A 115343-nucleotide genomic window follows, 5' to 3' on the forward strand; every position below is an offset into this window, starting at 1 on the left:
GAGGGAGGAGGGGGGGGGTGCTCGGGGTGGGGGAAATTGGGGGGGGGGGGTGGCGGCGCACAGGCCGCCACCCCCGCGCGGTCACGGCCGCTTCGCCCTGGCCGCGACGATCTCGGCCAGGGCCGCCGTGACGTCGGCCTCGGACGCTGCCTTGGTGATGCCGAGGCCGCTCAGCACGCCCTCGCCGTCCTCCAGTTCCAGCAGTGCGAGCAGGATGTGCTCGGTGCCGACGTAGTTGTGGCCCAGTCGCAGCGCCTCGCGGAAGGTGAGCTCCAGCGCCTTCTTCGCCTGCGCGTCGAACGGAATCAGCGCGGGCATCTTCCCGGCCGCGGCCGGCAGCGCCTCGGTCACCCGCTGCCGTACGGCGTCCAGCGTCACGCCCTGCGCCACGATCGCGCGCGCCGCCAGGCCCTCCGGCTCGGCCAGCAGCCCGAGCACCAGGTGCAGCGGGCTGATCTCGGGGTTGCCCGCGCCGTGGGCCTCGTTCTGCGAGGTCACCACAACGTTCCGGGCCCGGTCCGTGTACCGGCTGAACCCCTGGCTGGGGTCGAGGTCGGACGCCTCGCCGGGCGTCTTGGGCACGAACCGCTTCTGGGCCGCCTGCTTGGTGACGCCCATGCTCTTGCCGATGTCCGTCCAGGAGGCGCCCGAACGGCGGGCCTGGTCCACGAAGTGGCCGATCAGGTGGTCGGCGACCTCGCCGAGGTGCTCGGCGGCGAGCACCGCGTCGGTCAGCTGGTCCAGCGCGTCGGGGTGGACCTTCTTGATGGTTTCGATCAGGTCGTCGAGGCGGATCGGAGGGGTGCTGCCGGTGGGTTGCGTCATGCGTCAACCGTAAGTTGACGACCCCCAATCGTCAACCCTTGGTTGACGATCTCCTTTTGCTCGCTTTACTGGAGTGGCCGCTCTACTATTGACGGCGATGCGCACCGTCAACCCCGAAGAGCACGCCCGCAAACGGGCCCACATCCTCGCCGCCGCCGCTCAGGAATTCGCCGCGCACGGCGTCGACGGCACCTCCACCGCGCGCATCTGCCGCGCCGCCGGGATCGGTTCGGGCACGCTCTTCCACTACTTCGCCACCAAACGCGACATCTTCCACGCACTGTTCGCCGACGACGTGCCGCGCAACGCCGAGGCGTGCGCCCGTGCGCTCGCCCAGGACCGGCCGGAAGACGGCATCCGTCTCCTCGTGGACCACCTGCTCACCGATCTCGCCGACCCGCTCGTACCAGGGCTCGCGGCCGCGGTCGTCTTCCAGGTCAACCGGGACGAGGAGTTCGCCCGGCTGATCATGGCCGACACCGCGCAGGTACGAGCCGCCCTCGAAACCCTGACGGCACGCCTCGCCGAGGAGGGCCGCCCCCTCCCCTTCCCACCCGAACGGGTCGCCACCTGGATCCAGGGCCTGCTGGACGCCGCCTACCTCTCCGCCGGCGAACCGGACTTCGCCCCCGAGGCGCACGCGGCCGAACTACGGCGCATCATCACGTGGCTGACCGGCGGCGACGCATCCGGAGCGCCCCCGCCGTCCACCGGCGTACCAACCCCGTCCGGCACCTGAACCGTCCCGCACCGCATCACATCAGAGGGAGAACCGGCCGATGTCCTCCGACAAACCGTCGCCCAAGGCCCAGGCCGCCGCGCCCAAGGCTTCCCTGCCCAAGGACCCGCGGCCGACGCCCGACCGGACCACCACCGGCCCCACGAGCGCCGGCCCCACGGCCGTCGGTTCCACCACCGTCGGCCCCACCACCGGCGACCGCGTCCTGGCGTGGGCGGGCTTCCCCCTCATAGGGGCAGTGGCACTATGGCTGCTCAGCAGGGCGGCGGGCTGGGTGGCGTCACTGCCCTGGGCCCCGATGCAGGGCCCGTTCAAGCTGGTCGCGTCGGCACCCGAACCGCTGGTGTCGATCATCGCCCTGGGCGTCGGCCTCCTCAGCGGCCTGGGCCTCGCGTTCGCCGCCGAACGGGAGTACATCAGCGCAGACATCGGACCCGAGCAGGCGGCCCTGACCCTCGCCGGGAACACCCGGGCGGTACAGCGCGCGGCGACCGCCGCAATCTTCAAGGACGGCAAGAATTTGGTGGCACTCGGCCACGACTCCGCCGAACTCCTCAACCTCCAAGGAGACTTCAACGCAGAACGGTTCGGGGCCGCCTTCAAACGGCACGGCTACCCGTGGCGGCCGGACGGCGATCCGTACGCCGCCGACTTCCGCCGCTGGGTCCCGGCGCAGCCCGAACTGTCGAGCGGCGCGCACGCCCTGCTCAAGGCTCGCGCGCACGCCTTGAAGAAGGGCGAGAAAAAGGACGCCGAACAGCTCAGGGCCGAGCTGGCCGAGCTGGGCCTCGTCGTACGGGAGGGCAAGGACAAGGCCCAGCACTGGCGACGAGCAGAGGCCCCTCAGCCGCCCTCCGCCTGACAAGAAGAAAGAGTTCAGCCCCCAGGTCGCAGCTTCGACCCGGGGGCTGAACCCTTTCTTGACTCCTTCTTGCGCAGACGAAACCGGCGCACGCTCAGCACGACCACCACCACCGAACCGAAGCCCGCCAATCACGCTGAGTAGCAAATCCGCCAACTCGCAACACAGTCCCACACGCGTGATTCCCAACACCGAGCATTTTCGTTATCCAACAACACTGCTGGTCACAGGCCTAGTTCAGGCCCGCCGCTCCCCCTCCGCCGCGGAATGACATGCGCAGGGCATCGGTGTATGGTTTCGATCTCTGTCACCCAGAGTGTTGCTTTGGCCCATGCCTACCTCGTTGGTCGAACGTGGCTGCACCCCGGGCGGCAGTGCGCAACTCCCCCACAGCGGTGCCCGCGTGGACCGGATCTGGTCGGCCAGATCCTGGCCGTGTGTGCCGCGGAAAGGTTTGCCCATGTCCCGGAAACGGGCCTTGAAGAGACGGGTTCTGAAGCCCGTCCCGCTGACCGCACTGGCAGGCGTCGGCGCCTGCCTGGCCGTTGTCGTCGTACCGTCCGCTTTCGGTACGACCGCCCCGGCCGACCAGGCCGCCCCGAGCGGCACCTGCACGATCCGCTCCGCCGACCAGCACTCCGAAGCACCCAGCAGCTGCCTCGGCGTCACCGCCTCTCTCGACCACCTGCCCGCCGTCGGCCAGCAGGCCACCCTCACCGTGGACGTCAAGGCGCAGGCCGACGTCAAGAACGCCGGCCTGGCCGTCCAGCTGCCGCCCACGCTGCGAATATCCGACAAGGACGCCGGCCTCACCGCGCCCGCCACGGACACCTTCGGCCAGCGCACCACCCAGCGGCTCGCCCTCACACCCGGCACCCGCACCGTCAAGCTCAAGGTCAAGGCCGTGGCCGCCGGACCCGCCCAGATCCAGGCGGACGTCAGCGACATCGACCGCCCCGACCCGCGCCGCGCCGGACACGACTCGGTGGAACTGACCGTCGGCACCGCCAAGGGCTCCTCCGACAAGGGCGTCTCGGTCACCAAGGGCCGCACAACCAAGGTCGACGGTCCCGGCCCCGGCCAGCGCAAGCCGCGCAAGGTCACCCCCAAGACCCCCGCCCCGGCCCGCGCCGCGGCGGCCACCGCCCCGGCCGCGCGCGCCCAGGTCTGCGTCAATGGCACGTTCCGCAACCGCTTCCAGTCCGCCGAGGGCGGCAACTGGAACGCCAAGGCCAACCGGGACGAACCGGTCAGCAATGCCAACGTCACCCTGTGGGGCAAGCCGACCGCCAACGGCGCCACGCAGAAGCTCGCCACGGGCATGACCGGCAACGGAAACGGCCAGTTCAACCTCTGTTACACCCCCAGCACCGCCGTCACCTCCGCGGCCTGGGTGGAGTTCCAGACGCAGGCCGGCCGGATGTGGTCGGTGGTCGACTACAACGGCAGTCGCTACGCCACGACCTCGTACGCGCTGAACAACATCTCGCGCAGCACCGGCCTGGGCAACGTGTACGCCAACCAGGGACAGAGCCGCGCCTGGCATGCCCTGGACACCCTCAACAAGCTGTGGTGGAACCGCGGTTCCACCACCAACTGCTGGGCGTCCAGCCAGCAGGACGGCCGCTGCACCCCGATCACCGTCCAGTGGTACCCCGGCTCCACCGACGGCACGTACTGGAACGGCGGCGAGGACAGGATCCACCTCGCGGACGACGACCCCGACTCCGAGCACACCACCGTCCACGAGGCGGGCCACGCCCTGATGGGCAAGCTCTACAAGGGCTGGTGGCCGCAGGTGACCAACTGCTCGCCCCACTACGTCAGCCGCACCTCCTCCGCCAGCTGCGGCTGGACCGAGGGATTCGCCGACGCGGTGGCGTTCCACACGTTCAACGACACCACCTTCTACTGGGGCAACGGAGCCTCCCAGAACCTCGCCAACGACCGCTCCACCAGCGGCATCGACCCGGGCGACGCCTGCGAGGCCCGCGTCGCCACCACGCTGGTCGACCTGTGGTCCCAGGTCGACGGCGACTGGACGAAGAGCAACACCATGATGTCCCGCAACCCGCAGTCCAGCTTCCGCGAGTACTTCGTCACCGACCGGCCCGCGCACGGCCTGGACACCGGCACGACAGCACGCAACATCATCTGGAAGCACACCATCTGGTACTGACAGGTACTGACCTCTGTCAGCCGAGCTGACATCTGACAGCTGCACGAACACCATGGGCCGGGCCGGTCGTCGGCCCGGCCCATGGCCGTGAGCAGGCCGGCTCGGCGAGGGCGTAGGCCTTGTCGGCCCGGCATTCCACCCCGGCCCCCGCCAGGGCACCGATGATGCCGTGGGTTCGGGCGGCCTTGATGTCGTGGACAGATCCGGGCAGCGCGGGCGACGCCCACAGCAACCGTCCCGCCGCGTCGGCGATCACCTGCACGTTCATGCCGTGCTTCTTGTGTTTCCCGGAGTAGAAGGGTCGGTCGGCGGCGATCCGGTCGATCGGCAGCAACGTGCCGTCCAGGATCACGAACGCCTTGCCGGAGGCTGTCCTCACAGCACGAGCAGCGCCTGCTGTCCGGCGGCCAGCCGGTGCCATCGTGTCCCTTGCGCAAGACGACGTGCGGTCAGCTCACGGGCGAGGAAGCGCAGAGCGGAGGTGGACAGGTCGACTCCGGCTGGGTAGACAAGCATGCGGAAAGCTCCTGGCAGGACGGCTCGGACTCGACACGCACCCGTCTAACAGGAGCTTCTCATGCCCGGCCCCCCGCCCTCATCCCCAGTGGCCCTGCTCCGCACGCAGGTTGAGGATATTTCAGTGGGTGTTGGCGTGAGAGAGCGTGCGGAAGAGCTCGGCGCCGATCACGAGCGCGGCACGGTGGTCGAAGCGACACCGATCCATTCGTGTCCGCGTCGTGCTCGGCTACCTGCGAGCCGGGCGCGAGCCGGATCCGGTCGAGATCGCAGCTCAGGGCCGACTCGGACTCCTTCCGGGCTGCTCAGCCGTGTTCAGCGAGGAGCAGTACCGCCCGGGGACTCTGCGCCCAGGAGCGTGAGCAGCCCGGGAAATCTCTTCTCGATGTCCGCGCGTCGTAGTCGGATGCCCTTGCGGTTGCCGTAGTCGATCTCGTCAATGAGACCTGCCTCGCGCAGGACCCGGAAGTGGTGGGTCTGGGTCTGCTTCGAGATCGGAAGATCGAACGAGTTGCAGCCCCGCTCGCTGTCGCTGCGGTCGGCGGCCAACTCCGTCATCACCGAACGACGGTGCTCGTCGGCGAGGGCGCGAAACACCGCCCCCAGATCGAGCGCATCGGCCTCCGGGCCGACCAGGTTCTTCCCGGCCACGCGGCACCCCCTTCAGGTACGACTTGAATCGTACCTGAAATATGTGCTCCACTGAGGTACGAAATCTTTCGTACCTTCGTTCCGGTTGTGCTGCCCCGCGCCGCCGCGCCCTGAGAGCCGGCCCCGGCACTCGCCGGGGAGCTGGCCATCATCGACACTCCGAGAGGTCATCGTCATGAAGAAGCCCGAGGTGCTGATAGTCGGTGCCGGAATCGCAGGGCCCGCACTCGCATACTGGCTCTCCCGGAATGGCTACCGGCCAACGGTCGTCGAACATGCCCGGCAGCTGCGCTCCGGTGGTAGCGCGATCGTCGTGAAGGGGCCCGCGATCCCGGTCGCCGACCGCATGGGCATCCTCCCGCAGCTGCGCGGGCTCGCCACCCGCAATCGGTCACTGACCCTGCTCGACCCCGGCGGCAGGCGAATCCTGCAACTCCCGCTCACCTCGGACAAGGCTCCGACGGTCGAGGTGACCCGAGCCGACCTGTCCGAGGTGCTCCACCGGTCGGCGCAGACCGAGGCCGAGTTCTTGTTCGACGACACGGTCACCGCTCTCGACCAGGACGAAGGCGGGGTGGACGTGACCTTCCGGCGGTCCGCGCCACGGCGCTTCGACTTGATAGTCGGTGCCGACGGGATGCACTCCACCGTACGGCGCCTGGTATTCGGACCCGAGCGGCAGTTCGCGAGCGACCTGGGCCTGTACGGCGCGACCGTCCCGCTGGAACCCGACGCCATCGAGGACCCGACCGAGATGACGATGCTGACCGTGCCGAACCGGATGCTGGTCCTCCACCCCTCGCGGACCACCCCGCTCGCGATCTTCACCTTCCGGGCCGCACAGCCGGCGCCCCACGACCGCAAGAACATTGCCCTTCACAAGCAGACCGTGGCCGACGCCTACGCCGACGTGGGGTGGCGGGCACCGGAACTCGTGGCGGCGTTCCTCGACCACCCGGCTCCGTTCTTCGACCCCCTGACCACCCTCCGGATGCCCTCGTGGTCCCGCGGACGGGTCGTCCTGCTCGGGGACGCGGCGGCGGCGACAGCCCTGCTGGGTGACGGGTCCAGCATGGCGATGGCGGGCGCGTACGCCCTCGCAGAAGAGCTCGCCGCCCATCCCGGTGATCACGTCCGCGCCTTCGCCGCCTACGAGTCGCGGCTCCGCCGTGAGATAGGTCCGCGGCAGCGACGCGTCGGTCTGCTCTCCAGCCTCATGGTGCCCCGCACCCGGCCGGGCCTCGCGGTGCGCAACGCGGTGGGCCGCGCGGTCGGTCGCACGAACCGGATCGCCTCTCGCGAAGCCGCGAACCGGTAGACCGGGCCCGCGCCGACCGGTCACCGGTCGGCGCGCAGCTCCGCGGTAGCTCTCAGCCGGGTCGGCGCCGCCATGTCCGACGAGCCCGGCTCAGCGTGGTCGGTCATCGCCGATGCGGCAGGTCGGCTGCTGGCGGCCTCACCCACCATTAGCACCAACCGAGTCAGCGCCACCGTGAAGACCATCCCCGCCCTTTGTCACGCCTCAACCTGAGGTTGGAAAAAGCTCACTGTCCGCACTGCTGACATGGGGCCCGGGTGACCCGGTAGAGCCTGCATTTCGCGCCATACTCGAAGACGTCACGCACCATCCCTGTACACCGATGAGTCCGGCATGACGCAGCCCCGATCGCTTGCCTTTCCGGCGGAGCCGGATAGACGGCATTCTTGTCGCAGTGCAGACAAGGGAATGGGGTCAGTCCATCTTCGTTGGCTACATAGGCGTTCCCTTCAGCGCAATTGCAGCGTGGGCAGATCCAAGCCATGAGCACGCCTCCGGTAGGTGAGGGACGCAGCATTGCGCCCGGTGCCGCCGCTTGGGGGATGTTTCCCCAGCCGTCCCCTGCCAGTGGATCTCATTTCAGCTGCCTCCTGGCAGGCCTGGAAAAGACGCTGACAGGCTCTTCCGTGTGCTTCTCGAACTGCCGGTGCCCGGTCATGGCCGCGTGCTCACGCATCCAGCCGTTCGCCTGTACGGGTGCGTCCCAGACGGAAGAGCGGGCGCCACACTCCGTGCCGCCGATTTCGGTGACGCATTCGGCGACGTGTTTCCGGATGCCGGTGATCTGGATCTCCAGGTACGTCGGCGCGGAGGCGGGGTTCGTCATGAAAGGACTCTCCGTTCGGGGGGCGTTGGGCCTGGCACTGCCGTTACTGGTGCGCAGAATGAGCACGCCGTCGCTTCCGCGTGAGCGCATGAGCCGAGTGAGGTGCTCCCGACTGGGGAGTGGGTCAGGTTCACTCTTTCGAGACAAGGTTCGCTCCTCTCCGTAGCGGTTCCACTACTGGAGAGGCTCAGCGTGTCCTACAGTCGGGAACCATTCAACGTGTCAGTCCCGGCAGGAAAGTTGGCGATGACCGCGTGAACCGCAAGGAGTTGAACCCGGACAGTAGTCCGCAGGCGGCCTTTGGAGCGCGCCTGCGCAGCTCGCGCGAGGGCCGCGGGTGGAAGCAGGAGGACCTAGCCGAGCGGATGGGGTACTCCAGCACGCATATCTCAGCCGTCGAAACCGGTCGGAAAGTGCCAACCTTGCGCTTCTCGCGTAGCGCTGACCGCGTCTTCGGCACGGAGGGGACAACAGACACGTTCGAGCGGCAGTGGCGCGAGATCAGGCACGGTTCACTGTTGGAGGGGTTCCCGGAGTTTGTGGGGCACGAGGGACGCGCGGCAGAGATTCGTCTGTACGAAGTGGGCGTTATCCCTGGCCTCCTCCAAACACCGGAGTACACATACGCCCTAGCCGAGAGTGCGGTCAGGCGGGGCGTGATTACGGCCGAGCAGGCTGACGAGCGGGTTGCACTCGTCTCCGAGCGTCAAGCTGTGTTACTCCGGACGCCCCCACCGCTCGTACTAGCCGTGCTAGACGAGAGCTGCCTACGCCGTCCTGTCGGTGCACCCGCTGTGATGAACGCCCAGTTGGCGCGACTGATCGATTTCGCCAAGCTACCCACCTCCATCTTCCAGGTGGCTCCGTTCGCCATGGGAACAGATAGGCCGTTCAGTCTGCCGGTCACAGTGTTGACGCTGCCGGACCGCTCACTGATGTCGTACGCCGAGTCAGCCCAGCGGGGGCACCTTGAACGGGACTGCACCTCAGTGCTTCCCATACTGACGCTCTACCATCAGATGCAGGCCGGAGCCCTCTCACAGTCGGCTTCTGTGGCCATGACCGAACAGTTACGAAAGGGCACCCCGTGACCACCGAATCCCCCCGCTGGTTCAAGTCCTCGTACAGCGAAAACGGCGGCCAGTGCATAGAGATCGCCACCAACCTCGTCGTCTCGCACGGCGTTGTCCCCGTTCGCGACTCCAAGAACCCCAACGGCCCGCATCTGACACTCAGCGCGAACGCGTGGGCCGGACTGGTCGAGTTCGCCCGGCACGCTGCCGCCTGACCTCGGCAGAGCAGCCACGGCCCCGTCACTCCCCCACCGGAGCGGCGGGGCTTTCGCTTTCCTGCAGGTTTCGCCCAAGCGGGCCGCGACATACGCCTGTTGACGGCCTAGCACCGGCGTCGAGCTGGAACGCTCTCCCAAGCGTCATCCCTGGCCTCGATCGAACAGCTACGAAAGGGCACCCCGTGACCACCGAATCCCCCCGCTGGTTCAAGTCCTCGCACAGCAACAACGGCGGCGCCTGCATAGAAACCGCCACCAACCTCCTCACCGCACACGGCGTCATCCCCGTCCGCGACTCCAAGAACCCCAACGGCCCACGCCTGACGCTCAGCGCGGACGCATGGCCCGGGCTCGTCGAGTTCGCCCGGCACACCGCCAGCTGACCTCGGCCCCGCCGCTCTCACGCCGGAGGGGCGGGCATCTTCATGCGTAATGCATGCACCAGTCGCCGCTCACAGCGTCAACGCGAGGTGGTGACGGCAGCCGACAGCTCGCGGACTCCGGCCGCGCGTGGGTGGCGCTGGGCCAGGTCGGTGACGATGCGCCGGATAGCGGGCCGGTCGCGGACTTCGCCGCGCGATGCTCGTACGGCGTGCAGCAGCGCCTCGGCAGCCGGTTCGGGCTTGGCCATCTGCCACCAGGCCCGTGCCAAGTCGGTGTGCATCCGGGCTTTTCGCTCGGGCGTGGGGAACTGCTGCTCCCGCAGGTTGGCGCCGACTTCCAAGGCGGCGCCGGCGTCGCCAAGAGCCCAGTGCACGCCGACGGCGTACAGGTGGACGGCCGCCGGGGTCAACGGAAACAGACGCTCGGACGGAGCCCGCTCGGGCAGGAGGCGGGCGGCGCTCTGAGCCTCGCCGATCGTGGCCAGGGCCTGGCCTCGATCGCCTGCGCGGGCCGCGCAGTAGGCCTGCGTACACAGCATCTGGGCGTACGCCGAGGTCTGGGCACTGCTGGTGAGCCCGGTGGCTTCGACTTGGTCCGCGGCCTTGAGGATCAGGCGCTGGGCGGCGGCAGGCTGGTCCTGGTGGCGCAGGGCGATGCTCATCTCGCGCGCGGCGGCCGCGGCCGCGAGTGGTGAGCCGGAAAGGTCCGCGTAGACGGTGGCCCGGTCGGCGGCCTGACGGGACTGTTCGTAGCGGCCGATTTTGGTGAGGACCTGGGAGAGGAGGCTGTAGCCAGTGGACAGGCGGGCCAGGGCAAGGTCGTGGCGCGAGCGGGCGGCCACGTGCGCGTCACCGAGCAGGCCGGGCAGCTCCTCCAGCAACCGGGCGTGCCAGCCGGCGTCGAACAGGCCGCGGGCACGGGCAAGGCGCTGGTCGAGGGGTGCGGCGGAGCCGCTGGGGTCGGGAACGCCCGCCAGCGCGGCATCGACGCCGATCAGGAACTGCGCGGGGGCCGCGAGTCCGGCGGCGGCGAGCAGGGTGCGGCGGTGCATCGGGTCCTCCTGGGCTCGTGGACCATCGAGCGCCACCCTAGTGGCCGACGCGCCACCGAGGGCGAGCGACGCCGTGAGAACACCCATTGGCACCCCCACCTCTTCGGCGGCGCGTCACAGCAGACGCAGGTCGCAGGGGCAGCTACGTGCTTCGAGCCGGGAGACCGTGGAGGTCGAGCACCCCAGGCGCCCGCCCAAGTCCTGCTGACGCCACCCGCGCGCGGTACGCCCGACCTTGACGAGCCCGCCGGCGTGCCGGGCGGCCACGAGGAAGCGGACCTTCTCGGAGGACCATAGGGAGTCGTTGGGCACAGCACCTCCCACGCCAGGGGCCGGGGCCCGTTTCACGGTAGTGACTCAACCTGTCTGCGTCGACGTCGTGTGCAGTATCCGCAAATCGCATGCGCAAGAAGCAAGTTGGTGCCCGCTCGGCCACGCACGGTGGTGTCGTGGTCGTGCGGCCCACGACGGGCCGAGCAGTCGCAGCACGCAGGAGGGCACGATGGCGACAGTGGCCGAGACCAGGATGCAGGCCCGTGATCCGCGGGACTACCTGACACGCGAGGTGTGGGACCGGCAGATCCAGCTCCTGATGCGGGATCACCCGGTGGACGAGGTGATGGCGAACCGGCTGTTCGGGGCCGCGGTCTCGTACCTGATCACCGCGATGGAGAAGTGGGGCCAGCATCTGGAGCTGTGCTGCGGCCGCCTCGTCGATCTGGCGGTCCACGTGTTCATCCTGGACACGAAGAATTACCGCGACTTCTGCCACCAGCACTTCGACGGGAAGTTCCTGGAGCACATCCCGGAGATCGCGTTCAAGTACGACGGCAGTGTGGAACGCACTGCCAAGGTGATCGCCGACGCCGGCTTCGAGGTGGACTGGAAGCTGTGGGAGCGCGACTACGCCGCGTGCGGCCCGTGTCGTCCGGGGGAGGAGTGCCACTGACCGCCTGCACGCCGTCGGCCCGGGAACGCTTGGCGCTCCCGGGCCGACGGCTGCTCGGGTGACTTCGCGGCGAACCACCGCGAGGAGCAGGGCGGGCCGGTACGGTGCCAGGTCCCGTCCGCCCTCCTGAGGAGCCGTATGCCCCGCGCGCCACGAACCCCGGCCGAATACTGGGACACGTACAAGCCGCACCGGGGCGACGGGCCTCAGCCGCGGCCAGACACCGGCCGGTTCGAATGGACGCAGTATCCCGGCCACGGACCCGGAGCCGAACTCCTCGGCTCGCCCCGTCGCGCTCTGGACCTCGGGCCGGCTGAAGGCAGGGAAGCCGCACACCTGGCCGAACGCGGCGTACGGGTGACCGGCGTCGACCTCTCCGCCGTCCAGATCGCCCGTGCCCGCGCCTGGTGGCAGGGCCTGCCGAACCTGGACTTCGTCCACGGTGAGGCGTGCTCTTATCTCACCGAGGCCCCGGGGACGTACGACGCGATCTACTCGGTGTGGGGAGCTGTCTGGTTCACCGACCCCGATCAGCTCCTCCCGCTCATCGCGGCCCGGCTGGCTCCCGGCGGCGTATTCGCGTTCTCCCAGGCCGAGCCGTCACCGCACGCGTACGGTCCGCAGGCCTTGCGGGGCAAGTGGCTGGAGGGCCGTGAGCGAGAGCTGGCCGTACCGCGCTGGCAGTACCCGCCCGGGACCTGGGCCGATCACCTCAAGCGGGCAGGCTTCGCCCATGTGGACACACGCACCCTGCCGGCACCGGACGGAGAGCGGTCGGGCACGCTGTTGGTCGTTGCCCGCTGAGCCTCACGCGAACTTACGACTGATCCCCTCAAAGACCCGCTTCGCCTCCGCGCCCAAGTGCGGCCCCGCCAGCCACGTGTGGTTCAGGGAGCCGATGGAGCTGTTGGAGACGAGGTACGTGCGGCCGCCGTAATTGGTGAACCAGCCGCCGCCGGAGGTGCCGCCGGTCATCGTGCAGCCGATGCGGTACATGGTGGGGGTGCCTTGGGCCATCGTGAGGCGGCCGGGGCGGGCGGGGCAGTTCATCATGCGGGCGCCGTCGTACGGGGGTGCCGCCGGGTAGCCGAAGGCCTGGAGGCCGCTGACCCGGTCGGCGGACGGGGCGCCGAACCAGACCGGCAGTGCCGCGCCGACGGTCTCCTGGAGGGACTTGCCGCCGCCGCGTTCCGGCTTGACGTGCAGGACGGCGAAGTCGTACGCAGAGCCGCCGTTGCCGGACTTGGTGCTGCCCATGTCGATCCACTCGCCGGAGGTGGTGACCCAGTTCGCCCACCACACCCCGTACGGCGCGACCTCCTGTGCCGGGGCCCGGCCGACCTGGCTCATGGGCAGGCCCTCGTCGTTGTAGGACGGCACGAAGACGATGTTGCGCATCCAGCCGCCGCTCTTGCCGGTGTGCACGCAGTGGCCCGCCGTCCACACCAGGTTCGACTTGCCGGGGTGCGCCGGGTCCTCGACGACGGTGCCGGAGCAGACCATCGGGCCCTGTGGGCTGTCGAACATGATCTTGCCTATGGGGGCCATGTGCTGGTGGTAGGGGCGGGCCACCTGCCGGGCCTGGACCGGGCGCGGTTCCGGGTCGCTGCCGCCGGCGTCACCGGCGCTCTGGGTGGTGACGTCCGGGGCGTTCCTGGCCTCGGCCATCCGGGACGGGTTCCACAGGTCCTTGATGACGGGGTTGGCGAACTCGGAGGCCTTGCGGGCCCACTGGTCCCAGTCCTTCCAGCCGCCCTTCTGCCACTTCTTGACGTCGTCGAGGCTGGTGGGCAGTCCGCTCGGCAGGTCGGAGCCGCCCGCGTCCGCCCCGCCGCCCTTGTCCGCGGCGGCCGAACTGCGCGGCGCGGCGGCGGCCTTGTCGTCGCCCGGCCCGCAGGCGGTCGCGGTGGCGAACAGGGCGACCGCCGCGGCGGCGGCCGCTGCGGTACGGCGTATGGCAGGCATGGAGCGGTTTCCCCCTGGTGCGTCCGGAGATGCGTCATGTATTTGACATGCCCCCGGCCGGGGGCGCCTCTACTATGCCTCTGGTCCACGCAGGGCCTGTGACGAGGGGTTGCGCTCACGATGGAGATTTTTGCCGACCGTGATCTTCGGACACGGCGGATGCGGCTGCGGTGGCTGACCGAGGACGACGCGCCCCACGTCGTCGCGCTGCACGGCGACCCGGGCGTCATGCGGTTCCTGGGCGACGGCCGGCCCGTACCGCGTGCGGAGGTGCTGGAGAGGACGCTGCCGGTGATGCTCGCCCGGCACGGGCCCCGGAAGCTGCTCGGGTACTGGGCGGCCGAGGACGCGGTCGCCGGGGGCTTCCTGGGCTGGTTCGAGCTCGTCCCCGCGAACCGGGGCAACGGTGGTGAAGTGGAACTGGGGTACCGGCTGTTCCCGTCGGCGTGGGGACGCGGTTACGCGACCGAGGGCGCCCGCGCGCTGGTCCGCGCGGCGTTCACGGTGTGCGGGGCCCAGCGCGTCATGGGCACCACCATGGCCGTCAACACCGCGTCGCGGCGGGTCATGGAGAAGGCGGGACTGCGGTACGTACGGACGTTTTACGAGGACTGGCCGGACCCCATTGAGGGGTCGGAGCACGGCGAGGTGGAGTACGGCCTGGAACTCGGCGACTGGGCAGGCTGAGCGCGCGCTCCGCTTCAGCCAGCCAGCCCCGACTGGTGGGCCAGCAGCGCCGCCTGTACCCGGCTCTGTGTGCCGGTCTTGTCGAGGATGCGTCCGACGTGGGTCTTGACCGTGCCCAGGCCGATCTCCAGGCGGCTGCCGATGTCCAGGTTCGACAGGCCCTGGCCGAGCATCGCCAGCACCTCCCGCTCCCGGTCGGTCAGCGCGGCCAGCCGCTCGTCGGTGCCGACGCCCGCGCCGGTCCGGCCGCCTCCGCCGCCTTGCAGCATCCGCTTGACGACATGGCCGGTCACGCCGGGCGAGAGCACCGCGTCGCCGGCCGCCGCGGCCCGTACGGCACTGATCAGTTCCTGCGGGCCCTCGTCCTTGAGCAGGAAGCCGCTGGCGCCGGCCTGCAGGGCGCGGGTGACGTTCTCCTCGTCGCCGAAGGTGGTGAGCATGACGACCTGCGGCTTGGGGTCGAGCCGGACGAGCTGCTCGATGGCGGCGAGGCCGTCCAGGACCGGCATCCGGATATCGACGAGGGCCACGTCGACCGGGGTACGGGCGGCCAGTTCGACCGCCTCGGCGCCATTGGCGGCCTCCGCGACCACCTCGATGTCCTCGGCGTGCCGCAGGATGAGGCGCACGCCCGCCCTGATCATCTCCTCGTCGTCCGCGAGGAGCACTCGTACGGGCTGTGCGGCACGCGTGCCGTGGGGATCGAGATGGTGATCGAGATCGCTCATGTGCACAGGCTAATGGGATGGGTGGTGGGTCCGGGGAGTCGGCTTTCTCCGCGTCTTCCCTGGCTGCCGGGGCCGGGACGAATCCGGTGCCGGGAGTGACACAGCACCGGTTCAGGGGTCGACCCGTACGAAGAACGTGTCGATGTCGGTCAGTACGTCGCCGCGGAAGCAGTACCGGGTGATCTCCACGCGTCCGCCGACCGGTTCGTCCCCGGTGTACGGGAAGACGCATTGGGTGCCGGCCGGCCGGGGCGGTTCGTGGCCCGCGGCGGCGGCGCGGGCGAGGCCGCTGTCGGAGTACATCGCCTGCTCGACCTCCTCGCGGCCCATGCCGACGTGGATGTCGCTCGGGGAGGGCGGCTGCGGCTGGTGTCGCGCGTCCTGCACCAGGGTCAGGCCGAACGCCAGCATCGTGCCGACGCCGACGAGGCCGAGGATGCCGGTCGCGAGGCCGGGCAGGTGGCGCAGGACGCCGGGCAGGGCGCCGGAGCGCCGGTCCTCCTCGGCGGCCAGGTAGGCGGGCGAGTCCTCCGGGCGGGTGGCGTTCGCCGACGATGAGGCGGGGTGTGCGGGGACCGCCGCCTCGACGAGGAAGCCGCCCGCTCCGGTCGGTCCGGTCCGCAGTTCGCCGCCGAGCAGGCCGACGCGTTCGCGCAGGCCGGTCAGTCCGCGTCCGGTGCCGAGTCCGGTGGTGGCTTCCGGGGGCGTCGGTGGCGGGCCGTTGCGTACGGTGACGCGTACCCGCTCGGCGGTGTGCTCCACGGCCAGTCCGACGGCCGCGCCGGCCGCGTACCGGTGGACGTTGGTCAGCGACTCCCGGACGACGCGGTGCACCGCGCGCCGTACGCGGGGCTCCAGGCCGTCCAGGTCGGGCCCCTGCCAGTGGACGGCGACGGTGATGCCCGCGGCGCGGGACTCCTCGGCCAGCGCGTCGATGTCCGCGCGGGTGCCGGTGGCATCGGTGAGGGCCTCGGTGCCGGTGTCGCGGCCCAGCGGGCCGAGGACGCCGAGGACCGCGCGCAGTTCGTTCATGGCGTCCCGGGTGGCCGCGCGGACCTGCGCGGCCTCCTCCTTCAGTTCGGGCGCCTTGGTGGCCAGTGCCATCTCCAGACCGCCGCTGTGCAGCGAGATCAGACTGAGCCGGTGACCCACCAGGTCGTGCATCTCGGCGGCGATACGGGAACGCTCCTCGACGCGGGACGCGCTGTCGATCAGCCGCCGGGCCTCCTCCGCGGCGGCGGCGCGTTCCCGCAGGGCGACCAGCAGGCGGTCCTGCTGTCCGCGCGAGCTGCCGACCAGGCCGGGTACGAGGATGCCGACGCCGCCGACCACGATGCCCTGGGCGACGCCGTAGCGCCAGCTCGCGTACCCGGTCAGGACCGTGCCGACGACGGCGGTGAGCAGGGGGATGGCGGTGGCGGTGAGGAGGACGACGGTACGGCGGCGGGGGTTGTCGGTGCGCCGGATGGCGTCGTAGGCGACGAGGGCGGTCATCATCCCGACCACCGGCAGGGCGCCGGCGAACGCGGCGAGGACCAGCAGGACGGTGACGGGAAAGCGCCGGCGGGCAGGCAGCAGCACGGCCCCGATGGCGCACAGGGCGATTTTCTTTTCGGCCGCCAGCAGTTCGAAGTACCCGAACGAGTTGGGGCCGAGGACGCCGAGGTAACCGAACCCGGCGATCACCTCCAGAAGGAGGAGCAGGCGGCGCCTCTTGCGCCGGCGCGGCCGGTCGGCGTCGTACGGCGGGGCCGTCGGCAGCGGCGTGGAAGGCATGTCCCCGATTATCCGGAGGCGATCCCCGCAATCGGTGCACCTTGAGAAGGAGGAAGGGCCGGGCGGGTCTGTCCGAAGACAGACCCGCCCGGCCCTCACCGGTTCCGCGTGGCTACTTCTTCGGCAGCCACTTCTTCCAGACCTCCGGGTGTTTCTCCACCCACCGCTTGCCCGCCTCGTCGGCGGACAGGCCGTCGGAGGCGATCATCTCGGAGACCTCGTTCTGGTTTTCCTTGGACCACTTGAAGTTCTTCAGGAAGGCCGCGGCCTCGGAGCCGCCCTTGGCGAATTCCGTGTTGAAGAACTTCTGCAGCGGTGTCGTCGGATAGGCGCAGTCGATGGACGCGGGGTCCTTCGTGCCCTTTTCCGCGCAGGCGTCGGTGTACTTCGGCAGTTTCACCTCGACCATCGGCACCTGGTTGAACAGCCACTGCGGCTCGTACCAGTACGTCAGGAACGGCTTCTTCTGCTTGGCGAACTGCTGGATCTGGGTGATCTGCGCCGCCTCGGAACCCGCGAAGACGACCTCGTAGTCCAGCTTGAGGTTCTTCACCAGCGCCTTGTCGTTGGTGACGTAGGACGGCGAGCCGTCCATCAGCTGGCCCTTGCTGCCGCTCTCGGAGGTGCGCAGCTGATCGGCGTACTTGTTGAGGTTCTTCCAGTCGGTCACGTCCGGGTGCTTGTCGGCCCAGTACTCGGGGACCCACCACCCGATGTGGCCGGTGACGCCGTTGCCGCCGCCCGCCGTGATCGTCTTCTTGTCCTTGATGTAACGCTTTTCCTGCTCCGGGTGGCCCCAGTCCTCCAGGATGGCGTCCACCCGGCCCTGGCTGAGCGCGTCCCAGGCCGGGATCTCGTCCACCTGGACCGTGTCGACGTGGTAGTCCAGCTCGTGTTCGAGCAGGTACTTGGCCACCGCGACATTGGCCTGCGCGCCGACCCAGGTCTGCGTGGACAGCGTCACGGACTTGGAGCCGCCCGGCGCCTGGAAGGGCGAACCCTGCTTGGTCATGTCGGCCTTGCCGCAGCCGGAGAGGGCGAGCAGCGTCGCCCCCGCCAGCCCGGCGGCGCCCAGCACGCGTATACGGGTACGGGACATGGTCAGGCTCCCTTCCCCGTGGTGCGGCGCTGCGTCGGCTGGGTGACCCGGTCGAGCATCAGGCCCAGGCAGACGATGGCCACACCCGCGACCAGGCCGAGGGCCAGGTCGCCGGTCGCCAGGCCGGTGACGACGTCGTAGCCGAGCGCGCCACCGCCCACCAGGCCGCCGATGATGACGACGGCGAGGACGAGGACGACGCCCTGGTTGACGGCCAGCAGCAGCGCGGGCCTGGCCAGCGGGAGCTGCACCTGCCGCAGGGTCTGCCAGCGGGTGGCGCCGAGCGAGCGGGCGGACTCCATGGCGGCCGGGTCGACCTGCCGCAGGCCCTGGGTGGTGATGCGGATGACCGCGGGCAGCGCGTACACGACGGCGGCGGCAGCGGCCGGGGCGCGGCCCACGGCGAACAGCGCGACCACCGGGATCAGGTACACGAACTGCGGCATGGTCTGCATGACGTCCAGCACCGGGCGCAGGATCGCCTCCAGGCGCTTGCTGCCCGCGGCGAGGATGCCGACGGCGAAGCCCAGCACCAGGGTCACCGCGAGGGCGGCGAGGACCTGGGACAGGGTGTTCATGGACGGCTTCCAGACGCCGAGGACGCCGATGGCGGCCATCGCGAGCGTCGCGGTCAGCGCGGTGCGCCAGGTGCCGATCAGCCAGGACAGCGCGGCGACGATCAGCAGCGCGCCCCACCAGGGCAGCGCCGTCAGGCCGTCGCGCAGCGGGTCCAGGACCCAGGAGGTGAAGTGCGCGGCCCAGTCGGCGGTGCCGCCGACGACCGGGACCCCGGAGTAGAGGTGGTCGACCATCCACTCCTTGAAGTCGTTGACCGGGCGGGCGATGGCCACCGTCCAGCCGGACGGCCAGACGGTCGAGCCCGCCAGCCGGCCCGCGGCGGTCACCAGCGCGGTGAGGACGGCGATGCCGGCCCAGGCGCGCCAGCCGCGCAGCAGCTTCGGGCCGCGGGCGGCCGGGTCGGCGCCCATCCGCTCACCGGCGGCGGCGGTCGTACGGTCCATGACGATGGCCAGCAGCACGATCGGTACGGCGGCGGCGAGCGCGGCGCCGACGTCCACCGAGGCGAGCGCCTGGTAGACGCGGTCACCGAGACCGGCCGCGCCGATCATGGAGGCGATGACGGCCATGGACAGCGCCATCATGATCGTCTGGTTGAGGCCGAGCAGCAGTTCCTTGCGGGCCAGCGGCAGCCGGGCGGTCAGCAGCCGCTGCCGGCCGGTCGCGCCGAGCGAGGAGACGGCCTCCAGGACGCCCGGGTCGGCGCCGCGCAGGCCGAGCGCGGTCAGCCGGGCCATCGGCGGAGCCGCGTACACGACGGTGGCCAGCAGCGCGGCGGGCACGCCGATGCCGAAGATCAGCACGACGGGCAGCAGATACGCGAAGGCCGGCAGCACCTGCATGGTGTCCAGCACCGGCCGCAGGATCTTGAACAGCCGCTCCGAGAGGCCGCCCGCCAGTCCCAGCAGCGCGCCCACGGCGACCGAGGCGATGACCGCCACGATCATCAGGGCGAGGGTCTGCATGGTCGGCAGCCACATGTCCAGGGCGCCGCTGACGACGAAGGAGATCAGCGCGGTCGCGGCGATGCGGACGCCCGCGACGCGCCAGGCGACAAGGGTCACGCCCGCGGTGACGCCGGTCCAGCCGAGCAACAGCAGCAGCTGGTAGACGGCGCGTACGGAGATGACGACGGCGTTGCTGAGGTGGCCGAGGAAGTACACGAACAGCGGGTGGCTGTCGCGGTTGTCGATGATCCAGTCGCTGGTCCGGCCGAGCGGGCCGGTCAGGTCGACGGTCAGGTCGCTCGGCCAGGTGCCGCTGGACCACTTGGCGTGGGCGAGCGGTACGAGGACCGCCGCGGCGACGGCGAGGATGAGGATCTTGCGCAGGCCACGGCTCTGGAGGGCGGCCTGCAGCGCGCTCTGCTGGTCGGGCGCGGCGCTGGTGCGCGCGGTGGGGGTGGCGGCCGTCATGCGCGCCCCCGCTTCACCGTGCCGGCCGGTATCTGCATCGCCGCGGCGCGCTGGGCCTCGTGCCAGCGGCGCTGTACGGCGGCGCGGAGCCGGTCCGTCAGGGAGTGGACTACAGGGACTTCACGGGAGCCGGTACGGGTCCGGGTCGGCGGATCGAGCGTCCGTACCTGTGCGGGGGCGACCCGCACGGGCCGCCGGGTCGGGGGCCAACCGGCCGCCGCGAGGGCGGAGTCGGCGGTACTGGTGTGCGCGGACATCAGGCAGCCACCTCGCCCTGCCCGGCGTCTATCCGGGCGACGATGTTGAGCAGACAGGCGCTGTCCACGATGCCCAGGCAGCGCTTGCCGTCCATCACGCGGGCAGCGCCGCCGGAGCGCGCGACGGCCTCGATGGCGTCGGCGACCAGGGTGTCCGGCGCGAGCGCCGCTCCCGTCTCCGTCTCGCCGTCCTCGGCCGGGCGCATGGCGCGCCGTACGGTCAGCACCTGTTCACGCGGTACGTCCTGGACGAAGTCGCGTACGTACTCGTCGGCCGGGGAGCCCACGATCTCCTCGGGCGTGCCGAGTTGAACGATTTTTCCGTCGCGCATCAGGGCGATCCGGTCACCGATGCGCAGCGCCTCGGCGAGGTCGTGCGTGATGAAGACCATCGTGCGGCCCTCGTCCTCGTGCAGCCGGACGACCTCTTCCTGCATGTCCCGCCGGATCAGCGGGTCGAGGGCACTGAACGGCTCGTCGAACAGCAGGACTTCGGGGTCCACGGCGAGCGCGCGGGCGAGCCCGACACGCTGCTGCTGGCCACCGGACAGCTGGCCGGGGCGGCGGTTCTCCAGCCCCGCGAGACCGACCTTCTCCACCATCTCGGCGGCGCGCTCGCGGCGTTCGCCACGCGGCATGCCCTGGATCTCCAGGCCGTACGCAACGTTGTCGATCACCGAGCGGTGCGGCAGCAGGCCGAAGTGCTGGAAGACCATCGCGGCGCGGCGGCGGCGCAGTTCGCGCAGCTTGGTCTTGTCCATGGCGCGGACGTCCTCGCCGTCCATGTCCAGGCCGCCGCTGGTCGGCTCGATGAGCCGGGTCAGACAGCGCACCAGGGTGGACTTGCCGGAGCCCGACAGGCCCATGACGACAAAGACCTCACCCTTGTGGACGTCGAAGCTGACGTCGCGGACGGCGGCCGTGCAGCCGGTCCGCTCACGCAGTTCCTGCGCGGACAGACCGGTCAGCTCGGCGTCCTCCGGGACGCGCTCGGCCTTGGGGCCGAAGACCTTCCACAGGTTGCGGACGGAGAAGACCACATCCCGGGGGTCACGGGCGTCCTCGGCCGTCAGGTTGTCGGCGGCCTCGCGGGGCTGGGGTATACCGGCTTCGGGGGCGGCGGCGGCCATCACGCACCACCTCCCTGGGCCGGGGAATCGACCAGCAGCTCGGCGGCCTTCTCCCCCACCATCAGCACGCCGATCATCGGGTTCACGGCGGGCATCGTCGGGAAGACCGACGCGTCGGCGATCCGGATGCGGGACAGACCGCGGATCTTCAGCTCAGGGTCGACGACCGCCATCGTGTCGTCCTTGGCGCCCATCTTGCAGGTGCCCGCGGGGTGGTAGACGGTGTGCGCCGCCTTGCGGACCAGCTCGCTGATCTGCTCGTCGTCGGTCACGTCCGGGCCGGGGAAGACCTCGCGCTTGAGCCACTTCTTGAACGGCTCGGCCTCGGCGACCTTACGGGCCAGCTTGATGCCGTCCACGAGGGTCCTGCCGTCGTAGTCGCCCTCGTCCTCGAAGTACTTGAAGTCGAGCGCGGGCTTGGCCTCGGGGTCGGCGGACGTCAGGTACAGCCGCCCGCGCGCCCGCGACTTGGGGATGTTCGGCGTCATCGACACACCGTGCTCGGGGCGTTCGTAGCCCAGCCGCTCCGGGTTGTCGGTGAACGGAATCTGGTAGAAGTGGAACATCAGGTCCGGACCCTTGTGGTCCGCGTCCCGCTTCACGAACAGTCCCGCGTCGGAGTCCATCGCGGAGTTCCCCGGGATCGGCCCGTTGGTCTCCCAGACGATCACCGACTCCGGGTGGTCGATCAGGTTCTCGCCGACGCCCGGCAGATCGGCCTTGCAGTCGATGCCCAGCGCTTCGAGGTCCTGCTTCGGCCCGATGCCCGAGTGCATCAGCAGCCGCGGGGTGTCCACCGCGCCGGCGCACACCAGCACCTCGCGCGCGGCCTCGACGTAGACCTCCTCGCCGTCCTTCGTGCGGACGTGGACGCCCTTGGCGGTGGTGCCGTCCAGCTCCAGCCTGGTCGCCCAGGTCTCCAGCATCAGCGTGAGGTTGGGGCGGTCACCGGCCTCCATGTGCGGATGCAGGTACGCGACCGAGGCGGAGGACCGCTTGTTGTTCTCCGGGTGATACGACAGGTCGAAGAACCCGACGCCCTCCTCGAACGGCTGGTCGTTGAAGCCGACGACCTCCGGCACGCCGAGCGCGCTCTTGGTGGCCTCGATCCAGTCGGTGGCGATCTGGTTCTGGTCCTTCTTGGCCACCCGCACGATGTTGTTGCGCAGCTTGCCGAAGTACGGGTCCATGTCCTTGGCGCCCCAGCCGGTGGCGCCCGCCGCCGCCCACTCGTCCCAGTCGGACGGCAGCGGCTTGAAGGAGATCAGGGTGTTGTGCGACGAGCAGCCGCCCAGCACCTTGGCGCGGCTGTGCAGGATGTGCGAGTTGCCGCGGGGCTGTTCGGTGGTGGTGTATTCGTAATCCAGGTCACCGCCGAGCAGACCGAGCCACTTGCGCAGCGTCAGCACGTCCTCGCGGTCGATGTCCGAGGGGCCGCCTTCGATGACGGCGACACTCACGTTCGGGTCCTCGGTGAGCCGGGAGGCGATCACCGAACCGGCGGTGCCACCGCCGACGATCACGTAGTCGTACACGGGCATGAGGTGGAGCTCCTTCTGCAAAGTTCGTGCGTGCGTCGTGCTGTGAACAGACGGGCCCTCAGCCCGCGAACCAGCGAACCGGTTCCGGCCGGAGGTTCTCGTAAACGTGCTTGCTCTCGCGGTACTCGTCCAGACCCGCGGGGCCCAGTTCCCGGCCGATGCCGGACTTTCCGAAGCCGCCCCACTCCGCCTGCGGGAGGTACGGGTGGAAGTCGTTGATCCAGATGGTGCCGTGCCGCAGCCGGGCGGCGACCCGGCGCGCGCGGGCGGTGTCGGCCGACCAGACGGCGCCGGCCAGGCCGTACTCGGTGTCGTTGGCCAGCGCGACGGCCTCGTCCTCGGTCGTGAACGTCTCCACGGTCAGGATCGGCCCGAAGGTCTCCTCGCGGATCACCTTCATGTCGCGGTGGCAGCCGTCCAGGATGGTCGGGCTGTAGAAGTAGCCGGTGGCCGGGCGGACATCACTGGCCTCCGGGCGGCGTCCGCCGCACCGCAGCTGAGCGCCCTCCTGCAGGGCGGAGGCCACGTACGCCTCGACCTTCTCCAGCTGCTGCTGCGAGACCAGCGGGCCGCACTCGACACCCTCTTCGGTGCCGCGGCCCAGCTTGATCTTCTCGGCGCGGCGGGCCAGTTCGGCGACGAAACGGTCCCGCACCGACTCCTCGATGATCAGGCGGGCACCGGCCGAGCAGACCTGGCCGCTGTGGATGAACGCGGCGTTCAGTGCCTGGTCGACGGCGGTGTCGAAGCCTTCGTCGGTGGCGCAGGAGTCGGCGAACACGACGTTCGGGTTCTTGCCGCCCAGCTCCAGCGCGATCTTCTTCGCGCCCGCGACCGCGGCCGAACCGGCCTTCGTACCGCTGACCAGCCCACCCGTGAAGGAGAACAGGTCCACGTCCGGGTGCTCGGCGAGCCGCTGGCCGACCGGCAGGCCCGCGCCGGTCACGATGTTGGCGACCCCGGTCGGCAGGCCGGCTTCGACCAGCAGCTTGACCAGGTACACCGTGGAGAGCGGAGTGACCTCACTCGGCTTGATCACAAAGGTGTTTCCCGCGGCGAGCGCCGGGGCGACCTTCCAGCTGGCCTGGAGCAGCGGGTAGTTCCAGGGCGTGATCATCGCGCAGACGCCGACCGGCTCGTGCACGACGACGCTGTGCACGTCCGGGCTCCCGGCGTCCACCACACGCCCGCCGCTCTCGTTGATCACCAGATCCGCGAAGTACCGGAAGGCGTTGGTGACGTCATCCACGTCCACCCGGCCCTCTTCGAGGGTCTTGCCGGTGTCCCGGCTCTCCATGAGGGCGATCACCTCACGGTCCCGCTGCAGCAGGTCGGCGACCCGCCGCAGCAGCGCGGCCCGCTCCGCGACGAGCGTACGGGGCCACGGGCCCGCGCCGTTGTCGAAGGCGCGGCGCGCGGCCTCGACCGCCGCGTCGGCGTCCTCGGCGCCACCCTCCGCGACGACTTCGAGCGTCTTCGCATCGGCGGGGTCCAGAATCTCCCGCGTGGCGCCGGATACGGCGGAGCGCCACACCCCGTCTACGTGAATCGTCTCGCTTGCCGACACGTCTGTTCTGCCTTTCGACTTCCGGTTTGTTGCCACTGGTTCACACCAGCAACGAGGACCCCTCCCCGGAACCCCTTTACCTATGCCGAAACCTTCGAGGAAAGTGACCCGACTCACTCTTCCGGCCCCCGGAATGCAGGTTTGCGGGGGCTGATCCGGGTCACCGGTCGGTCCTTACGGGCCACTGTCCGGAATGCCCGGTGCGCCGTTCGGCCTGGGCCGGGTGCCCCCCGTACGGCCCTCCGCAGGACCAACCCGTACACATGTACGACTGGCCCGAACGACCGCCCGCACAGCCGCACGGGGTCTGACACAGCAGCCCGCCGCGTCAGACCGTCGTATGCGGCATCCCGCCGCCACCCAGCCGATGATCCCGAGGACTGACCCCCCGCACCCGCTTGAACGCGGCGCTCAAGGCGAACGGGCTGCCGTAACCGACCTTGCGGGCGACCGCGCCGAGGGTGGCGTCCGGTTCGCGCAGGAGGTCGGCGGCGAGGGTCAGGCGCAGGCCGGTCAGGTACGTCATCGGGGGCTCGCCCACCAGCTCGGTGAAGCGGCGGCCCAGGGCCGCGCGGGAGACGCCGCTCGCCGCCGCCAGGCCCGCGACGGTCCATGGCCGCGCCGGGTCGTCGTGCAGCAGCCGCAGCGCACGGCCCACCACGGGGTCGCCGTACGGATCGTGCCCGCCGCCTGGCGCCGCCGCCTCCGGCCTGGCGAACCACGCTCGCAGGGCGGCCGTCAGCAGCAGGTCCAGCAGCCGGTCGAGGACGGCTTCCTGGCCCGGCGCGTCCCTGCCGATCTCCGCTTCCAGGAGCGGCACGAGTGGGGAGTTCCAGGCGTCGGCGGGCAGCCGCACCAGCGGCGGCAGCGCCCGCAGCAGTCGCTGGTTGACCTCACCGCGCATCTGGTACGTACCGCTGAGCAGGACCACCGGTCCGTCGGGGCGGTCACCCCAGGTCCGTACGCCGAGGTCCATCGCCTCGCACAGCGCCTCGCCCTGGGGAGTGGCCGACACCTGGCCGGGGCGGACGACGACGCGCGGCGGCGTGGCGGGGTCGTCGGCGACGGTGTACGGATCCGGGCCGCGCAGGACCGCCACATCGCCGGGCAGCAGCCGGACCGGGCCCGTACCGCCCGCGGCCTCCGGGCCTCCGCCGGGGACCACCCACGCGTCGCCCCGCACCACCGACATCAGGGTCAGCGGCGCCTCGTCCTGGATGCGCAGCGACCAGGGCGGGGCGAGAACCGAGCGCATGAGGAAGGCGCCGCGGGCGCGCGGCCCGTCCAGCAGGCCGGTCAGGGCGTCCATGGCGTGAGCGTAGCGGGACGGCTGGACGGACGGACATGCGAGCGAGCCGTCCGGCCATGGCCCGGGCCGGGCGGGAGGCCGTTGACTGGGCGGGAGAGCGCCGGAGCCGCCGGACACCGTGACCAGAGGACCGCCCGCCCATGTACGACACGATCCGTACCGCCACACTGTTCGCCGCCACCGTGACCACGGGCCTGATCGCGGGCCTTTTCTTCGCGTTCTCCGTGGCCGTGATGCCGGGCCTGCGGCAGGCCGATGACGCGACGTTCGTCACCGCGATGCAGCGGATCAACTCCGCCATCCTGAACGGCTGGTTCGGCCTCGCCTTCGCCGGTGCGCCCCTGCTCACAGCCGCCGCCATCGCCCTCCACCTGCACGCCGGCGCCCGCTCTTTCCTCCCCTGGCTGACGGCCGCGCTCGTCCTCTACGCGGCGATGCTCGTCATCACGTTCGCCGTCAACATCCCCTTGAACAACGCCCTCGACTCCGCGCACGCACCGGGCGGGCTCTCCGCGCTGCGCGCCCACTTCGAGGACAGGTGGGCCCGGTGGAACCTTGTCCGCACCCTCACCACGACAGCGGCGTCGGCCTGCTTGATCCGCGCGGTGCTGGGCTACTCGTCCGTTGCGTCGGCCGGTTCATCCTGAGCGGTCATTCCGGCCACCCACAGCGGCATCAGCCAGTGCACGGCGAACGCCGAAATCAGCACGGGGAGAACCGCCCCTCCGACCGTCAGCCCGCCGAGTTCGCCGATCACGATGCCACCCGCCACGCCGCATCCCAGTACGTACAAGGTCAGGCGGTTGGCCGTGGCGCGCACCCGGTCGCGCTCGGCCAGTTGGCGCTCGTCCAGGACGTGGGTCCGCAGGTCGAGAAGGCCTCGGATGGCCGCGTTGATCACGCCGGTGGCTACGCACCAGGGAAGGATGAGCACCGGCACGGTGAGGACGAGCCAGGGGGCGGCGGTCGCGAACCCGGTGAATTCGACGGCCAGAATCACTCCGGTGAGCACCACATGCACGGCGACGACCGCACGCCGCCGCCCGGCCGTCGCGTGCAGCGGCGCGCCCGCGCGGCGGTTCATGATGGTGTACATGCGCTCGTCGTAGCGCGTACGTGCCCGGCGGGCCGTGGGGTTGGTACCGGTGGTCGTCACTGCTTCCTCCCGTAAACCTCGTCGGTGAGCGGGCGGAACGGCCGGAGTGAGAACAGCGCCTCCACCGGCAGTTCGAAGAATTCGGCCATGCGCAGGGCGAGGTCGAGGCTCGGGTTGTACTGCCCGCGCTCGATGTAGCCGATGGTCTGGTAGTGGGCACCGACCGCGTCGGCCAGCGCCTGCCGGGACACCTTGCGCTCGGCACGTACCATCGCCAGCCTGTTGTGCACCTGCTCGCTCATGTATAAGAAGTACTACATTGCTGAGCAGGCGCACAACAGGTCAGGCGGCCCAAGATCAGGAAGCGCGCGGATCGAAGAACTTCAAGGCGGTCTGCTGGATGCGGCTCTGGGCCGGCCAGTCGGCGTCGGGGCCGAGGACCAGGATGGCGAACTGGCGGCCGTCGGGGACGGTGAAAGCGCGGTCGGTGACGCGGGCGCGGACGCCCAGTTTTTCGCTGTCGTAGGCGTAGACGAGTTCGGTGGTGCCGGAGCTGACGCCGACGTCCGCGGCGGGGCCCAGGCTCATCTCCACATAGCCCGGCTTGTCGGCGAGGCTCTGGGAGGTCGCCTTGAGGGCTTCGTACGGGGTGATGTCGGGCTCGGTGACCTCGAAGATCTGGAGGAGGTAGCGCTCGTCGGGGGCGGTGTAGAAGATGCCGTCCTTGCGTTCCGAGCGCTGCCACTTCTCCGGTACGGCCAGGGAGAAGCCGGCGCGGTCCCGCGCCAGGCGGTAGCCGGACGGGACGGTGCCGGAGGGCGCTCCGGAGGGGCTGCCGGCCGACGGGTCGCCGGTGGCGGTGCCGGTCGGTTCCTCGGGCCCGTCGGTCGATCGGTGCGGTCCCGAGGAGGAGACCGCCGCCCCGGGGCCGGAGCGTACGGTGGCGTCGTCGCCGCCCCACAGCAGCCATCCGCCGCCGAATCCCACGGCGACCACGGCGACCGCCGCGCCGACGACGAGTGACGTCGGCCAGGAGCGCGGGTGGGCGGCGGACAGACCGGTGCCGGGCGCCGCCGCCGGGTCGTGGCCCGGCGGATGGTGCGGCGGGTAGGCCGGTGGGTGCGTCGCGTCGGCTGTGGCCTCGGTGAAGAAACCGTCCCCCGGAGCGGGGCCGGGCAGGTGACCGGGCTTCGACGGTGGCGGGCTCGTGTACGCGGCGGCGGCCGGGCCGCCGGTGTCCCAGCGCTGCTCCTCGTCGTTCCAGCGCGCCCCGCCCGCGCCGCCCCCCTGCTCGCTCATGCTCAGCCTCCCAGCAGCCCGGCCACGGCCTGTGCCACGGCGGCGCCGGAGGCCAGCATCGTGGTGACCGCGTTCGCGTCCGTCAGCGCGGTGCGCAGCCGGTCCAGCCGGCCGGGCGCGGTCCGGCCGGTGGTCTCGATCTCTTCCTGTGCGTCGGCCAGTTCGGCGGTCAGCAGGGTGATCTGCGGTGTTTCGATGACCCTGGCCAGGTCTTCGCGCAACTGCCGTACGGCGGCGAGCAGTTCCTCGTGGGCGGGGTCGGTGCCGGGGCGGCCGGGTACGTTCTCGTGGTGGGTGACCGTGTTGTGGTCACCGATGGCGAAGGCGCCGTGCACCTTGCCGATGTGGATGCCGCGGTCGCGTTCGTCGTCCGTTGCCATGTCTGCCTCCCCGTTCGTCCGCTGTACTGCCGTGCGTGCGTGCTGCCGTGCGTGTGCGCTGCCGTGCGTGCCGGCCGTGGTCACGATTGTGCCCCGGTGCCGGGTGGGTCCGTGCCGGCCGTGCCGTTCGTTCACCGGCCCGCGTCGGCGGGCCTGGCGGCCTTGCCTGATCCGCCCGGCGCGCCGGACGCCGCTCCGCCCGCGGCACCGGCCGCGCCGCCCAGCCCGCCGTTGCTGCTGATCGTGTTGTGGTCGCCGATGCCGATGGCGCCCTGCGCCGACTCGATGAACACCCCGCCGTTGGTGACGTTGACGATCCGCTGCTCGAACTCGTCCGTCTGCCAGCCCGCTTCGTACAGCGCGCTCCGTACGCCGCTCGCCACCCGGTCCTGGATGCTCTTCAGGTAGCGGGTGACGTCCATCTCCTGGAAGAGCGAGGCGTCCCCGTCGGAGCCCAGTTCGCGGACCGAGGCCGCCGGGCCGTCCGGCAGCGCGCCGCCGTGGCCGCCCGTGAGCAGGCTCCAGGCGGAGACGAAGCCGCGCCACAGGGTCGTCACCGCGCGGCCGGCGGAGCGCGGGGTCTGCGCGAGGGCCCACACGGCCTTGCCGAAGGGGTTGTTGTGCCGGTAGCGGTGGGCGATCCGGTCGGCTTCCCGGTACAGCGCGCGCACCGGCCACAGCACGTGCGGCGCGACCTCCAGCATGAGCATGCCGCCCTGCGTGTGGACCCGTACGAAGACCGTCGTGACGATGCCCTCGCCCCAGCCGCCGACCCGTACGCGCAGGAAGTGCCGCCGGGTCTCGCCGCCCTCCTCGACCGCGCGGGCGCGGTGCGCGGCGAAGCCCTCGGGGCCGTACGGCGCGGCGCCCCGCGACGGCAGCCCGGCCACCGGCAGGAAGACGCACTCGTCGATCTCCAGCTCGCGCAGCCGGTCCCGCACCGCGGCGGCGGCCTGCGGGGAGCCGTGCGCGGAGGGTTCGCGGAGCGCCGCCACCAGGGGGATGATCCGCTGGAGGACCGTGTCGTTGTCCAGCGGCAGCGGACCGCCGCCGGCGTCGTCGGCCGTGGCCGCCGCCGCGTCCTTGCGCGGTCGCAGCTCCACCGACAGGGACCAGGTCTGGTACGGCGTGCCCGCGCCGCAGAACGGGTCGGCCGCGCGGTACATGACCAGCGGGCCGTGCTGTTCGGTGCGGATGCGGTGGCGCAGCCGCTGGAAGCGTCCGTTGTCGGCCCGTTCGGCGGGGTCGGCGGCGGCGTCCGGGAACCGGTCCCGGGACAGCTCGGTGGTCAGCACCCTGGCGACCTGGCCGTGCTGCGCGCCGACCGCCCAGGCCAGGAGGGCGAGGAGGGCCAGGGCGAGCCAGGCGTGGAGCGGCTGCGCCGCGACCGCGCCCTGCCCGAGGAGCCCGGCGGGCAGGAACAGCGTCAGCGGGTTCTCGGACGGGCCGGAGGAGCCGTACGCGGGCCCGCCGGAGTCGTCGCCACCGAACGCCATGGCCAGCAGCGCCATGACCACGCCCAGCGCGCTCAGGCGCCCGTACCAGCGCAGCAGCCAGCCGGCGGCCCGCCGGTACCAGGGCGGCCGTGCGGCGCGGCCCCGTACGAAGGGGGCCAGCGAGAGCAGCACGACCGGCAGCAGGTAGAGCAGGGTCAGCCCGGAGGAGAGCGGGACGGACACGATCCACAGGAGCAGTACGGCGGCGGCCCAGGCCAGTTCGACGCGGCGGGCGCGCAGCGCGTGGGCCAGCACGCGGGCCGCGTCGAAGCCGAGGGACGGGGCCGCGAGGCGCTCTTCGTGGACGTACAGCTCGTCGATCACCGCGTCGCGGTAGGCCGTGTCGAGGTAGGTGCCCGCGCACAGGAGCCGGGTGGCCTCGCTGGCGCCGGGGGGCCGGGGCGCCACGGCGCGCGGGCCGCCCTGTGAGCCCTCCTGTGAGCCCTCCTGTGGGCCGGATTGCTGCGGTACGTACGGATGCGTCACCAGATTCCCCCCCGGGCACCAACCGTCCATGGTGACGGACGGGTTGTGTGTCATGAACGCCGCAGCATAGGGGAGGCCGGTGAGCCGTGTCAGGCGCGCGCCCGGAAGATCACACCAAGGTGTGAAACCAAGGGCAGAGCCCGTACGGAACCCCGGGGGTTCCGTACGGGCTCCGGCCGTACGGGGCGCGTCAGCGGACGCGCGTGCTGCCCGAGGTCAGAGCAGACCGAGACCGCGGACGGCCTCGCGCTCCTCGGCCAGCTCCTGGACCGACGCGTCGATGCGCTCGCGCGAGAAGTCGTTGATCTCCAGGCCCTGGACGATCTCGTACTTGCCGTCCTTGGTGGTGACCGGGAAGGAGGAGATCAGGCCCTCCGGGACGCCGTACGAACCGTCCGAGGGGATGCCCATGGAGGTCCAGTCGCCGTCCGCGGTGCCGTTGACCCAGGTGTGCACGTGGTCGATGGCGGCGTTGGCGGCGGAGGCGGCCGAGGAGGCGCCCCGGGCCTCGATGATCGCGGCGCCGCGCTTGGCGACGGTCGGGATGAAGGTGTCGGCCAGCCATGCCTGGTCGTTCACGGCCTCGGCGGCGTTCTTGCCGGCGACCTCGGCGTGGAAGATGTCCGGGTACTGGGTCGCGGAGTGGTTGCCCCAGATCGTCAGCTTCTTGATCTCGGAGACCGGGGTGCCGGTCTTCTGCGCGAGCTGCGAGATGGCGCGGTTGTGGTCCAGGCGGGTCATCGCGGTGAAGCGCTCGGCCGGTACGTCCGGGGCGGCGGCCTGGGCGATCAGGGCGTTGGTGTTGGCGGGGTTGCCGACGACCAGGACCTTGATGTCGTCCGCGGCGTGGTCGTTGATGGCCTTGCCCTGCGGCTTGAAGATGCCGCCGTTGGCCTCCAGCAGGTCGCCGCGCTCCATGCCCTTGGTACGGGGGCGGGCGCCGACGAGGAGGGCCACGTTCGCGCCGTCGAAGGCCACGTTCGGGTCGTCGGAGATGTCGATGCCGCGCAGCAGCGGGAAGGCGCAGTCGTCGAGCTCCATGGCGGTGCCCTCGGCGGCCTTCAGCCCCTGCGGGATCTCCAGAAGGCGCAGCTTGACCGGCACGTCCGCGCCGAGCAGATGACCGGAGGCGATGCGGAAGAGGAGGGCGTAACCGATCTGGCCGGCCGCGCCGGTGACGGTGACATTGACGGGAGTGCGGGTCATGGCGATCTCCTGCGCGATGTTTTCTGGGGGCAAGCCCCCTTACCGCGTAGGTGGCGGCGGGAACCTCTGCCCGTTTACCGAGATCTCTTGGTATCGAGAGACCCGGCCGTCAGGCTATCGGACCGCCGCGCCGCACTGCCCCCGGGCCGGTGTGGAACGCCTCACCGGGGCACCCGCGGAGGTCCTGCGGAGCCCCCGCGGGTGCGTGGCGGGCGGCCGCCCGCTCAAGGAGGGGGGAGCGCGGACGGCCGCCCGATGGTGCCGCACCCGTGGGGGGTCATCCATGCCCCTGCCCCGGATCCGCGCGGGCAATCCCCGCCGTACGGACCTTCCCGGAACGGCTGGTATGCGGCTTTCCTCCTGGATGCGGTGCCTGCCCGGGTCATCTCACCCGGCGCTCCGCCCCGATCCCGCCCCCGACCCCGACGGCACCGGCTTCGCGCAGCCCTTCACGCCCGCCGCGGTCGTCCCGCACCCGGCGACCTTCGCCGGGTCACCGGACACCGGGACCATCGCGGTGTACGCGTCGCCGTCCTGCCCGGCGGCGGCCTTCTCGGTCCGGCCCCCCGAGCTGACCGACGCCTGGTCGCCCGGCGCGGCCGCGGTGATACGGGCCCAGGCGGCACCGCACACCTTGCTGTAGCGCACCTCTATCAGGGAGCTTCCGGCGAACCCCCGGGACGGGCTGGTGGCGTTCCGGCCGCCGCACCCCATCGCCTCGGGGTCCTTGCCCGCGCAGTCCGCCCCGGCGCACTTCACCCCGGCGGGCAGCACCGGCTTCTTGCTCGGGGACGCCGACGGCGCGGGCGCCGCCTGCTTGCCCTTCTCGCCGCCGCCGATGTCGAGCAGCAGCACCGCGGCGGCGATCACCAGCAGCGCGCCGACGACCCCGGCCAGGAACATCGTGACGCGACGGCGCCGGAGCTGCCGTTCGGTGTCGTCCGCAGGGCTCGCGGGCGGTACCGGTTCCGCCGGCCGGTGCGCCGCGTCAGGGCCCGTCGGGCGGCTGCCGGAGTCCTGCCGCGGCACGTCGTACGAAGGTGTCTCGTACCGGGACGGCGGGGGCACGGGAGCGGCGTCGGAGTAGCTGGTCAGGCGGGGCCAGACCACCCGGTCCGGCCGGTCGGGGTCACCGGTGCCATCGGGGTCGCCGGTGTGGCCGGTGTCCGCGATGGGCTTCAGCGGAGGCGCGTCCGGTGCCGGGGGCGCGGACGACGCGGCCAGGCCGGGGAAGTCCGCAGCGGACGGCAGTTCGTCACCGCGCCGGGGCGGTGCGGCGGACGCCGGTCCGTCACCGGAACCGGACCTTCCGTCCTGCTCCGCGTCCCGCTCGGTACCCTTGCCCGTGGCCGGGTCCTTGGCCTTGCCCTTGACCTTCTCCTTGGTGCGGGACTTGGCCGCCTTGCCCGGCGCCGGGCCGAACTCCCCGAGCGCGGCCCGCGCCTGCGCCACCCGGATGGCCTCCATGGTGACGTCGTGCCGCATCTCCGAACGGCTCCAGGCGCGTTCGGCCAGCTCCCACATCGTGGTGAGGTGCCCGGCGTGTGTACCGGTCGCCTCGGCCAGCGCCACCACCGCACGCTGCGGCGGCAGCAGCCGCCCGTTGAGGTAGCGCTCCCACGAGGTCTTGCTGTAACCGGTACGGTCCGCGACGGCGGCCACGCTCAGCCCGCTGCGCTCCACGAGCCTGCGCAGCTGGTTGGCGAACTCCTTCACCTGCGGATCGAGTTCTTCCGGTAGCGCCCTCCAGCGAGGCATTGCCTCCCCCTAACCCCCCATATGCGCCTGGTTGCGCCGGTCCAGTGCTCTTGCGTCCACTCCTTCGCCGGGGCGCGACCCCCGCAGCCCGCCCCGGTGATTACCCAAAGGGATGCTCAGAGTCAGGATGCCAGTTCCCTTCTGCGAGGCGCACGGGAGCGTTCGCGCGACGGACATGCGGACGTGCACGCCCGTACACTTCCGCTTGCCCACGCCGGAGGGCGTGGCAAATGGGCGGCACGGCAGCCGCGTTGACGTCGGGCGCTCGCCGCCGGGCACCGATCGCGGGACATCTTCGGAACGTCGGCGTACGGTTTCGCCCACTTCCGGCCCGTGGCGGGCCGGTTATCGCCCACGGCCGCCGTACTGTACGTACTGCCGTAATGGCCTACTGCCGTACTGCCGCCGTACCCGGCCCGCGCTCAGGCGTCGGCCATCGCCTTCTGCAGCCCGATGTCGAGCGCGTCGAGGAACTCCTCCGTGGTCAGGTACGGCTGGTTCTTCGAGATGAGCAGCGCCAGGTCCTTGGTCATCCGGCCGCCCTCGACGGTCTCCACGCAGACCCGCTCCAGCGTCCGTGCGAACGCGCCGACTTCGGGGGTGCCGTCCAGTTCGCCGCGGTGGGCCAGCCCGCGGGTCCAGGCGAAGACCGAGGCGATCGGATTGGTCGAGGTGGAGTTGCCTTGCTGGTGGCGGCGGTAGTGCCGGGTGACCGTGCCGTGGGCGGCCTCGGCCTCGACGGTCCGGCCGTCGGCGGACATCAGGACCGAGGTCATCAGGCCGAGCGAGCCGAAGCCCTGGGCCACGACGTCGGACTGGACGTCCCCGTCGTAGTTCTTGCAGGCCCAGACGTAGCCGCCCGGCCACTTCAGGGCCGCGGCGACCATGTCGTCGATCAGGCGGTGTTCGTACGTCAGGCCCCGGGCGTCGAAGTCCGCCTTGAACTCGGCGTCGAAGACCTGCTGGAAGAGGTCCTTGAACCGGCCGTCGTACTTCTTGAGGATCGTGTTCTTGGTGGACAGGTACACCGGGTACGAGCGGGCCAGGCCGTAGCGGAAGGACGCGCGCGCGAAGTCGCGGACCGACTCGTCGTGGTTGTACATGGCGAGCGCGACGCCGGGCCCGGGGAAGTCGTGGACCTCCAGCTCGACCGGGTCGCCGCCGTCCTGGGGCGTGTAGGTCAGGGTGAGGGTGCCGGGACCGGGAATCCTGAGGTCGGTGGCGCGGTACTGGTCGCCGAAGGCGTGCCGGCCGACCACGATCGGCTCCGTCCAGCCCGGTACGAGCCGGGGCACGTTCCGCATGATGATCGGCTCACGGAAGATGACGCCGCCGAGGATGTTGCGGATGGTGCCGTTGGGCGAGCGGTACATCGCCTTGAGGCCGAACTCCTCGACCCGCGCCTCGTCCGGGGTGATGGTGGCGCACTTGACGCCCACGCCGTGCCGCCTGATCGCGTGGGCCGCGTCGACGGTGACCTGGTCGCCGGTGGCGTCGCGGTGCTCGATGCCCAGGTCGAAGTAGTCCAGGTCGACGTCGAGGTAGGGCAGGACCAGTTTGTTCCTGATGGTGGACCAGATGATGCGGGTCATCTCGTCGCCGTCCAGCTCGACGACGGGCTGGGCAACCTTGATCTTGGCCATGGGCCGCCAAGGTACCGGGCGGCGGGGCCCGCCGGCCGCCCCTGGGGGCGGCGCGCGGGCGGACGTCACGCGAATGGCGTGGAGAGCCGCGTACCGCCCGGCTCACCAGACCGTGAAGTGCACCAGATCGTCCAGGAACGGGATCTTCAGCCACGGCTTGGGCTGCGCCATCAGCGCCAGCAGGACGATGGCCAGGCCCAGCCCGCCGTAGATCGCCATGTCCGTGAAGCGGGACCGTACGGCCAGCATGCCGACCTTCGGCAGCACCCGGCGCAGCACCGCCCCGGCCAGCAGGGACAGTCCGATCAGGAGCGTCCCGATCCGGAAGCCGTCCAGGGCGACGATGAACAGCCCGAGGGCCACGCCGCCCATGACGGCCAGCAGTGGCCACTGGCGGGCGGGCGGGGCGGCGCTGCCGGGGGCGGTACGGGCGCCGCCCTCCGGCCGCGCGGTGTCGGTGGTGATCCGCGGGAAACGGCGCGACGGCCGCTGCGGCTCGGAGGCGCCTTCCGCGTGCGCTTCGGCACTCATGGGTGGCTGTCCCTTTCCGTATCCGTTCCGGTGCTGCGTAAGTTCCGGTGCTGCGGGAGGTGCGGTGCCGCGGGCTCAGCCCGCGGCGCGCTCGGCCGCCTCGACGACGTTGACCAGCAGCTGGGCGCGGGTCATCGGGCCGACGCCGCCCGGGTTCGGGGAGATCCAGCCGGCCACCTCGGCGACGCCGGGGTGCACATCGCCGACGATCTTGCCGTTCTCGTCGCGGCTGACACCGACGTCCAGCACGGCCGCGCCCGGCTTGACGTCCTCGGGCTTGATGATGTGCGGCACACCCGCGGCGGCGACCACGATGTCGGCCTGCTTGAGCTGCGCGGCCAGGTCACGGGTGCCGGTGTGGCACTGGGTGACGGTGGCGTTCTCGGACTTGCGGGTCAGCAGCAGCGGAATCGAACGCCCGACGGTGATGCCGCGGCCGACCACGACCACGTTCGCCCCGTTGATCACCACGCCGTGGTGGCGCAGCAGCTGGATGATGCCGTACGGGGTGCAGGGCAGCGGCCCGTCGATGCCCAGCACCAGCCGGCCCAGGCTCACCGGGTGCAGGCCGTCGGCGTCCTTGGCCGGGTCCATCAGCTCCAGGACGCGGTGGGTGTCGATGCCTTTGGGGAGCGGCAGTTGGACGATGTAGCCGGTGCAGGCCGGGTCCTCGTTCAGCTCCCGTACGACGGCCTCGATCTCCTCCTGCGTGGCGGTGTCCGGCAGTTCCTTCTGGATGGAGGCGATGCCGACCTGGGCACAGTCGCGGTGCTTGCCGTTGACGTACCAGCGGCTTCCCGGGTCGTCGCCGACCAGGAGGGTGCCGAGTCCGGGAGTGATGCCCCGGGCCTTCAGTGCCTCCACGCGGACGGCGAGTTCGGACTTGATCGCGGCGGCGGTGGCCTTGCCATCGAGAATCTGGGCGCTCATACCCCCATCCTCCCGGATGAAGCCACTCCCGTTCCAATCAGGGCGGGCTGTCGGGGCGCGCTATGGCCGCTGACAAGAGCGATGACCGGAGATGACCGAAATGCAATTGCGGAATCGATCATTGCACTTGCACAACACCTGCCCCCCTTGACTGGACAAGAATATTGCGCAACTAGAAAGATTGCCGTTCAGTGCCGCAGGCATCATCGGGGGGCGGGCCACTGATCCAAGCTTTCCTCCGAGCACGCCCTGTCGTCCCCCACTGAAACAACAACGGAGGAAACCAGCCAATGAGCTTTGGCGACCCGAACAATCCCTACGGCCAGCCGCAGGGCCAGCCCGGCCCGTACGGCCAGCAGCCGCAGGCCCCGTACGGCCAGCCGCCCCAGGCGCCGCAGGGCCAGCCGGGATACGGCTACCCCCAGCAGGCACAGCCCCAGCCGGGCTACGGCTACCCGCAGCAGGCCCCGCCGCAGCCGCAGGCCCCGTACGGCCAGCCGCCGCAGGTGCCCCAGCAGCAGGCGTACGGCTACCCGCAGCAGGGTGCCCCGTACGGGCAGCCCGGAATGCCGGGAATGGGCGGGCCGCAGGCTTATGCGAGCTGGGGTGCGCGGGTGGGCGCGGCGCTGCTCGACGGACTGATCTTCGGCCTGCTCCCGACCATCCTCTACGTCATCGGGATGATCGTGGCCGCCGCCAAAACGACCACCTCGATCCCGGACACGTCCTACTGCGGCACCAACTACCAGTGCATCCAGGACGCCTACAACAACGCCAACGACTCCGTCGGCACCCCCGCCTTCGCGCTCGTCCTGATCGCGCTCGGCGCGCTGCTCGGCCTCGCCGGCATGATCTTCATGATCGCCAAGGAAGGCTCCACCGGCCAGACCCCGGGCAAGAAGGCCCTGGGCATCCGCGTCGTGCGCGAGTCGAACGGGCAGCCGCTCGGCTTCGGCCTGGCCTTCGGACGCAAGATCTGCCACGCGGTGGACGGTCCGCTGTGCGGTCTCGGCTACTGGTGGCCGCTGTGGGACGAGAAGTCCCAGACCTTCGCCGACAAGATCGTCAGCACGGTGGTCATCCGTACTCAGTAGGTCTCCGTACGGCAGCTCATCCGGCCCCGGGCCCCCTCACGCACAATGGCGCGAGGGGGCCTTCGCCGACCCGTAGGCTCTTATCGATCTCTTATCTCACCCGGGACCGCCGGAACCGCGCAGCACCGGCTGACACCAGGTCACACCGCTCGAAGGACACACGCGTGAGCTACCCGAACCAGAACCCCTACGGCCCGCCGCAGGGCCAGCCTCAGGGCCCTCCCCAGCCCCAGTACGGCTACCCGCAGCAGCAGCCGATGCAGCCGCAGCAGCCCTACGCGCCGTTCCCCGCGGGGCCGATGGGTCCGGGCGGGATGCCCGGCATACCCGCGCCGAACCAGATGCCCGGCAGCACCAAGGCCGCCCGCGTCATGCTCTTCATCCTCGCCGCCACCGGTGTCCTCGGCATCATCGGCGTCACCGTCGCCCTGAACCAGGTGAGCAGCGCCTCGGCGAACTACAACGGCTTCAGCGGGGACACCGCGAGCATGTTCGCCGTCGGCAAGGGCGCGCTGATCGTCGTCATGATCCTCCAGGCGGCCTACGCGGCGATCGCCCTGGTGCTGGCGCTCCAGTACGCCAAGGGCGGCAACGGAATCCGCGTCGGCAGCATCATCTTCGGTGCCGTGTCGGTCCTGTGCAGCATTCCGTTCGCCATCGGCCTCTACGGCATCCCGAACTTCGTGCTGTCGATCCTCATCATCGTCTTCGCGGCGAAGCAGGAGAGCCAGGCGTGGTTCATGCGTCCCCGGTACTGAGGTTCCGTACCTGACACGCAGGACACGCGAAAGGCCCGCCCCCGCGGTACGCGGGAGACGGGCCTTTCGCGTCGGTACGGCTCAGTACGGCTCAGTACGGCGGCGTACCGGGCCGTGCGGCTCAGTGGAAGAAGTGCCGCGTCCCGGTCAGGTACATCGTCACGCCCGCGGCCTTCGCCGCCTCGATCACCTGCTCGTCACGGACCGAACCGCCGGGCTGCGCGACGGCCTTGACGCCCGCCTCCAGCAGCACCTCCAGACCGTCCGGGAACGGGAAGAACGCGTCGGAGGCGGCATAGGAGCCGCGCGCCCGCTCCTCGCCGGCCCGCTGCACGGCCAGCTTCGCCGAGTCCACGCGGTTGACCTGGCCCATGCCGACGCCGACCGTGGCGCCGTCCTTGGCGAGCAGGATCGCGTTGGACTTCACGGCGCGCGACGCGCGCCAGGCGAAGGCCAGTTCCGCCAGCTCGGCGTCGCTCAGCGCCTCACCGGCCGCCAGCGACCAGTTGGCCGGGTCGTCGCCCTCGGCCTGGAGCACGTCCTTGACCTGGGCCAGGCCGCCGCCGTCGATCGGCTTGAACTCGGCCGGCGGCCGCGGGCCCTCCGGGCAGCGCAGCACCCGGATGTTCTTCTTGCGGGCCAGCACCTCGACCGCGCCGTCCTCGTAGTCCGGGGCGACGATGACCTCGGTGAAGATCTCCGCGACCTGCTCGGCCATCGCCACGGACACCGGGCGGTTGACGGCGATGACGCCGCCGAAGGCGGAGAGCGAGTCGCAGGCGTGCGCCTTGCGGTGCGCCTCGGCGACGTCGTCACCGATCGCGATGCCGCACGGGTTGGCGTGCTTGATGATGGCCACACAGGGCTCGGTGTGGTCGTACGCGGCCCGGCGCGCGGCGTCGATGTCCGTGTAGTTGTTGTACGACATCTCCTTGCCGTGCAGCTGCTCGGCCTCGGCCAGACCGCCGCAGCCACCGGTGTAGAGCGCGGCCGCCTGGTGCGGGTTCTCGCCGTAGCGCAGCACGTTCTTGCGCTCGTACGTCACACCGAGGAAGCCGGGGAACTCGCCGCCGTCGCCCGCGTAGTCACCCGCGAACCAGGAGGCCACCGCCACGTCGTACTCGGCGGTGTGCCGGAACGCCTCGGCCGCCAGCCGCCTGCGCTCCTGGAGACCGAAGCCGCCGTCGGCGACCGCCTTCAGCACGTCCGCGTAGCGGTCCGGATTGACGACCACGGCGACCGAGGGGTGGTTCTTGGCGGCGGCGCGCACCATCGAGGGCCCGCCGATGTCGATCTGCTCCACGCACGCGTCCGGCTCGGCGCCGGAGGCCACGGTGTCGCTGAACGGGTAGAGGTTGACGACCACCAGGTCGAACGGCTCCACACCCAGCTCGTCGAGCTGCCGGCGGTGGTCCTCCAGCCGCAGGTCGGCGAGGATGCCCGCGTGCACCTTCGGGTGCAGCGTCTTGACCCGGCCGTCCAGGCACTCGGGGAAGCCGGTCAGCTCCTCGACCTTGGTCACCGGCACACCGGCCGCCGCGATCTTCGCGGCCGTCGAGCCGGTCGAGACGAGCTGGACGCCCGCCGTGTGCAGCCCCTGGGCCAGTTCTTCGAGGCCCGTCTTGTCGTAGACGCTGACCAGCGCCCGGCGTACGGGCCGCTTCGTTGCTTCGGCGGTCACGGGATCAGTACCTTTCGTCCCTCAATGCGGTAGCCGTGCCGGGCCAGCAGCCCCACGACCTCGACGAGCAGCTTGCGCTCGACTTCCTTGATGCGCTCGTGCAGCGCGGATTCGTCGTCCTCGTCCCGGATCTCGACCACGCCCTGGGCGATGACCGGGCCGGTGTCGACGCCGTCGTCGACGAAGTGGACGGTGCACCCGGTGACCTTGGCGCCGTACGCGAGGGCCTCGCGGACGCCGTGGGCACCGGGAAAACTCGGCAGCAGGGCCGGATGCGTGTTGATGATCCGCCCGCCGTACCGGGCGAGGAACTCCGCGCCCAGGATCTTCATGAAACCGGCCGAGACGACGAGGTCCGGCTCGTACGCGGCGACGGCCTCGGCCAGCGCGCGGTCCCAGGCGGCCCGGTCGGCGTGGTCCTTGACCCGGCACACGAAGGTCGGCAGCCCGGCCCGCGTGGCGCGCTCCAGCCCGGCGATGCCGTCGCGGTCGGCGCCGACCGCGACCACCTCGGCCCCGTACGCGAGAGCCCCCTCGGCGGCGATGCCGTCGAGCAGCGCCTGCAGGTTCGTCCCGGAACCGGAGACGAGCACGACGATGCGGGCCGGGGGAGCGGCGGGAACAGCGGATGAAGAGGAAGCGGAGGCCACGGCGGGGCTCTTTCTCGCGCGGTGCTGCTGTACGGCGGTGTGCGATGTTGTGCGGTCGTACAAAACCATGGGTAGCCGAAAACCGGGGAACCCTACGAAGGCGCCGACCGTCAGCAACGATACCGGCACACCGCGCGGCCCCCACGGGACGGGGGCGCACGCGAGAGGTAGCGTCGGGCGTGAGAACGCACGCTGTTCGTGGTATCCGCCCGCCCGGCCCACCCGTCGGACGTACGGACGAGACAAGGGGAAGACACACTCCAGATGCCGGACCGACACCGCCGCGCGGCCCTCCTCCTCCCTCTCCCGGCCACCGCTGGGAGGTGCCCCCAGCCCGCCGCCGCTCCAGGGGCGGCGCTGCTGCGCGAGCGCAAGCCGTCCTCCGGCTCCGCCGGCGCTCCGGGTTCGTCGGGCACGTCCGGGTCGTCGGGGGCGTCCGACGCGTCGGGCTCCTCAGCAGGTCCGTCGGACTCCGGCGGGACGGCGGGGGCCGGGACCTCCGGCGGTCCGGCCAGGGAGCGGGCCCACTCCCACCCCTCGGGACAGGACCGGGACCGGGATCAGGATCAGGGTGCGGGCCGGGGCCGGGACCGGGGCCAGGGCGAGCAGGGCCGCGATAACCCGTTCGCGCCGCCGCCCGCCGACGCCCCCGACCAGCCCTGGCAGCCCCGCCACGGGCAGGGCCGGGACCAAGGCGGCGACCAGGACGGCTCCGGGGACCGGCAGCCGCCCGCCTGGGGCAACCAGTGGAGCAGCCGGCAGCCGGGCCGCCAGGGCGGCGGCTTCGGTACGCGGCAGGGCGGCCGCAACGGCAGCCAGCAGGGGCCGGGTGGCCAAGGCGGCCAGGGCGGTTCCGGCGGGCTGCGATGGGACCCGACCGACCCCGCCCAGCGCCGCGCCCGCTACGCACTGCTCGCCGGCATGTGGGGCTTCTTCTTCGTCCTGTTCAACCTGCCGGAGATCGCGCTCCTGCTGGCGACCCTCGCCCTGTACTGGGGCATCAGCTCCCTGCGCGCCAAACCGGCACGCACGGGCAATGGCGCGCGGTCCGGCAGCGCGCGCGCCACGGCCGCCGACGTCTCGGGCCAGGCCGCACCCCGTACGGACTCCGGCGCCACCGCACCGGGCCACGCACCGGCGCCCGTCTCCACTCGCCCGCAGACGACCGCGGCGGTGGCCGGGCTGGTCACCGCCACATTGGCGCTGGCCATGGTGGCGGCCACCTTCACGCTCCAGTTCGTCTACCGCGACTACTTCACCTGCGTGAACGACTCCCTGACCCGGTCCGCCCAGCACTCCTGCGAGAAGCTGCTCCCCGAGCAGCTGCGCCCGCTGCTCAGCGCCCAGCAGGAGTAGCCCGGCAGCGCGCCGCGTCGAAAGCCGGGTGCCGTCCGTCTCAGCCGCCGCCCTCGGGGCCGGCGGCTGAGGTGTTTCCGGGGGCCTCCTCGTGGGGCGGTGTTGTGTGGGGTGCGGCCTCGTAGGGCGGCGCTTCGTGGGGCGGTGCGGTGGGTTCGAAGTCGGTCATCAGGCCGCCGGAGGAGGCGCGGAGCGCCGACCAGCGGGCCCGCCGGGTGCTGGCGTCGTGCCAGGGTGTGGGCGGGGGCGGTGGAGCGGTTTGTGCAGTCAGAGGTGGAGGTGGGGCCGGGGAGGGGTGCGGGCCTACGTCGTGGCTGCTGCTGTAGGCGAGCTTCGGGTCGCGACCATGTCCGCGCCTGTGACCGTGGTCGCGGTCGTACGCGTGGTCGTACGCGTGGTCGTGCTGTTCCGCCCTGCCGGCCGTACGTCTCAGTGCCCTCCAGCAGAAGCGGCAGGCGGCCCACGTCCACCGCCCGGTGGCATGGACGACCACCAAGGTGAGCCGCTTCACCCCGTGCCGCATCCGCGTACGGAGCTTCACGCGCGGCTTCCGTTCGGGCTTCGGTGGGCGCGGCACGCCGCGCAGCCACCAGGCGCGCGCGACAAGGGCGCCCGGGATGCCGATCAGTGCCGTCCAGCCCAGCGCGGCCAGCCCCGTCTGCCACCAGCCGGGCCCAAAGCGGGCCAGTGCCGAGTTGCCCAGTGCGCCGCCCGCCAGCCCGGCGAGCAGCGCCGACACCACCCCGCAGCCGAGAGCCGCGTACCCGGCGGCCACGGCCGTCTCCCGCCAGGCGGTCCACTCGGCGTCCGGCGTCCGCGCGGTATCCGTCGCCTGCTCGGCCGGCGTGGCGCCGCTCCCGGACAGGGCAGTGGCACCGGCGCGTGCGGCAGCCGCGTACCCCTTCGCGGAGAGCGCGCCGTACCGGGCCACCGCCAGTCCGGCGGCGAGCGGTACCGCGGCGGTCAGCCAGTGCAGCGGCCCGGCGCCGCCCGCCTCGGGGACCATGCCGAACAGCGGGAAGTGCGGCAGGACCGGATATCCGGCGGCGCCGAGCGGGCCGACCGTGCTGCCCGCGCCGAGCGTGAAGCCGGGGCCGAGGCCGTACGCCAGCCCCCATACGACGGCGTTCGGCAGCAGTACGAGGCTGAGCAGCAGTACGGTGCACCGGCCCGCCCAGTCGTGGGTGAGGGCGAGGAATTCGGACCGGACCGCGAGCGCGTGCCATCCGAGTGCGAGGAGCACCAGCAGCGCGCCGCAGAGCAGCAGCACCAGGGCGGCCGCCGCGCCCGCGCGCACCGCGGTGCTCAGCCGGCGGCCTTCCAGCGAGGCCCGCAGCCCGGCCGGCAGCCGGTCATGGGCGCGCTGGACCGGGCCGGGCAGCGGGACGAAAGCGGCGCGGCCGAGGGAGCGCCAGCCCGCCACGGCCAGGGTCGCGGCGGCGACGGCCGGTACGGAGAACAGGGCGCTCAGGGCCTCGACGTACAGCGGGCCCGTCGAGGCGTACAGCAGGGCGGCGCCCGCGACGACCAGGTATCCCGACAGCAGCCAGCCGAGGAGGAGGCGGGGCGTGGGCTCCTCGTCGATGTCCTCCGGGTGGAGGAGGCTCGGGCTGGCGGTCTTCGGACGGTGGGCGGGGTGCGGAGGGGATTCGAGGATGTGCCGGGCGGACCGGTACAGCAGCCAGAGGGGCAGGGCCATCAGGAGCAGTGGCGTCACGGCGACGGGCGAGGTGCCGCCGGAGGCGGCCACGGTCCGTACGAGGTCGCTGCCGTGGGCGAGAAACCACAGGTCGGCGGCGAGGTGCAGGGCACGGGACGGGTCGCTGTCCGGGTACGGGGAGACCACCCAGAGCAGCAGTACCGCGACGGCGGAGGCCCCGAGCCCGAGCCCCGCCGCCAGCACCCCGCCGAGGAAGGCGGTGCCGAGCGCGGAGGACCGCTGGGTGGAGGCGCGGCCACGCGAGGACAACGTCGGGCCGCGGTCGGTCAATTGGCTCACACCCGCCATGCTGCCAACAACACACGTTTCCGCCATGGAGCAGGCAATTACCGGACGTGTCGCTCAATATATGCTTATGTACCTTTTCATGTCGTCGAGACGTGCCGGACGCCCTGGACGCGCCGAGCGCACAACGGGTACCGCCGATGCCCCGTCAGAGCCCGCCCCCCACATCCCCTCTGACGGCCCATCAGGTCCGGAGAACCGGCCTGCACACCCCACCCCCGCAGCCGCCTTCGACGCCCTCTACGCACGGCACGCTCCCGACCTGACCCGCCAGGCGATCGTGCTCACCGGTCACTACCACCTCTCCCAGGAAGCCGTTGAACGGTCGTTCCAGGCGGCCTGGCAGCGCTGGCCCGAGGTGGCGGTCGATCCCGACCCGGCGGGCCGGGTGCGGGCCATGGTGCACGAGTACGCGCTGTCGCCCTGGCACCGTATGCGCCCGGATGTGCGAGCCGGGCAACGTCCGTCACCCAAGGCCCCCGCCCCGCCGCCCCCCACTCCCCCGCAGCGAGCGCTGCGGGACGCCGTACTCAGCCTGCCCACCGCTTACCGGCGGGCGCTGCTTCTGCACGACGGTCTCGGCCTGGATCTGAGCGAGACGGCAGCCGAGGTGGAGGCCAGTACACCCGCGACGGCCGGGCGACTGCTGCACGCGCGCCTGGCCATCGCCGACCGGGTGCCACAGTTCGGCCTGGCGGCCGAGCCACCGGCGCGCCAGAGGGAGATCCTGCGCGAACGGCTGGCCGGGCTGGCAGCCACACAGCCGGTGGCGCCGCCGCCCGCCCGGGTCGTACGCAACGGCAGCGAGCGGACGGTGAGCCGGATGACGCAGGGCGCGTTCGGGCTCACGGCCGTCATCGCGGCGGCGACGGCCTTCACCCTCGTCAACGAGGCGGGCACGTTCCCCGGGCACCCCGAGGCCGGCCCCCCGGCCGTGTCCGCGTCCGCCACGCCGGGCGCCAAGGCCCAGGGGGCCCGTACGGCCGGTACGCAGCGGGTACGGCACGACCGCACCCGGCAGGCCGCGGCCATCGGCGCGGTGCACCGGAAGACGGCCCGGTCGGGCCTCCTCGCCCCGGAGGCGCGTTAGAGGGGTTTCAGCCCTTCACCGTCTCACTGTGCAGCGTCGCGTCCGGTGCCAGCCGGACCAGGACCGGGCGGGCGTCGGCAGCGCCGGTCAGGCAGATGCTGCCGGTGACCCGGCCGGCGACGGTGGACCAGCGTGGCGTCTTGCGGGTGCCGATGGTCGCGAGGCTGGTGCTGCCGTTGTTGTTACGGGATGCCAGCAGCACGCCGTCGTGGGCGGGGTGGAGGGCGAGCATGCCATAACCCCGGGCGACCAGATCCACCTGCTCGGGCCGCCATGCGCCGCCGCCGGCGGGCAGGGTGTGGACGAGCGGACGGGCGCTGCCGGCTTCCCGGAAGGCGAGCAGAATCGTGCCGTCGGGGCGGGCCAGCGCCGTGGGCGGGTCGGCGGGCGCCGGCAGTCCGGTCGGCAGGAGCGTGAAGTCGCCGCCGGGACGCTGCTGCGCCCAGTGGTGGACGGTGTCGTGCGCCGCACCGAACAGGTGCACCCGTCCTTCGCGGTCGGTGACGGCGCTCAGGCCTTCCTGTACCTCGGCGCCGCCCAGGTCCGTCCAGCCGTCCCATTCCCCGTCGGTGCGCCGGCGGACCGCGACGCCCTTGGCCCAAGTACGGACGAAGAGGTAGGTGCTGCCGTCGGCGGCCCGGGTCACTACGGGGCCACCGACGCGGCGGCCGTGGTCCGGGTCGGTCTCGGGGTTGCCGAGCGAGGACCAGGCGCCGAACGGCCCGCCCTTGCGGGCCTGTTCGGCGGTGACGATCTCGCGGCGGTTGTCCTGTCGTGTGCGGCCGAGCGCGGCGATCCGCTCGGCGAAGAGCTGCCAGCGGCCGTCCTCGGTGAGTGCCGCGGTCAGGCCGGGCAGCAGCCCGTCGCCACCGAGCAGCCGGGGCGCGGCCCACTTGCCGCTGCCGCGGCCGGTCTCCTGCCACATGGCGGCCTGGCCCGCCAGTACGGCGAACGCGGTCAGCCGCCCGTCGGGCGCGGGGCGGGCCTGCGGACCGGCGGCGGGGTGGCGCGGCGTGGTGCGCTGCAGCCAGCCGGTGCCGTAGGAACGGTCCCGGCCGACGTCGTAGTCACCGCAGCCGGCCGCGAATCCGCAGGAGCCGGGGTTGCCGCCGTACGCGTTCAGCACATCGGCCTTGGCCCGGATCAGTTGCTTGGGCAGGTTGTCCGGCCAGCGTTCGTTGTAGTAGCCGCGGTAGGCGGTCACCAGGTACTGGCGGCCCTTCCCGGACTCCTGGTAGCGGGCGAGCGCGGCGTAGGTGAACAGTGCGGCGGCGGTGTGGTCCGGATGGTCCGAGTAACCGTGCTGGTCGTGGTGGAGCCGGTGTTTCCCGTCGTGGACCTGCATGTCCGGGTCCGGGTCCATGGTCCGTACGAGCGTGGGGCGGTACTGCTCCAGCAGGTGGACCAGGGTGTCGATCAGGCTCGCCCGGGTGATCCGGTGCGGGTCGCGCACGGGTGAGCCGGTGCTGACGAGCGTGCTGGTGACCATCGCCGGGTCGGTCCACAGGTCGGGCAGGCCGCGGCTCGGGCCGCGGCCGTAGGAGGAGTGCTGGCGCAGCCCGAGGAAGACGAGCTGGAGGCCGGGGTGGTCCGCGAGCGTATCGGTCTCGATGAGTGTGCCGTCGGGCAGCTTGTCGGCCTTCAGGTCCCACCGCGCGTCGGGCCGGCCGGTCGCCATGAGCGAGTAGGCCTGGCGGAGGCCCTGCCTGCGCGCGCCCGCGTAGGCGGCCACATCGGCCTTCGGCGGCATCGTGCTGCCGGGGATCTTGTTGCGCCCGCCGGTCTCCCCGCAGTTGACGTAGACGCTGACGAGCTGGTCGTTGGCGTCGATGGACTGCTGGAGATCGGGATTCATGAAGTACAGGTCGTCGTCCGGGTGGGCGAGGATCTGCATGATGCGGGCGCCGCTGGTGCCGTCGTCGGCGGCGGCCACCGCCCCGCGCCGGCCGGCCGGCGCGCTGCCGCCGCCACCCCGCGGTCGCTCGGCAGGTGCGCCGCACCCCGCCACGGTCAGGGCGGCGAGGCCCAGGGCGACGGCACGGCGGCTGGGACGGGCGGTCTGAGCGGCGGCTCCCAGCCGATCAGACATGCGACTCATACCGGCTGGGCACCGGGAAGTACGCCTCCAGGAAGGGGTGCAGCAGCCCGGTGCGCTGCTCGAAGTCGGCCTCGGTCGACAGGGTGTCGTTGAGGCAGAAGACGCTCTTGTCGCGGTGCAGCAGGAGCCGGTCGAGCCGGTTCGCCGCGTTCGGCTTCGAGACGTCGATGTAGACGTACGGAAGGTCGCTGGTCAGCGCGCGCCGGGTGTGGAACGCGTAGTAGTGGTACAGCGAGGACGGTATGGAGATGTCCTCGTCACTGCGGAACCGCTGGGCCGCGGTCCGCTGGTGCTGCTCGGCGAACTCTTCCTCGATCTCGGCGAGGACGGTGCGGGTCAGCGCGTGCGGTACGTGGCGCATCTTGCGCACCGGCGTGGTGCCGAAGCGCTCCTGGATCAGCGCGCGGTTGTTCTTGCCCGCGATGGAGACCGGTACGTCCTCGGCGGAGGGCGGACCGAGCGGCACCAGTGCGGGCGACGGGAAGCACTTGGTCAGGCCGTTCGCGAGGAAGAAGTCCTTGGGCCGCATCTCGGCGCCCAGGAACACGTCGTCGTTGAAGTACAGGAAGTGCTCCGAGAGGCCCGCTATGTGGTGCAGCTGGCTCTCGATGGCGTGCGAGTTGAACGTCGGCAGCACGCTGGAGTCGGCGAAGATCTCGCGGTGGCTGACGACGGTGATCCCGGGCTGCCGGGTGTCGAGCCAGGCGGGCGTCTGGTCGTCGGTGACGAGGTAGATGTTGCGTACCCACGGCGCGTACATCGCGAGCGAGCGCAGGGAGTAGCGCAGCTCGTCGTGGTTGGCGTAGCGCGCCGCGTTGGCCGCTTCCTCGTGGTACGCGGTGCCCGAGTAGCGGGCCCGGCGGCGCTGCCAGGCCGGGTCCTCGCCGTCGACCCAGGTGTAGACGACATCGATGGGGAAGGCGATGTCGTGCGGCAGGACGGTGGTGAACTCCTCACGCGTACGCACCATGAGGGGGGAGACGTCCCGGGTCCCGTAAGGCGCGGTGAACGTCGCGGCCTCGACCTGGACGGAGGCGGCGCCGGCGGCCACGGACTCGGTGACGTCGTTGCGCCGCGGAGCGGTCAGCCGGCCGTCCTCGGGCTTCCAGAACTCGATGTCGCAGCCGTGTTCGGGGCCCAGCACCAGGCGGCGGGTGCGCTCCGTGCGGTACCAGAACAGCCGCAGCGACGCGGCGCGCGCGTGACGGCGCCAGCCCGCGGCGGGGTAGGCGGGAGTGACCCGCCCGTCCCCGTCGTGCTGCGGGCCGAAGTAGGCGGGCAGCGTGCGGCAGAGCTTCTGCAGGGCGGCCAGGGTACGGCCTCGGTCGGCCGCGGAGACCGCGACGGTGGTCGCTCCGTCCTGCCGGCTGCGGACGCAGAAGTAATCGATGCCCGCGTCCTCCAGGGTCGCGGTGACCGCGCCCAGGTTGGCGCGGCGCGCGGTCTCGGGGGAGAGCCGGGGCTCGACGAAGCCGACCCGGGGGCGTCCGTCGACGGTCAGGACGGTCCCGCCGGAGGCGGTGATCAGCGAGCGGTGGAGGGTGGTCAGGGCACTGCCGCGCACCTGGTTCAGGGGACGCCCGGCGGAGGCGGTGCTCAGCGCACGCTTGATGCTGCGCCGCATCTCGGGCGAGTACCGGCCGGCGATGGCCCGGCGCACCCGCGTGGGCATCACCTTGCGGTAGACGGCGACGAGGGGCGACGCTTCGGCGTTGACGGCTCCGTCGGCGCCGGGCACGGCACCGGCCGGATGCTGCGCCGCGCCGCGCGCGGCCTGCGGTCTGCCCCCCGGTGCGCGCCCCCCGGCGCGCGCCGCCTCGCTCTGCTTCATGCCCTTGGTTCTCCCCGTCGCGGAGTTGCTCTCGACACGGTGGCCTACCGGTCGTTCATCACTCCTTCACCTTACATTTATCCTAAAAAGGTGGGGGATGTCGGGGTAGATCTGCCGTCCACACCATCGAAGAGGACGTATAGGGCACTCAGGATGCCTTCTCACAAAGTGATCTAGGTCTCTTATTGTCTCTATCGAACGATTTGCTGCGTCAATGCATCCTTGACACCATGCGCTGGCCGCATGCTGAAGGAGAAGGCGAAGCACCATGAGCGAAGCTCTGCTGTCCCACGCAGTAGGGGCGGTCAAACGCGCCCGCAGCACGGCCGGCCGGGTCCGCCGCCGCGTGGAGCGGATGAACACCGTCCCGGCGCTCGGCACCCGCGGCCCCCGAGCCTCGCTGCGCCCGGTCCACCTCTCCGTTCTCGGCGGACGCACCCTCAACGTCGCAGTGCCCTGCCCGGCCGGTCTCACCGGCGTGGAAGCGGCCCGCCTCGTCCTGGAACACCGCGGCCAGCGACGCATGGCCACGATGGAGACCGAACGGCAGCCGGACGGCACCGTCCTGCTCACCGCCACCGCGTCGCTGCGCCACGCCCGCCACGACGCCGGCCTCGACGGTCTGCGGCTCGACGACGGCGTGTGGCGGCTGAGCGTCGCCCTGCGTGAGACATCCGGCGCCCAGCACGTGTTCAGCGTCACGGCGGCCGAACCGTACGCCTCCGACGGCCCGACCCTTCCGCACCCGCCGAGCGCCACCAGCGGCGCCGTCTTCCGGCCGGTGCGCTCCGTCGACGGCTTCGCGATGATCAAGGTTTCCGAGCCGCGCGAACAGGCCGAGCTGGACACCTACGAGCTGCGCTGGGACCGCATCACGGTGCGGGGCAGGCTGCTCGCCGCCCGCGGCCCCAGGGACGAGTACCGAGCCGAGGCCGTGCGCCGCGGCTCGGGAGCCACCGTCCCCGTCGACCTCACCTGGGACGGCGACCACTTCACCTTCGACGTGCCGCTCGCCGCCATGGCCGGCGGGACCCGCGCCCAGCGCATGTGGGATATCCAGCTGCGCCGCGGCCGCAACCGCATCAAGATCTGCCGCCGGCTCACCGACGTGCGCCATCCCAAAAAAGTCTTCCGAGTTCCCTTCCGCACCATCGCCGTCGAGGACGGCACGCTGCTGCGCGTGCACGCCCACCTCTCGGCCGCCGGAGCCTTCGCGGTCAGCTGTGCCGCCTACACCACCACCGAGGAAACCGCCCGATGAAGATCACGTTCTTGCTCACCTGGGGTGACGAGATGGGCGGTACGGAGATGGCCGCCTACACCCAGGCCGCGCACCTCGCCCCGCGCCACGACGTTGAGGTCATCAGCGTCTTCAAGACCCGCGAGGACCCCTTCTTCTCGGCCGGCCACTCCATACCCCGGCGCTACCTCGTCGACCGCACCGGCCCCTACGACAGGCCGGTACGCGCCAGCGACCTGGACGAACAGGCGTGCCGCACCCTCACCTCGCTGCCCAGTGAACTGATCAAGCCCGCCTGGGAAGCCACCTTCGACCGGCTCTCCGACATCGAGATGAGCACGGCGCTCGGCTCCCTGGAGACCGACGTCCTGATCACCACCACACCGGCACTGATGGCCGCCGCGGCCGAACTCGTGCCGTCCCGCGTGATCACCGTCCACCAGGAACACCGCGCCTCTCAACTGCGCGGCGTCGGCGGCGAGCCCTTGCTCGTGTACGCGCCCCGGGTCGACGCCCTGGTCTCCCTCACCGAGCGCACCAACGACTGGTTCGCCGACTCGCTGGGGGCCGCCGCCCCCGAGCTGACCGCCATCCCCAACGCCGTTCCCAGCGGCTTCCGGCCCCGCTCCGACCTGGACGGCAAGGTCATCGTGCTGGCCGCCCGCATGACGCCGGAGAAGCAGCTCGACCAGGCCATCGAGGCATTCGCCACCATCGCCGACGAGCACCCCGGCTGGGTGATGCGGATCTTCGGTGACGGGCCGCAGGAAGTGAAACTGCGCCGCATCATCGACGGCCTGGCCCTGCACGACCGCGTGCAGCTGCTCGGCCGGTCCTCCGACATGGAACAGGAGTGGGCCAAGGCCGGGCTGGCCGTCCTGCCGTCCCGCAACGAGGCGTTCCCCCTCGTCCTGCTGGAGGTCTTCGCCGCCGGCGTGCCCGTCGTCGCCTACGACATCGTCACCGGCCCCGCCGAGATCGTCCGGCACGGCGTCGACGGACTGCTCGTCCCCGCCGGCGACAAGGAGTCGCTGGCCGTCGCCATGAGCAAGCTCATGGAGGACGACGACCTGCGCCGCTCCTACGGCGCGGCCGCACGCCAGGGGGTGCACGAACGCTTCGGCGCCGAGGAGATCACCAAGCGGTGGGAAGAGCTGTTCACCCGCCTGGTGGCCCGGCGCGACGACCCCCGCCGGCTGGCCGAGCGCGCCGACCGCACGGCGCGGCGCGCCGCGGCCGGTGGCAGCCGCAGCTTCAACATCGCCGCTCCCGTCAGCGTCCTGTCCGCCTCCGCGGACGAGCAGAAGGCCCGCGAGGTGCTGCTCCAGGCCCAGGACCGCACCGGCACCCTCGTACGCTCCGCCGGCCGGCTCGCCGAGGTACGCGACGACGTCCTCGCCCCGCGCATGGCGGAGTGGAACCTGGAGATCGCCACCGACGCGCTGGCCGCCCACGGCATCCCGTACGTCCTGCTCCGGGACGGTGGCACCTCCTACCGCGTCGCCGTCGAGGTGGAGCGCCGTACGCAGGTCCTCGAAGCGCTCGCCGCCGACCTGCACGGCAAGCCCGTGTACGCCGAGCTGATCACCCCGCGCGGCGCGGCACCAGGGGCCGTGCTCGCCGAGCGGCTGCGCGAGGCCGGTGACATCGCCGGCCTGCGGGTGTTCAAGCCGCTGACCACCGAGAGCCGCACCCTGCGCTACGGCCCCGCCTTCGGCTGCACCATCGAGTTCTGGACCGAGAACGACGAGACCGAGGAAATGCCGGGCTGGCGCAGCGCCCCGCGCGGCACCACCCTCATCGGCCCCCGTGTCCCGTCCCTCAAGGCCGACGCCACCCTGCGCGTCGGCGAGCGGGACCACCCCACCCTCGCGCCGTTCACCGACCGGCTCATGTGGGACATCGACTTCCCCGTCGACGTCGTCTACACCTGGGTCGACGACGCCGACCCCCAGTGGCGCGAGCGCCGTGACGCCGCCAAGCGCGCCGCCGGCATCAGCACCGGCGCCGACGCGGACAGCGGCGACGTGCGCTTCCGCAACCGGGACGAGCTGCGCTACTCCCTGCGCTCGCTCGCGATGTACGCGCCGTGGGTGCGCAACATCTACCTCGTCACCGACGACCAGACGCCCGCCTGGCTGAACACCGAGCACCCCGGCATCAAGGTCGTCAGCCACCGGGAGATCTTCGCCGACCCGGCCCAGCTGCCCACCTTCAACTCGCACGCCATCGAGAGCCAGCTGCACCGCATCGAGGGCCTGTCGGAGCACTTCCTCTACTTCAACGACGACGTGTTCCTCGGCCGGCCCCTGACCGCCCGCTCCTTCTTCAACAGCAACGGCCTGGCGAACTTCTTCCGCTCGCCGACCGCCGTCCCCCCGAGCGAGCTGTCCGAGGATGACGAGGGGTACTTCGCGGCCGGCAAGAACAATCGGTCCCTGCTCCAGCGCCACTTCGGGCGTACCGCCACCCACGGCTTCCTGCACACCCCACACCCGCTGCGCCGCAGCGTCCTCGCCGAGATCGCCGAGAAGTTCCCCGAGGAGACCACGGCCACCGCGGCCAACCGCTTCCGGGAGACCACGGACCTGTCCATCGTCTCCTCGCTGCACCACCACTACGGCTACCTGACGGGCCGCTCCGCCCCGTCGACGATCTCCTGCTCGTACGTCAACGCAGGTGACTACGCCCACCACTCCCGCCTCAGCCGTATGCTCGCCACCCGCAGCCACAGCGTGTTCTGCATCGGCGAATCCGCGGAGGCCGAAGTCCCCGCCGACGAGCAGGACCGCGTCCTGCGCGCCTTCCTCGGGGCGTACTTCCCGGTCCGATCGCCTTACGAGAAGAGCTGAGCGGCGGGCGGTATCGGCCCGGCCCGCTGACCTGCTGTTCCGCTGCCCCGGTGTTGATGCACCGGGGCAGTGGCATGGGTGGTGGCGGCGACCGTCGTCCGGCCGCGTACATGACCGGCCATGGGCTCACGTGCTCCCGGGCGAGACCGCCGCGCCCCACAGCCACGCAAAAGGCGCGGGCCCGCACCCCTTCCGGGGTGCGGGCCCGCGCCCGATGCGCTGCCGCGATCAGCCGACGAGGATCTCGCGCGCCAGGCGCGCGGTCTCCGACGGGGTCTTGCCGACCTTGACGCCGGCGGCCTCCAGGGCCTCCTTCTTCGCCTGGGCGGTGCCGGAGGAGCCGGAGACGATGGCGCCGGCGTGGCCCATGGTCTTGCCCTCGGGCGCGGTGAAGCCCGCGACGTAGCCGACGACCGGCTTGGTGACGTTGGCCTTGATGAAGTCGGCCGCACGCTCCTCGGCGTCGCCGCCGATCTCACCGATCATGACGATCAGCTCGGTCTCCGGGTCGGCCTCGAAGGCCTCCAGAGCGTCGATGTGGGTGGTGCCGATGACCGGGTCGCCACCGATGCCGACGGCCGAGGTGAAGCCGATGTCGCGCAGCTCGTACATCATCTGGTAGGTCAGCGTGCCGGACTTCGACACCAGACCGATCTTGCCGGGCTTGGTGATGTCGCCCGGGATGATGCCGGCGTTGGACTGGCCGGGGGTGATCAGGCCGGGGCAGTTCGGACCGATGATGCGGGTCTTGTTGCCCTTGCTCGACGCGTACGCCCAGAAGGCGGCGGAGTCGTGCACCGCGATGCCCTCGGTGATCACGACGGCCAGGCCGATCTCGGCGTCGATCGCCTCGACGACGGCGGCCTTGGCGAACTTCGGCGGCACGAAGATGACGGACACGTCGGCGCCGGTCTTCTCCATCGCCTCGGCGACGGAGCCGAAGACGGGTACGGAGGTCCCGTCGAAGTCGACCTCGGTGCCCGCCTTGCGCGGGTTGACGCCGCCGACGATGTCGGTGCCGTCGCCCAGCATGAGCTTGGTGTGCTTCATGCCCGTGGCACCGGTCATGCCCTGGACGATGACCTTGCTGTCCTTGGTGAGGAAGATAGCCATGGTGGTCTGGTTCCCTCTATCCCTTACTTCGCAGCCGCGGCGAGCTCGGCGGCCTTGTCGGCCGCGCCGTCCATGGTGTCCACGCGCTGGACCAGCGGGTGGTTGGCGTCGCTCAGGATCTTGCGACCCAGCTCCGCGTTGTTGCCGTCCAGGCGGACGACCAGCGGCTTGTTGACGTCCTCGCCCTTGGACTTGAGCAGCTCCAGGGCCTGGACGATGCCGTTGGCGACCTCGTCGCAGGCGGTGATGCCGCCGAAGACGTTGACGAACACGGACTTGACGTCCGGGTCGCCAAGGATGATCTCCAGGCCGTTCGCCATGACCTCGGCGGAGGCGCCGCCGCCGATGTCGAGGAAATTGGCGGGCTTGACGTTGCCGTGGTTCTCACCGGCGTACGCGACGACGTCGAGGGTGCTCATGACGAGACCCGCGCCGTTGCCGATGATGCCGACCTGGCCGTCGAGCTTGACGTAGTTCAGGCCCTTGGCCTTGGCAGCGGCTTCGAGCGGGTTGGCCGCTGCCTTGTCCTCCAGGGCCTCGTGGTCGGCCTGGCGGAAGTCGGCGTTCTCGTCGAGCGAGACCTTGCCGTCCAGGGCCAGGATGCGGCCGTCCTTGGTCTTCACCAGCGGGTTGACCTCGACGAGGAGCGCGTCCTCGGCGACGAAGGTCTCCCACAGGGTCACCATGGCCTCGGCGACACCCTCGGCCACCTCGGCCGGGAACTTCGCCTGGGCCACGATCTCGCGGGCCTTCTCGATGTCCACGCCTTCGACGGCGTTGACCGCGACCTTCGCGAGGGCCTCGGGGGTCTTCTCCGCGACCTCCTCGATGTCCATGCCGCCCTGCACCGAGGCCATGGCCAGGAAGGTGCGGTTGGTGCGGTCGAGGAGGTACGAGACGTAGTACTCCGCCTCGATCTCCGGGGACAGCTCGGCGATCATCACCTTGTGGACCGTGTGGCCCTTGATGTCCATGCCGAGGATGTCCGTCGCTCGGGCGACGGCCTCGTCCGGGGTCGCGGCCAGCTTCACGCCGCCGGCCTTGCCGCGGCCGCCGACCTTCACCTGCGCCTTGACGACGGACTTGCCGCCGAGGCGCTCGGTCGCCGCGCGTGCCGCCTCAGGCGTGTCGATGACTTCACCGGCCAGCACCGGTACACCGTGCTTGGCGAAGAGGTCCCTCGCCTGGTACTCGAACAGGTCCACGCGCGTCCGTCCCTTGTCTACTCAGAATCGCCGTAGTGATCGCGGTTCGTTGTCTGCATGGGCGTGCCGCGAAGGGCAACGTGACTGCGCTGTCACTGAGGGAGGCGTACACGGTGACCGGTACGCGGCATGTCCGTCTCGCAGGTTATCCCCGCAGGACCAGGGTCCCTAAATCGCAGATCACACTGCGGCGGTGATAACAGTCACAGAGACGACGGTCACAGATCACAGAGGGGTACCGGCGCGGTCGGCAGGTGGACGACGGGCCGGGCTGTCCGGGCCCGGCGGACCCTCGCGCAGCGCGAAGCCGGGCGGCTCCCTCCCCAAGGGAGGGAGCCGCCCGGCTGCTCGCTCACTCCGTCACGGACGGCGGTACGGGCGTACGGCACACCACCCTGTGCGTACGCCCGGCCGCCCGCCGGGGACGGTCAGACGCCTTGGACCGGGAGGGTCGGCAGGGTCGAGGCACCCGGAAGAGTCGGCAGGGCCGAGGCACCGGGGAGGGTCGGCAGCGCCGGGATGTTGGCGGGGTTGGTCAGGTCGACGGGCACGGCCGGCGCGGTGGGCGCAGCAGGCACGGCAGGCACGGTGGGAACGGTCTGGCCCGGGAGCACGCCCTGCACGCCCGCGGTGGCGCTGCCGGCGATGCCCGAGGCGTCGTTCGTGACGGTGCCCGCCAGGCCCTGCGCGAACGGGGTGGCGTCCGTGGCCATGCCCTGCACGAAGGTCTGCGCACCGCCCGCGACGCCCTGCACGAACGGGGTCGCCTGACCCGTCACGTCACCGGCCAGCAGGCCGACACCGCCGACGGCCCCCTGGGCGACCGGCACGACCTTGCCGACCGCGCGCTGGGCGACAGGCGGCAGGACGTCGGCGGTGGTGCTGTCGACGACGGGGCGGGCGGTGCCCAGGGCGCCCTGGACGGCGTCGGTGGGGAGGTCAGCGGTGGGGAGGCCATTGGTGGGGAGCTGGCCGGTGGCCTTGCCGAGGTCCGTGACCTTACCCAGGTCCGCGGCCTTGCCCAGGTCACCGGTGGCGGGCAGCTCCGGGGACGTGGGGAGCTTCGGGGTGGTGGGCAGGTCCTGGGTGTGGACGTCGCCGCCGGTGAGCCCGGTGACCTGGCCGGCCACGCCGTCCACGGTCTTCTTGGCGGTGCCGGTCACGTCGCCGGCCGGCAGCTTGTCCTGCACCGTGTCGGTGACCGCACCGGTGACCGCGCCGGTGGCGGGCAGGTCGGCGGTGCCGGGCAGGTCGGCCGCGTTGGCGGCGACGGAGCCGAGGGCCCACAGACCGGAAGCGGCGGCGGCTACGACGATGGAACGACGGATGTGCGTACGCATGATGGTGAAACGTCCTTCGAATTCAGGGGGTTCGACGGGCAGACCTGTCCCGCCCCCGCGCGGCAGGTCCTGTGCAGACGTGTCGTCTGCGGACGGGGAGTTCAGACGCTGGAGGTCTGAAGGTCCGCCCTAGCCCGGGAATTCGAGGATGTCGGCGGCACGCTGCCGCGTGGGCGGCTCGGCCGCCGCGAGGACGCCTCCGGGCACCAGCCCGAAGAGCGCGGGATGGGCCGGTACGGCGGCGAACTGGTCTCCGCCACGCGGTCCGTGACCGTCGCCGGCGGTGTGCAAGGCCGACGAGGCGGGACCCTGCGGGAGCTGGCCGGGGAGCCCGGGGAGGCCGCCGTGGCCCTGGCCCGGCTGCCGCTCCGTCGCGGAGTCGGCGTGCCGTACGGGGCGCGGCGACGCGTCCCGAAACTCATCCGTACGCGCCCAACCGGACGCGCATACCGCCGTATCAACGCGCGCGGCATCCTGTGCGGCTCCGGCACCACCGCGCTGCGGACCGGCGCCGTGCTGCGGACCGGGCTCCCGGCCCGGCTGCTCGCCGCGCCCGTCACCAGGCCCGTTGTCCGCGCCGTCATCGCCGTCGAGGCCGGGGATGCGGTCCGGCAGCTCCACCGGCAGCGTGCCCGCGTCCGCCGCCTGGCGCACCTCGCGCACCACGTCCCTCACCGGCGCGGTAACCGGCTCGGCAACTGTCCCGACGGCCTGCCCGGCAGTCGACCCAGCGGCCTGCCCGGCAGCCTGTCCGACAGCCGGAGCGGTTCGCTCGGCCACGGGCCGAACGGCCTTGCCGACCGGTGTCCCGGACGCCGTGCCCACGGCGGACTCGCCGCCGCGCTGCAGTTCACGCCCGGCGTCGGCCGCTGCCGCCGTTGTCTTGCCGGACGTCCGCGGAGCCGGAGGAGCTGCCGGGGCGGCTGCCCCGAGCTGCGGTTCCATGCCCGCCGGGCCGTCCGCCGCATGGGCGCCGGTCCCGAACGCGAACCCCAGCGCCACGAACCCCGCCAGGAACAGCCCGGCCAGCAGCGCACGGCGCACCGCCACGGTGCGCGGCAGGCGCACAGCGGCGAACGGGGCCGGCACAGCGGACACGGGCGGATCCTTCGCGACGAGTGACGGGACGCGGGCCCCGACAGGAGCGGGCAGCAGTGGGCAGCGGTGGGCAGTGGGTCGACACGGTCGACCGGGGATGCGGTCGGCCAGGAATCGTGTACTCGGGCGCGGAGGCACGGCCCCGGGGGCCGTTCAGCCTGGGAACCGGCGTCACGCGCAGCGCGGTGATCGAGCGGTGCCCTGATCCTTGCACGACAGGCCAGGGGCCACGCAAGCCCCCTGAGGCTCTCGTTACCGTTGCTCCGTCATGTCCGGTATCGGCAGCGGCCGCTTCTCGATCGCGGCCGCCATCACCTCCGGAAAGAGGTCCGGCGTACAGGCGAACGCGGGTGCGCCGAGGGCCGCGAGGGCCGCCGCGTGGTCGCGGTCGTAGGCGGGTGCCCCCTCGTCCGACAGCGCGAGCAGCGTCACGAACTGCACCCCGGACGCCTTCATCACCGCGACGCGTTTGAGCATCTCGTCGCGTATGCCGCCTTCGTAGAGGTCGCTGATCAGTACGACGACGGTGTCGGCGGGCCGGGTGATCTGCGACTGGCAGTACGCGAGCGCGCGGTTGATGTCCGTGCCGCCGCCCAGCTGGGTGCCGAAGAGCACGTCCACCGGGTCGTCCAGTTCGTCCGTCAGGTCGACCACCGCGGTGTCGAAGACGACCAGCCGGGTCGCGATGGCCCGCACGGACGCCAGCACCGCGCCGAACACGGCGGCGTAGACGACGGAGGCCGCCATCGACCCGGACTGGTCGATGCAGAGCACCACGTCCTTCTTCACCGACTGCGCGGCCCGTCCGTAGCCGATCAGCCGTTCGGGGACGACCGTGCGGTGTTCCGGGAGGTAGTTCTTGAGGTTCGCGCGGATCGTACGGTCCCAGTCGATGTCCCGGTGCCGGGGACGGCTGATGCGCGCGGACCGGTCCAGGGCGCCGGTCAGTGTGGCGCGGGTACGCGTCGACAGCCGTTTCTCCATCTGTTCGACGACCTTGCGCACCACGGCCCGGGCGGTCTCCTTCGTCGTCTCCGGCATGACCTTGTTGAGGGAGAGGAGGGTCCCCACCAGGTGCACGTCGGCCTCGACGGCCTCCAGCATCTCCGGTTCCAGCAGCAGCGCGGACAGGCCGAGCCGTTCGATCGCGTCGCGCTGCATGACCTGGACGACGGAGGTGGGGAAGTACGTACGGATGTCCCCCAGCCAGCGGGCCACATTCGGCGCCGAGGCACCGAGGCCCGCCGCGCGCGGGCCCCCGCCACCCGTTCCGTCCGGCCTGCGGCCTCCGTAGAGCGCGCTGAGCGCCCCGTCCATGGCGGCGTCCTGCCCCCGCAGCTCGCAGCCGGTCCCGTCGGCGCCGTCCCCTCCCAGCACCAGCCGCCACCGCCGTAGCCGCTCCTGCGCGTCGCTCATCCGGCCACCCCCGTCCGTTCCCCCGCCTCATCCATCCTGGCCTCCGCCCCTTCCGCTTCCTCGCCGTGTGGCCCCATCCCCTCCGTGAGGCCCAGCAGGGTGCGCAGGGTCGGCAGTACGGCCGCTGCCCGGTCACGGTCCAGGCCGGGGCCGAAGCCCGGTATCGCCGCTTCCTGGCCGCCGTGGCCCGGGCCCTGCCCCGCGCCGTTCCCGCCGGCCCCGGCCGGCCCGCGGCGCACCAACTCGCCGAGCGTGCGGCACACTCCGGCGTCGTACTCCGCGAACGTCCGCCGCAGCAACGGCAGTACGTCCGTGAACGCGTCCGCCGGCACGTGGGTCAGCCAGCCGTCCACCAGGGCCAGCAGCCGCTCGTCGTGCACCAGGAGCAGCCCCCCGGCGTCGCCGCCCGCGAACCCCTCGATCCAGCCCGCCGCCTCGGCCGGCGGGGTCCCCGGTGACAGGGCCAGCCCCATCAGCCGTTCCGCGTCTTCGGGCGTGAGCCGCCCGTCGTCGAGCAGCAGCCGGACCGCACGCCCCCGCAGAAGGCCCGGCACCGCCTCCCGTTCGGCCAGCTTCCGCAGCACCGCCGCCCAGCGCTCCCGCAGGCCACCACGCCGGACCGTACGGTCGGCCCCGGTCCCGGTCCCGGCATCGGGCTCGGCACAGGCCCCGGCCGCGGCATCGGTCGCGGACCTGGCTCCCGCTCCCTCGCCCGCGCCCGCTCCCTCGCCCGACCCGGCCCCCGCCGCCCCCAGCCCCGGAGTACTCGCCGAGCCTTCGTCCAGAAGGCCCACCGCGTGGTGGGTCGCGTCCAGGTGTCGACGCATGTCCGCGGCGCCGTCCGCGTCCAGGCCCGCGCAGGCCGGTGGCAGGCCGACGAAGACCCGCTCGGCCAGCCCGGTGGCCACTTCGCCGAGCGCGGTGGCGTCCGTGCCGCGTACGTCGCCGTAGCGGACCGAACGCACCAGCGCCGGCAGCGCCTGGGCGAGGTGCCCCACGTCCGCGTCCAGCGCGGCCCGGTCCGTGAGCACCCGCATGACCACGGGCAGCGCGTCCGGGAGGGCGGCCAGCAGGCAGCGTTCGGCCAGGGCGGTGACGTCGGCGAGGGCGGTGGTGCCCACGGCGTCGGACTCCGCCTTGGCGGTCGCGGCGGCTGCCACCGTCGTGCCCCAGATGCCGGCTTCGGCGGCCCGTACGGACAGTTCGGGCTCCCACCGGAGGCGCCAGCTCTCCCGGAACGTGCCGGTGCTCGCACGTGTCCGTACGGGCTCGCCCCACGGCACGCCGAGCAGCCGCAGCCGGTGCAGCAGCCGGCTCCGCCCTGCGTCGGTCTCCTTGCGGAGATCCAGGTCCAGTTCCCGTTCCGCCGCCTCCGGTTTGAGGCGCAGCGACCGCTGGCTGCGGGTGATGTCCCGCTGGAGGGGCACGGCCGGGGCGCTGTCCGGTACCTCCCCCAGTACGTCCCCCACCACCAGACGGTCGTGGATCAGGGCGGACGGCGCGTCCGACCCCTCGCCGAGCACCGCGCGCACCGCGTCACCGGCTTCGGCCAGCCCCGCCAGCGGGCGGCCGCGCATCGCGGCGAGCGCTTCGGCGAGCCGTACGGCCTCGATGACGTGGGCGGAGGAGACGGCGTAGTCCTCCTCGCGCAGCAGCCCTGCCACCTTGGTCATCCAGCGTTCCATGGGGCGGTCTGGGGCGCTGAAGAGGTGGCCGTACCAGCCGGGTGAGGAGATCCCTGCGCCGTACCCGCTGCGGCGCGAGAGCCTGCGGTGGGTCCATGGCACCCACGTCACCTCGGGCTTCACCTTGGGCAGGCCCTTGAGGAGCTGCCGGTCGGCGGTCACGGTCGTGCGCCGGGCCAGCGCCGGGACGTGCCAAGCGCCGCACACCACGGCGATGTGGTCTCCGAACTCCCGGCGTGCTTCGCGCAACCGGAGCCGCATATGGGCCTCGCGCACCAGGTCGCGGTCGTGTCCGCCGACGCCGTAGGCCTCGCGCAGCGCTTCCATCGCCTCGGCCAGCGCCTCGAACGGTGCGAGCGGATCGGCACCGCCCATGGCGCCCTGCGGACCCGCGTCAGCGTCCCCTTCTCCGTCTCCGCCCGCGCCCCCTTTCTCGTTCCCGTTCCGGTGGGCGCGGTGTTCGATCACGTCCTCCCACCAGCGCTCCGGGTCGTCGTACCCGGCGGTCTCGGCGAGCACCGCCACCGGATCGATCCGCGCCTCCGCCGCACGGTCGGCATCCGCCGTGCCGTCCCGTCCGGTCGCCTCGTCACCGCCCGCGCCCGCGCCCGCATCCGTATCCGGATCTGTGTCCGTATCCGCACCGAGCGCCAGGGAGTGTGCCGCCGGCAGGTCGATGAAGCGCACCGGTACGTCGTGGGAGAGGGCCCACCGGATCGCCACCCACTCCGGGGAGAACTCGGCCAGCGGCCAGAACGCCGCCCGCACCGGGTCGGCGGGTACGTGGGCGAGCAGGGCGACCGGCGGCCGCATCGCCTCGTCGGCGGCCAGGGCCACCAACGCGTCCGCCTCCGGCGGCCCCTCGATCAGCAGGGCGCGGGGTGTGTGGCGCTCCAGGACCGCCCTGACCGCCCGCGCCGAGCCCGGTCCGTGGTGCCGCACCCCCAGCAGCAGCGGCTGGGCCTCCCGGGCGTTCATGCGCCGGCCTCACGGCAGGCGCGGTAGAAGTCCTTCCAGCCGTCGCGCTCGCGCACCACGGTTTCCAGGTACTCCTGCCACACCACCCGGTCGGCCGCCGGGTCCCGTATCACGGCACCGAGGATTCCCGAGGCCACGTCCGCGGAGCGCAGTACGCCGTCGCCGAAGTGCGCGGCGAGCGCCAGGCCGCTGGTCACCACGGAGATGGCCTCGGCCGTGGACAGCGTGCCCGAGGGCGACTTGACCTTGGTGCGTCCGTCGGCGGTGACGCCGTCGCGCAGCTCCCGGAAGACCGTGACGACGCGGCGGATCTCGTCCGTCCCCTCGGGGGCGGGCGGCAGGTCCAGCGAGCGGCCGATCTGGTCGACGCGCCGGGAGACGATGTCGACCTCCTCCTCGGGCGTCGCGGGCAGCGGCAGGACGACCGTGTTGAAGCGGCGGCGCAGGGCGCTGGAGAGTTCGTTGACCCCGCGGTCGCGGTCGTTGGCCGTGGCGATCAGGTTGAAGCCGCGTACCGCCTGGACCTCCTGGCCGAGCTCCGGGATCGGCAGTGTCTTCTCCGACAGTACGGTGATGAGCGTGTCCTGCACGTCGGCCGGGATGCGGGTCAGTTCCTCCACGCGCGCGGTCATGCCCTGGGCCATCGCCCGCATGACGGGGCTCGGCACCAGCGCGTCCCGGCTCGGGCCGTGGGCGAGCAGCTGCGCGTAGTTCCAGCCGTAGCGGATGGCTTCTTCGGGCGTGCCTGCGGTGCCCTGCACGAGCAGCGTCGAGTCGCCGCTGACGGCCGCCGCCAGGTGTTCCGACACCCAGGTCTTGGCCGTGCCGGGCACGCCGAGCAGCAGCAGCGCGCGGTCGGTCGCGAGGGTCGTCACCGCGACCTCGACGAGCCGCCGCGGGCCCACGTACTTCGGTGTGATGAGTGTGCCGTCCGGCAGGCTGCCGCCGAGCAGGTACGTCGCCACCGCCCATGGCGACAGCCGCCACCGTTCGGGCCGCGGCCGGTCGTCGGCCGCCGCCAGCGCCTTCAGTTCCGCCGCGAACGCGTCCTCCGCATGGGGGCGCAGCGCCTGCGCGGAGCCGTCGGCGCCGGTGTCTGCGGCGGTCTCCGCGGTGTGCTTGTCGGACATGGTTCCCCCTCGTCGCAAAGTCTGCGGCCGGTACCCCGCCTCCGCCGGCCGCTTGCGTGAACAACCCTGCACCACACCACTGACAATCACCGGATAACCGGCCCTGACCTGCTACTTCAGCGGCGACATCGCCACGCACTGCGCGGACTCGAAGGCCCCTTTCGCGGTCCGCTTCGTCAGCTGCCGGCCCTGGTAGGTGATCGAGCAGGTCACCTCGCCGCCGCCGTCGGCGACCACGGCCCAGACGGTCGGCGCGGCGCTGCCCTTGAGCGTGACGGTCTTCTGCCACGGAAGCTTCGGAGCCGCCCCGTCCTTGCCGTCCTTGCCGTCCTTCGCGCCCTCCCCCGCGGCGTCGACACTGCCCTTGCCGGACGCATCGTCGTACGCGATCGAGTCCACCGCCCCGCCGGTGACTTCGTACGTGACCTGGTACTCGGTCTCCTCGTACTTCTTCATCTCCTTCTCGACGTGCCGGCCGACTTCCTTGTCCACGGCCTTGTCCACGGCACCGCAGCCGGCGACGGCGGTCAGGGCGGTCGTGCAGACCGCGGTGGCGGCCATGGCGCGGAGGCGGGATGCGAGCACGGCGGACTCCTGGTGAAGAGTGCGGAAAAGCCGGAAGATCGCGTCAATCAACCGCAATGGGAAAGTAAAGTCAAGGTCATGACAGGGCGATCTCTGCTGGTCAAGGCGATTGTCAGTGGGGGCTCGTAGCGTTTGGAGCATGAATCCGCAGGGGGAACGCTGGACGTCGGATCAGGTGCTCGCACTCGCGCCCGACGCGCCGTCACGAAAGGCGGGCAGCAGGCTCGCGACACCGGGCTCGTGGCCGGAGACCGGCACACGGGACGGGGCAGTGTGGGGCCTGTGCCAGGGCAGCAAGCCGTACCAGACCGTTGTCGACACGGCCGGTCCGGCCGCGCCGGCCTTCAAGTGCAGCTGCCCGAGCCGTAAGTTCCCGTGCAAGCACGCGCTGGGGCTGCTGCTCATGTGGGCGGGCGAGGAAGAGGCCGTGACCGACTGCGAGCCTCCCGCGTGGGCCGAGGAGTGGCTCACCGCGCGTCGGCAGCGTGAGCAGGAGAAGACGTCGGCAGCGGCCAACGCGACTGCGGGCACAGGCGTTTCGGCGTCTCCGTCGTCCGCGGGCCCGGAGGCCGCGCGGCGCCGGGCGGCGCTGCGCGCCCAGCGGATCGCTGCCGGCGCCACCGAGCTGGAACAGCGGCTGGAGGACCTGCTGCGCTCGGGCCTGGCCACCACCGACCGTTCAGGATACGGCACCTGTGACGAGACGGCGGCCCGTATGGTCGACGCCCAAGCGCCCGGCCTCGCTTCGCGTGTACGGGAGTTGGGCTCGACCGTGGCGTCCGGGGCGGACTGGCCGTCCCGGCTCCTCGCGGAGTGCTCCCTGATCCACCTCCTGGACCAGGCATTCCTCGGCATCGACCGGCTGCCGCCCGCCCTGGCCTCGACGGTCCGCACCCGCGTGGGCCTGACCACCGACGCGGCGGACGTACTCGCCGGACCGGACACCGCGACCATCCGCGACCGCTGGCTGGTGCTCGCCCAACAGGACGCCGAAGAGGGGATGCTGACCAGCCGGCGAATCTGGCTGCGCGGCGAGCGGACCGGGCGGATGGCGCTCCATCTCTCCTTCAGCGGGCCGGACCGGGCCCTGGACCTGTCCCTGCCGAGCGGACTCACCCTCGATGCCGATCTCGCCTACTACCCGGGCGCGCGCCCGCTGCGCGTCGCCCTGGGCGCGCGGCACGCCGACCCGGCCCCGGCCTCCGGCACACCACCGGGCGGCGGCACCGATGCCGCGCTGGCCGCATACGGCGACGCACTGCGCGACGACCCCTGGCTGGACGCCTGGCCGGTGATCCTGACCGATGTCATACCGATACCGGGGAAGGGCGGCGAACCGTGGCAACTGGCCGACGCGGACGGCGAGTCGGCACTGCCTGTAGACCCGCGCTACACGGAGCGGGCCGGACTGTGGCGGCTGGCCGCGATATCCGGCGGCGAACCGGTCACGGTCTTCGGCGAGTGCGGGCACCGCGGCTTCATGCCTTTGACCACCTGGGATCCCGATCCGGTCGCGCTGTGAGTCACGGGTGCTCCGGGAGTCGCGGGTGCTTTGTGAGTCACGGGCGCCCTGTGAGTCACGGAGCGGCCGGGACCCCGGCCGTCCACACCGCCTGCACCCCCCACGCTGTCCACACCACCCGCACCGTCCAAACCGTCCGAACCGCCACCCGCCGCCCGTTGTCCCTGATCCGATCACCGTCCGGGGGAAGACCATGATCGAAGAACGCAGCACCGGAAACCGGCCCGACACCGCACCGCACGACCGCGGCCGTCCCGCCGCCGTACCCGAGCCCTCCTGGGAGGAACTGGTGAGTTCGGCGCTGCTCGGTACGGAACGCCGTACGCCGCCCGTCACCGCCCGCGCGGGCCGGAGCACCGCGGCCGCCCTGCTGGACGCGGCCGCCATCAGCACGGTCCGGCGCCGCGCCGCCCTGCGACCGGCGCCCGCCCGCGAACGCCCCGTACCGGCATCGGCCGACCCGCGCCCGCCGCTGCCACCGGCCGCGCGTCGCCGACTGTCGCTGCTGCTCGCCGACCGGAACGGCACCGGCAGCGGTCACCGCCGTGGCACGGCCCCCGACCTGACCGAGTTGCTGCCGCAGTGGCTCACCGCCGCCGCCCGGCACGGCTACCGCGCCCCCGAGGCGCTGCTGCCCGCGCTGCTCGACGCGGCCCGGGCCCGGACAGACCTGCGCGCGGCCGCACTCGGCTTCGCCGGGCCGCGGGCGCTGTGGCTGGCGCGGCTCAACGACGAGTGGAAGTTCGCGTTGCGCGGCGTCGGGAGCCCGGCCGCGCTGCCCGGCACGGACGAGCCGGAGGCCGTGCGCGCCTTGTGGGAGGAGGGCCTGTTCGCGGAGCGGGTCTCCCTGCTGGCCGCACTGCGCCGCCGCGACCCGGCAGCCGGGCTGGCCCTGCTGGCCACCACCTGGCCGACCGAGCGCGCCGAGGACCGGCTGATGTTCCTCGACTCGCTGCGGGAGGGGCTGACGATGGCCGACGAGCCGTTCCTGGAGCAGGCGCTGTCCGACCGCAGCCGCAACGTACGGGGTACGGCCGCGGAGTTGCTGTCGGCCCTGCCCGGCACCGCGCTGGCCGCGCGGATGGCGGACCGGGCCCGCGCCTGCGTCACCCTCGTACGTACGGACGCGGCCACGGAGCCGCCCCTGAACGCTTCCGGGAAGCGGGTGTCCGGTGCGGCCGGCTGGGCGCTCGTGGTCGAAGCCCCGCGGGAGTGTGATGCCGCGATGCAGCGCGACGGGGTGGTGACTAGGCCGCCGACCGGCCGCGGCGAACGGGCCTGGTGGCTGAGCCAGCTTCTGGAGTCCGCCCCACTGGAGTGCTGGAGCCAGTGGCTGGGCGGCCGGGAACCGGCGGAGATCGTCGCGCTGCCGGTGGCCGACGGCTGGCGTACCGAGCTGCACGACGCCTGGTGCCGCGCTGCCGTACGGCAGCGGGACGTGGCCTGGACGCGGGCCCTGCTCGGCGCCCCGGCGGCCGCCCCGCAGGGCTCCGGCACGTACGCCACCGGATTGGCCGCCGCCGGACCGGCCGCCACCGCTTCCACGACCGGCGGAACATTGCCCGGCGGCACGGCCCCCGACCATCCGGCCGGTTCGTCCCGTGACCTGGCACGGCTGCTGACGGTGCTGCCCGAGGAGGAACGTGCCCGGTGGGTCGCGGACTTCATCGCGGCCCACGGCCTGTCCGACGCGTTCCGGATGCTCGGGGTGTGTGCGGTGCCGTGGTCCGAGCCGCTGGGGCGTGCGGTGGTGGACGCGCTGGACATCGCCCGGGACGCGGGCAGTTATCCGTGGAGCTTCAGCGGCGTGATGGGCCTGGCCGAGCGGTGCCTGGACCCGGACGCGGCGGACCGGCTCGCCATGCTCACGGCGACGCCGGACGAACCGGCGGACGGCTCGCCCGGCGCGGTCGGCTACTGGTCCGAGGCGTTCCAGCGCCTGGTGGGCACGCTACGGCTGCGCGCCACGATGCGGGCGGAGCTGACCCCGTGAAGCGGCCCGTGCCCGTCATCCGCGCGCGCCCGTCATCCGCCCGTGCCCGTCATCCGCCCCCGGCCCGCTCCACCCGGCCGCCGTGGGCCGCCGCGCTGCCGTCAGGCCGCCAGCTGGCGGACGTTGGCACGGACCCACTCCACGATCGACGTGGTGGTCGCCCCGGGCGTGAAGATCTCCGCGACGCCCAGCTCCTTGAGGGGCGGGATGTCCGCCTCCGGGATGATGCCGCCGCCGAACACCTTGATGTCGGCCGCGTCCCGCTCCTTGAGCAGCTCTATGACCTTCGCGAACAGGGTGTTGTGCGCGCCGGACAGGATGGACAGGCCGATGGCGTCGGCGTCCTCCTGGATCGCGGTGTCCACGACCTGCTCCGGGGTCTGGTGCAGCCCTGTGTAGATGACCTCCATACCGGCGTCGCGCAGCGCCCGCGCGATGACCTTGGCCCCCCGGTCGTGCCCGTCGAGCCCCGGCTTGGCCACCACCACGCGGATCGGACCCTGCACACCCATCACTGCCTCCCAGCCCTGCACGACACCACACGGCACCTGCACGGGGCAGGGCCGCCGGACCGACATCCGAATGGCGGCCGCGCCGGCCGCCCCAAGCGTGAACGAACGTTATCGCCAGCATCCCGTACCCGGCCGTTTCGTAACACTGAGGGAGGGGGAAATCACACGTTGGGACACGTTCGCTACGCGTTGCGTTCCGCATCGGTCCATACGGCGGGACGGACGCTCGGGGAGCCGCAGTGAGGTCGCCGTACCTCCGCGCCGTCAGCCGCGCGGCACGGGGGTCCGGCCGTTGAACGCATCCGCCTTCGTATCCGTACGTCCGTGCAGCAGCTCGTTCACGTACTTGTACGTTGCCGGAAACGGCTGCCCATGAGGGCATACGGGGGACAGAGTCGTCTCCCGCGTGCCATTCGGGAGGTCGGCCATGAAGGCCTTGCCCTTTCTCTGTTGCCTGGCCCGCCCCTCCGCGCTGCTGCGCGCGACGGTAGTGGAGCTGGCGATCCTCGTCGGACACCTTCTGCTGTACCCGACCGGCATCCAGCAGGAACACCCCAGAACCCTCCCAGGCCCGGGCAAGGACACGGAGGCGGGCACGGAGGCAGGCACGGAGACGGGCACAGCCACCGGCACCGGCACCGGCACCGGCACGGACACAGCCACAGGCACGGGCACAGAAGCACGCACAGGCATCAGCACCCCCTCCACTCCACTCACCCCACTCGCCCCGCCCACCCCGCTGCCCACACAAGGCCGCGCCCACCCGCCCGTGCTCCTGCTGCACGGCTTCATCGACAACCGCTCCGTCTTCGTGCTGCTGCGCCGTTCGCTGCTGCGGCACGGCTGGCGCCACGTGGAAGCGCTCAACTACTCCCCGCTCACCTGCGACCTGCGCAAGGCCGCCGAACTGCTGGGCCGGCACGTCGAGCAGTTCTGCGAGCGCACCGGGCACAGCCGGGTCGATCTGGTGGGTCACAGCCTCGGCGGCCTGATCGCCCGTTACTACGCCCAGCGCCTCGGCGGTGACCTGCGCGTACGCACCCTGATCACGCTCGGCACCCCGCACGGCGGCACCCGGGTCGCGCCGTTGATGTCGGCCCATCCGCTCGTACGGCAGATGCGCCCGCATTCCGACGTGATCGTGGAGTTGGCGCGGCCCGCCCCGAATTGCCGGACACATTTCGTCTGCTTCTGGAGCGACTTGGACCAGCTGATGGTCCCGGTCGAGACCGCGCGTATCGAGCACCGGGATTTGATCAGCCGCAGCGTGCGGGTATCCGGGGTGGGACATCTCGCGCTCCCGGTCAACGGCGCGGTCGCGGCCGGAATACGGGAGGCGCTCGGCGTCGAGGAGGAGGCGGAAGGCAGCGCGAGCGCGACATCGGTGGCCTGACCTCGGCAGGACCGGGCCCCGGCACGCTGCCACCTGGTTGATCTTCACCGCGGGCACTTTCCAAGGTCGCGCCCGCCCTTTCGATCTTCGTGTGCGCACTTCCGCGACCCCGTACCGCTTCGAACGCTCCTCGAACGCGGCGCCAAGAACGCGCATACTGTCCGCCGAAAGGCGGCCAAATGCCCGTTGCCGGGAAGCCCGAAACCTGCCGAAGATTGTCGCCGTCACGTACTGCCGGGTACAGTCGCCGCTAATTCTCCTGCTGCCGAGGCGAAAGAGAAGTGGTGGTGAACGACCGTCACTCGCCGGAGTCCCCCGCTCCGGCTGTCCCCTCTCCCGACGCCTCGTATGCGCATTACCCTGCCTACGGGTCCTACGGACACCAGGACACCCAGACCGGCCATGCCGCATACGGCGGTGGCGAGCCGTACTTCGGCGCGTTCCCTGGCCACCAGGCCACCGGCGCGCACGACGCCGCGCCGTACGACACGACCGCGTACGGCGCGTACGCCTCCGGCGCGCACGGCGGTTACGACACGGGTACCCACTCCGCGGGCTACGACCCGTACTCCCACACCGCTTATGACACCGGCGGCTACGGAACCGGAGCGCCGGCCGCGCCCCCGTCCGGCCCCGACGCCTACGAGGCCACCGCTGTCTGGGGTGCCGTCGGCCAGGACCTGATCCCGGGCATCCCGGCGCAGGCGGGCCCGCCGCAGACCGGCTACCCGTACGACGCCGACGCCAGCTCCCAGTGGGAAACCATGACTTGGACCGGCCCGGGTCTGGGGCAGGACCACGGCCAGCACTACGACTCCGGTGCGTATCCGACCGCGAACGATCAGCACCAGTCCGCTTACGGCGGATATGAGGCGTTTTCCGGTGCGGATGCGGCGGACAACCGATTCGCCGAGGCCCTCACCCAGACCGCACCGGCCATCGGCCCCGACTTCGACGGCCGTGACGTGAACGGCCACGGTTTCGACGGCGCCGACACTTTCCACGACTCCAGCGGCCTCAACGGCATCGACGGCATCGACGGCCTCAGTGCCCACGAAGGTTTCGACGGCCCCGGCGGCCCCGACGGCGTCTCCCCGGACGCCGCCGACATCACCCCCGACGACAGCGCCGCCGCCTCCGTGCCCGGCGCACGCGCCTCCCGCTCACGCCGGGCCGCGCGGGGCGGCGGTTCGTCCGGCCGCGGCCGCCGCCGTACCGCGAAGCGCTCCGCGCTGCTGACCGTCGCGGTGCCCTCGGTCGCCGCGATGGGCGTGTGCGCCGTGGCCGCCGCCTCCGTCACCAGCAGTGCCCAGAACGGTGCCAAGGACAACACGACGACCCAGGCCGCAGGGGACCCCGCGGCCGTGCAGCCGGCCGCGGCCAACAACAAGCTCGACACCCAGCTCGCCAGCCTGAGCGCGGGCGCCGACGACTTCGCCGACCGGGCCAGCCGTACGCAGGAGCGCATCGACCTCAAGGCCAGGCAGATCGCGGAGAAGAAGCGCAAGGCCGAGGAGGCGGCGCGCAAGGAAGCCATGCGCCCCAAGTTCGCGCTGCCGGTCGCGCAGCACGGGCTGAGCGCCATGTACGGGCAGGCAGGCGTCAACTGGATGTCCGTGCACACCGGGATCGACTTCCCGGTCGGCTACGGCACGCCCGTCATGGCCGCCACCGACGGCACCGTCCGTACGCAGCGGAATTCGGCCTACGGAAACATGGCGATCGTGACCGCCCCCGACGGCACCGAGACCTGGTACTGCCACCTGAGCAGCACCAAAATCCGGTCGGGAACGGTCAAGGCCGGGGACCAGATCGCCTACTCGGGCAGCTCCGGCAACTCCACCGGACCGCATCTGCACTTCGAGGTGCGCCCCGGCGGCGGCTCGGCCATCGACCCGCTGCCGTGGCTGCGCAGCCACGGCCTCGACCCGAACTGACCGCCGCCCGGCCGACCAGGCCGACAAGCGACAGCAGCCCACCCGGCCGACCAGGCCGACCAGCAGCAATCCGTCCGGCGCCCCAAGGCGCCGGACGGTTCATCGCCGGACGTTGAGCACCGGACGGTTCAGCACCGCCCGTCACACCATCCGTCGCCCCGCTCCGTCAGAGCTTCTCCACCGGCGCGTACCGCAGCAGCAGCCGCTTGGGCTTCTCCCCGCCGAAGTCGATCGTCGCCTCCGCGTTGTCCCCGCTGCCCTTGACCGCGACGACCGAGCCCAGCCCGAAGCTGTCGTGCGTGACGCGGTCGCCGACCGCCAGCGAGACCACCTCGCGGTCCTTGGCGCGCCGGGTCGCGAAGCCGCTCGGCCCGGCCTTCGTACGCGACGAGGACAGCCCGGAGCCGAAGCCACCGCCGCCCGTGCCCGTCATCGCGCCCATGGAGGCGGAGGGCGTCGCGGGGCCCGTGCGCCGCCAGGTCACGTACTGCTCCGGGATCTCCTCCAGGAAGCGCGACGGCGGGTTGTACGACGGCTGGCCCCAGGCGCTGCGCATCGTCGAGCGGGTCACGAAGAGCCGTTCGCGGGCGCGGGTGATGCCGACGTACGCCAGCCGCCGCTCCTCCTCCAGTTCCTTGGTCTGGCCGAGGGCGCGCATGTGCGGGAAGACGCCGTCCTCCATGCCGGTCAGGAAGACGGTGGGGAACTCCAGGCCCTTGGCGGTGTGCAGCGTCATCAGGGTGATGACGCCGGAGCCTTCCTCGTCCTCGTCGGGGATCTGGTCGGAGTCGGCGACCAGCGCGACCTGCTCCAGGAAGTCGGAGAGGGTGCCCGGGTTCTCCTCCCCGCGGTCCTGCTCGAATTCCAGGGCGACGGCGGCCAGTTCCTGGAGGTTCTCGATGCGGGTCTCATCCTGCGGGTCGGTGGAGGCCTGCAGCTCGGCGAGGTAGCCCGTACGCTCCAGCACCGCTTCCAGGACGGTGGCGGGGCCCGCGCCGGACTCGACGATGGTCCGCAGCTCTTCCATGAGCGTGTTGAAGCGCTTGACGGCGTTGGCGGAGCGGGCGGCCATGCCGTACGCCTCGTCGACCCGGCGCAGCGCCTGCGGGAAGGTGATCTTCTCGCGGGCGGACAGCGCGTCGATCATGGCTTCGGCGCGGTCGCCGATGCCGCGCTTGGGCACGTTCAGGATGCGACGCAGCGGGACGGTGTCCTCGGGGTTGGCGAGGACGCGCAGGTACGCGAGAACGTCGCGGACCTCCTTGCGCTCGTAGAAGCGCACGCCGCCGACGACCTTGTAGGGCAGGCCGACCCGGATGAAGATCTCTTCGAAGACACGGGACTGGGCGTTGGTGCGGTAGAAGACCGCGACCTCGCCCGCCTTGGCGTCGCCCGCGTCCGTCAGCCGGTCGATCTCGTCGGCGACGAACTGCGCCTCGTCGTGTTCGGTGTCGGCGACGTAGCCGGTGATGCGGGGGCCTTCGCCGGCGTCCGTCCACAGGTTCTTGGGGCGGCGGTTCTCGTTGCGCTCGATGACGGCGTTGGCGGCGCTGAGGATCGTCTGGGAGGAGCGGTAGTTCTGCTCCAGCATGATCGTCGTGGCGTCCGGATAGTCCTCCTCGAACTGGAGGATGTTACGGATCGTGGCGCCGCGGAAGGCGTAGATCGACTGGTCGGCGTCACCGACCACGCACAGCTCGCCGGCGGTCTCGGCCGGTCCCACCAGTTCCCGTACGAGGGTGTACTGGGCGTGGTTGGTGTCCTGGTACTCGTCCACGAGGACGTGCCGGAAGCGGCGGCGGTAATGGTCGGCGACATCCGGGAACGCCTGGAGGAGGTTGACCGTGGTCATGATGATGTCGTCGAAGTCCAGGGCGTTGGCCTCGCGCAGCCGCGCCTGGTACATCGTGTACGCCTCGGCCACCGACTTCTCGAACCCGTCGGCGGCCTGTTGGGCGAAGGTCTCCTCGTCGATGAGCTCGTTCTTGAGGTTGGAGACCTTGGCGCTGAAGGACTTGGGCGGGAACCGCTTGGGGTCGAGGTCCAGGTCCCGGCAGACCAGGGCCATCAGGCGCTTGGAGTCGGCCGCGTCGTAGATCGAGAAGGACGACGTGAAGCCCAGCTTCTTGGACTCGCGGCGCAGGATGCGCACGCACGCGCTGTGGAAGGTGGAGACCCACATCGCGTTGGCCCGGGGGCCGACCAGCTCCTCGACGCGCTCCTTCATCTCGCCCGCGGCCTTGTTGGTGAAGGTGATCGCGAGGATCTCGCCCGGGTGCACACGGCGCGCGCCGAGCAGATGCGCGATGCGGTGCGTCAGGACGCGGGTCTTGCCGGAGCCGGCGCCGGCGACGATGAGCAGCGGGCCGCCGGTGTGCGCCACGGCGGCCTTCTGCTGATCGTTGAGCCCCTCCAGGAGGGCGGCCGGGTCCACCGCGGGGCGGGGGGCGCCGTCGCGGTAGTACGGGTCGCGGCCCGGGCCCACGGCGTGCGGGATGCCGCCGGGCACGTCGAAGCGCCCGCCGAACAGGTCGGCCGGGATCTCCTCCTGTGCCGGACCGTCCTCGTCCTCGGGAGGGGGCGGGGGCCCCTCGCCCTTGGGTTCGAGGTCCGCCAGGAAGCTGTCGTCAAAGAGGCTGCTCATCGCCCACCGAGTCTAGGCCGCCGCACTGACAGCCCGGCCCGTACCGGAAAATCCGGCCGTGTGACCTAGCACGCGTCCCGCGCCGCGGCACGCGGCGGCACAAGGCGGCACGAGACGGCGTAAGGCGGCCGCCACGACCGGACCTGCTCCCATACGGTCAGAAGTAAGCCAGGACACGCCCCGGACGCGACAAGATAACGAAAAGGTTTCGGGCAAATCGAACATCAGCCTTCACAGGAGCCACAAGGGTTGGCTACCGTGGCTCGCTCGGGCAGCCCGCGTCCCCGCGGTCGACAGCGTCCGCACGGGCCGCCCCCGCCGAGTCCGGCCCTGCCACCAGGCACCCGGAGCCGGGGACCCACACGTACCACCGGGGTGAATCGGCCGGTACGGCACACGGCGAGAGGCGCCTCGGGGCACAGTCCCCCGCCCCCTCCCGCAGCCGTACGGACCGTAGGGCAAGCCTTCCGTAGTTACGCAGTGACGCGCCCGAACCCTCCCCCAGTGCCTGAACGGCCTGGGGGTGCCCCCACCGCTAACCCGGTAGGCGGTCCACGGAAGGAGTCGCCGGCCTTGGCGTCGCACCGCAAGCCGCGCACCCGCATACTCACCTCCCCCGGAAGCCGCCGTACGGCCGCCGGGCTCACCACCGCCGCCCTCGCCTCCGTCACCCTGCTCTCCCAGACCGCCGAGGCCGCGCCGCGGCAGCCGCAGCAGCAGAGCATCGAAGAGGTCAAGCAGAAGGTCGACGACCTCTACCGGCAGGCCGAAGTGGCGACGCAGAAGTACAACGCCGCCAAGGAACAGGCCGACGAGCAGCGCAGCACCGTCGACCGCCTCCTTGACGACACCGCCCGCCGCACCCAGAAGATGAACGACGTCCGGCGTGAGCTGGGTTCCCTGGCGTCGGCCCAATATCGCAGCGGCGGCATGAGCCCGACCGCGCAGCTCCTGCTGGCCCGGAATCCGCAGCAGTTCGTCGACCGCAGCCACCTGATGGACCGGCTGTCCGGCAAGCAGAAGCAGGCCGTCACCGACTATCAGGAGCAGCAGGCCGAGGCCGTACGGCAGCGTGCCGAGGCGTCGCGGAGCCTGGAGCGGCTCACCGTGACGCAGGCGTCCCTGAAGGACTCCAAGAAGTCCGTCCAGGACAAGCTGGCCGAGGCCCGGCAGCTGCTGTCCCGGCTGACCGCCCAGGAGAAGGCGCGGCTGGCGGAGCTGGAGCGCAAGAAGGAGGCCGAGGCCAAGCGCAAGGCCGAGGAGCTGGCCCGTAAGCAGGCCGAGAAGGAGCGCAAGGAGCGGGCGGACCGCCAGCGGCACGACACCCCGGGGCAGGACACCGGCTCCGGATCACCCGACGGCGGTTCCGGAGGGGGCTCGGGCGGCGGGTCGGCCGACGACGGTTCGTACGGGACCAAGGCGGCCAAGGCCCTCGCGTTCGCCCGCGCGCAGACGGGCAAGCCGTACGTCTGGGGCGCGACCGGCCCCAACTCGTACGACTGCTCCGGCCTGACGCAGGCGGCCTGGAAGTCGGCGGGCGTCTCCCTGCCGCGCACCACCTGGGACCAGGTGAAGGCCGGCGACCGGGTGGCGACGAAGGACTTGAAGCCGGGTGACCTGGTGTTCTTCTACGACGACATCAGCCATGTCGGGATGTACATCGGCGACGGCAAGATGATCCACGCGCCCAAGCCCGGCGCGAGCGTGCGGGTCGAGTCGATCTACTACATGCCGATCTACGGGAGCGTCCGGCCCGCGTGAGGCGGCGCCTCCTGGTACGACGCCCCCTGGCGCGACGCCCCTGATGCGGTGCCCCTGAGCACCGCCCGTGAGACGCACGCGCACTCGGGAAACACCGAGGCCGCGGGGCAAACGCCCCGCGGCCTTCTCACGTCCTGCTACCGCTCACATCCCGCCGTCGCTCATGTCCCGCCGCCGCTCACGTCCACAGCAGGGCGATGAAGATGTTGACCACCGTCAGCACCCCCACCGTCAGGAACAAGGACTTCGCCGCCTTCTCCTCGTCGCGCTTCACGTAGACCAGGCCCAGGATCACCACCAGTACGCCGAGCTTCACGCCCAGCTTGACGTTGTTGAGCGTGTAGTCCTGGGCCTGGTTGAGGCCGACCAGGGCGACGCCGGTCACCAGCATCGTCAGCGCGCCGTGCAGCATGGCCGGCGTGAAGCGGGCGGTGCCCGCGCTCATCGGCTTCAGCTGGGTCAGGAAGCCACCGAGCAGCGAGGCGATACCGATGATGTGCAGACCCACGAAGACCTTGGTTACTACGTCCATAGTGGTGGATCGTAGCCCTCCCATACCACCGCTTCTCACTCAGGTCCGCCTCTCCTCACCTTCCGGTCAGAACTCGTGCCCAGCACGTACCGGATGTGTACGGAGACGGACGCCCGCACCCATCACCAGACCGGAAACGGTCAATACCCGCTAACCGGCCGCCTTTCGTTACCTCCGAGGTTTAGCGTCCTTCCTCAGGCGGCCGACACCCCACCACCGCCGGATTCCGCCCCGGCGGCCGTCGGCCGTCCCCGCCGAGAGGAAAGGCGGCGGCCCGCTCCCCCTGTTACGGGCCGCCGCCGGACCCAGCCGGGTGCGGCTCCAGGACGAGCGGGCACCCCGCTGAACCGAACACATCCGCTGGGGCCCGTCCTAAGATCGGCCCCATGAACCTCCCTATAGACACCCCCCCTATAGACACGGCCGGTTCGCCCCTCTCCCTCCCCGCCCCCCTCCCGACCCTCCCGCCGGGTCTCCTTCGGACCTGGGTGCACGGCTGGACGCGCTGCCGCGGCACCGCCGCCCCCGTCGCCGTACACGGCGGCTTCCACGTCGAGATCGGCCTCCCTGGCCAGCCGGGCCGCTACGTCTTCCCCGCCGCCGACCCGGACGTCCTGCGAGACCTCGCCGCCTCGATCACCGCCCCCAATCTGTGGATCAAGGTCTGCGCCCCACGCACGCAAATCGCCCCGGCCCTGCCCTCCGGCTGGGAATTCGACGAGCCGCAGTTCCTGATGTCCGTGGCGCTGCCCGAGTTCCCGGCCCGCCCCCAGGCCCCGGCCGGCTACACGGTCGCGACGGTGGACGCGGACGGCACCGGCGTCATCGACTGCCGCGTCCTGGACACCGCGACCGGCGACCTCGCCGCCCGGGGCCGGGCCGCGGTCACCGACGTCGCCACGCCCCCCTCGGTGATCTACGACATGATCAGCACCAGCGCGGGACACCGCCGACGCGGCCTGGGCAGCCTCGTCATGAACGCCCTGTCCGCCCACGCCGCCGAACTGGGCGCCACCCGAGGCATATTGGTGGCCAGCCCCGAGGGCCGGTCCCTCTACACGTCCCTGGGCTGGCACCTGCACGCGCCGGTCACGGCCGCCCGCATTCCCCCGCCCTCGGAACCCGCGGACGGCACCAACGGCAACGGAACGGGCACGGGCACCGTAACGAACACCGGCCCCCGCCCCGGGACCGGGACCGGCAGCTAGCACCGGCGCCCCAGGGAGCCCAACGGCGTCACTCGTACGGATGACCGGGAAGACATATCCGTATACCGGTCGTCGCGATCAGGCAAAGGCACCGGGAAAGCGACCGCCGCGTCGAGCCCTGCCCCCGCTCCCGGAGGCTGCCTCATGACCGTCACCATCGTGGTGGCCGTCGTTGCCCTGCTCCTCGGCCTGCTCGCCCACCATTTCCTGCGCCGTCACGACTCCGACGCCGACGACGAGGTCTGTCGGTCAAGGACCTGCTCGGCCCGGTGCAGACCCTGACCGTACTGATCCTCGCCTTCGTGCTGGCCACCGCCGCCGGCTCCTACAACAGGGCCGAGGAGGCCGCACCCAGCGAGGCCAACGCGGCCGACCACCTCGCGGAGTCGGCGGACTTCCTCCCCGACGCCGCACAGCGCCGCCGGGTCCAGGGCGACGTCGTCTGCTACGCCCGCGCGGTACGCCACTTCGAATGGCCGGCCTTGACCGACGGACACAGCTCCCCGGTACCCAGCATCTGGTCCGCCGACCTGCACAGCGCCTTCAAGGACATCGGCACGGGCCAAGGCGCCTTCGGCATGCTCGTGGGGGCGGACGACGCCCGGACCAAGGCCCGCCAGGCACGGCTGACGGAGTCGACGCCGGCGGTCCCCGCGGCGGTCTACTGGTTCATGCTCGTCCTGCTCTCCATCACCGTCATCTCCTTGAGCGTGTGCATCCCCAGACGCCGCAACCGGCCCCAGCTCGCCGCCCTGACCATGGCGACCGCCCTGCTCACCGCCACCCTGCTGCTCGTCCACGACGCCGAGCGGCCCTTCGGCGGAGCCATCGCCGTCGGCTCCACCGCCATCACCGACGTCGAACACCAGGCCACCCGCGACTTCCACGCCGACGCTCCGGGCGCCGGCCTGCCCTGCGACTCCCACGGCAGCAGGAAGACCAGCGGCACCTGAGGCGTCAGGGGCTGCCTTACGGCGCGACCACTCCACTCAGCCACCGGAAGACCTCCGGGATCTGCTCCTTCCACACGGCCGTTCCGTGGCCGCCCGCGCCCGGCGGGATCAGCTTCACCTTGACCGTGGTCGGGTTCTTGGCGAGCTGCTTGAGGGCGAGCCCGCCCTCGTAGCCGTCCCCGGCGGCGCCGGAGACGTAGAGCGCGGTGCGGGGCGGCTTGCCCGCCTTGTTGGCGGACTTGAGGATGTTGAGCGGGTTGCTCTCGACGCGGAGTTTGGGATCCTTGCCGGCCAGCGAAGCGGGCTCCATCTTCGGGTCGTTGAAGCCGGAGAGGCTGACGGCGGCGCGGTAGCGGTCCGGGTGGGCCAGTGCGAGCTTGGCGGCGCAGTGCGCGCCCGCCGAGTAGCCGGTGAGCGCCCAGGAGTCGGCCTTCTCCTCGGCCCGGAAGTTGTCGATCACCATCTGGCGCACGTCGACGCTCAGCCAGCTGTCGGCGTTCGCCTTGCCCGGGATGTTGACGCACCCGGTGTCCACGCTGCCCAGGAGGGAAGTGCGCGGCGCGACGAGGATGAACGGCTTGACCTTGCCGAGCTGCATCAGCGACTTCAGCTGCTCAGGGGCCTTCAGGGTGCCCATCCAGGACTTGGCCGAGCCGGGGAAGCCGGGCAGCATCTGGACGACGGGGAACTTCTTGTCCTTGTACGCCGGGTCGTTGTACTGCGGCGGCAGCCATACGTACACCTCGCCGCTCACGCCCGATATCCGGCCCTTGAACTCGGCCTCCTGGACGCCCGGGCCGACCACGGGGTCCTTCGGCGGTCCGAACTGCGCCAGCTGCTTGGGCTCGTCCTTGATCTTCAGCCCGCCCAGGCCGTCCGGCCCGAGGTCCTTGGCGGCTTCTACGTGGTCGGCGGTGCCGAGCAGGTCGTCCCAGTTGTCGTAGAGGCTGTTGGTGTTGTTGACGACGACGAAGACCAGCGTGATCGCGGTGGCCTGCGCGAACAGCAGCATGCCCAAGCGCGCCAGCGCCCGCACCAGCTGGGGGCCACGGATGCGGCTCCACAGCGCGAACGGCAGCACGACCGCGATGGCCAGCAGCGCGATCGCAGTGAGAAAGAAGGGCGTGCCCGTCAGGCTCATCGGGGATCTCGCTTCCAGGGCATGGTGCGGCGTGGGCATGGTTCTGGCCCTGCCGTCGGCAGCGAGCCTCTCCGAGGCATTAGATGGTGATCCGACACGCCCTGGTTGCGCTTTGCGGAGCCTTCTTTCCGTGGGTTCTTCACCTTGTGGCGTTCGTGTGGTATGGGTCACACTCCGCGCGTGGCCGCGTCGGCGAGGACGGCCTCAAGCCGGGCCCGGCATTCGGCGGCGAAGGCGGGGAAGATGTGCCAGTAGTAAGGGAGTCCGGCGACGCCCACCGCGATGGCCCAGGCGCGTGCGCGGGCCCAGGTCAGGTCGTCGAGGTCCAGGGCGTCCCAGTAGGCCCGTCGCACTTCGGGCGGCAGGTCCCAGAGCGGGGAGTGCTCGGCGTCGGGAGCGCCGATCGAGAGCGCTCCGAAGTCGATGGCTGCGTGGAGTCTGCCGTCCCTGGCCAGGAGGTTGTCCGGCCTGAGGTCGCCGTGGAGCCATACGTGGGGCCCGGCGGGGTCGGGCAGTGCGAGGGCGGACCGCCACAGCCGTTCCAGGGTGTCGACGTCGAGTTCGCTGCCCACGAGGGCCCGGCAGTCGTCGAAGCGGGTGCCGACCCACTCGTCGCACGGCCGCAGGCTGCCTCCGCGGTACCAGCTGAGGTCATCTGCGCGAGTCGCGCCCATGAGATCAATGCCATGGAGTTCCCTCACGACCGCCGACAGGTCGGCTCCGAAGGCGGCCCAGTCCTGGACGGTGTCCTGGCCGGGCACGTCACCGTCGATCCAGCGGTAGACCGACCAGGCCACGGGGAAGGTGCCGGTGGGCGTCCCGGCGTGGACGGGCTCGGGAACCGCTCAGGTGAGGAGGGGCGCCAGGCGGGGCAGCCACTCCTGTTCCTTGCGCACGGATGGTGCCGTGCGGGCGGTACGCGGGAGCCGTACGAGCAGGTCGTCGCCCAGCCGGTACATGGTGTTGTCCGTGCCGGCGCCCGCCGGCGACAGCGGCAGGCCGGCCCACTCCGGGCACTGCGCCTTCAGCAGTGACCGGACCAGCGTCTCGTCGACGGGGATTTCGTTCTTGTGCACCGCCACGCCGGAAGTGTCGCCGCCGGGTGGCGCGAAGGGCCAATGATTTTCCGCGCGTTGCCGATCGCCGCCCTAAACCTGACATGCGTCATACGAATGTGTGGACGATCCAGTCCTGAAGGTTGATGTCTGGGTGGCGGCGCGGCCGGGAGCATCGGAGTCAGCAAAAGATCGCCCGCACATCCGCTCACCGCCGGCTCCACGCGAGCCACCGGTCACGACCTCACGGAGACGCACCATGCACCTGCCCGCCACGAGCCGCCGCCGGGTGAGACTGGCCGCAACCGGCACGGCCGTCGTACTGGCCCTGCTCGCACCGGCGACCGCCGCGACCGCCGCTCCCCCCTCCTCCCCGGGCGCGACGAGTGCGGCGGCTGCGACGGCCGCGGCACACCGCACCGGCCTCGACCGCCAAGCACTGGCCCGGACGCTGGACGAGTTGCACGACGCGGGCATGCCCGGCGCCTACTCGGCCGTACGGGACGGCGACGCGTCCTGGCAGGGCGCCTCGGGCGTCGCCGACGTCAAGACCGGCCGCCCCGCCACGCCGCAGCTCCAGCACCGCATAGGCAGCGTCACCAAGACCTTCACCGCCGTAGCCGTGCTCCAGCAGGTCGGCGAGGGGCGCATCGGACTGGACGCGCCGATCGGCCGCTACCTGCCCGGCCTCGTCCCGGGCGAGCGCGGCCGCACGATCACCGTACGGATGCTGCTCAACCACACCAGCGGCATCGCCGACTACGGCTACGCGCTCTGGAAGAAGCCGGAGGACCTGGAGACTCAGCGCTTCCACCGGTGGGACCCGCGCGAGCTGACCCGGCTGGCCCTGGCGGCGCCCCCGAAGGGCAAGCCCGGCGAGGCCCATCACTACGCCAACGCCAACTACGTGATAGCCGGGCTGCTGCTCCAGAAGGTCACCGGCCAGGCGCCGGAGAAGTACATCACCGACCACGTCATACGTAAGGCCGGGCTGCGGCACACGTACTTCCCGCGCTCGGCCCGCCTGACCGGACCGCACTCCAAGATGTACGAAGGCATGTACGGGCTGTTCGACCCGCCGCGCGACTTCAGCGTCTACGACATGTCCTGGGCGGGCACGGCCGGTTCGCTGGTCTCGACCACGGACGACCTCAACCGGTTCTTCCGGTCCCTGCTCGCCGGCAAACTGATCGGCCAGGCCGAACTGCGCCAGATGAAGACGACGGTGCCGACCGGCACCCCGGGCATGCGGTACGGCCTCGGCCTGCTCTCGTGGGACTGGCCGTGCGGACAGTTCTGGGGCCACAACGGACTGGTCCCGGGTTCCGAGACCATATCCCTCTCCACCGCGGACGGCAGCCGGCAGTTCTCCCTCGGCACGAACCTGACCCGCTACAACGAACTCGACGCGAACGACAAGCCGAAGCTGGGGCCGATCGACTTCGCCAAGGAGGCGCACTACGCCCAGGCCCTGTGCAGCACCACACCGAAGCGGACCTCCGTACCGCCGTCGTCATGAGCGGCGTTCCCGGGTCAGCCACAGACCGGTTCCGGCGCCGAGCACGCCGATGCCGCTCACGACGCTCAACAGGATGTGCTGAGCACCGTCTTCGACCATCACGCTGACGAAAACGTTGGCCAGCAGGCAGACGACGAGCAGCAGCCAGAGCGCAGCCTTCATGGGTTCCTCCGTGGTGCCGGGTTCGGTGAGAGACGTCCTCGACTCTCCCGCCCGGCGCCCCCCGGAACGAGAGGGCCAGCACCCCGATCGGAGGTACAGCTGACCGAACCCCGCATCCTGCATACTCTTCACAAGGTGCAGATACTGACATAACAGCCTAGTCACATTTAACCGTTGGTCACTGCAATTGATTGCTTGGTGAGTGATCGACTACCTATCGTCCCCCTTTCGCCTCGATTCGAGGCACTCATCCAGAACAACCAGGGGGACACCATGCTGCGCCCTAGAGCGCGCTCCCTGAGCTTTCGTCACAGACCGGACGAACAAGCTCAAGACCGACACACTCCCAGCGGCCGCCGGAACTGGCAGCGCGTCACATCCGCTTCGGGCATCCTGCTCGCGAGCACCATGATCGTCTCGCTGCTTCCGGGCGAACTCGCCACCGCTGCCGTCAAGGGATTCAAGCTCCGCCCCGTGCAGGAGACGTCCTCCATCGCGGGCTCTCCGATGACGAAGACCGCGCCCACGCCCCTCAGCGACACGGACAAGCACCCGTGGACGCCGCCCAAGGTGAATTGGCCCAAGGGCGGGGAGAGCGAGGTCGACCTCGGCAACGACGGCACCGCGTCCGTCCGGACCGCCTCGCTGAGCCGGACGGACCGGACAGGCCAGGCGGCTCCCTATGCCCCGGCCGGCGACCTCCCCGTGAAGATCGCCCCGGCCGCTGCCGAAGGCTCAGGCGGGGCCCCGGCGCCAGCGAACGGCCGTATACGCAGGTCCGCCGCCCTGAAGGGCAAGGAGACGGAACACCCGTCCAAGGTCAGGGTCCGGTTGGCCGACCGTGACAGCACCGCGCGGGCGGGCATCGACGGTGTCCTGCTCAGCGTCAACCGCAGCGACGGCGGCAAGAAGGCCGGCCGCGCCTCGGTGCAACTCGACTACAACGCCTTCCGTGACGCCTACGGCGCCAACTGGGGCGCGCGGCTTCAGCTGGTGCAGCTGCCCGCATGCGTACTGACCACCCCGGACAAGGACGGCTGCCGCACCGCGACGCCCCTGGCGACGCACAACGATCCCAAGAGCGGCACCGTGACCGCGGAGGTCGCCGTGGCGGAGGACTACCGGCCCCCCGCCGAACGGGCCGACGAGGACGCCAGGGGCAAGGCCCCGCAGATGCAGACGATGTCCGTCCGGGCTTCCGCCGCGACCGTGCTGGCCGCGACGGCCGCGCCCTCCGGCGGCGAGGGCGACTTCAAAGCGACGCCGCTGTCCCCCTCCGGTTCCTGGAAGGCGGGCGGCAACGCGGGGGCCTTCTCCTGGTCGTACCCGATGGAGGTGCCGTCGGTTCCGGGCGATCTCAAGCCCAAGCTGGGGCTCAACTACTCCTCGGCGGCCATCGACGGCCGTACCGCGTCCACCAACAACCAGGCCTCCTGGGTGGGCGACGGCTGGGGCCTGGACATGGGCTTCATCGAGCGCCAGTACATGGCCTGCGACGACGACAAGGGCAAGGGGTCCAACGCTCCCAAGGAAAGCGGCGACCTGTGCTGGAAGTCCGAGAACGCGATGATGTCACTCGGCGGCAAGAACAGCGCACTCGTCAAGGACGGCAAGACCGGCGCGTGGAAGCCCTCGGCGGACGACGGCTCCCGCATCGAGCACCTGACGGGCAGCGCCGCGGACACCGGCAACGGTGACGACGACAACGAGTACTGGAAGGTCACCACGGCCGACGGCACCCAGTACTTCTTCGGCAAGAACCGGCTGCCGGGCTGGACGTCCGGCAAGCCGGAGACGAAGTCGGTGTACACCGTGCCGGTCTTCGGCAACCACGAGGGCGAGCCGGGTCACCAGGCCGCCTTCAAGGACTCCGCCCGGGACCAGGCGTGGCGCTGGAACCTCGACCACGTCGTCGATGTGCACGGCAACGCGATGGCGTTCTTCTACGAGCAGGAGACCAACGCCTACGCGAAGAACTCCGGCGGCACCCACACCTCCAAGCCCAAGGCGGACGCCACGTACGTACGCGGCGGTCACCTGGCGCGGATCGAGTACGGCCACCGCGAGGGCAAGGTCTACGACGGCCAGCCGGCCGCCAAGGTGGTCTTCGGAACCGCCGACCGCTGCCTGGGCAAGGAGTGCGCCTTCGACAAGAAGCACGCGGAGAACTGGCCGGACACCCCGTTCGACCAGTCCTGCGAAAAGGACAAGGAGTGCATGACCGGCTCCCCCACCTTCTGGTCGAAGAAACGTTTGTCCACCGTCACCACCCAGGCCCGCAAGGGCGACGGCTACCAGGACGTCGACACCTGGACGCTGACCCACCAGTTCCCCGGCGTGGGCGACGCGGGCGGGCCTTCACTGTGGCTGTCCGCCGTCACCCGGACCGGCAAGGCGGGCGGTACGGCGATCAGCATGCCGAAGGCGGACTTCGGCGGCACCCTGATGCCCAACCGGGTGGACAGCAACGAGGGCCGTCCCCCGATGAACAAGTACCGGCTCACCCGCATCAGCTCGGAGACCGGCTCGGACACCCTCATCGACTACTCGGCACCGGAGTGCAAGGCGGGCCAGACGCCGGACCCGGCGTCCAACACCGGCCGCTGCTACCCGATGTTCTGGACGCCCACGGCAGCGGTCGACCCGGTCAAGGACTGGTTCCACAAGTACGTGGTCACCAAGGTCACCGAGAACGACAAGGTCGCCGGGACCGAGCCCAAGACCACCACGTACGAGTACCTCGGCGGCATCGCCTGGGCCAAGGACACCAATGAGTTCACCCTCGACAAGCACCGCACCTACAGCGACTACCGCGGCTACGGCAAGGTCCGCACTCGCACCGGCACCGGCGACAAGACGCTGAGCGAGTCGGTCTTCCTACGCGGCATCGAAGGCGCGAAGGTCACCGACTCCACCGGTACAGCCGTCGCGGACGCTCCGCAGTACGCCGGAACGACCTTGGAAGAGGCCACCTACGACAAGGACGGCGGCTCGATAGCCAGCTCGACGATCAGCCACCCGTGGTCGCGGCTGACCGCCACGCAGAGCCGTGCCGGCACCGACGACCTCCTGGCCCATCAGGGCGGCACCAGGGAGGAGATCTCCCGTACGCGGCTGTCCGGTGGCACGTGGCGCACCACAAAGGCGACCAACGAGTTCAACGACCACGGCCAGATCGTGTCCACCTCCGACGAGGGTGACACGGGCGTCGACGGCGATGAGATGTGCACCCGCACGACCTTCGCCTATGACGAGAAGAACTGGCTGCTGTCCTACCCGTCGGCACTCCAGCGGACCGACGCGACCTGCGGAACCCCGGCGAACGCGGACAACACCCTCAACGAGGTCCGCACCGCGTACGACGGCAAGCCGTACGGCGAGGCGCCGGCCCCCGGCGGGGGCAACCCGACCAAGGTCGACGAGCTGGACCGGTTCGAGGGCGGCAAGCCCGTCTTCGTGACCACGTCCCGCATCGCGTACGACGCCACCGGTCGCACGGTGGAACAGACCGACGCGACCGGTAGCAGGACCAGGACCGACTACGCGCCCTCCAGCGGCGCCCAGCCGACGAAGGTGACCACCACCGACCCCAAGGGCTTCGTACGGACCGCCGAGATGGACGGCCTGCGAGGGCTGACCACCAAGGCGACCGACGCCAACGGACGGAGCACCACTCAGCAGTACGACGCGCTGGGCCGGCTCACCGCCGCGTGGAAGCCGGGCAGGTCCACCTCCACACCGGCCGATGTGGTGTTCACCTACAACGTCCGGAGTGACGGTCCGACCGTGGTGTCCTCCAAGACGCTTTTGGAGAACGGTAAGTACCGGACCGCGGTCACGCTCTACGACGGCATGCTCCGCGCGCGCCAGAAGCAGACGGACGCCCATGGCGGCAAGGGACGGCTCGTCAGTGACACCTTCTACGACAGCCAGGGGAGGCAGTACAAGACCAACGCCGAGTACTACAACGAAGGGGCGACCTCGACGGCCGTCCTGTCGGTGGCGGACAACAAGATCCCGCAGCAGACGGTGACCGAGTTCGACGGGCAGGGGCGGCCGACCGCGTCCGTCGTCAAGTCGCTCAACGTCGAGAAGTGGCGGACCACGACCTCCTACGGAGGCAACTGGACCGCTACCGTCCCGCCCAAGGGCGGCACCGCCACGCTCATCCTCTCCAACGCGCACGACAAGCCGGTCGAGGTGCGGCAGTACAAGAACGGCAAGCCCGAGTTCGGTGCCGCTGCCGACACGTACGAGTCGCTGAAATACACCTACGACTCGGCCGACCGGCTCGTGAAGCTGGTCGATGCCGCGGGCAACACCTGGACGGCCGCGTACGACCTGCGCGGGCACCGGACCAAGACGACCGATCCGGACAAGGGGACCGTCACCAGCACCTACACGCCCGACGGCCAGGTCGCCACCACGACGGACGCGCTGGGCCACACCCTCGCCACCACGTACGACGAACTCGGCCGTAAGACCAGTCTCCGCAAGGACTCCGACAAGGGCGACAAGCTCGCCGAGTGGAACTACGACAGCCTGGACGGCGGCAAGGGCCAGCTGAGCTCGTCCGTACGGTACGAGAAGGGCAACGCCTACTCCGTCTCCGTCAAGGGCTATGACGACGCGGGCCGGGCGACCGGGTCCACGGTCACGGTCCCGGAAGCGGAAGGAAAGCTGGCAGGCAGTTACACGTTCTCCAGCACGTACACGCCCAACACCGGGCTGGCGGCGACCACCAGCTACCCGGCCGGTGGCGGCCTGGCGGCCGAGACCGTTCGGCACGGCTACACCGAGTTCGGCCTGCCGACGTCGCTGAGCGGCAACGGCAAGGTCTACTCCACCGGAAACCAGTACTCGCCGTCCGGCGAACTGCTCCAGACCGTCCTCGGCGACATCGGCCACCGTGCCGTACAGACCTACGCATACGAGTCGGACACCCGCCGCCTCGGCAGCCTGATCGCCGACCGGGAGGCAAACGGTCCGCAGACCCTCGACCACAAGACCTACACCTACGACCCCGCGGGCAACATCACCCGCATCCGCAACGACCGCGACGACAAGAAGTCGACCGACACCCAGTGCTACACCTACGACTTCGCCCAGCGGCTGACCAACGCCTGGACGGCCGCGGACAACTGCGCCGCGCAGCCGTCCGACGACGCCACGCCGAAGGTCGGCGGCGTCGACCCGTACTGGCACTCCTACACCTACGACACGATCGGCAACCGCACCACCGAAACCCGGCACGACCCCACAGGTGACACCGCCAAGGACGTCAGGCGCGGCTACACCTACCCCAAGACCGGCCAGGACCGGCCGCACGCGATGTCCGAAGTCGCCCTCACCGGCCCCGGCGCGCGTAAGGACTCCTTCGAGTACGACGAGGCCGGCAACACCACCCGCCGCGTCACCGCCGCCGGAGATCAGAAGCTCACCTGGGACGCCGAGGGCCGCATGGCCTCCTCGACGATCGGCGGAAAGACCTCCACCTTCCTCTACGACGCGGACGGCAACCGTCTGCTGCGCCGGGACCCGGAGGCAGTCACCCTGTACCTGGACAGCCAGGAACTGAAGCTCGACACGAAGACCGGCAAGGTCACCGGAAAGCGCTTCTACGCCACGAAGGGCAGCACCGTCGTCGCTTCGTCGGACGGCACGCTGTCGTACCTCCTGAATGACCACCACGGTACGGCGGACCTCTCGATCGACGCCGGATCGATGCGTTTCACCCGGCGCGGCAGCGGTCCGTTCGGCACGGAACGCGGCCCGCAGCCCGGTCAGGACGCCTGGCCGAGCGAGCGCGGATTCGTCGGGGGCACCAAGGACACGTCGACCGGCCTGACCCACGTCGGCGCCCGGGAATACGACGCGGAGAACGGCAAGTTCGCCTCCGTGGACCCGGTGCTCGGTGTGACCAGCCCGCAGCAGATCAACGCGTACTCCTATGCGAACAACAATCCGGTGGGCAACAGTGACCCGAGCGGAAAGTTCCCCTTCATCGACATCGGGGAAATGATCGCTGCGACCATCGAGCGGCAGGCAATGGCCCAGATGGAGGAGGCCGCTCGCGAACAGGCCGTCGCCCAGGCAAATCTGAACGTCATGGTGGCCAGGAGCCGTTACACGCATAGCGCGGCGAAGCGGCAGATGTGGAGCAGAGGCCCGAAGGGCACTCAGTTCAAGGCGTTCAACATCGGCAAGGGTGAGGACCGGGGCATCATCATGATGCGGTTCTTCATTCACCAGGAGAAGGCCGCGATCGGCATGCTCACCGGGGACGACCGCACATGGTCCACGGATCCGGCTGCGGCTTACCGTATGGTTCTCTTCTGGGACACCGCGACAGGTGATGTGACGTTCAAGGTCGCGCCGTCGCATTTCGTACCGAATTACGAATTCAGTGGCCGCCAGGTAGGCGGAGTCTGGCGCCCCGAAGCGACATGGAACGCCGACCAAATGCGCCCGGCCGAACCTCTGCATATCAATGAGGGCGTGGATGACACTTTCCGGGGATGGCGCAACGACTTGAACGTGAAGACGCAAGGTCCTGGTGGTTTCTCCGCCAGGCTGCACGGGGTCAACAGCGCCATGCGCCTCTTTGCCGTCGATGACACGCTGTCCCTCTCCGCCAACGGCTCCTCGGTACGTGTCGGCCGGTCAGGGGATGCCTACCCCGACATGGAAGTGGTTCAGTACCGGCGGAATGCCACGCCGCGGGTCGCTGCTCGTGACGACATGCAAAAGCCCAAGTTCAACGGACATGTCGTGACCAGCGAGGAGGGCCTGAGCGCCGTACCTGGCATGGACCAGGTCAATCGGGCGTGGCTGAACGGGTCCTGTATCGAGGGATGCTCGTGACGGGCATGCAACGCCTCGGGCACCGCTTGACCGCGGGTTCCTGGTGGCTGGCCAAAAGCATCGGGGGGTACCTACTGGCTGCCCTCGTGTTGCCGCCTGTGGTCTCCTTGTTGTTTCCCACGCCCGGCAACACGACGGATCGCCCCTACGGCGAAACGGTAGCCAGCACGATCACCGGAACCTGGTTCATGATCGTGTTGACCATCCCGTGGGTTCTGCTGGTCCTGTTCCTCCTGCTGGCGCTGAGGAAAAGGATGGAGACGGCGTCCCTTCGGGGACTTGCCGCGCTCATGCTGGGCGTACCTACCGCATTGACGCCCTTCTTCGTTGGCCCGCAGGCCATGCTCGTCCATGTGATCACCAACGTGACGTTCGCAGTCGCCCTTCTACCGAAGGGCCGGACGAAGCGAGCGAAGGAAGTCAAGGAATAAGTCACGGAACGCAGCGCCGCCCGGTGGCCGATTCGGGCCACCGGGCGGCGCCCGCGTTTTCCCACCGAAGAGAAAGAAAAGAGCAACACCCGTGCATCACCTCTGTGAACCCCATGAACCGGGCACCAAGCACCGGTACAGACGTCGTACGTCGCTCATAGCCCTCGCCACCGTGCTCGCCATCGGTGCGTCGGCGGTGGGGGGCTCCCCGGCGTTCGCTTCGACGGTGGCCGATGCCTCCGCCGTTCAGGACGACACCCCGGAAGGCCGGGCCGCCCGGGAGGCTGCCGAGTCCGGTAAGCCGGTCGAGGTGTTGAGCAAGCGCGACGAGACGACGCAGGTGCTGGCCAATCCGGGCGGCACCTTTACGTGGCGGCAGTACGTACGGCCGGCCTTCGCGAAGGTCGATGGCGACTGGAAGGAAGCCGACGCCACGATGCGCAAGCGCGCGGACGGACGTGTCGGTCCGGCCGCGACCACCTTCGGTCTGTCGTTCTCCGGTGGCGGCGACGCTCCGCTCGCCACCATGGAGAAGGCGGGCAAGTCGCTCTCCATCACCTGGCCCAAGGCGCTCCCCGAGCCGCGGCTGTCCGGGGACACGGCGACCTACCCGGACGTTCTGCCCGGCGTCGATCTGCGTATTCAGACAGATGTCGACGGCTTCGCGCAGCACCTCGTGGTCAAGACGAGGGAGGCCGCCGCACAGCCGGGTCTGGCCGAGCTGTCGTACGGGCTGCAGAGTCAGGGCACCGTTCTCAAGGCGGACGGTGCGGGCAAGTTGAAGGTCACCGACTCGGAGGGCAACGAGCTGTTCACCGCTCCGACTCCGGTCATGTGGGACTCCTCCCATGAGTCGAATGAGGCCGATGAGGCCAAGGAGGCCAAGGAGGCCCAGGAGGTAGTGGGGAGCGGTGCGGCCGGGCGGGCGACGTCGGCCGGGTTGCGCGTCAAGCGTTCACTGGCGGCGGCCGGGCCTGTCGCCGCGACGATGACGGCGGCGGCTGCCGGGCCGACGACGACGGGTGCGCAGGGCGGGCCGCCGTCCAAGGTGGTGCAGATGCCCACCAAGGTCGTCGACAACACCCTGCGGATCTCGCCGGACGCCGGCTTCCTGAAGGACCCAGGAACCGTCTTCCCGGTCACCATCGACCCCATCTTCTCCGGCGGCGGACGGAACAACTGGACCATCGCCTACAACAAGGGCGGGGCGCTCACCGGGACGTCGTTCTGGAACGGTGGCGGTTTCAGCGACAAGCTCGCGCGCGTCGGCCATGAGAACTGGACGGGCGGCACCGCGCGTTCCTACTTCACCATGGACACCGGCGGACTGGGCGGCGCGAAGATCATGAGCGCCACGTTCAACGTCCTCAACTCCTACTCCTGGTCGTGCACCCCCACACCGGTGGACTTCGGCTGGACCGGGCCCATCTCCCCTTCGACCACCTGGAACAACCAGCCCAGCTGGAACGAGACGCTGCAGAGCAAGTCCTTCGCGCACGGCTGGACCGGTGACGGCAGCAAGTGCAAGGGCGGCGAGGGCGAGGACTTCGACAGTGACGCGCTGAAGCGCCTGGTACAGCGCGCCGCCGACCATGGCGACGGCAGCCTCACCTTCGGCCTGCGCTCGCGCTCGGACTACGAGGGGAAGGTCAGCAGCTGGAAGAAGTTCCAAAACAACCCGCACCTGGAAGTCACGTACAACCGTGCGCCCAAGGTGAATTCCTTCGCCGCGTTCCAGGGCCCGTGGAGCCCCGGAGGCAACGACAACCTGGCGGTGGCGTGCAGCGCCGACCCGGCCACCTGGCCCACCATCGGCCGCAACGACCTCACGCTGACCGCCAAGGTGTCGGACCCGGACGGCGGCAAGGTCACGGCCGCGTTCTCGGTCTGGGAGTACGCCGGGGACGGCGTGATGGAACTGACCCCCGAGGTGAATTCGGGTGGCACCGCCCACGCGCCGGTGCCGATCTCGAAGCTGGTGGACGGCAAGCGTTACAAGTGGCACGTGCAGGCTCGTGACGGCATCGAAAGCTCGGCCTGGACCAGCCAGTGCGGCTTCAATGTCGACCTGACGGCGCCCGCGAAGCCGAAGGTGTCGTCCGCGGACGACCACGCGCTCGACAAGGCCGAGGTCACCGCGCGCAAGCCCCGCAAGGTCAAGTTCGAATCCAGTGACCGGTTCGGCCTGGACGGTTTCTGCTACACCCTCAACAAGCCGCTGGCAACCGCCAACACCAAGTGCTCCAACGGTACGTTCGTGAAGGCGGACGGCAACGGTTCCGCGACCGTCACGGTGACCCCCGGGCTGTGGCCCAAGAACCGGCTGCACGTTCAGGCGTACGACAATGCGGGCAACCTCTCCCCGTACGAGGCTCCGCAAGCCGGCGACGACGATGCCACGAACTCCGCGACCACGCTGATCTCGACCCGTACCCCGGAGTTCGTGCACGCTCCCGACGGCAGCGTGCGCGGCGACCTTCCGGGCGATCTGGACGGTGACGGCCACGTGGACATGCTGGCCACCGACAAGAGCGGCGACCTGCGCTTTTACGGCGGCAAGGGCGACGGCAGCCTGGAAGACAGCCGGGTCGTCGCTTCGGGCGGCTGGAATGGGGCCCAGATCGCCCACCGCGGCGACTTCATCAGCGCCACCGAGGGCCAGACCAAGGACGGCTACGAGGACTACTTCGTCAAGCTGGGCAACAAGCTCTACCTGTATCCGGGTGACGGCAACGGCATGCCGCTGACCGAGCAGCGCAAGGAGCTGATCCACCCCACCGGCAAGCAGACCGGCCCGCTCACCGGCCCCGGTGACAAGTGCGTGGACGTCGACAACGCCAAGACGGACAACGGCACCGCCATCCGCATCTACGGGTGCAACGGCACGGACGCGCAGGACTTCGAGCTGAGCAACCGCCGCCTGACCGTCCTGGGCAAGTGCGTGGACATTCCGAACGGGCGGGGCGCCAACGGCACCACCGTCCAGCTGTACGACTGCAACGGCGGCCGCGGGCAGGAGTGGCTCGACCGCGGTAACAAGTCCCTGTACAACCCGGCCTCGGGCCGCTGCCTGGACCTGCCGGAAGCCAACACCGCCGACGGCACCCGCCTGACGGTCTTCGACTGCAACGACGGCGCCGCACAGCGCTGGAACGTCCCCGGCAGCTGGAAGGACGCCCACCAGATCCTCGCCCCGGGCGATGCGGACGGCGAGCCCGGAGCCGATCTGCTGGTCAACGAGGGCACCACCATGGTGCTCTACAGCGGCACCGTGGAAGGCCCGCTGGACGCCGAGACCGGCACGTACAAGCTCAAGGCAGGCAAGCCCCTCGGGAAGTCCGGAGGGAACCTCGCCGTGTACACGGCGCCCGGCGACGTGACCGGTGACGGCATACCCGACCTGTTCGTCCGTCTCACCCCCCAAGCGGATCACAATGATCAGAGCTACGGGAAGCTCGCCCTGTTCACGGGCGCGCGCGTGACCGATCCCAAGGGCGGCAGCCGCTACGCCACGGCCGGCAAGGCCACGGTCTACGGAGCCGCCGGCTGGGCCATGGACGAGGTCCCCGCCATCGCATCCGCGGGCAACGCCCAGGGCAAGGTCGTCGACACGGGCAAGGGCTACCTCCAGTCCGTACCGACCGCGGGCCAGGAGACACCGGACTTCTGGGCCACGCTTCCCGGCGGCACCCACGGAAACGGCATCCTCCGCTTCTACCCGGGCGGACGGGCCGTCCACGGCGATCCCGTGCAGGTGGGCGACGGCTCCTGGACCGGGAGCATCGTCGGCATCTTCTGACCTGAACGCCTCGATCTGAACGCCTGACAAAGCCCCCGCGCGTGATCCTTCAGTTCACGCGCGGGGGCTTTTGCCTGTGCGGCAGAGGTCGGCGAAGTGGCGGGTTCGCTGGGCGAGGAGGTGGTTGGCGGCGGGGTCCGGGGACGGTGAATCGCCTCGGCAGGGGCGGCAGAGGCCGCCGGGGAGCGCTTCGGGGCGGCCGGGAACGCCGCACTCGGTGCACTCCAGGATGCGGGTAGGGGAGGTGGGAGAGGTGGCTGCGTCAGGTGGGAAGGCTGGTGGTGGGGGGAGTTTGGTGGTCAGGCGGGTGCGGGCGATGGCGCCTGGGGAGTGGACCTCGGGTGGCAGGCCGGCGGTGAGGGCCGCGACGAGGTGCGCGCTGCTCACGCCTCGGGCCAGCCACTCGGCGGCGAGGTCTTCGAGTGCGGCGCATTCTGCTGCGGAAAGGATCATGCGGGGGTCGGTGGTGCCGAGGGAGGCGAGGGTCGCGTACGCCGGGGAGGGGGCCGGTGGGGCCGGGCGCGGGTTGGCCTGCGCCACGCGGCGGGCGGGTTGCGGTCGCTCGTCCGGTTGAAGTTGTGCGGGAGGCGGGGGTGTAGGTGGGGGTGATTGTGGGGGCGTGTTGCCGGTCAGGAAGTGGTGCCACCAGGTGTCGTCGCGGGCGGTGCGGGTGAAGTAGGTGCGGTACACCCACTGGGCGCGGCCGTTGCCGACGGTTTCCTGGACGCGGCGCAGGTGGCCTGCGACGGAAAGCCGGGTGAGGGCGGTACGGACGGCTTGCTGGCCGTAGCGGGGCTGGGCGGCGGCGAGGGTTTTGACGTCCATGGCGGCGCCGTCCGGGAGCCGGTCGATGAACGCGGCGATGAACGCTTCGCGTTCGGGGAGGGCGGAGAAGTCCCCTGGCCGGGAGCGCGCCTGGCCCGGGGCGGAGCGTTTGCCGTAGCCGGGGGCGGCGGTGGGGTGGGGATGGGGTGAGGAGGCGGCGGGCGCGCAGGGCGCCGTAGTAAGTTGGGCGTCAGCCACGAGATCGCGTCCTTCGATCTTGGAGGTCAGACCCCGGTTCGGTGTTGGTAGCACCGGCCGGGGTTGTTTGTTGAGCAGGCACAGTGCCTGCTGCGGCGACGGTAGAGCCTGGCGACGTTCTGTTGCAAGCCGGTCGCGGAAAGTCATGTGCGCTGGTACGCGCGGGGGTTGGGAGGGTGGTGGGTGCCTTCAACCCTCCCGTTCCTTGAATAAGGGGCTCGACGTTCGCCCTCCGACGCTCGGGGTTCAAGTTCCGGTGGTGAAGTGTATGAACGCCTTCCAGGCGTGGGTGGGGATGGCGAGCTGGGGGCCGGTCACATCCTTGGAGTCACGGATGCGGACGCTGTAGGGGTGGATGGCCACCTCGACGCAATTCGCGCCTTCATCGTCGCTATAGCTGGACTTGACCCACAGGAACTCAGCGCTCACAGCTTTTCCGCCGCCTCTCTGATGAATCGCATCGATTCTTCCGCACACAAGGCCTGCATGCGGATCACGCCATATCGCTGGGTGTGACTGCTGACCTCGTCAGCAGCGCTGTACAGGCCGCTCACGTTGTGCGACTCGATGTAGGAATAGAAATCGTGATCAGCAGTCTCCAGCAGCACCAGCGGACCACTGAGTGCCGGGGAAGCCGGACGCCCTTCAGGCAGCACCTGCACGGAAACGTTCCGCAACTCGGCCACCTCCAGCAAGTGGTACAACTGGCTCTGCATCACTGTCCTACCGCCCACCATGGTCCGCAACGCGGCCTCGTAGATGATGAAGTTGAACAGCGTCGTCGGATTGCCCACGAGCATGTCCTGGCGTTCCAGTCTGGCCACGACTCGGGTATCGATCGTCTCGTCATCGAGCGGGGGACAACGACCGCTGATCAACGCCCGTGCGTACTCCTCGGTTTGCAGCAGGCCCGGGATGAGGAGACTTTCGTACGAATGCAGCGCGATAGCGTCTTTTTCGAGGGCCATGAACTCGTTGCTGCGCTCCGGATGCTTCTCCGGCTTCAGGTACTCGCGCGCTGCCTCCAGCAGCCCACGTGCCCCGCACATCTGATCCGCAACCTGAAGCATCCGCAAGCTGGGGCGCCGGCGGCCTTGTTCCATCGACTTGATGTACTCGGCGTCGTAACCCGCTTCATCGGCGACTTCCTCGCGGGACAGACCCGCCTGGATGCGCCACAGCTTGAGTTGGTTGCCGCAATAGCGCCACGCCATTGGCGGCTGGGAGGTCTCATTCGGCATCGTGCCCCCTATTTGTCGGCACGACTGGTACAGCCTGGTGCGTACCCTTGTCGCGGCTGCCGACCGTACGCGCGCATCGACATGCTCGAAGCGTGAACGATGGAAATTCCCCCCTCCAGAATGAATGGTGGTTGCCACGCCACCCCCGTAGCGCGCGGCGGGCGCGTAAGTATCTGCGTGAACTCGCGGAGGTGTGGCGATTGCAGGCCGAGGTGACCGACACCGCCGTACTCATCCTCAGCGAGCTGACGGCCAACGCCTGTGTGCACGCGCGGGTTCCGCGTGGGCGGTACGTACGGGTGCGGTGTCTGCTGTTCGCGGGGCGGCTGCGGGTGGAGGTGGCGGACGCCGGTTCCGCGATGCCCGAGCCCCGGGTGGCGGGGGTCGAGGACGAGGGCGGGCGCGGGCTCGCGCTGGTGGCGGCGCTCGCGGACGAGTGGGGGGCGTACCCGCGTCCGTACGGGATCGGGAAGATCGTGTGGTTCGAGCTGAAGCTGGCGACGATACTTTCTTGAATGATCGGTCAAGTACCCCGTAGGGTGCTCGCATGGGCAGAACCAAGGAGTTCGACCCGAGCGCCACCCTTCAGGCCGCCCTGGAGCTGTTCTGGCGCAAGGGGTACGAGACGACGTCGATGCAGGACCTGGTCGAGCATCTCGGCATCAATCGGGGCAGCATCTACGCGACTTACGGCAGCAAGCACGAGCTGTACCTGCGCGCGCTGGACCGTTACTGCGAGAACGAAGGGGTGGTGGCGCTGGAGCGGCTGAACCAGCCGGGGCCGGCGCTGCCCGCCGTCCGCGCGTTCCTGCGGGCGTTCGCCGACGAGTCGCTGGCGGACCAGGACCGCAAGGGCTGCCTGGTGACGAACACCGCCGTGGAGCTGCTGCCGCAGGACGCGCAGGCGGAGCGGCGTATCGAGACGGCGCTGCACGAGGTGGAGTCGGCCATCGCCGGTGCTCTGATCAGGGCGAAGGCGCAGGGCGAGTTGGAGGAGGGGGCGGATGTGCGGGCGCAGGCCCGTTTTCTGGTCACCTTCATCCAGGGCCTGCGCGTCATCGGCAAGACGGGCGACGAGCGGCGGATCAATGATGCCGTGCAGCAGGCGATGACGGTCCTGCGCTGAAGCCTGCCCCGGTACCAGGGGCCGCGTCAGGAACAGCCCCCGCTGCGGCGGGGGTTTCTTGCGGGCATTTATTGGAACGATCGGTTAGGAAAAGAGGGGGATCATGCGCATACCACGCGCCGTGTACGTCCTGGCCCTGGGCATCTTCGCCATGGTGACCAGTGAGTTCGTCGTCGCCGGGCTGATGCCGCAGATGGCGGAGGGACTGGGCGCCACCGTGCCGCAGATCGGGTATCTGATCAGCGCGTTCGCGGTGGCGATGGCCGTCGGCGGGCCGTTCCTGACGGTGGGCGTCATGCGGCTGCGGCAGAAGCGGGCCCTGGCGGTGCTGTTCGGGGTGTTCCTGGTGGGCAACGTGCTGGCGGCCGTCGCGTCGGACTACTGGACGATGCTGGCGGCGCGGGTCGTCACGGGAATCGCGTCGCAGGCCTTCTTCGGGGTGGCGCTCTCCGTGTGCGCCCAGCTCACACCCTCGGAGGCGCGCGGCCGGGCCATCGCCGTGGCCATGAACGGGCTCATGCTCGGCACGCTGCTCGGCCTGCCGATGTCCACGCTGATCGGCGAACACCTGGGCTGGCGGGCGGCGTTCTGGGCGATCGCCGTACTCACGGTGGGCGCGGCGGTGTGCACGGCCGTCGGCGTACCGAGGCTGGAGCGCGCCGACGCGGGCGGCGGCATGCGGGAGGAACTGGGCGCGTTCCGCAACCCCCGGCTGTGGCTGGCACTGTCGACCAGCACCTTGATCATCGGGGCGACGTTCTCCGTCTTCAGCTACTTCAATCCGATCCTGACCGAGGTCACCGGCTTTGGGACGGGGACCGTACCGCTGCTGCTCGTGGCGTACGGGGCCGCGACCGTTGTCGGGAACACCGTGGCCGGGCGGCTCGCCGACCGGCACACCATCGCCGTACTGCTCTGCGGGCTGGTGCTGAACCTGGGGTTTCTCACCGGGTTCGCGCTGCTCGCGCAGCTGCCGGTCCCGGCTGTGGTGTTCATGATGGGGATCGGGCTGGCCGGGGTCACAATGAACCCGGCGATGGTCACCCGCGTCCAGCGGGCCGGCAACGCGCGGGCGCTGGTCAACACCGTGCACTCGTCGTTCATCACGCTGGGCGTGATCGTGGGCTCGCTGGTCGGCGGCATGGCCATCAGCGCGTACGGGCTGCGGGCACCGGTCTGGCTGGGGGCCGGACTGGCGGCGCTCGGGATCGTCTCCCTCGTACCGGAGCTCGGGCGGCGGACGCGGACACTCCGCCGTTCCGGCCGCATCGTCGCGGGTGGGGCCGCTACGGCGTCAGACGCACCGGCCCCCGCCGCCTGCGTCAGACCAACCGCCGGGCCGTAGCCCACCGGGTCAGCTCGTGCCGGTTGGAGAGCTGGAGCTTGCGCAGCACCGCCGAGACGTGCGACTCGACCGTCTTGACCGAGATGAACAGCTGCTTGGCGATCTCCTTGTACGCGTAGCCGCGGGCGATCAGACGCAGCACCTCGCGTTCGCGCTGGGTGAGACGGTCCAGGTCCTCGTCCACCGGCGGGGCGTCCGTGGAGGCGAACGCGTCCAGCACGAAGCCGGCCAGCCGCGGGGAGAAGACCGCGTCACCGTCGGAGACCCGGAAGATCGCGTCGACCAGGTCCGTACCGGTGATCGTCTTGGTGACGTAGCCACGGGCGCCGCCGCGGATGACACCGATGACGTCCTCGGCGGCGTCGGACACGGACAGCGCGAGGAACCGCACCGGGCGTTCGGGGTCGGCCATCATCGCGGCGGAGCGGCGCAGCACCTCGACACCGCCGCCGCCCGGCAGGTGCACGTCCAGCAGGACGACCTCGGGGCGGGTGGCGGTGATGACCGTGACGGCCTGGTCGACGTCGGCGGCCTCGCCGACGACCTCCACACCGGTCTCGTCGGTGCGGCCGATCTCGGCCTGGACGCCCGTACGGAACATCCGGTGATCGTCGACGAGGACGACCCGTACCGTGCGGGCCGGGCCACCGGGCCGGTCGCTGTCCTGGCCACCCTGTGCGGCGTCGCTGCTCATCTCGTCCGTCCGTCCCTCGTTGGCGTTGCCGTCTGGCGGCGACGTTGGCATTCGCCGTTGCCGTTGCCGTTGCCGTTTACCTTGGCGCGTGGGCGTTGGCGTCCTTCCCGTCGGCGGCGGCCGCCGCACGGGGGCGAGCGCCACGCCGCCCTCTCATCATCCGTCATCCGGCAGGCGCTCCGCCTCCAGCTCGACCACCGTCCCGCCGTCCGGCGCGGAGCGCAGCCGGGCGGTGCCGCCGTTGCGCTGCATCCGGCCGATGATGGACTCCCGCACACCCATACGGTCACCGGGGACCGCGTCCAGGTCGAAGCCGGGGCCCCGGTCCCGTACGGAGATGAAGACCGTACGGCCCTCCACCTCCGCGTACACTTGCACGGCGCCGCCGTCGCCACCGTACTTGGCGGCGTTGACCATCGCCTCGCGCGCGGCCTGGAGCTGCGCGCTCAGCCGCTCGTCCAGCGGACAGTCACCGACCACCACGACCTCGATCGGCACGCCGTGGTGATCCTCGACCTCGGCCGCGGCCTTGCGCACCGCCTCGGCGAGGGTGTCCGGTTCCTGCTCCTCGTCCTTGCCGCGGCCCTCCGGTTTGTAAAGCCAGGCGCGCAGTTCGCGCTCCTGTGCGCGGGCGAGGCGGGCCACCTCGCGCGGGTCCTCCGCGTTGCGCTGGATCAGGGTGAGCGTGTGCAGGACGGAGTCGTGGACGTGGGCGGCGACTTCGGCGCGCTCCTGCGCGCGGATCCGCATCAGCCGCTCCTCGGACAGGTCCTGCGTCATGCGTACGAGATAGGGGCCCGCGAGCAGCGCGATGCCGACCAGCACGGCGAGGGCGGCCTGGAGCACCGAGCCGAGGTTACGGACCGAGCCCTGCAGGACGACGATGCCGGTCACACCGACGCCGACCAGGGCCACGCCGGCCGCACCGCGCGCGACCGGCAGCACGGCCTTGCGGCGGCCCATCTCCAGCCACTGCGCGCGCCGCGCGTTGTCCGCCTGCCGCCAGACCAGCGCCACGCCCGCGCCTATCAGCAGGAGCGGCCACATATAGGCATTGGCCCGGCCCAGCTCGAACCGGGACGCGACGACGGCCGCACCGACGAGCAGCGTGAGCAGGGCGAGTATCTGGCCCTTGTCGGCCTTCCGGCCGCCCGCCGCGCGGCCCTTGCGGCTCCACGGCAGGTGGCCGGGAGTGGTGGCGGACGCGTTCGCCCGTGTGGCGTCCACGCCGCCGAAGCCCAGCGGCACGATGAACCAGAAGGCGGCGTACAGCAGCCCGCCCATGCCCTCGGCCATGAACAGCGCGACGAACACGACCCGCACCCACGAGACCGGCAGCCCCAGATGCCCGGCCAGCCCGCGCGCGACACCGCCGAGCATCCGCCCGTCGGCGCTGCGGTAGAGCTTGCGCAGGGGCGGGTCGTCGGAGTCGGGCGCCGTGGCGTAGCTCGCCTCGGGCCGGGTCGGCGCGGTGGTCATGACACCGATCGTCACACGTGGGACGGGTGCGGGGCATCAGGGTCGACCCTGACGGCACCCCTAGCCGTTCGCGACTTTCGGGCCTGGTCGGCCGTAACTTTCGTCGCTCGGGGGGTGGTGCGGGGCGGTGCCATCCCTGAGCCGGGATGGTGCCGGGATGGTGCAGGGGCTTGCCGTACCCGGGGAGTCCCTTGCCTGGCTTGTGCTGTTACTGCTGCTGCTCACGCTCGTCGGGCAGCTGGAGGCCGGCCAGGACGTCGTCGAAGACCTTCTTGTACCGGTCCCACTCGGCGTACGGCGCGGAGAGATAGACCGCGTACTCCTTCTCACCGGGCCGGCCGAACCCCAGGTCGATGGCGCGGAAGTCCCGCTTGCTGCCCGACCACTTGAACTCCCACAGCGCCGCGGGCCGGCCCCGGAAGACCGTGCCCTGCATCCGCAGCTGCTGGTAGCCGGGGAACTTGCCCTCGTTGATGGAGTTGCGCTCGTTGTCCTTCCAGTGCCGCAGCGGGTCCACGCTCGCGAAGTCGAGCACCTCGATGCGCAGGCCGACCAGCTGGTTCGGGTTGAGGTAGGTGGAACCGATGCCTTTGCCCTGCTTCTGGCGGGTCCAGCCGTCCGGCAGCGGGAAGGTGACACCGGCTGCCGGGTCCGTGACCTGGTGGTATCCGTCGGGGATCGGCCGCGGCGTGGGCTTCGAGCCGGGCTTCTTCGCGGAGGGGGACGGCGACGGCGCCTCGCTCTGCGTATTGCCGCCGTCGGACGCCTGCGCATTCCCGTCGGGTCTGAACCCGAGGGCGTACAGCGTGCCGCCCGTGACGGCCAGTACGGCCGCCAGGGCGACGGTGCTCAGCACGATCGTGCGGCCGCGCCTGCCGCGCTTCTTCCCGGACCCGGTGGCCGTGGCCGGGTCGGTCGCCGTGCGGTGGGCCGGGGAGGTGGGGCCGTCGTCGGGGACCGCGGCGGCAGCGCCGCCGGTGGTGGTCATGCCGCCGGTGGTGGCCATGCTGCCGGTGGCGGACGTACCGTCCGTGGGCCTGCCGCCGGTGGCGGCCATACTGCCCGTGACCGCCGTGCCGGCCGTACCCTCCGCTGCCGGCGGCGCCAAGTGGTACGCACCGGAGGCCGAGGGCGTTCCCCTACCGGTGCCCGTGTCCGTACGGGGATCCCGGGCCGGTGCGGTCAGGCCGCCCGTCGTCGCGGTGCCGTCCCCCGCGGTGCCCGGAGCGCCCGGTGCCGTCCCTGGCGCGCCCGCCATGCCCAGCCACGAGGTGTCCGTGTACGCGGCCGGAGTGCGCAACGCCTGCTCCACGGCGTCGGCCGAGGGGCGCTCGGTGGGCTCCTTCGCCAGCAGCGCCTCGATCAGCGCGGTCAGCGGACCGGCGTTGCGCGGCGGGTCCAGCGGGTCCACGGCGATCGAATACGCCGTCTCGACCGCCGTGAGCTTGCGGAACGGGGGCCGCCCCTCCATCGCCTGGTAGAGCGTGGCGCCCAGCGCCCACAGGTCGGCGGCCGGGCCGGGCGTACCGCCCCGGACCCGCTCGGGGGCGAGATAGTCGATCGAGCCGACCAGCTCGCCGGTCTTGGTGAGGGTGGACGTGCCGGTGGCGACCGCGATGCCGAAGTCCGTCAGGACGACCCGGCCGTCCTCGCCGAGCAGCACGTTGCCGGGCTTCACGTCGCGGTGCAGGACACCGGCGGCGTGCGCGGCCCGCAGCGCGGTGATCATGCCGCGGCCGATCCGGGCCGCCTCGCCCGGCGGCACCGCGCTGTTCGAGAGCGTGGCCTCCTTGATGACGTCGCCCAGCGTCACCGACGGCACGTACTCCATGACGATGCAGGGCAGGCCGTCGTCATCGACGACATCGTGGACGCTGACCACGTTGGGGTGGTTGATACGGGCGGCGGACTGCGCCTCGCGGCGGGTGCGCTCGTTGCGGCGGGCCAGCTCGTCGGCGTCCAGCTCCGGGGAGACGTGCAGCCGCTTGACCGCGACCTGCCGGCCGAGCAGCTCGTCGTGGGCCCGCCAGACGGTGCCCATCCCGCCCCGGCCTATCTCCTCCACCAGGCGGTACCGCCCGGCGACCAGTCGCCCGTCGTCCACCGCCGCCTCCGTCACCGCGCCGCGCCCCTTCGGTTCCCCCCGTACACGTGTCCGGCGCAACGATAGTCGGCCGCCGGCCGTCCGCGGAGGGGCGGGGCGCGATCATCGGACACGTACCGGGACATCTCCGCCCCCAAGCCGGAAAGCGTTTCCAAGCCGGAATGCCGGAAGACCGGCCGGGCAGTCGGCCGTGCAGTCGGCCCGGCGCCCTGTCGGTACTCAACCCGGCGCGGCCCGGCACTCGGCAGTGGGCCCGCGGAGAACTCAGCCGCGGTCCGCGCCCGCGTCGATCTTCGCGTGCCGGGTCTCGCCGTCGGAGAGGAACGCCGCCAGCTCCTCCCCCTCCTCCAACACGGCGGTACGCTCGGCCCGGGAGAAACGGCGCAGCGGGGAGACCGTCACGGTGCCGTCCTTCGCGGTCCAGGTCGCGGCGACCCGGCCGTCCACCAGGGCGACGCGCTCACCGGCGACGGAGAGGCCGCGGTGCACGTCGTCGATGATCCGGCCGCGGTCGTGATAGCCGAGGATCGCGTTGTCGAACGCGGGCAGGAAGCGCACCGGGGCCGGCGTGCCGGGGTCGGGGCGCGGCGCGCCGGGGAGGTCGAGGAGTTCCCGGCCGCGCTCGTCCCGGAAGGTGACCAGCTCATCGCGTACGGCGGCGACCGCGCGCGGCAGTCCGGCAAGGCCGCACCAGGCCCGCAGGTCGGCGGAGGCGGCGGGGCCGAAGGCGGCCAGATAGCGCCGCACCAGGGCTTCGCCCACGGGGTCGGGGCTGTTGTTGACGGTTCGCGGGGTGCCGGAGTCGCGCGGGGCGCCGGAGTCGTTGAGGGGCGCCTTGCCGGGGTCGGAGCCGTCCGGTACCGGCCGGTCGATTTCGCGGCCCAGCCAGGACGCGAGCGGGACATTCCGCACACCTCCCTTCGTACGCCACAGCCCGCGCGGCGGCAGCTGCACCATCGGGATCAGCGCCGCGACCAGCATCTCCCCCAGCGGCCGCGGGCCCGGGGCGGGCCAGCGTCCGGCGACCGCCCGGGCGAGTTCGGACATCGAGCGGGGCTCGCCGTCGGCCATGACCGCGCGGCCCGCCGCGGCGAGTTCATCGAGGTCGACCCCTTCCAGCTCGCGGCGGTAGGTCCCGAGGACGCGCTGCCGCAGCATCGCGTCGTGGCGGCCGCGCCAGGCCAGGACATCGTCGGCGGTGAGGAGGTGGACGGTGCGGCGCATGAGGTGGGTACGTACGACGTGCCGCCCGGTCAGCAGGCCGGAGAGCGCCGAGGGCTCGAACGCGCGCAGCCGCGACCAGAGCCCGACGAAAGGTTCCTGCGGCTCCTGCGCCTGGAGGCCGCACAGGTGCGCCACGGCGTGGAGGGCCGGCAGGTCGGCACGGTCGAGGAGCAACTGCCGCGCGAGCGTCGCGCGGTTGAGCGCCCGGTTGTCGAGAACGGTCATCTGCGTCCTTGCCTTGGTCGTCTGCGTGCGAGTTCGGTTGCGTGCGAGTTCGGCTGCGTGCGTGCCTTGTTCGTCCGTACGCGCACCTTGCCCTCCGCACCCGAGCCTTGCCCGACGTCCGCCCGCCCGGCATTCCCGCGTCCGGCATTCCCGCGTCCGGCTTCCCCGCCGAGCCTCCCCGTCCGGCTTTCCTGCACCTCTTCTTGGACTGTGCGGCCTGCTCGGGCCCTGCGGCCTGCACGACTTCCTGGCCCTGCGGACCCCACATTGGCGCAAGTAGAGGACAGGTTGTGTCCGCTACTCGATGCAGGATGGGAGGCATGCAGAAGACTTCGGCGCGGCTGCTGTCCTTGCTCTCGTTGCTCCAAGTGCGCCGGGACTGGCCGGGGGCGCTGCTGGCCGAACGTCTGGAGGTCAGCCCGCGCACCGTACGCCGCGATGTCGACCGGCTGCGCGAACTCGGCTATCCGATCGTGTCGGCCAAGGGCCCCGAGGGCGGATACCGGCTCGACGCCGGGTCGGAGCTGCCCCCGTTGCTGTTCGACGACGAGCAGGCCGTCGCCCTCGCCGTCGCGCTCCAGATCGCCACCACCACCGGCGCCGGCGTCGAGGATGCCGCGGCGCGCGCATTGCACACCGTCCGGCAGGTCATGCCCGCGCGGCTGCGCCGCAGGATCGATACTCTCCAGGTCACCGCCGTCGAGCGGCCCGCCGCCCGGCGGAACCCGCAGGTCGCCAGCGGCGTACTGGTGGCGCTCAGCGCGGCCGTCCACGCCCGCGAGGTGCTGCGCTTCGACTACGTACCGGTGTCGCCGCCGGTCGCCGCCGGGGTCTCACCGGATGTGTCCGCACCGTATGCGTCCGTACCGGAAAGCGGTCAGGACGGTGTGTCCCCGCCGCGCCGCGTGGAGCCGCACCACCTCGTCACCTGGGACGGCCGCTGGTACCTCGTCGCCTGGGACCTCGACCGCGAGGACTGGCGCACGTTCCGCGCGGACCGGATCGCGCCGCGCACCCCCACCGGCCCCCGCTTCACCCCACGCGAGCTGCCCGGTGGCGACGTCGGTGCCTTCGTCCTGAGCAAGTTCCAAGGTTCCGGCGGCTCGGGCGGCTGGCCCTGCCAAGGGGAGGTGGTCCTCGCGCTGCCCGCGGCGGCCGTGTCCCGGTACACCCGTGACGGTGTCGTCGAGCCGCTCGGCCCGGACCGCTGCCGGCTCGTCCTGGGGTCCTGGTCGTGGCCCGCCCTGGCCGCCGCCCTCGGCAGGTTCGACGCCGACATGGAGATCGTCGGACCGGCCGCGCTCAAGGAAGCCTGCGCACGGCTGGCCCGCCGGTACGCGGTCGCCGCGGGCGGTACGGGCGGTACGGGTGCCGCGAACGCTACGGGCAGCGCGCGCGGCGTACCCGCCCCTCGGGCCTGAGCGATCTCAGGGACCAACCAGGGTTCCCACGGATGCCGCCCGTCCGCTCCGCTTGCCACCATGGGCGCATGAACGATGCTGCGCCCGCCGAGGAGACGACGGGCCCCGCCGGGGCCGCGTCCGGCCCCGACGGCACCCCGACGTCCGACGACGCACCGGGCCGCCCGGCTCCGCAGGCCCCCCTGCGCCGCAGCCGGCGGCACAAGGTGATCGCCGGTGTGTGCGGGGGCCTGGGCCGGCACTGGGACCTGGACCCGGTGATCTTCCGGATCGTGCTGGCCGTGCTGGCGGCCTCCGGCGGCATCGGCCTCATCGTGTACGGCTTCGCCTGGCTGCTGATCCCGCAGGACGGCGAGGACGAGAACGAGGGGCGCAAGCTGCTCTCCGGCCGGGTCGAGGGCACCGCACTGACCGCGCTGCTGTTCGCGCTGGTCGGCTGCGGTTTCTTCCTGACCTCGCTCGCCAACCGCGGTCTGCTGACCTTCACGGTCATGCTCGCGCTGGCGGTGGGCGGTTCGGCGTACTGGTCGCGGCAGCGCCGCGCGGCAGGCACGGACGGCCCCGGGGCCGCCGACCCGGCGACGGCGCAGGCCGTCGCGGACGCGCCGCCCGAGACGATGGCGCCGCCCACCCGAAACAGCCCGTCCTGGTGGCGGGACCCGCTCTCCAAGGAAGGGACGGCCGGCGTGGGCTACCTGTGGGGACCGAGCGACGCTCCGTACGGACATGAACAGGCGTACGGCGCGCACCCGGCGACCGGGGCGGCGGGCCAGGGCTCCGGCGCGACCGCGTGGGACGGGCGCGGAGCGCCACGGACCTGCGCACCGGCCCGGCGGCGCCGGGCGGGCCGCCCGATCGGCGGCTGGACGTTCCTGCTGGCGCTCTTCGCGGGCCTGGCGACGGGCGGGGCCGCCGCCGACGCGTACCCGCTGAACACCGCGCTCGTCGCCGGGCTGTCCGCCGCGCTCGTCGTCTTCGGCCTCGGCCTGGTCATCAGCTCCTGGTTCGGGCGGACCGGCGGCGGCACGGTCTTCATGGTGATCGTGACGTCCGTGCTGCTGGCGGGCGCCGCGGTGCTGCCGGACAACATCACCGCCGACTGGCGCAACCGCGTCTGGCTCCCGATGGACGCCGCTTCGGTGAAGCCGAGTTACGAACTGGGGGCGGGGCGCGGGGAGCTGGACCTGAGCAACGTACCGTTCAAGAACGGCCAGACCGTACGGACCAAGGCCACGGTCGGCGCCGGACAGCTCAGCGTGACCGTGCCCGACGGCGTGACCACGCGGCTGCACATCGACGTGGGTCTCGGCGACGTCCGGCTGCCGGGCGAGGCGCCGGAAGATTTCCACCTGGCGGCCGACCAGGACCAGACCGTCACCCTGCCGGCGACGGGCCTGAAGAAGGGCGAGAAGCCGCACGGCACGCTGGACCTCGACCTCCAGGTAGGCGCGGGGCAGGTGGAGGTGGAGCGGGCCGCACCGCGTACGGAGCCCGGCGCGTCTTCGTCCAGTGGCGAGCCGTCCCCGGCCGATGCCGACCAGCCCTCGGCCGAGGGCGTCCCGTCACCGCCCGATGCCGACCGGGCCCCCGCCGCCGGCCGGTCCCCCGCCGGCCGTGAGCCGTCCGACGCCTCGTCCCAGGGAGTGCAGCAGTGAAGCGCCACGCCTTCGAACCCGCCCGGCTCCTCACCGGCCTGACCGCACTGGGCGTCGGCGGCGCCTACGGGGGTGAGGCCGCCGGGGCCTGGGACCTGCCGGGCGCGCTGCCGATGCTGGCCGTACCGGCGGGCCTGTGCCTGTCCGGCATCACGACGGCCGTCTGGAGCGCGGCACGCCGCCACCGTTCGGCGTCGTCCACGGCCCGGGACTGAGCCCCTGCGCGACCCGCAGTTGTTCGGCCGCTCAGCCACCCGGCCGCTCAGCCGAACAACTGCCGCCCCTGCCTGCCGCGTCGCGCCGCCAAGGCCGCGTCCAGGGACAGCATCGGGGCTCCGGCCAGCACCAGCGGAAGCCAGGCCATCAGGTAGGCGAGGTCGTTGCCGTAGTAGTACGGCTCGGTCGACCAGCTCACGGTGAGCCACAGGCTCAGCGAGATCAGCGCGCCGCCGAGCGCCGCGACCCGCGCGAACAGGCCGACGAGCGTGCCGATGCCGACGGCCAGCTCCCCGGCGGCGATGGCGTAGCCGAAGCCCGCCGGGTTCTTCAGGGCCAGGTCCACCAGCGCGGGCACGGCCGAGGTGGCCCGTACCTGTCGCATCAGTTCGCCGACCGAGCCCGTGCCGCCGGAAGCGAAGAAGGCGGGGTCGGTCAGTTTGTCCAGGCCCGCGTAGACGAAGGTGACGCCGAGGAAGAGCCGCAGCGGCAGCAGCGCGTACCGCGCCATCGTCGCGCGCGGCCCGCCGCCCCTGCCCGCCCCGGTCCCGGCCCCGCCCAGGCCGCTGCCGACCGCACGATCCGCGTGAGACATGGTGTCCCGCCTCTCCGTCACCGCCGGACGCGGACGATGGTGTGCCCGCTGCCCCCTGTTTCACAAGGGGTACGGACGGCGGCGTACCCGGCGTTCAGCGGGGCCGCCGGTCACGGTCCCCCGCCGACCCGCTGCCAGACCTCTCCACCGTCAATCCTGTACGTCGATCGTGTAGCCGTTCGTCTCCACGCCCGCCGCCGTGACGACCCTGACCTCCACCCGGCCCGGCTCGACGTCCGCCGGCACCGGTACGGTCAGCACCCCGTCCGTCGGGTTGCCGAACCCGCCGGCGACCGGCACCAGCGGTACGTGCACATGGACCGCTCCGATCCGCACGACCGTGCGCGCCAGCAGGTCGGCGCCCTGTGCGCCCGGCGGTACGAAGCCGGCGCCGCGGATCTCGATGTCGTCGCCGGTACGGATCGGGGCGGCCAGGTCGCCCGGCTCCCGGGCCCGTACGACCGACAGGACGACCGGGCGGCCGCCCTCCGCGTACTTGCCCGCCAGGTACATGACCGCGCCGACGGTCACGACGACGGCGAACGCCCACGGAAGATCCGGCAGCCGGGACGGGTCGCGGGCCAGCCGGACGACGGCGAAGGACACGGCGGCCACGTTCAGCAGCAGGTACTGGGTGTCGGTGAGACTGCCGCGCCCCGCGTCGTCCGTGAGCAGGTCACCGGCGCGCGGCCGCTCCGCGCGCACCTTCTGCAGGCGCCGCCCCTGAATGCGTACGGCGACGACGCGGCGGACCAGGACCGCCACCGCGCAGGTGATCGCCAGGGCCGTGAGCAGCCCAGCCCCGCGCGGGAGTTCGAGGCCGTCCACGAGCACCTGGCGGGTGTCCGCGTCCGTCACCACGGCCAGGTGGACGGCCTGCACGAGGACGGCGTACGCCACCAGCAGCAGCCAGCCCGCCGCCACCGTGCGCGAGGTCGAGAGCCGGTTGTCCTCGCCGACCAGGGGCGCCAGCAGGCCGCCGCGCGCCCGGTGCCACCACCCCGCGCCCGTCAGGGCGAGTGCGAGCAGCACCGCCGCGACCAGCCCCGCCGTACGCGGTGTCGTCCAGCCCGTACCGATCGCGGTCAGGGCCTGGGCGAGCACCAGTACGCCGATCCCGGCCCACAGCACCAGCAGAGTGCGCCGCCACACCGCGTCCAGCCAGGCCGAGCCCTCGGCGGCGGCGCGTTCGGCGACCGAGCGGGCCGACAGGGCGAGTTCGTCGGAGACCCACTGCCGCGCCGCCCCCGCCGAGTGGGCGAGCGCGGACGGCACGCCACGGCCCGCGGCGTACTCCTCGCGCAGGGCCACGAACGCGGCGACCGCCCTGCGATGCCCCTCGCGCGCGCCGCGCGGGCACTTTCCGCAGGTGCAGTCACCACCGTAACCACCCGATCCGGCCGCCCCGTGCGCGCCCGCCGCCGCCCCGGGCCCCGGAAAGCCCTCAGCCCCTCCGGGCAATCCGGGCGATCCGGACGCCCCCGTCGTCCCGCCCGTCGTCTCCACCGACACGTCCGCTCCGCCCCAGCCACCAGTCGTCGCCAACTTCACCGTACTGAGAGGGAATTGTGCCGTAAGTGGCGAGGGCGAAAACCCGGGCGGCCAGGTTTACGGGCGGTGACGGGCGATGTGGAGTGGTGACGGGGGACCCGGCGTGTTGACGCGGGGCCGTACGGCCGTCCCCGGCGGCCGTACGGATCAGCCGGGCGGGGACGGAACGGGCTCAGCCGAGCAGGTCCGGCTCGCTGCGTGTGATCTGCTGGTAGAGAGGCTGGTAGTTGATCCACGCCACCAGGTCGTTGCCCAGCTGTTCCCGTGTGCGCACGGCGCTCTCGTGGTCGATCAGTACGGGCTTGCCGGCGGCCCGCGCGGTCAGCTGCACCTGACAGGAACGTTCCATCGTGATGAACCACCAGGCCGCCGCGTCCACCGAGTCGCCCACCGTCAACAGGCCGTGATTACGCAGGATCACCGCCTTGTGCGGCCCGAGCGCGACCGCGATCCGGCGGCCCTCCTCCTCGTCCACCACGACACCCGTGTAATCGTCGAACAGGGCGTGATCCTCGTAAAACGCACACACGTCCTGGGTGATCGGGTCCAGCAGCTCACCGAGGGTGGACAGGGCGCGGCCGTACACGGAGTGGCTGTGCGCGGCGGCGACCATGTCCGGGCGGGCCCGGTGGACCTGCGCGTGGATCGCGAACGCCGCCTGGTTGACGTGGTGACGCCCCTCGACGACCTTCCCCTCGTGATTGACCAGGATCAGGTCGCCGACGGTGATGTGCTTGAACGACATCCCGAACGGATTCACCCAGAAGCAGTCGGTGAACTCCGGGTCCCGGGCGGTGATGTGGCCCGCCACCCCCTCCTCGAACCCGAACCGTCCGAAGAGCCGCAGCGCCGCCGCGAGGCGTTCCTTGCGGTGGCGGCGCTCCTCCTCGACGGTCGCGTGCCGGGGTGGCATGGCGAAGTACAGCTGGTCGGTGGGAACCGGGGCGGGCGGGGTCCCGGGCGGGGTGTTCGCAATGGGGTCGGGCATGGCGGCTTCCTCCTTACGCACGTACGGCTCGAAGCGGAAGCTACCTGCCGGTAGGGGAGGTGAACAGGGGGGCGGCGCCACTCCTCGCCGACGTACCCCGGCCCACCCCCGAAATTCACTACGGAAGCGGCGCCCGGGCCATTACCGTGCCCCCATGGCTGCCACGACCGGTACTCCCCTGAGCTACGACCGTTACTGCGCCGAGATCGTCCGCCAGGCCGACCTGTTGCGGGACACCCTCAAGGACACGGATCCGGCGGCCACCGTGCCGTCCTGCCCCGGCTGGAACCTCGGCCAGCTCATCCGGCACGTCAACGGCGCGCACCGCTGGGTCGAGACGATCGTCGGCACCCGCTCGACGGAGCCCGTCTCCGACGAACTGGTCAACGAGATGCCGAAGTTGACCGACGAGGACCCGGCCGCGCTGGACGCCCTGCTCGCCGAGGGCGCCACCCGGCTGTCGGAGACCCTGCGGGCCGCCGGACCCGACGTGCCGGTGTGGACCGTGGCGCCCGGCGGGACACCCGTCTTCTGGGCCCGCCGCATGACTCACGAAACCGCCCTCCACCGGGCCGACGCCGCGCTGGCGGCCGGGCGGGAGTACGTCGTGGACACGGACGTGGCGCGCGACGCCCTCGACGAGTGGATGGGATTCCACGCGGTCGAGGAGATCGCCGAGGAGCAGCCCGGCGCGCCCGTCCTGCTCGGCCCCGGCCGCACGCTGCACTTCCACGCCACGGACACCGAGGCCGAGTGGTTCGTGGACCTCACCGGCAAGGCCCCCGTCTGGCGCCCCACCCACGAGAAGGCCGCGGTCGCCGTCCGCGGCACCATCACCGACCTGGTCCTCTTCCTGTACGGGCGGCCCGCCGTCGCCGGTGGCGTGGAGACCATCGGGAACCGGCAGCTCCTCGACGTGTGGCTGGAGCGGACGCGGTTCTGGCTCCAGTGAGGCGGGCGGGGCCCGCTCCACCGGGGCGGGCCGGTCGTGGCCGGTGCCGGGCGCCGCGCGTTACGCTGACGCCGACGTAAACGGAACGGCGTTCCATGGCGGAGGAAGATCGTGAGCGAGGACACGCGGCAGCACGCCGGCGCGGAGGCCACGGTCGGGCGCCCCGGCAAGCGCGTGCGCGCCGACGCGCAGCGCAGCACCGATGCCCTGCTCACGGCGGCCGCGGAAGTCTTCGCCACGTCGGGGGTCGACGCCCCCGTACGGCAGATCACCGCCAAGGCGGGCGTGGGCGCCGGCACGCTCTACCGCCACTTCCCGCAGCGCTCGGACCTCATCGCCGCGGTCTTCCGCCACGAGGTCGACGCCTGCGCCGACGCCGCCCCCGCCCTCACGGCCGCGTACGAACCGGTCGACGCGCTCGCCCGGTGGCTGCGGCGCTTCGCCGGCTTCATCGCCACGAAACGCGGCCTCACCACCGCGCTGCACTCGGGCGACCCGGCCTACGACAGCCTGCCCGCGTACTTCCAGCAGCGCTTCGTACCCGTCCTCAGCGCCCTCCTCGACAGCGCGGCGAGCGCCGGACACATCCGCTCCGACCTGGACCTGGACCCCGAAGACCTGCTCCGCGCCGTGGCCAGCCTGACCATGCCCGCCGACGAGGACGGCAACAGCCCCACCCAGAGCATGGTCGCCCTCCTCGTCGACGGGCTGCGTTACGGCGCGCAGGCGCAGGAAGCGCGGGAGGCGCAGGAGGAGCGCTGAGCGGACGGGCCGCCCGGGCACTACCGTTCCCGCTACTCCGGCCGTTCCTCCTCGTCGCGTTCCTCCGCGAGGATGCGTGCCGTCCGGTACCGCAGGTCGGCCTGCCGGAGCCACAGCCGGCCCACCAGCGCGACGACGGCAGCGGCACCGATCCCCGCCACGGTCGACCACCACCCGGACACGGACGCCATGACGCCCGTTCCGACACAGATGGCCACGGCGACCGTGCCCGCGAAGAACACCCTGTTGTCCGGCGGGCGCGGTTCGTTCCGCTTCATCACGCCACCCCCTCGGTACGCCTCCACAACCTGCCTTCCGCCGGGGCGGTCAGCACTTGTGGGCGCCCTGGACCGCACCGGCCACGGCGCCGCCGAAGCCGCCCACGGCCGCTCCGGGGGCGCAGCCGGTCTCCAGGTCGGCCACGCAGCCGGCGACGCCGCCGAGTTCGGCCGTGTCCAGGCTCTTCTTGCCGAGGCACTTGGCCCAGTCCCAGAATCCGCGCGTCGTTATCTCGGGCGCCAGAACGCCCTTGAGCGTGGCGTTGGGAGTGTCGACGTGCTGGTGCAGGGTGTTGCCCTTGACCGTCCACGTCACCTTGTGCAGGTGCCCGTCCAGGTCCTGGACCGGCTTCGGCGTCATGGTGAGGAGCTTCTCGCCCGTGCCGTCCTCGATGGACACGCTGCCGTCCTTGCCCGCGGCGAGGTGGTGGTCGCCCTTCAGCTTGGAGAACGTCCACGCGGTGTCGCGGGCGAAGGTGGTGGTCTTGCCCGAGGGAGCCAGCACCTGGTCCAGCGTGTGGCCGGAAGGGGTGGCGGCACCGGCGTTCGGTGCGGCGGCGAGGAGTGCGGCTCCTGCCGCAAGTGCCGTGGCCAGGCTGGCCCGCTGACGTGCCGTCATACGCATAAAGTGATGTTTTTCCTGTTCAAGTCCGTCGGAGGAGGACACATGGCCCTCCGTCAGATGTACCGACCAAGATCAACATTTTGTGGTGACGCCCGCAAAGCGCATTTACCGACTTGGGGCACCATTTGCCAAGGGTTTGCGCGGTGTGACACTCACGGGAGGGCGATCTCGGTGAGGTCGATGTCGATGCCGAAGGGGCTGCTCAGCTTCACCTGCTCCCGGAAGGTGTCCACGGAGCGGTAGATGCGGGTCTCCCTGTCCAGCTCGAAGACCTGTACGACGGGGTAGCCATCGCGCCTGGCTTTTTCGACCCGCCAGAAGTGCGGAATGCCCGCGTTTGCGTATTTGTGCGGCTTGGTGTCGCGGTCCCGTGCCTCGGACTCGGGAGAAACGACTTCGACGGCGAGCAGAACGTCCCGCACCTGGAAATGCGTCTGGTCCGAGTGACGCACCGCCGCGGCCCGCACCACCGTGATGTCCGGCTCGGGGCCGTTGCGCTCGTCGATCAGTACGGTCATTTCGCGCGCGACCGTCAGTTCCGGCGGGGGCACGGGCCAGTGGTGTGTGGTCTCAGCGGTCATGAGTCCTCCCGTGGACGGGATTCCGGGCCGTACGGCCAGCGTACCCACCGAGAACGCCGCAGCCGCCGCTCAAACTGATGAGCGACGGCTGCGGCGTTGACCTGCGGTGGGGACCTACGCGGGGGTCACTCCCACTCGATGGTGCCCGGGGGCTTGCTCGTGACGTCGAGGACGACGCGGTTGACGTCGGCGACCTCGTTGGTGATGCGGGTGGAGATGCGGGCCAGGACGTCGTACGGCATACGGGTCCAGTCCGCGGTCATCGCGTCCTCGGAGGAGACCGGTCGCAGCACGATCGGGTGGCCGTAGGAGCGGCCGTCGCCCTGGACGCCGACGGAGCGGACGTCGGCGAGGAGGACCACCGGGCACTGCCAGATCTCGCGGTCCAGGCCGGCCGCGGTCAGTTCCTCGCGGGCGATCGCGTCGGCCTCGCGCAGCAGGTCGAGGCGCTCGCGCGTGACCTCGCCGACGATGCGGATGCCCAGGCCGGGGCCGGGGAAGGGCTGGCGCTGGACGATCTCGTCCGGCAGGCCCAGCTCGGCGCCGACCGCGCGGACCTCGTCCTTGAAGAGCTGGCGGAGCGGCTCGATGAGCTCGAACTCCAGGTCCTCGGGGAGGCCGCCGACGTTGTGGTGGGACTTGATGTTCGCGGTGCCGGTGCCGCCGCCGGACTCCACGATGTCCGGGTACAGCGTGCCCTGGACCAGGAACTTCACGGGCTCGCCGGCCGCGCCGGACTCGGCGACGATCTCCGCCTGGGCCTGCTCGAAGACCCGGATGAACTCGCGGCCGATGATCTTCCGCTTCTGCTCCGGGTCGGAGACGCCGGCCAGCGCCGACAGGAAGCGCTCGGAGGCGTCGACGACCTTCAGCTGAACGCCGGTGGCGGCCACGAAGTCCTTCTCGACCTGCTCGGTCTCGCCCTTGCGCATCAGGCCGTGGTCGACGTACACGCAGGTCAGCTGGGAGCCGATGGCCTTCTGGACGAGGGCGGCGGCCACCGCGGAGTCCACGCCACCGGACAGGCCGCAGATCGCCCGCGCGCTGCCGACCTGCTCACGGATGGCCGCGACCTGCTCGTCGACGACGTTGGTGGTGGTCCACACCGGCTCGATGCCCGCTCCCCGGTAGAGGAAGTGCTCCAGGACCTGCTGGCCGTGCGTGGAGTGCATCACCTCGGGGTGGTACTGCACGCCGTACAGCTTCTTCTCGTCGTTCTCGAAGGCGGCGACCGGGACCATGTCGGTGGACGCGGTGACGGTGAAGCCCTCGGGCGCGGCGGAGCAGGCGTCGCCGTGCGACATCCACACCGGCTGCTCGGCCGGGGTGCCCTCGAAGAGCGTCGAGGCGTTCTTGGAGACGTGCAGGTCGGTGCGGCCGTACTCACGGGAGCCGGTGTTGTCGACCGTGCCGCCGAGGGTGGTGGCCATGAGCTGGAAGCCGTAGCACATGCCGAAGACCGGGATGCCGGCCTCGAACAGGGAGCGGTCCAGGCTGGGCGCGTCCTCGGCGTAGACCGACGACGGACCGCCGGAGAGGATGATCGCCTTGGGGTTCTTGGCGAGCATCTCGGCCACCGGCATGGTGGACGGGACGATCTCGCTGTAGACCCGGGCTTCGCGTACGCGGCGGGCGATGAGCTGGGCGTACTGCGCGCCGAAGTCGACTACCAGGACGACGTCGGGGGCGGCAGCAGGTGACGCTGATGGCACTTCGGCGGCCTTCCGGCGGTGGTGGTGCAAGGGGTTGGACTTTCGATTCTAACGGGCTCATACTGAGCGCCATGTACAAGCAGCTGACCTTCGTCTTTACCTATGGCACCGGCCCGTCCGGCTGCCATGGTCGTGCTGCTTGATCATCTGACGAGCGACTTCCCAGGCGCCCCGGGCCGACAAGGCCCGGGGCGCTCTGTGTTTGACGGGAGTGGCGGGGCCGGAGCGGTACGGACGGCGGCTGCGGGGGTCATGATCCCCAGGAGTGTGGGACGGACATGAGCGGTATCCAGGCGGTCACGGACCCGGCGACAATCCCGGCGGTCCCTGTGGCCGAGGCCACGGCGGCGGCCGCGGGCACGGTGGCGGCCAAGCCCGGCACCGGTGCGCGCACCGAGGCGGCGGCCGGTGTGATCACGGGCGCCCGTGAGCGGATCGATGATCTC

The 115343-nt window shown here is 71.2% G+C and carries 93 protein-coding genes and 3 pseudogenes (1 of these 96 running past the window's edge); 38 read left to right on the forward strand and 58 right to left on the reverse strand.

Translation table 11 applies throughout. The annotated features are described in order from the left end of the window. Positions 1–81: 81 nt before the first annotated feature. Complete coding sequence (locus tag ACZ53K_RS07735) at positions 82–825, reverse strand: Clp protease N-terminal domain-containing protein (RefSeq protein WP_468832822.1); 744 nt, start codon at positions 823–825, stop codon at positions 82–84. A gap of 97 nt (positions 826–922) precedes the next feature. On the opposite strand from ACZ53K_RS07735, the gene ACZ53K_RS07740 reads away from it, so the two are divergent. The 3 genes from ACZ53K_RS07740 (at position 923) to ACZ53K_RS07750 (ending at position 4605) form a co-directional block, all read left to right on the forward strand. Beyond that, the gene (locus tag ACZ53K_RS07740) at positions 923–1564 is read left to right on the forward strand and encodes a TetR/AcrR family transcriptional regulator (protein ID WP_468832823.1); all 642 of its coding nucleotides are present in this window, start codon (positions 923–925) and stop codon (positions 1562–1564) included. A 40-nt stretch (positions 1565–1604) separates the two neighbouring features. Further along, complete coding sequence (locus ACZ53K_RS07745; protein WP_468832824.1) at positions 1605–2426, forward strand: YqeB family protein; 822 nt, start codon at positions 1605–1607, stop codon at positions 2424–2426. A 478-nt stretch (positions 2427–2904) separates the two neighbouring features. Next, the gene (locus ACZ53K_RS07750; RefSeq protein WP_468832826.1) at positions 2905–4605 is read left to right on the forward strand and encodes a mycolysin; all 1701 of its coding nucleotides are present in this window, start codon (positions 2905–2907) and stop codon (positions 4603–4605) included. A 40-nt stretch (positions 4606–4645) separates the two neighbouring features. Here ACZ53K_RS07750 and ACZ53K_RS07755 read toward each other — a convergent pair. Both ACZ53K_RS07755 and ACZ53K_RS07760 read right to left on the reverse strand, forming a co-directional pair. After that, positions 4646–5121 (reverse strand): annotated as a pseudogene (locus ACZ53K_RS07755) (transposase family protein); the annotation flags it as partial. A 315-nt stretch (positions 5122–5436) separates the two neighbouring features. Then, positions 5437–5772, reverse strand: a complete 336-nt coding sequence (locus ACZ53K_RS07760; RefSeq protein ID WP_468832827.1) for an ArsR/SmtB family transcription factor — start codon at positions 5770–5772, stop codon at positions 5437–5439. 175 nt (positions 5773–5947) lie between these two features. Here ACZ53K_RS07760 and ACZ53K_RS07765 point away from each other — a divergent pair, with 175 nt between their 5' ends. Next, positions 5948–7090: an FAD-dependent monooxygenase gene (locus ACZ53K_RS07765; RefSeq protein ID WP_468832828.1), complete on the forward strand. Its 1143-nt coding sequence runs from the start codon at positions 5948–5950 to the stop codon at positions 7088–7090. A gap of 574 nt (positions 7091–7664) precedes the next feature. On the opposite strand, the gene ACZ53K_RS07770 is transcribed toward ACZ53K_RS07765, so the two are convergent. Continuing rightward, on the reverse strand, positions 7665–7916 hold the full coding sequence (locus tag ACZ53K_RS07770; protein ID WP_468832830.1) for a DUF7848 domain-containing protein: 252 nt from the start codon (positions 7914–7916) through the stop codon (positions 7665–7667). A gap of 254 nt (positions 7917–8170) precedes the next feature. Between ACZ53K_RS07770 and ACZ53K_RS07775 the strand changes: the two genes are divergently transcribed. The 3 genes from ACZ53K_RS07775 (at position 8171) to ACZ53K_RS07785 (ending at position 9590) form a co-directional block, all read left to right on the forward strand. Beyond that, positions 8171–9007: a helix-turn-helix domain-containing protein gene (locus ACZ53K_RS07775; protein ID WP_468832831.1), complete on the forward strand. Its 837-nt coding sequence runs from the start codon at positions 8171–8173 to the stop codon at positions 9005–9007. Next, positions 9004–9204: a DUF397 domain-containing protein gene (locus tag ACZ53K_RS07780; protein ID WP_468832832.1), complete on the forward strand. Its 201-nt coding sequence runs from the start codon at positions 9004–9006 to the stop codon at positions 9202–9204. The genes ACZ53K_RS07775 and ACZ53K_RS07780 overlap by 4 nt, the downstream gene beginning before the upstream one ends. 185 nt (positions 9205–9389) lie before the next feature. Beyond that, complete coding sequence (locus tag ACZ53K_RS07785; RefSeq protein ID WP_468832834.1) at positions 9390–9590, forward strand: DUF397 domain-containing protein; 201 nt, start codon at positions 9390–9392, stop codon at positions 9588–9590. A 77-nt stretch (positions 9591–9667) separates the two neighbouring features. Here ACZ53K_RS07785 and ACZ53K_RS07790 read toward each other — a convergent pair. After that, positions 9668–10954: pseudogene (locus tag ACZ53K_RS07790) on the reverse strand (helix-turn-helix domain-containing protein). 190 nt (positions 10955–11144) lie between these two features. On the opposite strand from ACZ53K_RS07790, the gene ACZ53K_RS07795 reads away from it, so the two are divergent. Together ACZ53K_RS07795 and ACZ53K_RS07800 are read left to right on the forward strand one after the other, a co-directional pair. After that, positions 11145–11591 carry a glycine-rich domain-containing protein gene (locus tag ACZ53K_RS07795; protein WP_468832835.1) on the forward strand — a complete coding sequence of 149 codons (447 nt, stop codon included), beginning with the start codon at positions 11145–11147 and terminating at the stop codon, positions 11589–11591. Positions 11592–11729: 138 nt separating this feature from the next. Next, on the forward strand, positions 11730–12395 hold the full coding sequence (locus tag ACZ53K_RS07800; protein WP_468832836.1) for a class I SAM-dependent methyltransferase: 666 nt from the start codon (positions 11730–11732) through the stop codon (positions 12393–12395). Positions 12396–12398: 3 nt separating this feature from the next. Here ACZ53K_RS07800 and ACZ53K_RS07805 read toward each other — a convergent pair whose 3' ends face one another. Beyond that, complete coding sequence (locus ACZ53K_RS07805; RefSeq protein ID WP_468832838.1) at positions 12399–13556, reverse strand: trypsin-like serine peptidase; 1158 nt, start codon at positions 13554–13556, stop codon at positions 12399–12401. A 120-nt stretch (positions 13557–13676) separates the two neighbouring features. Here ACZ53K_RS07805 and ACZ53K_RS07810 point away from each other — a divergent pair, with 120 nt between their 5' ends. Next, positions 13677–14243, forward strand: coding sequence for a GNAT family N-acetyltransferase (locus tag ACZ53K_RS07810; RefSeq protein WP_468832839.1), 567 nt, complete (start codon positions 13677–13679; stop codon positions 14241–14243). Between the two features lie 14 nt (positions 14244–14257). Here the strand turns inward: ACZ53K_RS07810 and ACZ53K_RS07815 are convergent, their stop codons facing one another. The 9 genes from ACZ53K_RS07815 to ACZ53K_RS07855 form a co-directional block, all read right to left on the reverse strand. Beyond that, on the reverse strand, positions 14258–14971 hold the full coding sequence (locus ACZ53K_RS07815; RefSeq protein WP_468832840.1) for a response regulator: 714 nt from the start codon (positions 14969–14971) through the stop codon (positions 14258–14260). 111 nt (positions 14972–15082) lie between these two features. Continuing rightward, complete coding sequence (locus ACZ53K_RS07820; RefSeq protein ID WP_468832842.1) at positions 15083–16747, reverse strand: sensor histidine kinase; 1665 nt, start codon at positions 16745–16747, stop codon at positions 15083–15085. A 112-nt stretch (positions 16748–16859) separates the two neighbouring features. Next, the gene (locus ACZ53K_RS07825) at positions 16860–17846 is read right to left on the reverse strand and encodes an ABC transporter substrate-binding protein (protein WP_468832843.1); all 987 of its coding nucleotides are present in this window, start codon (positions 17844–17846) and stop codon (positions 16860–16862) included. 2 nt (positions 17847–17848) lie between these two features. Next, positions 17849–19840 carry an ABC transporter permease gene (locus tag ACZ53K_RS07830; protein ID WP_468832844.1) on the reverse strand — a complete coding sequence of 664 codons (1992 nt, stop codon included), beginning with the start codon at positions 19838–19840 and terminating at the stop codon, positions 17849–17851. Continuing rightward, positions 19837–20097 (reverse strand): hypothetical protein, encoded by a 261-nt coding sequence (locus ACZ53K_RS07835; protein ID WP_468832845.1) that lies wholly within the window; start codon positions 20095–20097, stop codon positions 19837–19839. The genes ACZ53K_RS07830 and ACZ53K_RS07835 overlap by 4 nt, the downstream gene beginning before the upstream one ends. Then, positions 20097–21227, reverse strand: a complete 1131-nt coding sequence (locus tag ACZ53K_RS07840) for a quaternary amine ABC transporter ATP-binding protein (RefSeq protein ID WP_468832847.1) — start codon at positions 21225–21227, stop codon at positions 20097–20099. Before ACZ53K_RS07840 ends, ACZ53K_RS07835 begins: the two co-directional genes overlap by 1 nt. Further along, complete coding sequence (locus ACZ53K_RS07845; protein ID WP_468832848.1) at positions 21227–22768, reverse strand: GMC family oxidoreductase; 1542 nt, start codon at positions 22766–22768, stop codon at positions 21227–21229. The genes ACZ53K_RS07840 and ACZ53K_RS07845 overlap by 1 nt, the downstream gene beginning before the upstream one ends. A gap of 58 nt (positions 22769–22826) precedes the next feature. Next, on the reverse strand, positions 22827–24335 hold the full coding sequence (locus ACZ53K_RS07850; protein WP_468832849.1) for an aldehyde dehydrogenase family protein: 1509 nt from the start codon (positions 24333–24335) through the stop codon (positions 22827–22829). Positions 24336–24663: 328 nt separating this feature from the next. Then, positions 24664–25644, reverse strand: a complete 981-nt coding sequence (locus ACZ53K_RS07855; protein ID WP_468832851.1) for an AraC family transcriptional regulator — start codon at positions 25642–25644, stop codon at positions 24664–24666. A gap of 140 nt (positions 25645–25784) precedes the next feature. Here ACZ53K_RS07855 and ACZ53K_RS07860 point away from each other — a divergent pair, with 140 nt between their 5' ends. Then, positions 25785–26291 carry an anthrone oxygenase family protein gene (locus ACZ53K_RS07860; RefSeq protein ID WP_468832852.1) on the forward strand — a complete coding sequence of 169 codons (507 nt, stop codon included), beginning with the start codon at positions 25785–25787 and terminating at the stop codon, positions 26289–26291. Here the strand turns inward: ACZ53K_RS07860 and ACZ53K_RS07865 are convergent. The 10 genes from ACZ53K_RS07865 to ACZ53K_RS07910 all read right to left on the reverse strand — a co-directional run bounded on the left by ACZ53K_RS07865 (position 26258) and on the right by ACZ53K_RS07910 (position 36469). Then, the gene (locus ACZ53K_RS07865) at positions 26258–26800 is read right to left on the reverse strand and encodes a hypothetical protein (protein ID WP_468832853.1); all 543 of its coding nucleotides are present in this window, start codon (positions 26798–26800) and stop codon (positions 26258–26260) included. The two genes, ACZ53K_RS07860 and ACZ53K_RS07865, sit on opposite strands and share 34 nt — an antisense overlap. Beyond that, positions 26797–27042, reverse strand: coding sequence for a helix-turn-helix transcriptional regulator (locus ACZ53K_RS07870; protein ID WP_003983188.1), 246 nt, complete (start codon positions 27040–27042; stop codon positions 26797–26799). The genes ACZ53K_RS07865 and ACZ53K_RS07870 overlap by 4 nt, the downstream gene beginning before the upstream one ends. Before the next feature lie 55 nt (positions 27043–27097). Continuing rightward, positions 27098–28039 (reverse strand): hypothetical protein, encoded by a 942-nt coding sequence (locus ACZ53K_RS07875; RefSeq protein ID WP_468832855.1) that lies wholly within the window; start codon positions 28037–28039, stop codon positions 27098–27100. Positions 28040–28041: 2 nt separating this feature from the next. After that, positions 28042–28419 (reverse strand): hypothetical protein, encoded by a 378-nt coding sequence (locus tag ACZ53K_RS07880; protein ID WP_468832856.1) that lies wholly within the window; start codon positions 28417–28419, stop codon positions 28042–28044. A 131-nt stretch (positions 28420–28550) separates the two neighbouring features. Continuing rightward, positions 28551–30455, reverse strand: coding sequence for a hypothetical protein (locus tag ACZ53K_RS07885; protein ID WP_468832858.1), 1905 nt, complete (start codon positions 30453–30455; stop codon positions 28551–28553). Between the two features lie 162 nt (positions 30456–30617). Continuing rightward, positions 30618–31607, reverse strand: a complete 990-nt coding sequence (locus ACZ53K_RS07890) for a malate dehydrogenase (RefSeq protein ID WP_468832859.1) — start codon at positions 31605–31607, stop codon at positions 30618–30620. A 387-nt stretch (positions 31608–31994) separates the two neighbouring features. Beyond that, a complete protein-coding gene (locus ACZ53K_RS07895) occupies positions 31995–33365 on the reverse strand; it encodes a helix-turn-helix domain-containing protein (RefSeq protein ID WP_468832860.1) in 1371 nt (456 codons plus the stop codon). A gap of 422 nt (positions 33366–33787) precedes the next feature. Beyond that, positions 33788–35008, reverse strand: a complete 1221-nt coding sequence (locus ACZ53K_RS07900; protein ID WP_468832862.1) for an NADP-dependent isocitrate dehydrogenase — start codon at positions 35006–35008, stop codon at positions 33788–33790. Between the two features lie 102 nt (positions 35009–35110). Further along, on the reverse strand, positions 35111–35539 hold the full coding sequence (locus ACZ53K_RS07905) for a DUF3017 domain-containing protein (protein ID WP_468832863.1): 429 nt from the start codon (positions 35537–35539) through the stop codon (positions 35111–35113). Between the two features lie 75 nt (positions 35540–35614). Next, positions 35615–36469 (reverse strand): bifunctional methylenetetrahydrofolate dehydrogenase/methenyltetrahydrofolate cyclohydrolase, encoded by an 855-nt coding sequence (locus ACZ53K_RS07910; RefSeq protein ID WP_468832864.1) that lies wholly within the window; start codon positions 36467–36469, stop codon positions 35615–35617. Between the two features lie 290 nt (positions 36470–36759). Here ACZ53K_RS07910 and ACZ53K_RS07915 point away from each other — a divergent pair, with 290 nt between their 5' ends. Both ACZ53K_RS07915 and ACZ53K_RS07920 read left to right on the forward strand, forming a co-directional pair. Then, complete coding sequence (locus ACZ53K_RS07915; protein WP_468832865.1) at positions 36760–37563, forward strand: RDD family protein; 804 nt, start codon at positions 36760–36762, stop codon at positions 37561–37563. 164 nt (positions 37564–37727) lie between these two features. Further along, positions 37728–38321 (forward strand): hypothetical protein, encoded by a 594-nt coding sequence (locus ACZ53K_RS07920; RefSeq protein WP_468832867.1) that lies wholly within the window; start codon positions 37728–37730, stop codon positions 38319–38321. Between the two features lie 121 nt (positions 38322–38442). Here the strand turns inward: ACZ53K_RS07920 and purH are convergent, their stop codons facing one another. Both purH and purN read right to left on the reverse strand, forming a co-directional pair. Continuing rightward, positions 38443–40002, reverse strand: a complete 1560-nt coding sequence (purH, locus tag ACZ53K_RS07925; RefSeq protein ID WP_468832868.1) for a bifunctional phosphoribosylaminoimidazolecarboxamide formyltransferase/IMP cyclohydrolase — start codon at positions 40000–40002, stop codon at positions 38443–38445. Further along, the gene (gene purN, locus ACZ53K_RS07930) at positions 39999–40652 is read right to left on the reverse strand and encodes a phosphoribosylglycinamide formyltransferase (RefSeq protein WP_468832870.1); all 654 of its coding nucleotides are present in this window, start codon (positions 40650–40652) and stop codon (positions 39999–40001) included. The genes purH and purN overlap by 4 nt, the downstream gene beginning before the upstream one ends. Before the next feature lie 264 nt (positions 40653–40916). Here purN and ACZ53K_RS07935 point away from each other — a divergent pair, with 264 nt between their 5' ends. Then, entirely contained in the window at positions 40917–42008 is a 1092-nt protein-coding gene (locus tag ACZ53K_RS07935; protein ID WP_468832871.1) for a hypothetical protein, read from the forward strand. 40 nt (positions 42009–42048) lie between these two features. On the opposite strand, the gene ACZ53K_RS07940 is transcribed toward ACZ53K_RS07935, so the two are convergent. After that, positions 42049–44007: a cell division protein PerM gene (locus tag ACZ53K_RS07940; RefSeq protein WP_468832872.1), complete on the reverse strand. Its 1959-nt coding sequence runs from the start codon at positions 44005–44007 to the stop codon at positions 42049–42051. A gap of 88 nt (positions 44008–44095) precedes the next feature. Here ACZ53K_RS07940 and ACZ53K_RS07945 point away from each other — a divergent pair, with 88 nt between their 5' ends. Next, positions 44096–45103, forward strand: coding sequence for a SigE family RNA polymerase sigma factor (locus ACZ53K_RS07945; RefSeq protein WP_468832873.1), 1008 nt, complete (start codon positions 44096–44098; stop codon positions 45101–45103). 7 nt (positions 45104–45110) lie between these two features. Here the strand turns inward: ACZ53K_RS07945 and ACZ53K_RS07950 are convergent, their stop codons facing one another. Both ACZ53K_RS07950 and ACZ53K_RS07955 read right to left on the reverse strand, forming a co-directional pair. Next, positions 45111–47192: a PIG-L family deacetylase gene (locus ACZ53K_RS07950; protein WP_468832875.1), complete on the reverse strand. Its 2082-nt coding sequence runs from the start codon at positions 47190–47192 to the stop codon at positions 45111–45113. Beyond that, positions 47185–48873 carry a stealth family protein gene (locus tag ACZ53K_RS07955; protein WP_468833364.1) on the reverse strand — a complete coding sequence of 563 codons (1689 nt, stop codon included), beginning with the start codon at positions 48871–48873 and terminating at the stop codon, positions 47185–47187. Before ACZ53K_RS07955 ends, ACZ53K_RS07950 begins: the two co-directional genes overlap by 8 nt. 427 nt (positions 48874–49300) lie before the next feature. Here ACZ53K_RS07955 and ACZ53K_RS07960 point away from each other — a divergent pair, with 427 nt between their 5' ends. Both ACZ53K_RS07960 and ACZ53K_RS07965 read left to right on the forward strand, forming a co-directional pair. Then, positions 49301–50293, forward strand: coding sequence for a hypothetical protein (locus ACZ53K_RS07960; RefSeq protein WP_468832876.1), 993 nt, complete (start codon positions 49301–49303; stop codon positions 50291–50293). Further along, positions 50290–53124 (forward strand): stealth conserved region 3 domain-containing protein, encoded by a 2835-nt coding sequence (locus ACZ53K_RS07965; protein WP_468832877.1) that lies wholly within the window; start codon positions 50290–50292, stop codon positions 53122–53124. Before ACZ53K_RS07960 ends, ACZ53K_RS07965 begins: the two co-directional genes overlap by 4 nt. A 228-nt stretch (positions 53125–53352) precedes the next feature. Here ACZ53K_RS07965 and sucD read toward each other — a convergent pair whose 3' ends face one another. The 8 genes from sucD to ACZ53K_RS08005 form a co-directional block, all read right to left on the reverse strand. Next, positions 53353–54237, reverse strand: a complete 885-nt coding sequence (gene sucD, locus ACZ53K_RS07970) for a succinate--CoA ligase subunit alpha (RefSeq protein ID WP_030641450.1) — start codon at positions 54235–54237, stop codon at positions 53353–53355. Positions 54238–54260: 23 nt separating this feature from the next. Continuing rightward, positions 54261–55442 (reverse strand): ADP-forming succinate--CoA ligase subunit beta, encoded by a 1182-nt coding sequence (gene sucC / locus ACZ53K_RS07975; RefSeq protein WP_468832879.1) that lies wholly within the window; start codon positions 55440–55442, stop codon positions 54261–54263. A gap of 428 nt (positions 55443–55870) precedes the next feature. After that, positions 55871–56782, reverse strand: coding sequence for a hypothetical protein (locus ACZ53K_RS07980; protein WP_468832880.1), 912 nt, complete (start codon positions 56780–56782; stop codon positions 55871–55873). Positions 56783–56911: 129 nt separating this feature from the next. Beyond that, positions 56912–57880: a hypothetical protein gene (locus ACZ53K_RS07985; RefSeq protein ID WP_468832882.1), complete on the reverse strand. Its 969-nt coding sequence runs from the start codon at positions 57878–57880 to the stop codon at positions 56912–56914. 252 nt (positions 57881–58132) lie between these two features. Next, entirely contained in the window at positions 58133–59296 is a 1164-nt protein-coding gene (locus ACZ53K_RS07990; RefSeq protein ID WP_468832883.1) for a VWA domain-containing protein, read from the reverse strand. After that, entirely contained in the window at positions 59293–61959 is a 2667-nt protein-coding gene (locus ACZ53K_RS07995; protein ID WP_468832884.1) for a DUF5682 family protein, read from the reverse strand. The genes ACZ53K_RS07990 and ACZ53K_RS07995 overlap by 4 nt, the downstream gene beginning before the upstream one ends. Then, positions 61956–63089, reverse strand: a complete 1134-nt coding sequence (locus ACZ53K_RS08000) for an ATP-binding protein (RefSeq protein ID WP_468832885.1) — start codon at positions 63087–63089, stop codon at positions 61956–61958. Before ACZ53K_RS08000 ends, ACZ53K_RS07995 begins: the two co-directional genes overlap by 4 nt. A 111-nt stretch (positions 63090–63200) precedes the next feature. Further along, positions 63201–63674, reverse strand: coding sequence for a hypothetical protein (locus tag ACZ53K_RS08005; protein WP_468832887.1), 474 nt, complete (start codon positions 63672–63674; stop codon positions 63201–63203). Between the two features lie 139 nt (positions 63675–63813). Between ACZ53K_RS08005 and ACZ53K_RS08010 the strand changes: the two genes are divergently transcribed. Next, on the forward strand, positions 63814–65196 hold the full coding sequence (locus ACZ53K_RS08010; protein WP_468832888.1) for an SWIM zinc finger family protein: 1383 nt from the start codon (positions 63814–63816) through the stop codon (positions 65194–65196). Positions 65197–65389: 193 nt separating this feature from the next. Further along, on the forward strand, positions 65390–67189 hold the full coding sequence (locus ACZ53K_RS08015; RefSeq protein ID WP_468832889.1) for a DUF5691 domain-containing protein: 1800 nt from the start codon (positions 65390–65392) through the stop codon (positions 67187–67189). Between the two features lie 101 nt (positions 67190–67290). On the opposite strand, the gene ACZ53K_RS08020 is transcribed toward ACZ53K_RS08015, so the two are convergent. After that, positions 67291–67701 carry a cobalamin B12-binding domain-containing protein gene (locus ACZ53K_RS08020; RefSeq protein ID WP_003985249.1) on the reverse strand — a complete coding sequence of 137 codons (411 nt, stop codon included), beginning with the start codon at positions 67699–67701 and terminating at the stop codon, positions 67291–67293. Between the two features lie 427 nt (positions 67702–68128). Between ACZ53K_RS08020 and ACZ53K_RS08025 the strand changes: the two genes are divergently transcribed. Next, on the forward strand, positions 68129–69094 hold the full coding sequence (locus ACZ53K_RS08025) for a lipase family alpha/beta hydrolase (protein WP_468832891.1): 966 nt from the start codon (positions 68129–68131) through the stop codon (positions 69092–69094). A 287-nt stretch (positions 69095–69381) separates the two neighbouring features. Next, on the forward strand, positions 69382–71031 hold the full coding sequence (locus ACZ53K_RS08030) for a M23 family metallopeptidase (protein WP_468833367.1): 1650 nt from the start codon (positions 69382–69384) through the stop codon (positions 71029–71031). Positions 71032–71197: 166 nt separating this feature from the next. Here ACZ53K_RS08030 and pcrA read toward each other — a convergent pair whose 3' ends face one another. Then, positions 71198–73675 carry a DNA helicase PcrA gene (gene pcrA / locus ACZ53K_RS08035; RefSeq protein ID WP_468832892.1) on the reverse strand — a complete coding sequence of 826 codons (2478 nt, stop codon included), beginning with the start codon at positions 73673–73675 and terminating at the stop codon, positions 71198–71200. A 573-nt stretch (positions 73676–74248) separates the two neighbouring features. Between pcrA and ACZ53K_RS08040 the strand changes: the two genes are divergently transcribed. Continuing rightward, a complete protein-coding gene (locus ACZ53K_RS08040; protein WP_468832893.1) occupies positions 74249–75436 on the forward strand; it encodes a C40 family peptidase in 1188 nt (395 codons plus the stop codon). Between the two features lie 178 nt (positions 75437–75614). Here ACZ53K_RS08040 and ACZ53K_RS08045 read toward each other — a convergent pair whose 3' ends face one another. Continuing rightward, the gene (locus ACZ53K_RS08045; RefSeq protein ID WP_468832895.1) at positions 75615–75968 is read right to left on the reverse strand and encodes a hypothetical protein; all 354 of its coding nucleotides are present in this window, start codon (positions 75966–75968) and stop codon (positions 75615–75617) included. Positions 75969–76354: 386 nt separating this feature from the next. Between ACZ53K_RS08045 and ACZ53K_RS08050 the strand changes: the two genes are divergently transcribed. From ACZ53K_RS08050 to ACZ53K_RS08060, 3 genes are all read left to right on the forward strand, one after another. After that, the gene (locus tag ACZ53K_RS08050) at positions 76355–77176 is read left to right on the forward strand and encodes a GNAT family N-acetyltransferase (protein ID WP_468832896.1); all 822 of its coding nucleotides are present in this window, start codon (positions 76355–76357) and stop codon (positions 77174–77176) included. Between the two features lie 144 nt (positions 77177–77320). Continuing rightward, a complete protein-coding gene (locus ACZ53K_RS08055; RefSeq protein WP_468832897.1) occupies positions 77321–77458 on the forward strand; it encodes a hypothetical protein in 138 nt (45 codons plus the stop codon). Further along, complete coding sequence (locus tag ACZ53K_RS08060) at positions 77446–78129, forward strand: bestrophin-like domain (RefSeq protein WP_468832898.1); 684 nt, start codon at positions 77446–77448, stop codon at positions 78127–78129. Before ACZ53K_RS08055 ends, ACZ53K_RS08060 begins: the two co-directional genes overlap by 13 nt. A gap of 16 nt (positions 78130–78145) precedes the next feature. Here ACZ53K_RS08060 and ACZ53K_RS08065 read toward each other — a convergent pair whose 3' ends face one another. Continuing rightward, positions 78146–79270, reverse strand: coding sequence for an alpha/beta hydrolase (locus ACZ53K_RS08065; protein ID WP_468832900.1), 1125 nt, complete (start codon positions 79268–79270; stop codon positions 78146–78148). A gap of 167 nt (positions 79271–79437) precedes the next feature. After that, positions 79438–80352, reverse strand: a pseudogene (locus tag ACZ53K_RS08070) (aminoglycoside phosphotransferase family protein). A 232-nt stretch (positions 80353–80584) separates the two neighbouring features. Between ACZ53K_RS08070 and ACZ53K_RS08075 the strand changes: the two are divergent. After that, the gene (locus ACZ53K_RS08075; protein WP_468832901.1) at positions 80585–81844 is read left to right on the forward strand and encodes a serine hydrolase domain-containing protein; all 1260 of its coding nucleotides are present in this window, start codon (positions 80585–80587) and stop codon (positions 81842–81844) included. Here ACZ53K_RS08075 and ACZ53K_RS08080 read toward each other — a convergent pair. Then, positions 81839–82006 (reverse strand): hypothetical protein, encoded by a 168-nt coding sequence (locus ACZ53K_RS08080; protein WP_468832902.1) that lies wholly within the window; start codon positions 82004–82006, stop codon positions 81839–81841. The genes ACZ53K_RS08075 and ACZ53K_RS08080 overlap by 6 nt on opposite strands. Positions 82007–82414: 408 nt before the next feature. On the opposite strand from ACZ53K_RS08080, the gene ACZ53K_RS08085 reads away from it, so the two are divergent. From ACZ53K_RS08085 to ACZ53K_RS08095, 3 genes are all read left to right on the forward strand, one after another. Continuing rightward, a complete protein-coding gene (locus ACZ53K_RS08085; RefSeq protein ID WP_468832904.1) occupies positions 82415–88870 on the forward strand; it encodes an RHS repeat domain-containing protein in 6456 nt (2151 codons plus the stop codon). Beyond that, complete coding sequence (locus ACZ53K_RS08090; protein WP_468832905.1) at positions 88834–89301, forward strand: hypothetical protein; 468 nt, start codon at positions 88834–88836, stop codon at positions 89299–89301. The genes ACZ53K_RS08085 and ACZ53K_RS08090 overlap by 37 nt, the downstream gene beginning before the upstream one ends. Positions 89302–89527: 226 nt before the next feature. Continuing rightward, the gene (locus ACZ53K_RS08095) at positions 89528–93100 is read left to right on the forward strand and encodes a ricin-type beta-trefoil lectin domain protein (protein WP_468832906.1); all 3573 of its coding nucleotides are present in this window, start codon (positions 89528–89530) and stop codon (positions 93098–93100) included. Between the two features lie 54 nt (positions 93101–93154). On the opposite strand, the gene ACZ53K_RS08100 is transcribed toward ACZ53K_RS08095, so the two are convergent. From ACZ53K_RS08100 to ACZ53K_RS08110, 3 genes are all read right to left on the reverse strand, one after another. Further along, positions 93155–94123 (reverse strand): MarR family transcriptional regulator, encoded by a 969-nt coding sequence (locus ACZ53K_RS08100; RefSeq protein ID WP_468832908.1) that lies wholly within the window; start codon positions 94121–94123, stop codon positions 93155–93157. A gap of 246 nt (positions 94124–94369) precedes the next feature. Then, positions 94370–94552 carry a DUF397 domain-containing protein gene (locus ACZ53K_RS08105; protein ID WP_468832909.1) on the reverse strand — a complete coding sequence of 61 codons (183 nt, stop codon included), beginning with the start codon at positions 94550–94552 and terminating at the stop codon, positions 94370–94372. Beyond that, positions 94549–95364 carry a helix-turn-helix domain-containing protein gene (locus ACZ53K_RS08110; protein ID WP_468832910.1) on the reverse strand — a complete coding sequence of 272 codons (816 nt, stop codon included), beginning with the start codon at positions 95362–95364 and terminating at the stop codon, positions 94549–94551. Before ACZ53K_RS08110 ends, ACZ53K_RS08105 begins: the two co-directional genes overlap by 4 nt. A gap of 92 nt (positions 95365–95456) precedes the next feature. Between ACZ53K_RS08110 and ACZ53K_RS08115 the strand changes: the two genes are divergently transcribed. The 3 genes from ACZ53K_RS08115 to ACZ53K_RS08125 all read left to right on the forward strand — a co-directional run bounded on the left by ACZ53K_RS08115 (position 95457) and on the right by ACZ53K_RS08125 (position 97835). Then, complete coding sequence (locus ACZ53K_RS08115) at positions 95457–95879, forward strand: ATP-binding protein (RefSeq protein ID WP_468832912.1); 423 nt, start codon at positions 95457–95459, stop codon at positions 95877–95879. 32 nt (positions 95880–95911) lie between these two features. Further along, positions 95912–96490, forward strand: a complete 579-nt coding sequence (locus tag ACZ53K_RS08120; protein WP_468832913.1) for a TetR/AcrR family transcriptional regulator — start codon at positions 95912–95914, stop codon at positions 96488–96490. Between the two features lie 109 nt (positions 96491–96599). Then, positions 96600–97835, forward strand: a complete 1236-nt coding sequence (locus ACZ53K_RS08125) for an MFS transporter (protein ID WP_468833369.1) — start codon at positions 96600–96602, stop codon at positions 97833–97835. Here ACZ53K_RS08125 and ACZ53K_RS08130 read toward each other — a convergent pair. The 4 genes from ACZ53K_RS08130 to ACZ53K_RS08145 form a co-directional block, all read right to left on the reverse strand. Beyond that, a complete protein-coding gene (locus ACZ53K_RS08130; RefSeq protein WP_468832914.1) occupies positions 97813–98529 on the reverse strand; it encodes a LuxR C-terminal-related transcriptional regulator in 717 nt (238 codons plus the stop codon). The genes ACZ53K_RS08125 and ACZ53K_RS08130 overlap by 23 nt on opposite strands. 156 nt (positions 98530–98685) lie before the next feature. Continuing rightward, complete coding sequence (locus ACZ53K_RS08135; RefSeq protein WP_468832916.1) at positions 98686–100008, reverse strand: PspC domain-containing protein; 1323 nt, start codon at positions 100006–100008, stop codon at positions 98686–98688. 208 nt (positions 100009–100216) lie between these two features. After that, complete coding sequence (locus ACZ53K_RS08140) at positions 100217–102127, reverse strand: protein kinase domain-containing protein (RefSeq protein WP_468832917.1); 1911 nt, start codon at positions 102125–102127, stop codon at positions 100217–100219. Positions 102128–102376: 249 nt separating this feature from the next. Further along, on the reverse strand, positions 102377–103561 hold the full coding sequence (locus tag ACZ53K_RS08145) for a winged helix DNA-binding domain-containing protein (protein WP_468832918.1): 1185 nt from the start codon (positions 103559–103561) through the stop codon (positions 102377–102379). A 320-nt stretch (positions 103562–103881) separates the two neighbouring features. On the opposite strand from ACZ53K_RS08145, the gene ACZ53K_RS08150 reads away from it, so the two are divergent. The 3 genes from ACZ53K_RS08150 to ACZ53K_RS08160 all read left to right on the forward strand — a co-directional run bounded on the left by ACZ53K_RS08150 (position 103882) and on the right by ACZ53K_RS08160 (position 106852). Continuing rightward, a complete protein-coding gene (locus ACZ53K_RS08150; RefSeq protein WP_468832920.1) occupies positions 103882–104982 on the forward strand; it encodes a helix-turn-helix transcriptional regulator in 1101 nt (366 codons plus the stop codon). 68 nt (positions 104983–105050) lie between these two features. Further along, positions 105051–106637 (forward strand): PspC domain-containing protein, encoded by a 1587-nt coding sequence (locus ACZ53K_RS08155; protein ID WP_468832921.1) that lies wholly within the window; start codon positions 105051–105053, stop codon positions 106635–106637. Beyond that, complete coding sequence (locus tag ACZ53K_RS08160; RefSeq protein ID WP_468832922.1) at positions 106634–106852, forward strand: hypothetical protein; 219 nt, start codon at positions 106634–106636, stop codon at positions 106850–106852. The genes ACZ53K_RS08155 and ACZ53K_RS08160 overlap by 4 nt, the downstream gene beginning before the upstream one ends. A 47-nt stretch (positions 106853–106899) precedes the next feature. Here ACZ53K_RS08160 and ACZ53K_RS08165 read toward each other — a convergent pair whose 3' ends face one another. The 3 genes from ACZ53K_RS08165 to ACZ53K_RS08175 all read right to left on the reverse strand — a co-directional run bounded on the left by ACZ53K_RS08165 (position 106900) and on the right by ACZ53K_RS08175 (position 109987). Then, the gene (locus tag ACZ53K_RS08165; protein ID WP_468832924.1) at positions 106900–107448 is read right to left on the reverse strand and encodes a DoxX family protein; all 549 of its coding nucleotides are present in this window, start codon (positions 107446–107448) and stop codon (positions 106900–106902) included. Between the two features lie 150 nt (positions 107449–107598). Then, positions 107599–108909, reverse strand: coding sequence for a hypothetical protein (locus ACZ53K_RS08170; RefSeq protein ID WP_468833371.1), 1311 nt, complete (start codon positions 108907–108909; stop codon positions 107599–107601). Positions 108910–109171: 262 nt separating this feature from the next. Continuing rightward, a complete protein-coding gene (locus ACZ53K_RS08175) occupies positions 109172–109987 on the reverse strand; it encodes a class II aldolase/adducin family protein (protein WP_468832925.1) in 816 nt (271 codons plus the stop codon). 154 nt (positions 109988–110141) lie between these two features. Between ACZ53K_RS08175 and ACZ53K_RS08180 the strand changes: the two genes are divergently transcribed. Both ACZ53K_RS08180 and ACZ53K_RS08185 read left to right on the forward strand, forming a co-directional pair. Beyond that, positions 110142–110939 (forward strand): maleylpyruvate isomerase family mycothiol-dependent enzyme, encoded by a 798-nt coding sequence (locus ACZ53K_RS08180; RefSeq protein WP_468832926.1) that lies wholly within the window; start codon positions 110142–110144, stop codon positions 110937–110939. A 111-nt stretch (positions 110940–111050) separates the two neighbouring features. Further along, positions 111051–111701, forward strand: coding sequence for a TetR/AcrR family transcriptional regulator (locus ACZ53K_RS08185; protein ID WP_468832928.1), 651 nt, complete (start codon positions 111051–111053; stop codon positions 111699–111701). 32 nt (positions 111702–111733) lie between these two features. Here ACZ53K_RS08185 and ACZ53K_RS08190 read toward each other — a convergent pair whose 3' ends face one another. From ACZ53K_RS08190 to guaA, 4 genes are all read right to left on the reverse strand, one after another. Next, on the reverse strand, positions 111734–111979 hold the full coding sequence (locus ACZ53K_RS08190) for a hypothetical protein (protein ID WP_468832929.1): 246 nt from the start codon (positions 111977–111979) through the stop codon (positions 111734–111736). A gap of 49 nt (positions 111980–112028) precedes the next feature. Beyond that, positions 112029–112598: a hypothetical protein gene (locus ACZ53K_RS08195; RefSeq protein ID WP_468832930.1), complete on the reverse strand. Its 570-nt coding sequence runs from the start codon at positions 112596–112598 to the stop codon at positions 112029–112031. 158 nt (positions 112599–112756) lie between these two features. Further along, complete coding sequence (locus ACZ53K_RS08200; RefSeq protein ID WP_468832932.1) at positions 112757–113185, reverse strand: Uma2 family endonuclease; 429 nt, start codon at positions 113183–113185, stop codon at positions 112757–112759. A 125-nt stretch (positions 113186–113310) separates the two neighbouring features. Next, on the reverse strand, positions 113311–114897 hold the full coding sequence (gene guaA, locus ACZ53K_RS08205; protein WP_468832933.1) for a glutamine-hydrolyzing GMP synthase: 1587 nt from the start codon (positions 114895–114897) through the stop codon (positions 113311–113313). A gap of 278 nt (positions 114898–115175) precedes the next feature. On the opposite strand from guaA, the gene ACZ53K_RS08210 reads away from it, so the two are divergent. After that, positions 115176–115343 carry the beginning of a chorismate mutase gene (locus ACZ53K_RS08210; RefSeq protein ID WP_468832934.1) on the forward strand. Its footprint extends 198 nt past the window's final position, so the window shows 168 of its 366 coding nt (coding positions 1–168); the start codon lies at positions 115176–115178; its stop codon lies beyond the right edge, outside the window.

The organism is Streptomyces sp. NPDC033221 (assembly GCF_055577005.1).

Excerpts from the sequence above, each read along its gene's own strand:
- ACZ53K_RS08200 (WP_468832932.1), bottom strand. The coding sequence starts at position 113,185 with ATGACCGCTGAGACCACACACCACTGGCCCGTGCCCCCGCCGGAACTG.
- ACZ53K_RS07905 (WP_468832863.1), bottom strand. The coding sequence starts at position 35,539 with ATGAGTGCCGAAGCGCACGCGGAAGGCGCCTCCGAGCCGCAGCGGCCG.
- ACZ53K_RS07740 (WP_468832823.1), top strand. The coding sequence starts at position 923 with ATGCGCACCGTCAACCCCGAAGAGCACGCCCGCAAACGGGCCCACATC.
- ACZ53K_RS07800 (WP_468832836.1), top strand. The coding sequence starts at position 11,730 with ATGCCCCGCGCGCCACGAACCCCGGCCGAATACTGGGACACGTACAAG.
- ACZ53K_RS07945 (WP_468832873.1), top strand. The coding sequence starts at position 44,096 with ATGTCGTCGAGACGTGCCGGACGCCCTGGACGCGCCGAGCGCACAACG.
- ACZ53K_RS07900 (WP_468832862.1), bottom strand. The coding sequence starts at position 35,008 with ATGGCCAAGATCAAGGTTGCCCAGCCCGTCGTCGAGCTGGACGGCGAC.
- ACZ53K_RS07860 (WP_468832852.1), top strand. The coding sequence starts at position 25,785 with ATGTACGACACGATCCGTACCGCCACACTGTTCGCCGCCACCGTGACC.
- ACZ53K_RS07895 (WP_468832860.1), bottom strand. The coding sequence starts at position 33,365 with ATGCCTCGCTGGAGGGCGCTACCGGAAGAACTCGATCCGCAGGTGAAG.
- ACZ53K_RS07950 (WP_468832875.1), bottom strand. The coding sequence starts at position 47,192 with ATGTCTGATCGGCTGGGAGCCGCCGCTCAGACCGCCCGTCCCAGCCGC.
- ACZ53K_RS08190 (WP_468832929.1), bottom strand. The coding sequence starts at position 111,979 with ATGAAGCGGAACGAACCGCGCCCGCCGGACAACAGGGTGTTCTTCGCG.
- ACZ53K_RS08050 (WP_468832896.1), top strand. The coding sequence starts at position 76,355 with ATGAACCTCCCTATAGACACCCCCCCTATAGACACGGCCGGTTCGCCC.
- ACZ53K_RS08055 (WP_468832897.1), top strand. The coding sequence starts at position 77,321 with ATGACCGTCACCATCGTGGTGGCCGTCGTTGCCCTGCTCCTCGGCCTG.
- ACZ53K_RS08080 (WP_468832902.1), bottom strand. The coding sequence starts at position 82,006 with ATGAAGGCTGCGCTCTGGCTGCTGCTCGTCGTCTGCCTGCTGGCCAAC.
- ACZ53K_RS07840 (WP_468832847.1), bottom strand. The coding sequence starts at position 21,227 with ATGGCCGCCGCCGCCCCCGAAGCCGGTATACCCCAGCCCCGCGAGGCC.
- ACZ53K_RS08195 (WP_468832930.1), bottom strand. The coding sequence starts at position 112,598 with ATGACGGCACGTCAGCGGGCCAGCCTGGCCACGGCACTTGCGGCAGGA.
- ACZ53K_RS07830 (WP_468832844.1), bottom strand. The coding sequence starts at position 19,840 with ATGACGGCCGCCACCCCCACCGCGCGCACCAGCGCCGCGCCCGACCAG.
- ACZ53K_RS08015 (WP_468832889.1), top strand. The coding sequence starts at position 65,390 with ATGATCGAAGAACGCAGCACCGGAAACCGGCCCGACACCGCACCGCAC.
- ACZ53K_RS07885 (WP_468832858.1), bottom strand. The coding sequence starts at position 30,455 with ATGACACACAACCCGTCCGTCACCATGGACGGTTGGTGCCCGGGGGGG.
- ACZ53K_RS07810 (WP_468832839.1), top strand. The coding sequence starts at position 13,677 with ATGGAGATTTTTGCCGACCGTGATCTTCGGACACGGCGGATGCGGCTG.
- ACZ53K_RS07990 (WP_468832883.1), bottom strand. The coding sequence starts at position 59,296 with ATGAGCGACGCGCAGGAGCGGCTACGGCGGTGGCGGCTGGTGCTGGGA.
- ACZ53K_RS08010 (WP_468832888.1), top strand. The coding sequence starts at position 63,814 with ATGAATCCGCAGGGGGAACGCTGGACGTCGGATCAGGTGCTCGCACTC.
- ACZ53K_RS07770 (WP_468832830.1), bottom strand. The coding sequence starts at position 7,916 with ATGACGAACCCCGCCTCCGCGCCGACGTACCTGGAGATCCAGATCACC.
- ACZ53K_RS07935 (WP_468832871.1), top strand. The coding sequence starts at position 40,917 with ATGCCGGACCGACACCGCCGCGCGGCCCTCCTCCTCCCTCTCCCGGCC.
- ACZ53K_RS08085 (WP_468832904.1), top strand. The coding sequence starts at position 82,415 with ATGATCGTCTCGCTGCTTCCGGGCGAACTCGCCACCGCTGCCGTCAAG.
- ACZ53K_RS08120 (WP_468832913.1), top strand. The coding sequence starts at position 95,912 with ATGGGCAGAACCAAGGAGTTCGACCCGAGCGCCACCCTTCAGGCCGCC.
- ACZ53K_RS07910 (WP_468832864.1), bottom strand. The coding sequence starts at position 36,469 with ATGAGCGCCCAGATTCTCGATGGCAAGGCCACCGCCGCCGCGATCAAG.
- ACZ53K_RS08025 (WP_468832891.1), top strand. The coding sequence starts at position 68,129 with ATGAAGGCCTTGCCCTTTCTCTGTTGCCTGGCCCGCCCCTCCGCGCTG.
- sucD (WP_030641450.1), bottom strand. The coding sequence starts at position 54,237 with ATGGCTATCTTCCTCACCAAGGACAGCAAGGTCATCGTCCAGGGCATG.
- ACZ53K_RS08130 (WP_468832914.1), bottom strand. The coding sequence starts at position 98,529 with ATGAGCAGCGACGCCGCACAGGGTGGCCAGGACAGCGACCGGCCCGGT.
- ACZ53K_RS07735 (WP_468832822.1), bottom strand. The coding sequence starts at position 825 with ATGACGCAACCCACCGGCAGCACCCCTCCGATCCGCCTCGACGACCTG.
- ACZ53K_RS07805 (WP_468832838.1), bottom strand. The coding sequence starts at position 13,556 with ATGCCTGCCATACGCCGTACCGCAGCGGCCGCCGCCGCGGCGGTCGCC.
- ACZ53K_RS07870 (WP_003983188.1), bottom strand. The coding sequence starts at position 27,042 with ATGAGCGAGCAGGTGCACAACAGGCTGGCGATGGTACGTGCCGAGCGC.
- ACZ53K_RS08065 (WP_468832900.1), bottom strand. The coding sequence starts at position 79,270 with ATGAGCCTGACGGGCACGCCCTTCTTTCTCACTGCGATCGCGCTGCTG.
- ACZ53K_RS08155 (WP_468832921.1), top strand. The coding sequence starts at position 105,051 with ATGAACGATGCTGCGCCCGCCGAGGAGACGACGGGCCCCGCCGGGGCC.
- ACZ53K_RS08165 (WP_468832924.1), bottom strand. The coding sequence starts at position 107,448 with ATGTCTCACGCGGATCGTGCGGTCGGCAGCGGCCTGGGCGGGGCCGGG.
- ACZ53K_RS07880 (WP_468832856.1), bottom strand. The coding sequence starts at position 28,419 with ATGGCAACGGACGACGAACGCGACCGCGGCATCCACATCGGCAAGGTG.
- pcrA (WP_468832892.1), bottom strand. The coding sequence starts at position 73,675 with ATGAGCAGCCTCTTTGACGACAGCTTCCTGGCGGACCTCGAACCCAAG.
- ACZ53K_RS07765 (WP_468832828.1), top strand. The coding sequence starts at position 5,948 with ATGAAGAAGCCCGAGGTGCTGATAGTCGGTGCCGGAATCGCAGGGCCC.
- ACZ53K_RS08110 (WP_468832910.1), bottom strand. The coding sequence starts at position 95,364 with ATGCCGAATGAGACCTCCCAGCCGCCAATGGCGTGGCGCTATTGCGGC.
- ACZ53K_RS07835 (WP_468832845.1), bottom strand. The coding sequence starts at position 20,097 with ATGTCCGCGCACACCAGTACCGCCGACTCCGCCCTCGCGGCGGCCGGT.
- ACZ53K_RS07815 (WP_468832840.1), bottom strand. The coding sequence starts at position 14,971 with ATGAGCGATCTCGATCACCATCTCGATCCCCACGGCACGCGTGCCGCA.
- ACZ53K_RS07825 (WP_468832843.1), bottom strand. The coding sequence starts at position 17,846 with ATGTCCCGTACCCGTATACGCGTGCTGGGCGCCGCCGGGCTGGCGGGG.
- ACZ53K_RS07965 (WP_468832877.1), top strand. The coding sequence starts at position 50,290 with ATGAAGATCACGTTCTTGCTCACCTGGGGTGACGAGATGGGCGGTACG.
- ACZ53K_RS07955 (WP_468833364.1), bottom strand. The coding sequence starts at position 48,873 with ATGCCCACGCGGGTGCGCCGGGCCATCGCCGGCCGGTACTCGCCCGAG.
- ACZ53K_RS07915 (WP_468832865.1), top strand. The coding sequence starts at position 36,760 with ATGAGCTTTGGCGACCCGAACAATCCCTACGGCCAGCCGCAGGGCCAG.
- ACZ53K_RS08180 (WP_468832926.1), top strand. The coding sequence starts at position 110,142 with ATGGCTGCCACGACCGGTACTCCCCTGAGCTACGACCGTTACTGCGCC.
- ACZ53K_RS07855 (WP_468832851.1), bottom strand. The coding sequence starts at position 25,644 with ATGGACGCCCTGACCGGCCTGCTGGACGGGCCGCGCGCCCGCGGCGCC.
- ACZ53K_RS07960 (WP_468832876.1), top strand. The coding sequence starts at position 49,301 with ATGAGCGAAGCTCTGCTGTCCCACGCAGTAGGGGCGGTCAAACGCGCC.
- ACZ53K_RS07820 (WP_468832842.1), bottom strand. The coding sequence starts at position 16,747 with ATGCCTTCCACGCCGCTGCCGACGGCCCCGCCGTACGACGCCGACCGG.
- ACZ53K_RS08175 (WP_468832925.1), bottom strand. The coding sequence starts at position 109,987 with ATGCCCGACCCCATTGCGAACACCCCGCCCGGGACCCCGCCCGCCCCG.
- ACZ53K_RS07795 (WP_468832835.1), top strand. The coding sequence starts at position 11,145 with ATGGCGACAGTGGCCGAGACCAGGATGCAGGCCCGTGATCCGCGGGAC.
- ACZ53K_RS08145 (WP_468832918.1), bottom strand. The coding sequence starts at position 103,561 with ATGACCGTTCTCGACAACCGGGCGCTCAACCGCGCGACGCTCGCGCGG.
- ACZ53K_RS07745 (WP_468832824.1), top strand. The coding sequence starts at position 1,605 with ATGTCCTCCGACAAACCGTCGCCCAAGGCCCAGGCCGCCGCGCCCAAG.
- ACZ53K_RS08020 (WP_003985249.1), bottom strand. The coding sequence starts at position 67,701 with ATGGGTGTGCAGGGTCCGATCCGCGTGGTGGTGGCCAAGCCGGGGCTC.
- ACZ53K_RS07890 (WP_468832859.1), bottom strand. The coding sequence starts at position 31,607 with ATGACCCGCACTCCCGTCAATGTCACCGTCACCGGCGCGGCCGGCCAG.
- ACZ53K_RS08135 (WP_468832916.1), bottom strand. The coding sequence starts at position 100,008 with ATGACCACCGCGCCGACCCGGCCCGAGGCGAGCTACGCCACGGCGCCC.
- ACZ53K_RS07980 (WP_468832880.1), bottom strand. The coding sequence starts at position 56,782 with ATGCGTACGCACATCCGTCGTTCCATCGTCGTAGCCGCCGCCGCTTCC.
- ACZ53K_RS07845 (WP_468832848.1), bottom strand. The coding sequence starts at position 22,768 with ATGCCCGTGTACGACTACGTGATCGTCGGCGGTGGCACCGCCGGTTCG.
- ACZ53K_RS08045 (WP_468832895.1), bottom strand. The coding sequence starts at position 75,968 with ATGGACGTAGTAACCAAGGTCTTCGTGGGTCTGCACATCATCGGTATC.
- ACZ53K_RS07995 (WP_468832884.1), bottom strand. The coding sequence starts at position 61,959 with ATGAACGCCCGGGAGGCCCAGCCGCTGCTGCTGGGGGTGCGGCACCAC.
- ACZ53K_RS08075 (WP_468832901.1), top strand. The coding sequence starts at position 80,585 with ATGCACCTGCCCGCCACGAGCCGCCGCCGGGTGAGACTGGCCGCAACC.
- ACZ53K_RS07875 (WP_468832855.1), bottom strand. The coding sequence starts at position 28,039 with ATGAGCGAGCAGGGGGGCGGCGCGGGCGGGGCGCGCTGGAACGACGAG.
- ACZ53K_RS08000 (WP_468832885.1), bottom strand. The coding sequence starts at position 63,089 with ATGTCCGACAAGCACACCGCGGAGACCGCCGCAGACACCGGCGCCGAC.
- ACZ53K_RS08150 (WP_468832920.1), top strand. The coding sequence starts at position 103,882 with ATGCAGAAGACTTCGGCGCGGCTGCTGTCCTTGCTCTCGTTGCTCCAA.